Raw genomic sequence first — 112654 nt, 5'->3', positions numbered from 1 at the left:
CCGCCCGTGCCGTCGCTGCTGCGCGACTTTTCCGCGCCGGTAATCGTCGAGTACGACTGGACCGACGCCGAGCTGGCCCTGCTCTCGGCCCATGACGCCAACCCCTTCGCGCGCTGGGAAGCCGGCCAGGAACTGGCCACGCGCCAGATCCTGGCGCTGGCCGAGGCGCGCCAGGCCGGCCGCACGCTGCATGCCGACCCCGCCTTCATCGACGCCTGGCGCGCGCTGCTGACCGATCCCGCGATCGACGCCGCGTTCCGCGCCCGCGCGCTGGCCCTGCCCTCGGAAAAAACGCTGGCCGAACGCATGGCCGCCGTCGATCCCCCGGCGCTGTCGGTGGCCCGCGACTTCCTGCGCGCAGAACTGGGCCGCCAGTTGGCCGCCGAATTCCGCGCCGCCTTCGACGCCAACCAGACGCCGGGCGAATACAGCCCCGCGCCCGAGCCCGCCGGCAAGCGCGCGCTGAAGAACCTGGCGCTGGCGCACCTGATGGCCGCCGGCGACCAGGACGCCCAGCGCCTGGCCGAACAGCAGTACGCGTCGGCCGACAACATGACCGACAGCATGGCCGCGCTGTCCGCGCTGATCAACTACGGCCAGGGCGACTATCCGCAGCAGGCGCTGGCCGCCTTCTACGACAAGTGGCGGGACAACCCGCTGGTGATCGACAAGTGGTTCGCGCTGCAGGCCACGGCCCGCTCGACCACGGTGCAGAACGCGCGCGAGCTGATGGCGCATCCCGCCTTCACCCTGCGCAACCCGAACCGCGCCCGCGCGCTGGTGTTCCAGTTCTGCCTGAACAACGCCCGCGGCATGCACCACCCGGACGGCTCGGGCTACGCGTTCTGGGCCGATCAGGTGCTGGCGCTGGACGCGCTCAACCCGGAGGTCGCCGCCCGCCTGGCGCGCGCGCTGGACAACTGGTCGCGCTACGTGCCGGCGCTGCGCGCGCCCATGAAGGAAGCATTGCAACGCGTGCGCGCGCAGGACGGCCTGTCGCGCAACGTGCAGGAAATCGTATCCAAAGCCTTGGAATTCGCAGCATAGGGAGACCCTCTTGAAACGCAAAACCCTCACCCAATACCTGGTGGAGCAGCAGCGCTCCGCCCAGGCCCTCGCGCCCGAGGTGCGCCTGCTCATCGAAGTGGTGGCGCGCGCCTGCAAGGCCATCAGCCACGCGGTCAGCAAGGGCGCGCTCGGCGGCGTGCTGGGCAGCCTGGACAGCGAGAACGTCCAGGGCGAAGTGCAGAAGAAACTGGACGTGCTGTCCAACGAGATCCTGCTCGAAGCCAATGAATGGGGCGGCCACCTCGCGGCCATGGCCTCGGAAGAGATGGAAACCATCCATCCGATCCCGAACCGCTACCCCAAGGGCGAATACCTGCTGCTGTTCGATCCGCTGGACGGCTCGTCGAACATCGACGTGAACGTGTCGATCGGCACCATCTTCTCGGTGCTGCGCGCCCCGCACCACGTGGCCGGCGCCCCGGTGACCGAAGCGGACTTCCTGCAGCCCGGCAAACAGCAGGTCGCGGCCGGCTACGCCGTCTACGGCCCGCAGACCATGCTGGTGCTGACCATCGGCAACGGCGTGGTCGGCTTCACGCTGGACCGCGAGATGGGTTCCTGGGTGCTGACGCACGAGGACATCTGCGTGCCCGAGGACACCAAGGAATTCGCGATCAACATGTCGAACATGCGCCACTGGGCCCCGCCGGTCAAGCGCTACATCGACGACTGTCTGGCCGGCAAGACCGGTCCGCTGGGCAAGGACTACAACATGCGCTGGATCGCCTCGATGGTGGCCGACGTGCATCGCATCCTGACCCGTGGCGGCATCTTCATGTATCCCTGGGACGCGCGCGAGCCCGGCAAGGCTGGCAAGCTGCGCCTGATGTACGAGGCCAACCCGATGAGCTTCCTGATCGAGCAGGCCGGCGGCGCGTCGATCAACGGCACGCAGCGCATCCTCGACATTCAGCCCGACCAGCTGCACCAGCGCGTGAGCGTGATCCTGGGCTCGAAGAACGAAGTCGAGCGCGTCGGCCGCTACCACGCCGAGGACGCGGCGCAGGGCTGAGCGCCTGACGACCGTCCGCGCGCGTCGCCTCGCCCATGCATCCCGGGCGGCGCGACGCGAAAATGACTAAGCCCCGGCCTGGCCGGGGCTTGGTCATTGGGGCTGCGTCATCGAGGCCGGTTCAGCAAGGCCCGGCCATCGAGGCGCGAATCGCGCCCTTGCCTACTTCACTTCTTCGATCGACTTCACGTCGTCCTTGTTGATCTGCACCTTGCGGCCGTCCTTCTCATACTCATAAGTGCCCGACTTCTTGTCGTATTCGGGCTTGTCGGACGTCACGGTCGAGCTGCCGTCTCGCTGATTGATCACCGAGGGCGTGGAGCAGCCGGCCAACACCGCGAATCCGGTCATCGCCAGAGCCAGGGCCATATTCTTGATTTTCATGAGCGTGTTCTCCGAGAATGGCAAGAGCATTCACTCTACCGTCCCGAACACGCTCAGCCGGTGACGGGATGTGGCGAAAATGCATACGAACGTAATACCCGTTCGACGCCCCGGGACCGCCGCGTCGCCCGGCCTTTTCCCAGGGGAAACACCGAAAAAAACCCCTCGCGGGACGCGCCCGTGAGGGGTTTTCAAGGACTTACATGCCGCAAGCAGCCATTACAGGGCTGGCGGCATCCGGCATCACATCTTGGCGTGGGCCTCGAGGTAGCGCCGCACGGCGGCCGCGTCGCAGTCCATGACCTCGACGCGCTGCGGCAGCGATTCCAGGTCCGCCAGATTGCCTGGCGGCACGGCCGGACGGCCCAGCGCTTCCTCGATGGTCTCGGAGAACTTGGCCGGCAAGGCGGTTTCCAGCACCAGCATGGGCACGCCCGGCTCGACGAACTCGCGCGCGACCTTGACGCCGTCGGCGGTGTGCGGATCGACCAGCACGCCGGACTCGTCGTACACCGAACGGATGGTGGCCAGGCGGTCGGCGTGAGTGCTGGCGCCCGATACGAAGCCGTAGCGCGATTCGAACTCCGGCTTGAGCGCCGACAGGTCGAAGGCGCCGTCGCGCGCCAGGCCGGCCCACAGCGCCTGCACGCGGGCCGGGTCGCGGCCCACCAGATCGAACACGAAGCGCTCGAAGTTGGACGCGCGCGAGATGTCCATGGACGGGCTGGACGTAGCGTAGGTCTGCTCGGCCGGACGCGGACGGTAGACGCCGGTGCGGAAGAACTCTTCCAGCACGTTGTTCTCGTTCGTGGCCAGCACCAGCCGGCGCACCGGCAACCCCATGCTGCGGGCGATGTGGCCCGACAGGATGTTGCCGAAGTTACCCGAGGGCACCGCGAACGAGACCTGGTCGCCGGCCTTGGACGTGGCGCGCAGCCAGCCGTGGAAGTAGTACACCACCTGGGCGGCGATGCGCGCCCAGTTGATGGAGTTCACGGCGCCCAGGCGGTAGCGCGTCTTGAAGTCCAGGTCGCCGGCCAGGGCCTTGACGATGTCCTGGGCCTGGTCGAACACACCGCGCACGGCGATGTTGTGGATGTTCTCGTCCTGCAGCGAATACATCTGCGCGCGCTGGAAGGCGCTCATGCGGCCGTGCGGCGACAGCATGAACACCGACACGCCGCGCTTGCCGCGCAGCGCGTACTCGGCCGCCGAACCAGTGTCGCCGGAAGTGGCGCCCAGGATGTTCAGCGTGGCGCCACGCTTGCCCAGCACGTATTCGAAGACCTGGCCCAGGAACTGCATGGCCATGTCCTTGAACGCCAGCGTCGGGCCCTCTGACAGGCCCAGCAGCGACAGGCCGCCGGCCAGCGGGCGCAGCGGCACGATGTCCTCGCTGCTGAACACCTGCGTGTTGTAGGCCGCGCGCGTCAGGCGGCGCAGGTCCTCGGCCGGGATGTCGGTGGCGAACAGCGACAGCACCTCGAACGCCAGATCGGCATACGACAGGCCGCGCCAGGACTCCAGCGTCTGCGCCGACACCTGCGGCAGTTGCTCGGGCACGGCCAGCCCGCCGTCCGGCGCCAGGCCTTCGAGCAGGATGTCCGAGAATTCCAGCGCGGCCATGCCGCCACGTGTAGAGATATATTTCATATCAGTGCTCCATGGCGTTGCCGCGCCAACCGCAACGGTTGCCGCCCCATCGGGATGCCGCGGAGCCGGCTTTGCCGGTCCGCAGGCATGCCCCCTTGAGGGGGAAGCGCGTAGCGCTTCGGGGGTGGGCCTGTCTCTTCATGCCAGGTGCTCCACGCGCAGGCGGGTCACTTTCGAACGCACGAACGGCAGCGACTCGATGCGTTCGATGGCCTGGTTGACATTGCCTTCCAGCGCCTCGTGCGTCAGGAAGATGATGTCGGCGCCGCCGATGCTGGACGGCTGCTGGATCATCGAACCGATCGAGATCGAACGGTCGGCCAGCAGGCGCGCGATGTCGGCCAGCACGCCCGGCTGGTCGTCCACGCGCAGGCGCAGGTAGTACGAGGTGCTGACCTGCTCGATCGGCAGGATCGGCGTGTCGGACATGGCGTCGGGCTGGAAGGCCAGGTGCGGCACGCGGTTGCCCGGGTCGGCCGTATGCAGGCGGGTCACGTCGACCAGGTCGGCCACCACGGCCGAGGCGGTGGGCTCTTCGCCCGCGCCCTGGCCGTAGTACAGCGTCGGGCCCACGGCGTCGCCCTTGACCAGCACGGCGTTCATCGCGCCCTCGACATTGGCCAGCAGGCGCTCGGCCGGCACCAGCGCGGGGTGCACGCGCAGCTCGATGCCCTCGGCGCGGCGCTTGGTGATGCCCAGCAGCTTGATGCGGTAGCCCAGGCGCTCGGCCAGCTCGATGTCATCGGCGGCCAGCTGCGAGATGCCTTCGATGTAGGCGCGATCGAACTGCACCGGCACGCCGAAGGCCAGCGAGGCCAGCAGGGTCAGCTTGTGCGCCGCGTCCACGCCCTCGACGTCGAAGGTCGGGTCGGCCTCGGCATAGCCCAGGCGCTGCGCCTCGGCCAGCACGTCGGCGAAGGGCAGGCCGCGCGTGCGCATCTCGGACAGGATGAAATTGGTGGTGCCGTTGATGATGCCGGCGACCCACTGGATGCGGTTGGCGGTCAGGCCTTCGCGGATGGCCTTGATGATGGGGATGCCGCCGGCCACGGCGGCCTCGAAGGCCACCATCACGCCGCGCTCGTGCGCGGCGGCGAATATCTCGTTGCCATGCTTGGCCAGCAGCGCCTTGTTGGCGGTGACCACGTGCTTGCCGTTGGCGATGGCCTCGAGCACCAGCTCGCGGGCCAGCGTGTCGCCGCCGATCAGCTCGACCACGATGTCGATGGCCGGGTCGCGCACCAGCGCGTGCACATCGGTATCCACCGGCAGCGTGTCGCCCACGCGCGAGCGCGCCTTGGCCACGTCGCGCACGGCGGCGCGGGTCACTTCAATGCGGCGGCCGGCGCGGCGCGCGATTTCCTCGGCGTTGCGCGACAGCACCGTCCAGGTGCCGCCACCGACCACGCCCAGGCCCAGCAGGCCGACTCTCATGGGATTCATCGCGGCGCCCTCGGCGGGCGGGCGTTGAGGGGAATTCATTGTATTTCTCCAATATGCTGCGTCATGGCCACCGTCACCGGCGTCGCTGCGCTGGGCCGCGCGGAGCCGGCTTTGCCGGTCCGCTGCGGCGCCCCCTGGGGGGAAGCGCGCAGCGCTTCGGGGGGAGCCTCTACTTCAGCAGTCCGTCTTTACGGAACATGTCCTTGATGCCGCGCACCGCCTGGCGGGTGCGCTGCTCGTTTTCGATAAGAGCGAAGCGCACGTATTCGTCGCCGTACTCGCCGAAGCCGATCCCGGGGGAAACGGCCACCTTCGCATCCGACAGGACACGCTTGGAGAATTCCAAAGAACCCATCGCCCTGTAGGGTTCGGGGATCTGCGCCCAGATGTACATGGACGCCTTGGGAATCTCCACATTCCAACCTGCTTCATGCAGACCGCGCGCGAGCACGTCGCGGCGGCTTTGGTATTGGGCCACGATCTCGCTGACGCAATCCTGCGGGCCGTCCAGCGCGGCGATGGACGCCACCTGGATCGGCGTGAACGTGCCGTAGTCGTGATAGCTCTTGATGCGCGCCAGCGCGCCGACCAGCTCGCGGTTGCCGACCATGTAGCCGATGCGCCAGCCCGCCATGTTGTAGCTCTTGCTCATCGTGAAGAACTCGACGGCGACATCGCGCGCGCCGGGCACCTGCATGATGGACGGCGCCACGTAGCCGTCGAAGGTGATGTCGGCGTAGGCCAGGTCATGCACGACCAGGATGTCGTGTTCCTTGGCCAGCGCCACCACGCGCTCGAAGAACGACAGGTCCACGCACTGCGCGGTGGGGTTGCTGGGAAAGCCCAGCACCATCATCTTGGGCTTGGGAATGGACTCGCGCACGGCGCGCTCCAGTTCCTCGAAGAAATCCACGCCCGGCGTCATGCGCACCGAACGGATGTTGGCGCCGGCGATGACCGCGCCGTAGATGTGGATGGGGTAGCTGGGATTGGGCACCAGCACGGTGTCGCCGCGGTCCAGCGTGGCCAGCATCAGGTGGGCCAGGCCTTCCTTGGAGCCGATGGTGACGATGGCCTCGGAATCCGGATCCAGCTCGACCGCGTAGCGGCGCTGGTACCAGTCACAGATGGCCTTGCGCAGGCGCGGGATGCCCTTGGACACCGAGTAGCCGTGCGTGGTCGGGCGGGTGGACGCTTCCACCAGCTTGTCGACGATGTGCTTAGGGGTCGCGCCGTCCGGATTGCCCATGGACATGTCGATGATGTCTTCGCCGCGCCGCCGGGCCGCCATCTTGAGCTCGCCGGTAATGTTGAAAACGTACGGGGGCAGGCGCTCGATGCGGGAGAACTTCCTCATGATGGGAATCCTTAGGGGGCGAGGGGGCGAAAAAATCCAGGGCGCGGATGCGCTCGGGTGAAAACGGGACCGCAGGCCGCGCGCGGACACGATTGCAGCGCAGCAAAACCCTGTAATCTAGCGCAAGCGCGCCCAGGCGGCAAATGGTGCAAAAACGGGGCCTGCTCCCCCGTTTTTCCCAGGGAAACCGCCGGCCCCAGCCGACCCTTCCCGATCCGGTCCGGCGACCGTGGATACCCTGCAACATGCAGTCATTCCGATGCGCTATCATCGGGTACACCAAGCCGGAGTTTTTATTGAAGCTGCATACCGATCCTGCGACGGCCGCCCTGAATACCGTCACCGCTTACGGTGATGGCTACATCGAGGTCAACCAGGTACGTTTTTCCTCCTCGGTCGCTTTCGGACCCGAAGGCGAAGTCACCACCTGGCCCGTGCAGTCGCCGGCCGACATCACCTCAGCCCTGCTGCACCAGGCCGCCGGAATGGTCGAGCCCGTGCGCGACCCGCTGGCCTTCCTGGACGAACCCGAAGCCGCCCCCGGCCGCCCGGCCAACGCGCCCGAGGTGCTGCTGGTGGGCACGGGCGCGCGCCAGCGTTTCCTGCGTCCCGAGGTCTTGCGTCCCCTGTTGGCCATCGGCGTGGGCGTGGAAGTGATGGACACCCACGCGGCCTCGCGCACCTACAACATCCTGATGGCGGAGGGCCGGCGCGTGGTCGTCGCCCTCATCCCCCCGAACGGAGATTCCCCCGAATGACGCCGAGCATAGGCAAACCCGCCCCGCTGTTCACGGCCGAGAGCACCATCGGCCCGATCAGCCTGGAGCAGTGCCAGGGCCGCGCTGTGGTCCTGTACTTCTACCCCAAGGACAACACCCCTGGCTGCACCACTGAAAGCCAGGATTTCCGCGACCTGCACGCCGAGTTCCTGTCGGCCAGCGCGGTCGTGGTCGGCATCTCGCGCGATTCGCTGAAGTCGCACGAGAATTTCAAGGCCAAGTACGAGCTTCCTTTCCCGTTGATCTCCGACGCCGACGAAACCGTCTGCAACCTGTACGGCGTCATCAAGCAGAAGAACATGTACGGCAAGCAGGTGCGCGGCATCGAGCGCAGCACCTTTCTGATCGACGCCTATGGCGTGCTGGTGCAGGAGTGGCGCGGGGTGAAGGTCCCGGGCCACGCCAAGGAAGTCCTGCAAGCCGCCAAAAGCATCGGTTAGCCGTGCGAGCAAGACCCGTCAGGCGCCATAGCCAGCCGGCCCACACTGGAGAGTGACTCATATGCCGCTTCCGAAGTTGCCTACCCGCCCCGCAGCTATCCTGACCTTCCCCTCGGGCGAGAACGCCCGGGCGCAGGGCCGCAGCACCAAGACCGCCGCTGCGCGGTCCAACACGCAAGCCGCCCTTGCCGAGGACGACGACGACCTGCTGGTCCAGCCCGAGCTGGACGGCATGGCCGCCCCGGCCGCCCGTGGCAAGTCCCAGATTCCCGCGCCCGCCCGCCAGGTGCCGCCGCCCGCCCCCGCGGCGCCGGCCGCCCGCGCCGAGCGCCCCGTCAAGGCCGCCCCGGCGCCGGCCAAGCGCGCCAAGGCGCGCGCGCAGAACGCGCCCAGCAAGCTGTTCGTGCTGGACACCAACGTGCTGCTGCACGATCCCAGCTCGCTGTTCCGCTTTGAAGAGCACGACATCTTCCTGCCGATGATGACGCTGGAAGAGCTGGACCACCAAAAGAAGGGCATGTCCGAAGTGGCGCGCAACGCGCGCCAGGTCAGCCGCTCGCTGGACGCGCTGGTGCAGGACGCCAAGCAGCTGGACGACGGCCTGGAGCTGTCGGCGCTGGGCAACAAGGACGCCACCGGCCGCCTGATGTTCCAGACCACGGCCATCCACAGCACCCTGCCCTCGGACCTGCCCATGGGCAAGGCCGACAACCAGATCCTGGGCGTGGTGCGGGCGCTGCAGGAGAAGTACCCGCAGCGCGAGGTCGTGCTGGTGTCGAAAGACATCAACATGCGCCTGAAGGCCCGCGCGCTGGGCATGGCGGCCGAGGACTACTACAACGACCACGTCCTGGAAGACTCGGACCTGATGTACTCGGGCGTGATGCAGCTGCCCGAAGACTTCTGGAACAAGCACGGCAAGAACGTCGAATCCTGGCAACAGGGCGGCACCACGTTCTACCGCATCCACGGCCCGCTGTGCGCGCAGTTCGTGGTCAACCAGTTCGTCTACTTCGAAGGCCAGATGCCGCTGTACGCGCAGGTGCGCGAGGTCAGCGGCAAGACGGCGGTGCTGGCCACGCTGCGCGACTACACCCACGGCAAGAACAATGTCTGGGGCATCACCGCGCGCAATCGCGAGCAGAACTTCGCCATGAACCTGCTGATGAACCCGGAATGCGACTTCGTGTCGCTGCTGGGCCAGGCAGGCACGGGCAAGACGCTGCTGGCGCTGGCGGCCGGCATCACCCAGGTGCTGGAGACCAAGCGCTACACCGAGATCATCATGACCCGCGTCACGGTGCCGGTGGGCGAGGACATCGGCTTCCTGCCGGGCACCGAAGAGGAAAAGATGCTGCCCTGGATGGGCGCCCTGGAAGACAACCTGGACGTGCTGAACATGGGCGAAGGCGAAGGCAACGGCGATTGGGGGCGGGCCGCCACCATGGACCTGATCCGCTCGCGCATCAAGGTCAAGTCGCTGAACTTCATGCGCGGCCGCACCTTCCTCAACAAGTACCTCATCATCGACGAGGCGCAGAACCTGACGCCCAAGCAGATGAAGACGCTCGTCACGCGCGCCGGTCCCGGCACCAAGGTGATCTGTCTGGGCAACATCGCCCAGATCGACACGCCCTACCTCACCGAGGGCAGCTCGGGCCTGACCTTCGTGGTCGACCGCTTCAAGGGCTGGCCGCACGCGGGCCACGTCACGCTGCAGCGCGGCGAGCGCTCGCGGCTGGCGGACTACGCGGGCGACGTGCTCTGACCTGGCGTTCCGTCTGGCAACAAAAAAGCCCCTTGATCCGCTCAAGGGGCTTTTTCTTTGAGGCCGCGTCCAGGAGAGCGGGCGCGGCGGCCGCCGGCTTACTTCTCGGCGGCGTTGGTGATGGCGTTGCCGGCCCGCGACACGTCCTTGCCCATGCCGGCCATGGTGTTGCACCCGGCGAGCACGAAACCGAACACCACGAAGGCGGTCAACACAATCTTCCCGCGCATGCTGGAACTCCTGATCAAGTGAAAGGGAAACGGCGCCCAGCTTAAACGATCTGCACGCGCAGTTCGCCCAGCCCCTCGATGCCGCCGGTGATGACATCGCCCTTGACGACGGCGCCCACGCCCTCGGGCGTGCCGGTGAAGATGATGTCGCCCGGCTGCAGCTCGAACAGGCCCGACAGGTAGGCGATGCTTTCCGGCACGTTCCAGATCATCTGCGAGATGTCGCTGGACTGCTTGCGCTGGCCGTTCACGTCCAGCCAGATGGCGCCCTTGTCCAGCGTGCCCACGGCGCTGCGCGGATGGATGGGGCCCAGCGGCGCGGACTGGTCGAAGGCCTTGCCCACTTCCCAGGGGCGGCCCTGCTTCTTCATTTCGCCCTGCAGGTCGCGGCGGGTCATGTCCAGGCCCAGCGCATAGCCCCAGACGCAGTCGTTGGCCTGCTCGACCGGAATATCGCGGCCGCCCTTGCCCAGCACCACGACCAGCTCCATCTCGTAGTGCAGGTTGGACGTCTTGGGCGGGTAAGGCATCTTGCCGGTTTCGCCGTCGGCCACGTTCAGCACGGCGTCAGCGGGCTTGCAGAAGAAGAACGGGTCTTCGCGGCCGGTGAAGCCCATTTCCTTGGCGTGCTCGGCGTAGTTGCGGCCGACGCAATAGACACGGCGCACCGGAAAGCGCGCGCTGCTGCCGACGACGGGAACCGAGGTCTGCGGGGAAGGAGGCAATACGTAGTCCATGCTGACTCAACCTATGACGAGCGCGCGGCCGGGTATCGGCGCGCGGATGACGGAACCTGAGGAAATGGCCGCCGCTCCGCTCTGGGGTTACAGCGGGGCGGCGCGCGAAACATCCGGAAGTTTATCCCTTTCCGGCCAGGGCGGAAGCGCTCATGCGGGCGTTTTGAACCCAGGGATATCCCCATCGAACACCACCAGCCGCGCGATGAAACCGGCCATGTAGGCCTTCATTTCCTGGTGCGCGGACGAGACCTGGTAGCGGTCGTGCGCCGCGCTGTCGGCAAACGCGGCGACCACCGCGTGCGTCAGCCCGTCGGCGCGCGAGGCCTCGTTGGCGCGGAAGGCATAGGCCGCGACGCCGTCGCATTCGGCCAGGATGCGGCGGCAATAGCCCTGCACCCGTTCGTGGAAGCCCGCGTCCGCGTCGGCGGACAGGCTCAGCATGACGACATGAAGAAACATCAGGACTCCTTTCTGGATCGGGTTGCGGCCAGCCACAGACGCGAGATCAGGCCCATGATGCCGTCGCGCAGCAGCAGCACGCACAGCACGAAGATGGCGCCCTGCACGATCAGCACCCAGGACCCCAGCGGCGCCAGGTAGTTCTGCAGGGACACGAAGGTGAAGGCGCCGGCCAGCGGGCCGAAGACGGTGCCGATGCCGCCCAGCAGCGCCATCAGCACCACTTCGCCGTTGGCGTGCCAGTGCACGTCGGTCAGCGAGGCCACGCCGAACACCAGCACCTTCAGACCGCCGGCCAGCCCGGCCAGCGAGGCGGACAAGGTGAAGGCCAGCAGCTTGTAGCGCGACGTGGAATAGCCCAGCGAGCGAGCGCGCTGTTCGTTGTCGCGCACCGAGCGTATGACCTCGCCGAAAGGCGAGTTCAGCACCCGCAGCACGAAGGCGTAGCCCAGCGCGAACACGGCCAGCGTGAAGTAGTACATGGGCATGACGCCGTCCAGGTCCCAGATCCCGAACAGCTTGCCGCGCGGCACGCTTTGCAGGCCGTCCTCGCCGCCGGTGAAGCCGGCCTGCACGGCGATGAAGTACACCAGCTGCGACAGGGCCAGCGTGATCATGGCGAAGTAGATGCCCTGGCGGCGGATGGCGATGGCGCCGAAGGCCAGCCCCAGCAGCCCGCCAGTCAACGCCCCGGCCAGCAGTCCCAGCTCGGGCGTGGCGCCCAGCAGCTTCATGACGATGCCGGTGGCGTAGGCCGCCGCGCCGAAGAAGGCCGCGTGGCCGAAGGACAGCAGCCCCACATAGCCCACCAGCAGATTGAACGCCGCCGCGAACAGCGCGAAGCACAGTACCTTCATCAGGAACGTGGGGTACACGAACCAGGGCGCGGCCAGCGCCAGCACCGCCAGCGCCGCCATGGCCACGCGCATGGCGCGCCGGCCCAGCTGCACCGGTTCGCGCGTGGCCTCGGCGGCCAGCACGTTCTGCACCTGCAAGGGCTTGCCGAACAGGCCCGCCGGCTTGCACAGCAGCACCAGCACCATGATGATGAAGATCGCCAGGTTGGCGGCCTCGGGGTAGAACACCTTGGTCAGCCCCTCGATCACGCCCAGGCCGAAGCCGCTGACGATGGCGCCCATGATGGAGCCCATGCCGCCGATCACCACCACCGCGAACACGACCACCACCAGGTTCGAACCCATCATGGGACTGACCTGGTAGATGGGCGCCGCGATCACGCCGGCCACCGAGGCCAGCGCCACGCCCAGCGCATAGGTCAGCGTGATGAGCAAAGGCACGTTGATGCCGAACGAGCGCACCACCACCGGATTCTCGGTGGCCGCGCGCAGCATGGCGCCGATGCGGGTCTTCTCCATCAGCGCCCAGACCAGCAGGCACAGCGCCAGCGACACCAGCACGGCCCAGCCGCGATACCAGGGCAGGAACATGAAGCCCAGGTTGACGCCGCCGGACAGCGCCTTGGGGATGGTGTACGGCAGACCCGACACGCCATAGGCCTGCCGCAGTCCGCCTTCGATCAGCAGCGCGATGCCGAAGGTCAGCAGCAGCCCGTACAGATGATCCATGCGGTAGGTGCGCGAGATCAGCAGACGTTCCGTCACGACGGCGAAGACGGCCATGATGAGCGGCACCAGCACCAGCGCCGCCCAGTAGTTCACGCCCACGTAGTTCAGCAGCATCCAGGCCAGGAAGGCGCCCGCGGTGTACTGCGCGCCGTGGGCGAAGTTGATGATGTTCAGCAAGCCGAAGATCACCGCCAGGCCGATCGACAGCAAGGCGTAGAAGGAACCATTGATGAGGCCGAGCAGCAGCTGGCCGAAGAGTGCCGTGGACGGCACGCCGAATATTTCGAACACGGAAATCTCCCCTCAGACACCCAGGCGGCGCGTGATCCGCTCCGGATCATTGCGCGCCTCGTCGGCCGACATCTGGTCGACCACGCGGCCATGCTCCATCACGTAATGGCGGTCGGCCACCTTGGTCGCGAAGCGGAAGTTCTGCTCGACCAGCACGATGGTGAAGCCGCGCTGCTTGAGCGTGCGGATGGCCTGCCCGATCTGCTGCACGATGACCGGGGCCAGGCCCTCGGTCGGCTCGTCCAGCAGGATCAGCTGGGCGCCGGTGCGCAGGATGCGGGCGATGGCCAGCATCTGCTGCTCGCCGCCGGACAGGTTGCCGCCCGAGCTGGCGCTGCGTTCGCGCAGGTTCGGGAACAGCGCGTAGATCTCGTCCAGCGTCATGCCGCCGTCGGCCAGCCTCGGCGGCAGCATCAGGTTCTCGGTCACGTTCAGGCTGCGGAACACGGCCCGCTCTTCCGGGCAATACACCACGCCCAGGCGCGGGATGCGGTGCGGCGCCATGGCGATGGTTTCCTGGTCGTTCAGGCGGATCGAGCCGCTGCGCTTGTCCAGAATGCCCATGATGGCGCGCAGCGTGGTGGTCTTGCCGGCGCCGTTGCGGCCCAGGATGGTGACCAGCTCGCCGCGCCTGACCTCGATGTCCACGCCGTGCAGCACATGCGATTCGCCGTACCAGGCGTTGAGCTTGTTGATGGACAGCATCAGTGCGCCTCCTCTTGCGCGCCCATGTAGGCGGTGATGACGCGCTCGTCGCGCGACACGGCGGCGTAGTCGCCCTGGGCCAGCACGGCGCCGCGCGCCAGCACGGTGATGGTGTCGGACAGGTCCGCGACCACGGACAGGTTGTGTTCCACCATGAGGATGCTGCGCTTGGCCGACACGCGCCGGATCAGCGCCGCGATGCGCGCCACGTCCTCCTGCCCCAGTCCGGCCATGGGCTCGTCCAGCAGCATGATCTCCGGGTCCAGCGCCAGCGTCATGGCGATCTCCAGCGCGCGCTTGCGGCCATAGGGCAGCAGCGCGGCGATGGTGTCGGCCTGGTCATCCAACCCGACGGCGGCCAGCAGTTCCAGCGCGCGCGCGTTGAAGCGGTCCACGCTGCGGCGGCTGCGCCAGAAGCGCATGCCATCGCCATGCTGGCGCATCAGCGCCACGCGCATGTTCTGCAGCACGGTCAGGCCCAGGAACACGGCCGAGATCTGGAACGAGCGCACGATGCCCAGCCGGGCGATCTGCTCGGGCGCCAGCGACGTGATGTCGCGGCCCCGGTAGCGGATCTCGCCCTCGTCCGGCGACAGGAACTTGGTCAGCAGGTTGAAACAGGTGGTCTTGCCGGCGCCGTTCGGGCCGATCAAGGCATGGATGGAGCCTTCCCGCAGGGCCAGCGACACGCCGTCGACGGCGCGAAAGCCGCCGAAGCGCTTGACCAGCCCCCGGGCGGACAGCACGTTTTGTTCGCTCATGGCGGCCTCCCCTACATGCGCGCCAGCAGGCCGCCGTCGATCGCCAGCACCTGGCCGTTGACGAAGGCCGCGCCCGGCGCGGCCAGGTACACCACCGCCGGCGCGATATCGTCCGGCTCGGCCCAGCGTCCGGCCGGCACCGCCGTGGACAGGAAGGACTGGAACTGCGGATTGTCCTGCAGCCCCTGCGTGAAGTCGGTGCGCACGAAGCCCGGCGCCAGCGCGTTGCAGGTGATGCCGCTGCCGCCGTATTCCACGGCCAGCGCCCGCGCGAAGGCGGCGATGGCGCCCTTGGCCGTGGCGTAGGCAGCGATGTTGGGCATGGTGGCCTGCCCGGCCACGGACGACATCAGCACGATGCGGCCGAAGCCGCGCCGGACCATGCCCGGCAGCGCCGCGCGGGCGCAGTTGAAAGCGCCGTTGACGTGCACGTTCTGCAGCGCCTGCCATTCGGCCGGCGTCATCTCGACCACGGGCTTGCGGTTCTGGTTGCCAGCGTTGCTGACCAGCACGTCGGGCGCCCATCCGGCCGCCTCCAGCTCGCGCAGCGCGGCCGCGACGGCCTCGCCGTCGGCCACGTCGAACGGCGCGCCGCGCGCCGGGATGCCCGCCGCGTTCAAGCGTTCGCAGGCCGCGTCGCAGGCCTGCGCGGACAGGTCGTTGACGACCACTTTCGCCCCGGCCCGGCCCAGCGCCAGAGCGATGGCGTACCCCAGTCCCCGCGCCGCGCCCGTCACCAGCGCCACGCGTCCCCCCAGCCCGAAGGCCTGGTCCAGATAATCATTCTTCAAGCCATGTCTCCTTGTATGGAGCCCACCCCCGAAGCGCTACGCGCTTCCCGCAGGGGACGCGGCAGCGGACCGGCAAGGCCGGCTCCACGCTGCCCCGATGGGGCGGCGCCCCATACCTGTGACGCCGCTGCCCCGAGGATGAGCATTGTTCGCCGGATCTTTATTCCTGCCGTGTCCGGTCATGCCTGCCGTCTGTTCTTCGACAAATCGGCGTTGACATAAATCTCAATATACGCGACTATTTTTAAACACTCAATAACAAGATTTTTGGTTTATCTTCCATAACGAGTTCTGGCTAGGAGACAACATGGCCCTCGAAACCCCAGGCTGCCCGGCAGCCAACGCGCTGCCGCCACTGGCCTCGCGCTTCCTGAATGTCGATGAATTGCCCTGGAAGCCCACGCAGGTCGAAGGCATCGACATGAAGGTGCTGATGCAGGACAAGGAAAGCGGCCTCCTGACCGCCCTGTTCCGCTGGCAGCCCGGCACCGAGCTGCCGCTGCACGAGCACGTCGAGGTCGAGCAGACCTATGTGCTGGAAGGCTCCATCGTGGACGCCGAGGGCGAGGTCAGCGCCGGCAACTACGTGTGGCGTCCGCGCGGCAATCGTCACGTGGCGCGCGCGCCGCGGGGCGCGTTGGTGCTGAGCTTTTTCCTGAAACCCAATCTGTTCATCGAGGGCTACGCCGGCCAGACGCTGGAGTAACCCTTGTTGTTCCGACCGTCCGGCACAGGGCGGCGGATCCGGCCATGGCCGGCCGGCGCGCGGGCTTGCCGCCATCGTTTTTTCGCGACTGGCAAGACGCGCGACGGCCACAAGGCATCGCACCCCCAAGAGGAGACAACCATGAAGCAAGCATTCAAACAGACCCTGGCCGCCTGCGCGCTGGGCGCGCTGGCCTGGTCCGCCCAGGCCCAGGTCTCGGACGACGTGGTCAAGATCGGCGTGCTGGGCGACCAGTCCGGCATGATGGCCGACCTGTCCGGCAAGTACGGCGTCGAGGCCGTGAAGATGGCGGTCGAGGATTTCGGCGGCACCGTGCTGGGCAAGCCTATCGAAGTGATCTCGGCCGACCATCAGAACAAGGTGGACATCGGCGTGGCCACCGCCCGCCGCTGGTACGAGAACGACAAGGTCGACATGATCCTGGACGTGCCCAACTCCGCCATCGCGCTGGCGGTGCAGGACCTGACGCGGCAGATGAAGCGCGTGGTGATCTTCACCAGCGCCGGCTCGGCCGACCTGACCGGCAAGGCCTGCTCGCCCAACGGCATGCACTGGACCTACGACACCTATGCCTACGCCACAGGCGTGGCCAGCGGCGTCATGGACGACGGCGGCAAGAGCTGGTTCTTCATCACGTCCGACTATGCCTTCGGCCACTCGCTGGAACGCGACGCGATGGCGGTGGTCAAGAGCAAGGGCGGCCAGGTGCTGGGCAGCGTGCGCCACCCCATCGCCAACGCCGACTTCTCGTCCTTCCTGTTGCAGGCACAGGCGTCCAAGGCCCAGGTGATCGGCCTGGCCAACGGCAGCGGCGACACCATCAACAGCATCAAGCAGGCGTTCGAGTTCGGCATCATGGGCGGCAAGCAGCGCGTGGCCGCGCTGTTCATGAGCATCGTCGACGTGCGCAGCGTGGGGCTGGAATACGCGCAGGGGCTGAACCTGGTCGAGCCGTTCTACTGGGACCTGAACGACCAGACGCGCGTCTGGTCCGAGCGCTACTTCAAGCGCACCGGCCGCATGCCGTCGATGGTGCAGGCCAGCAACTACAGCGCCACCATGCACTACCTGAACGCGGTCAAGGCGGCGGGCACGGACGCGTCCGAGGCCGTGCTCAAGAAGATGCACGACACACCCATCAACGACTTCATGACCGAGAACGGCCGCATCCGCGAGGACGGCCGCGTGATGCGCGACCTGTACCTGTTCAAGGTCAAGTCGCCGGCCGAGTCCAAGCGCGACTGGGACTACTACAACCTGGTGCGCAAGATCCCCGCCGAGCAGGCATTCCGTCCGCTGGCGCAGGGCAACTGCCCTCTGGTGAAGCCATGAGCGGTGGCGTCCCGCAACTGCTGGCCGGCAAGCGCGCCGTCGTCACGGGGGGCGCCAACCCCCGTGGCATCGGCGCGGCGATCGTCCGGCTCTTCATCGAGCATGGCGCGGCGGTGGCCGTGCTGGACCGCGACTATCCGGACGATGACGCCGGCGGCCCCCAAGGCGGCGGCCCCGTGACGCTGCATTGCGACGTATCCAGCGGCGCGTCCTGCGAGGCGGCGATGGCGCGGGCGCAAGAGGCGCTGGGCGGCATCGACGTGCTGGTGAACAACGCCGGCATCGTCGCCGCCACCCGCATCTGGGACCTGCCCGAAGACGAGTTTCGGCGCATGGTGGACGTGAACCTGACCGGCACCTACAACGTCACCCGCGCCGCCCTGCCCGCCCTGCTGGCCAGCGAGCGCAAGCCGGCCATCGTCAACCTGGGTTCCACCGCCGCGCTGCGCGGCGGGGGGCTTCTGGGCGGCTCGCATTACGCCGCGTCCAAGGGCGGGGTCATCAGTTTCACCAAGGCGCTGGCCCGCGAACTGGGCCCGCGCGGGGTGCGCGCCAACTGCGTCGCGCCCGGCATCATCGAGACGGACATGACGCTGGGCAAATTCGGCGAAAATTGGGAAACAGAACTCAAACAAGGCATTCCGCTGCAACGCTTCGGCTCGCCCGCCGAGGTCGCCCAGGCCATTCTCTTCCTGGCATCGGACCTGTCCTCGTATTCCACCGGCATCGTGGTCGACGTCAATGGCGGCTTCCACATTCACTAGGCGCGCGCAGCAATGAGCACTCCAGACCGCATGTTGTCCATCCTCGACCTGTTCCGCGACGACACCACCGCCGCCTTCCAGGAAGACGTCATGGAGCATCTGGAGTGCTCGCGCGCGACCGCCTACCGCTACCTGAAGTCGCTGACCGAAAGCGGGCTGCTGGCCCCCACCTCGGGCGGCGCCTATGTACTGGGCTCGCGCATCATCGAGCTGGACCGCCACCTGCGCCAGCACGATCCGCTGATGCGAGCGGCCCGCGACGTGATGCGCGCCGCCGGCGACGAACTGCACGCCAACCTGATGCTGTGCAGCTACTACGGCGACAAGGTCATGTGCGTGGACCGCTACTGGACCGACGACTCCATCGAATCGAGCTACGCGCGCGGCCGGCCCTTCCCGATGTTCCGCGGCGCCACGGCCAAGCCCATCCTGGCCAATCTGCCGCCCTACCAGCTGCGCAACCTGATGCTGTGGCACGCGGCCGAGATCCGCGAGGCCGGCCTGGGCGAGGACTGGGATGAATTCCGCGCCAACCTGAAGCAGCTGCGCGCCGCCGGCGTGTGCGTCTCGCACGGCGAGGTCGATCGTGGCCTGATGGGCATCGGCGCGGCGATCTTCAGCCCCGACCAGAAAGTGGTCGGCAGCCTGGTGTTCATCGCCTCGCAGGCGCGCACCACGGCGCAGCGGCTGGAAGCGCTCAAGACCCACATCCAGGCGGCGGCCGCCCAGGTGTCCGAGAATCTGCTGGCCCCGCAAAGCAACGGCGCGGCGGCGATCGGCATCATGCCGTCGCGGCCGCGCCGCATGCGGACACGGACCGGCGCGACGCCGGCCCGGACCAAACCCTGATCAGGCCTTGTTGTGGCGTTCGGCGCTCTTGAGGATTTCCTCGTGAGCGGCCGCCACGCCCTTCCAGCCCTTGACCTTGACCCACTTGCCCTTTTCCAGGTCCTTGTAGTGCTCGAAGAAGTGCTGGATGCGGGAGATGTCTTCCGTCGGCAGATCTTCGTAGGACTTGATGTTGCGGTACGGGGGGTAGAGCTTTTCGATCGGCACGGCCAGCAGCTTGGCGTCGCCGCCCGACTCGTCGTCCATTTCCAGCACGCCGATGGCGCGGCAGCGCACCACGGCGCCGATCTGGATCGGGAACGGAGTCACGACCAGCACGTCGGCGGGGTCACCGTCTTCCGACAGGGTCTGCGGGATGTAGCCGTAGTTGCACGGGTAATGCATGGCCGTCAGCATGAAGCGGTCAACGAAGATCGCGCCCGTTTCCTTGTCGACCTCGTACTTGACCGGGTCGGCGTTCATGGGGATTTCGATGATGACGTTGAAGTCTTCCGGCAGCTTCTTGCCAGGGGAGACGCGATCGAGGCTCATGGTTCAACCTTGTGAGTGTCTGAGGAAATAATCAATGCTCGCCGTCGTTCTTGAACGGCGGCTTGGTGTCGGGCACGGGAGCGGCCGGGGCGGCCGCGGGCTTGGCAGCCGCGGGCGGCGCCGGCGCGTACGTGGGCACCGGGTCCTCGAAAGCGGCCGCCGGCAGCGGCGCGCTGTCGAAATACTCGTCGAAGTCGCTGGTGCCGCCGGCGAGCGGCGCGTCTTCGGGCGCCAGCGCGCGGTCGTGCTGTTCCTTGCTGACGCGGGCGTCGGGATCCAGCACATAGTCGGCGACGGTCGCGGCGGGCGGCAGGGCCGCGTAGCCGGAGACCGGGCCGGTCTCGTCGTCCAGGTCGGCGAGGCCCACCGCATAGCCGCCCTCGGCGTCCACGCGGTAAGGATCGGAACCCGTGTCGGCGGCCGGCAGCGCGGCGTCGGTGGCCAGCACCGGCAGCGCCATGCTGGCGGCCGTCGCCAGGCGCCAGTGGCGCACGGCGTCGGCCGGACGCTCGAGGCGGTCGTACAGGCTGCCCAGCAGCGCGTGAGTCTGCGCGTCGTTGCGGCGGCTGACGCTGCGCAGCAGGTAGCGCTCGGCCTGGCCCCACAGCTGGCCGTTCAGGCAGAGCATGCCCAGGGCCGTCAACAGCTCGGGATCGGTCGGACGCGATTGCAGCCAGGACTCGGCGCGCGCCAGGCGACGGGACACCTGCGAGGCGTCGCAGCGGGCGTAGGCCGCGACCAGCGCGGGATTGAACTTCACGGCGACCGCCGCTTCCAGCACGCGGGCAGCCTCGGCCGCCTCGCCCGCCGCTTCGAAGGCGGCGGCGCCGGCCAGCGCGATCTCGGGCAGCAGGCGCTCTTCGGCCTTCAGGTCTTTCCAGATGGCGCGCCAGCCGTCGTTGGCGGCCGCGGCGCGCAGCCGGGCGGCGCCGGAGGCGTCGATCAGCTGGTCGGCCTCCTGGCGCGGCAAGGCATTGCGACGCACCAGCGCGCGCGCCAGCGAGAACATCTGGTCGTGGTGATTCAGCGCCGCATGCACGCGCAGCAACAGGCGCATGGTGTGCAGGTGGCGGGCGCCGCCGTCGGCCAGCGGCGCCAGCACGGCCAGCGCGCGCTCGGCGCGGCCTTGGTCCAGCAGCATGTCGGCGGACACGGTGGCGGTGGCTTCCAGCAGGCCGGGGTCCGTGCCGGCGTGTTCCTGGGCGCTGGCCAGGAAGCGATCACGGCGATCGAACTCGCTCAAGCCGTGCGCCGCGCGCGCCGAGGACAAAGCGGCCAGCACGCGGCGCGTCTGCACCTTGGTCTGGTCGAGCAGGCGGGTCAGGTCTTTCTCGGCTTGCGAATAGCGGCCTTCCAGCAGGCTGATCCAGCCGCGCTCGAGCAGTTCGTGGTCGCGCGCCTGGGCGCGCTTGCCGCGCCAGACCCGCACGCGGTCGGGAATGGCCAGCAGCCAGGCCAGCACGCGCAGGCCCACGTACAGCACGACGAAAGCAGCGACGATCAGCAGCACGGCCAGCGTCAGCGACATCTCGATGCGCCACGGCCATACCAGCAGCAGCACATTGCCCGAATGCGAGCGCAGCACCACCGCCAGGGCAACGGCGACGACGGCGAGCAGCAGGGTCCAGAACCAGGTACGCATAGGCCTCAGTCCTGCCCGCTGGTCTTGAAGCCGGCGGCGCGCAGGGCGGCCACGGCGTTCAGGCTGTCGGCCACCTCGGGCATGCGCACGGCGATGTCGATCTGGGCCAGTTCGCGCGCCACGTTCTGGGCGGCGACGGTATCGGGCGAGCGGCCGTCGAAATACTTGGCCAGCGCGCCGCCGACATGGTCGAGTTCGCTCTTCCAGACGGCGGGCTGGCGCATCAGCATGGCCAGTTGCACGGTCAGGAGACGCTGGCGCAGCGTGCCGCGCAGCTGGTCGGCCTGTTCGGGCGACAGCAGCAGCGCGGCGGGTTCGTCCACGCGCTGGATGGTGATCAGGCCGCCCAGCTCATGCGCCAGGGCCGAGCCGGCGCGGCCGGGCCAGGAGGCGATCTCGGCGCGCCAGCGCTGCCACCAGGGCGCGTCGGCGGGCAGGCCGGCCTGCGGATCGACGGCGGGCGCCGAGGCGGCCACGGGCTGGCCGGCGGGCACCACGGCTTGCGCGGCCACGTCCGGCACCAGCAGCGGCGCCTTGCTGATCAGCACGCTCAGGCGCTCGATGCGGGCGGCCTGGGCGGGAATGTCGACGGTGGAGACCGCGCGCAGGCGGTCCAGGTCGCCGTTGATGGCCTGTTGCAGGCTGGAGAAGCGCGGACGGTCGGCGCGCGCCAGGCGCGCCTGGGCGGTTTCCAGCGCGACGATGGCGTTGGAGACGTTGCCGGCCAGGCGCAGCTGCTGGTTGGCCAGCGTCAGCAGGCGTTCGACATCGTTGGCCAGCAGTTCGTCGCTGGCGCTGTCGTTGAAGTTCTGCCAGGCCTGCTGCAGCGCGTGGTACTGGCTCTGGGTCTCGCGCACCGTGTCTTCCAGCTCGCCCAGGCGACCAGCCTGGGCCTGCGCCAGGGCCAGCGCTTCGCGCGTGTCGCGGCGCGCCTGCGCCAGATCGGAGGACAGGGTGTCGATGCGCTGGGCGACTTCGCGCCCGGCGCTCATGAATTGCGTGCGTTGCTGCCACAGCGCGTAGCCCAGGCCGGCGGCCAGCGCGATGGCGATGGCCAGGGCGGTGAGCATGGGGCCGTTGCCGCGCTTGGCCGGACGGACGGCGGAGGCAGTGGAGCCGGCTGGCGCGGAACTGGCCGGAGCCGACGCGGGCGCGCCGGCGCCCTGGACGGCCGCCTGGGCGGCCGGATCGGTAGCGGGAGTCTTCTCTGTCATGACGCGATTGTATTCGGTGTTGGTCCGAAGCAACGAATCAAGCGGCAACAAATGCCTGGAAAATCGAGTCGTCGTTGGGCAAGCAGATTTTTACCATCGCCGCGCCGCTCTCGTCATGACCAGGGCGGCCGACGCGCCTGGCCAAGGACGGATGCGTCAGCACGAAACCGCAGCCTTCCCACCAGGCTTGCAGGCCGGCGGCCCGCAGATTGGCGAGCGCGGCGTCGGCGCCCTCCCCGCTGGTGATGAGCCAGGTGGCGGGAAGCCCGGCTTCGGCCCTGCGCTTGAGCGGCGCCAGCGATTGCGCCTCCCAGACCGCGGGCTGCCGGTCGTAGGCGGCGTGTCGCGCCACCCGCACACCGTGCGCGGCCAGGGTGTCGCCCAGCCAGTCGCGGCCCTGCGTGCCGCGCACCAGCAAGGTGCGCGCGGGCAGCGCGGGCAGTCCTTGCAGCACGGCCCACAGGGCTTCGGAATCGTGGCTGGGCGCGTCGGCCGGCGGATGCAGGACTGTTGTATTCGCGCCAAAGCCGGGCAGTTCGCGCAGGCCTTGCGCGCTGGCCGGGCCGACAGTGGCGGCGATCACGGCCGGGGGCCAGGAAAAGCCGCCGCGCGCGCGGGTCAGCTGGTCCAGGTACAGGCGCGCCGCGTTGCCGCTGACGAAGACCACCATGTCGTAGTCTTCCGGCATGGGCAGCCCCTCCAGGCAATCCAGCGGAAGGATCTCCAGCGCGGGCAGCACGCAGGCTTCCCAGCCGTGCGCCCGCAGGCGCGCGGCCAGGGCCTCGTTGCGCCCCGAGGGCCGCGTCAGCACCGCGAGCGGCGGCATGGCGGCGCTGGGGTCGGCCATCACGCGGGCCGGTCGTCTTGCAGCAGTTCTTGAAGGATGGCGGCCGCGCCCGCGTCCAGCAGTTCGCGGGCGGCCGCCACGCCGATCGCCTCGGCCTCGGCCGCCGGGCCGCTGCGCTCGGCGCGCACCATGCGCACGCCATCCGGCGAAGCCACCAGCGCGCGCAGCGACAGCGCGTCGCCGTTCAGTTCGGCGAAGGCGGCCAGCGGCACCTGACAGGAGCCGCCAAGCTCGCGCGACACGGCGCGTTCGGCCAGCACGCAGGCACGCGTGCCGGCGCTGACCAGCGGCGCCAGCCAGGCGCGCATGTCGTCGCGGTCGTCGCGGATCTCGATGCCGAGCGCGCCCTGGCCCGCCGCCGGCAGGCTGACGGCCGGATCGAGCAGGCTGCGGATGCGCCCGCCCAGGCCCAGGCGTTCCAGGCCCGCGGCGGCCAGCACGATGGCGTCGTAGTCGCCGCGATCGAGCTTGCCGAGCCGGGTGTCGAGGTTGCCGCGCAGCGGCTTGACCGCCAGCTGCGGATGGCGCGCGCGGATCTGCGCCTCGCGGCGCAGGCTGGACGTGCCTACGACGGCGCCCGCCGGCAGCTCGGCCAGCGTGGCGTAGGTGTTGGAGACGAAGGCGTCGCGCGGGTCGGCGCGCTCGAGCACGGCGCACAGCTCGAACGGGGCCTGCAGATCGACCGGCACGTCCTTCAGGGAGTGCACGGCCAGATCGGCGCGGCCGTCGAGCAAGGCGGTTTCGAGTTCCTTGACGAACAGGCCCTTGCCGCCCACCTTGGACAGTGTGCGGTCCAGGATCTGGTCGCCCCGGGTCGTCAGGGTGAGGAGTTCAACCGCGCACGCCGGATACAGCGTGCGCAGCCGGTCGCGCACATGCTCGGCTTGCCACAGGGCAAGCCGGCTGGCGCGGGTCGCGATGACCAGGCGTTGCGGTTGGGACACGAGTCATCAAACGAAGTTGGAGACGATGACCGTCGCAACCACGCCGATGATGGCCAGCACGAACAGGCCCTGAAGCAGGCTCAGGCCCGATTCGGATTGCTGGGGGTCGACAGTCCTACGCAGACTCATGTGCGGATTCCTTGCTTGCGGTTTTGCGGCTGGCCAGCCAGCGGCCGAGGCCGACCACGACCAGCGCGCCGATGATTTCAGCCGCAATTTTAACCGCAGTCGGCTGCTCGCCGAATTGATTCACGACAACCACGTCCGTGATCAGCATGCCGCCGGCGATCCAGCCCAGCAGCGCGGCGCCGAAAGTGACGACCAGCGGATAGCGGTCGATGAGCTTGAGCACCAGGGTGCTGCCCCAGATGATGATGGGCACGCTGACGATCAGGCCGAACACGACCAGGCCGATCTGGTGGTCGGCGTGCGCGTTCTGGGCGGCGCCGGCGATGGCGATGACGTTGTCCAGGCTCATCACGAAATCCGCGATGATGATGGTCTTGACGGCGGCGGCGATGGAGGTGCCGCCCTTGATGTTGCCATGCGCGTCATCCTCGGGGACCAGCAGCTTGACGCCGATCCAGACCAGCAGCAGGCCGCCGACGACCTTCAGGAAGGGAACGGCCAGCAGCGTGAGGGCGAAGGCGATCAGCACGACGCGCAGGATGATGGCGCCCGCGGTGCCCCACAGGATGCCCTGCATGCGTTGCTTGGGTTCCAGGTTGCGGCACGCCAGCGCGATGACCACGGCGTTGTCGCCGCCGAGCAGGATGTCGATGAGGATGATCTGGAATACCGCTGCCCAACTCAGCGTCTGGAAAAACTCAAGCACTTTGAACCCCCGAAGGCATTATTTGCACACAAAAGAATAGCCGGTCCCGGTCCGGCTGAACCCGCCGCGTCGATCGCGCGGCGGGGAAATTCAAAACAACAGATTATTGTAATTCAGCTTTCAGTCAGCTTTCCGCCGAGCCAACATGATTTTGCCGATGGCCAGCACCAGCAGCGCCCCCAGCACGCCGGCCATCAGCTCGAAGCTGTGCTGCGTGACGCCCAGCGCGCTGTCGATGCGCGCCACGGGTTCCTGCAGCGCCGGATCGCCAACCAGCAGCTCGCCCGCGATGAAGCCCAGCAGCGCGGCGCCCACCCAGACGATGACCGGGAAGCGCTCGATGACCTTGAGCAGCAGCGTGCTGCCGAAGATGACCAGCGGAATGCTGATGGCCAGGCCCAGCACCAGCAAGGTGGTGTCGCCCATGGCCGCGGCGGCCACGGCCACCACGTTGTCCAGGCTCATCACCAGGTCGGCGATCATGATGGTGCGGATCGCGGTCAGCAGATTGCCTTGCGCATGGCCGCCGCCCTCGTCCTCGCCTTCCGGCAACAGCAGCGAGACGCCGATGTAGACCAGCAGCAGCGCGCCGATCAGCTTGAGCCACGGCAACAGCAGCAGTTTCGCGGCGACCAGGGTCAGCACGATACGCATGATGATCGCGGCGGCCGAGCCGATCACGATCGCTTTTTTCTGCTGCTGCGCAGGCAGCGAGCGCGCGGCCAGCGCGATCACCACGGCGTTGTCGCCCGACAGCAGGATGTTGACCCAAATGATCTGGAGCAGCGCTATCCAGAATGCCGCTGAACTGAGTTCCATACCCTCTCTTTCCTAGACGTGATCCCCCTAGGACAAACCAAATGAATGGATGAATGTAGACAAACAGAGCGCACTGACCGTCTTGGCGCGAGCCCGACGGCATTCTTGCTGGGTACGCAAAGGATTTCTTTCATTATAGTTTCGTTCAGCTTTCCGTATGTTTGGGCGAACGCGGTTTGAACGGGGGATTTCCCTAGGCAGCGCGCCCTTTCATGCGGCGAGCGAACGAAAAAAAGCCCGCCGAGGCGGGCTTTCTTTCTACGCGCGACTGTAAGTGGCTTACAGCACCGACTTGAGCAGCTTGCCCATTTCGGAGGGGTTGCGCGTGGTGCGGATGCCGCAGGCTTCCATGACTTCCAGCTTGGCGTCGGCGGTGTCGGCGCCGCCCGAGATCAGCGCGCCGGCGTGGCCCATGCGCTTTCCGGGAGGAGCGGTGACACCGGCGATGAAGCCGACGACCGGCTTCTTCATGTTGTCCTTGGCCCACTGGGCGGCGTTCACTTCGTCCGGGCCGCCGATTTCGCCGATCATGATGACGGCGTCGGTGTCGGGATCGTCATTGAACATCTTCAGCACGTCGACGTGCTTCAGGCCGTTGATGGGATCGCCACCGATGCCCACGGCGCTGGATTGGCCCAGGCCCAGTTCGGTGACTTGCGCCACGGCTTCGTACGTCAGGGTGCCCGAGCGGCTGACGATGCCGATGCGGCCCTTGCGGTGGATGTGGCCCGGCATGATGCCGATCTTGATTTCGTCCGGGGTGATCAGGCCGGGGCAGTTCGGGCCCAGCAGCAGGGTCTTGCTGCCCTTGGCCTTCATGCGGTTCTTGACTTCCAGCATGTCACGGACCGGGATGCCTTCGGTGATGCAGATCACCAGATCCAGTTCGGCCTCGACGGCTTCCCAGATGGCGGCGGCGGCGCCCGCGGGCGGCACGTAGATGACGGACACGGTGGCGCCGGTGTCGGCCTTGGCGTCCTTGACCGACGCGAAGATCGGCACGCCTTCGAAGTCCTCGCCCGCCTTCTTCGGGTTCACGCCAGCCACGAAGGCGGCCTTGCCATTGGCGTACTCACGGCACATGCGGGTGTGGAACTGGCCCGTCTTGCCCGTGATGCCCTGGGTGATGACCTTGGTGTCCTTGTTGATCAGAATCGACATTTGCAAATCCTTGGAATTACTTTTACCGCCGGGCCGCCCCAAGGTAAAAAGCGCCCCCTTGGGGGGCAGCTAGCCACGAAGGGGCGCGGCGTGGGGGCAATATTTACTTGACGGCGGCTACGACGCGGGTGGCGGCTTCGGCCATCGTGTCGGCGCTGATGATCGGCAGGCCGGATTCGGCCAGCATCTTCTTGCCGAGTTCTTCGTTGGTGCCCTTCATGCGCACGACCAGCGGCACGTTCAGGTTGACGGCCTTGCAAGCCGCGATCACGCCTTCGGCGATGACGTCGCAGCGCATGATGCCGCCGAAGATGTTGACCAGGATGGCCTTCACGCTCTTGTTCTTGAGCATGATCTTGAAGGCTTCCGTGACCTTCTCGGCCGTGGCGCCGCCGCCGACGTCCAGGAAGTTGGCCGGCTCGCCGCCGAACAGCTTGATGGTGTCCATGGTGGCCATGGCCAGGCCGGCGCCGTTCACCAGGCAGCCGATGTTGCCGTCGAGCTGGATGTAGGCCAGGTCGAACTTGCTGGCTTCGATTTCAGCGGGATCTTCTTCGTCCAGGTCGCGGTAGGCGACGATTTCCGGGTGGCGGAACAGGGCGTTCGAGTCGAAGTTGAACTTGGCGTCCAGGGCGATGATGTTGCCCTTGCTGTCGCGGTTCAGCGGGTTGATTTCGACCAGCGAGGCGTCGGTGTCCATGTAGCAGGTGTAGAGCTTCTGGAACACGTCCACGGCCTGGGCGGTCGAGTCGGCGGGCAGGCCGATCGCGTTGGCGATCTTGGTGGCCTGCTCGGCGGACAGGCCGGTCAGCGGGTCGATGTATTCGGTGATGATCTTCTCGGGCGTGGAGTGGGCCACTTCCTCGATGTCCATGCCGCCTTCGCTGGAGGCGATGAAGGCGACCTTCTGGGTGGCGCGGTCGGTGACCAGCGACACGTAGTATTCCTTCTGGATGTCGGCGCCGTCTTCGATGTACAGGCGACGCACCTTCTGGCCTTCCGGACCGGTCTGGTGCGTGATCAGCTGCATGCCCAGGATTTCCGAGGCCAGCTTGCGCACATCATCCAGCGAGCGCGCCAGCTTCACGCCGCCGCCCTTGCCCCGGCCGCCAGCGTGGATCTGCGCCTTGACGACCCAAACCGGTCCACCCAGCTTTTCAGCGGCAGCCACGGCCTCGTCGACGGAAAGAGCGGGAATACCGCGCGGCACGGGGACGCCAAATTGCTTCAGCAGTTCCTTGCCTTGATACTCGTGGATTTTCATGTGTTACCTGTCAGGACGTATGAGAAAAAGAAGGTGAATCGGAGGCCGAACCGGCGGATGCCTCAGCGCTATCCCCGGTGTACCACTTGGGATAGTGCTCAGCCACCACGGGGCCGTCGGTGCGCAGGGCATGACAGCCATCGAGTTGGAACGGACGCCGGTTGGGGTTGCTTTCCTGCCGCCGCTGGTTGGCCATGGTCTGGACCGCCGCGGTGGGAAGCACCTGCGACAGCTCGGTCATGTGCGTACAGCCCGCCACGTGCCCGAAACGCTCCTTGACCTGGCGGCGAAACCCCTTGAGCAGGTTCATGCCGATCAGATCAGTGTAAGCGGGTTCGATGGCCATGCAATGACCGCCGTAAGGGGCCGCGTCATAGACGGCCTGCGCCGCCACGATGGTGAAATCGCCATCGATGGTGATGCGCAGGTGCATGTGATGGATGGGGTCTCCGGCCTTGAACACTTCGCCGTCGCGCTTGGGAAAATCGTACGCCTTGACGTCGATCAGCTCGGCTTCCAGATCCCAGAGGCCGCCGTCGCGCGCATAGGACTGCACGCGTATGGAACGCGTGTGCAGCGGCTGGCGAGGGTAATCCGGCGGTGGCAAGGGCATGCTGGGGCCTGCGGGGCGAAGATGGCCGGCGCACGGCGTGGAAAAACTTGTGCGCGGCAACAAAACCTTCAAAGTATAGCGCAGGCGGCCCCCGCTCAAGCCCCCCCGCCCCCACTGACGGCAGGGGGAAACGGGGCCGCAAAGGCCCCGCCGCCAGGATCGGGGACAGGTTGCGGGCGACTCTGCCGGCCTCAGCGCCCCGTCCACGGGGTGGCCGGACTGCCCATCCAGGCCTGGCCGGCCGGGATGGTCTCGCCCTTGAGTACCAGCGTCAGCGGCCCCAGCACGGCGCCCTGCTCCACCCGCGTATCGTAAAGAATGGTGGTGCGGGGCCCGACGCTGACCCCGGCCCCGATCCGGACCTGGCCGATCTTCATGACCCGATCCTCGAACAGATGGGTCTGCGGGCCGGACCAGGCGTGCAGCACGGCGTCGTCGCCGATGGCCACGCAGTCGTACTCGGTGACGTCGGTGGTGTCCATGAAGACGCGCTTGCCGATGCGCGCGCCCATGCAGCGCAGCGCCAGCGGCAGCCAGGGCGTGGCGCGCAGGAAATTGAAGAAGTTCGGCACCGCGATGGACTCGTACAGGCTGGTCACGGCCTCGCTCTTCCAGACGAAGGGCGTCCACATCGGCTCGGCGCGCGGCCGGTAGCGGCCGATCAGCGTCCATTTGAGCAGCACCAGGAACAGGAAGGCGCCGATGCCGTACAGCACGCCAGCCAGCATCAGCTCGTCGAAAGCGGCGACGAAGCCGTGCTTGACCGCCATCGGGATCACTTTCATCACCGTCAGATAGCCCACGGCGATGACCACCGCCAGCGGCAGGATCATGCGCATGCCCTCGACCGCGCCGCGCGCCAGCTTGCGGCCCAGGCTGGGGCGGAAGGTCAGGTGCTCGGGAAAGCCGGCGGTCTGCTCGCGTGCAGGCAGGGCCAGCGGCGGATTGCCCAGCCAGGTCTGGCCGCTGGCCATGCGGGCATTGGCTGGGGCGCGGCTCTGCACGCCGATCAGCACGTCGTCGGGCAGCTCGGAGCCGTCCGGCACGTAGGCGCCGTTGCCGACGAAGCTGCGGTTGCCGATCACCGTCGGGCGCATGGTCATCCAGCCCCGGTCGACTTCCTCGTCGCCCAGCATCACGCCGTCGGCGATGAAGCTGTCGCGGCCCAGCGTCAGCATGTCCGGCACGATGCCCATGGCGGTCGAGATCTCGGTGCCAGGGCCGACCTTGGCGCCCAGCAGGCGGTACCAGGTGCCGGCGTAGATCGAGGCGTACAGCCCGTGCAGCACGCTCAGGCTGGATTCCTGGATCTGGTTGGTCAGCCAGCGCCGCAGATAGATCTGGCCATAGACCGGCCAGCGTCCGCCGCTCAGGCGCGGCAGCAGCGCCCAGCGCAGCAGGGCCGAGACCAGGATGGTCAGCATCAGCAGCAGCGCGCTGGCCGGCAGCGCCAGCAACAGGTAGCAGAGGAAGGCATAGGGCCAGGACGCGCGCGCGCCCATCAGGTCCAGCCAGCGCGCGTCGATCCAGTCGATCAGCACGAAGCTGGGGAACACCGGCATGAAGAACAGGCCGGCGATGGCCGCGCCGCCCAGCGCATAGGCCAGCATGTCCAGGCGCCGCCAGCGGCCGTGGCGCTCGGGCCTGGGCGGCAGCTCGGGAGCGCGCGCCTGCGGATCGCGACGCGCGGGCGCGCCGCTCCAGATCTGCCCGGCGGGAATGCGCGCGCCGCGCGCCAGCGACGACAGGCCGTCCAGGCGCGCCTCGTCGCCCATCTCGACATCGCCTTGCAGCACCGCGTAGGAACCGATGTATGCATTGGCGCCGACGCGGATCGGCGACACCTCCCAGACGCCGCCGCGCACCTCGAAGTTCTCAAGGTTCACCGCCGCGCCAATGCTGGCGCCGTCGCCCACGGACAGCAGGTCCGGAGCCCGCACCGAGATGCGGCTGATGGCGGTGTCCTGCCCGATCCGCGCGCCCAGCGCGCGCAGGTACCAGGCCTGCAGCGGCGAGCCGGCCAGCAGGTGCGCCGGCGGGATGTCCATGATGCGGTCGACCAGCCACCAGCGATAGAACATCCAGCCATACAGCGGATAGCGGCCGGCCTTGAGCCGGCCCAGGATGCCCCACTTGCCAGCCACGGCCACGCCGAAGCTGAGCAGGTTGCAGGCCAGGTAGCTGCTGATCGACAGCGTCACCGCGAGCCAGACCGAATCGCCCTCGTCGCCGGTGAAGTAGTGATAGGTGAAGAACGGCGTCAGCCAGATCAGCATGCGCACGCCGATCAGGATGGGCAGCGCCGCCAACTGCGCCAGGCCGCAAGCCCAGCGCCGCCACTCGGGCGCGCGTTCGGGCACCGCCTCGCGCGCCGCGCCGGCGCCGGCCACTGCCGCCTCGGCCGCCAGCGCGTCCAGCCGCCCCGCCAGCGCCGCCAGCGTGGAATGCTGGTACAGCTCGTGCATGGTCAGCGCGGAAAAATGCGGATGCTTGCGCAGCGAGGACACCAGCCGCGCGGCCAGCAGGGAATGGCCGCCCAGGTCACGGAAGAAATCGCTCGCCAGGCGCAGCGGCTGGCCGGGGAACAGCGGACGCAGCGCCTCGAACAGCGCCTGCTCGCCGGCGGTGGCGGGCAGGTCGTCCTCGCCGCTGGGTTCGGCCGCCGTGGCCAGCTCGCGCGCCTTGAGCGCCTTGCGGTCGATCTTGCCGGACGTCAGGCGCGGCACCTCGGCCACCAGTTCGAAACGCGCCGGGATCATATAAGCCGGCAGTTCCTGCGCCAGGCCCGCGCGCAGGGCATGCGGATCGGGCCGCGCCTCGCCCTCGGGCGCCAGGAAGGCCACCAGCTGTTCGATGCCGGCCAGATCGCGCAGCACGACGGCGGCCGCGCCCACGCCCGGCTGGCGATAGAGCGCCGCCTCGATCTCGCCCAGCTCGACGCGAAAGCCGCGCACCTTCACCTGGTCGTCGCTGCGGCCCAGGCACTGGATCTGGCCCTGCTCGTCGATGCGCGCCAGGTCGCCGCTGCGGTACATGCGCGTATCGTGCTCGCCGCGCGGACGCGGATTGGCCAGGAACTTCTCGGCCGTCAGCTCGGGCCGCCCCAGGTAGCCGCCCGCCACGCCCGGCCCGGTGATGCACAGCTCGCCCACCTGCCCTTGCGGCAGCACTGCGCCGTCCTCGCCGCGTATCAGCATGCCGTAGTTGGGCAGCGGCGTGCCGATGGTGACGGGCTGACCGGGCAACAGCTCGGCCAGGCTGGCCGACACCGTGGTCTCGGTGGGGCCGTAGGTGTTGTACATGCGCCGGCCCGGCGCGGCCCAGCGCGCCGCCAGGAACTCCGGGCACATCTCGCCGCCCAGGTTGATGATGCGCAGGCTGGGCACGTCGCGGCTGAACAGGGCCAGCAGCGTGGGCACGGCGTGCAGCACCGTCACGCCCTCGCGCGCCAGCGCCTCGGGCAGTCCTTCGGGGTCGGTGGTCAGCATCTTGGGCGCGACCCAGAGCGAGGCGCCGACCAGGTAGCTGATCCAGATTTCCTCGAACGACATGTCGAAGGCCACCGAAAAGCCCTGGTAGACCTTGTCGCCGTGGCGCACGCCCAGCACTTCGTTCTCGCTGCGCAGGAAGTGGCAGATGCTGGCCTGGGTGATGGGCACGCCCTTGGGCTTGCCAGTGGAACCGGAGGTGTAGATGACGTAGGCCGGATGCTCGGGCAGCAGCCCTGCACGCCGGCGCAGCGGCGCCGAGCCGGCCGCCGGCTGCGACAGCTGCCAGGGCGTACAGGTGGCGATGCCGTCGAGCTGGACCTCGCCGCCGGCGACGATGTACTGCGCGCCGGCGTCCTGCAGGCAGGCCTGCATGCGCTCGGGCGGGGTATCGGATTCGAACGGCAGCCAGGCCGCGCCGGCCTTGGCGATGGCGGCCTGCATCAGCAGCAGCTCGTCCCCGCGCGGCAGGCACAGGCCGACGATATCGCCCGGCCGCACGCCCGCCTCGATCAGGTGGTGCGCGGCCAGGTCGGCGCGCCGGCCCAGCGTTTCGTAGGTGATGGACTGATCCTGCCAATGGATGGCGACGGCGTCGGGATGACGCAGGATCGTGGCTTCGAGAATATCCGGCAGCGTTTCCGCGATCAGCAGATCCGGCCGGTCAGAGCCATGGAGAATCATAGGTAAGGCGACAATCCGGCAAAGGGGATTTTTCGCTTATTGACCCATACCAGCGGAATTCGTTCAAGGGCCGCGCACAAAAACATCGCAAAGAGGTCGCGCGCGTTGTGCCCATGCCGCGCGGGCGTCCGCGCGCCGGCGGCTTCACGCCAATTTCACGCGGGCATACCCCGAAAAACAAAAACCCGCGCATGCATCGCAGGCGCGGGCCAAGCCGGGGACGGGCGTTGCCGGCCGCGCCGGCCGCCGGCTTGTTCAGGCGGCTTCGCGCAGTGCGCGGGCGGCCTGCACCATGCCGATCAGCGCGGCCTCGGTCTCGGGCCACGCGCGGGTCTTCAGGCCGCAGTCAGGGTTGACCCACAGCCGCTCCTTGGGCAGGCGCGCGGCCGCCTTCTGCATCAGGCCCACCATCCAGTCGACTTCAGGCACGTTGGGCGAGTGGATGTCGTATACGCCCGGGCCGATGTCGTTCGGATAGCGGAAGTCCTCGAAAGCCTTGAGCAGTTCCATGTTGGAACGCGAGGTCTCGATGGTAATGACGTCGGCATCCATGGCGGCGATGGATTCGATGATGTCGTTGAACTCCGAATAGCACATATGCGTGTGGATCTGCGTCTCGTCGCGCACGCCGGCGGTCGACAGGCGGAAGCAGTCCACGGCCCAGTCCAGATAGGCCTGCCAGTCGGCGCGGCGCAGCGGCAGGCCTTCGCGGATGGCGGGCTCGTCGATCTGGATCACGCTGATGCCGGCGGCTTCCAGGTCCACCACTTCGTCGCGCAGCGCCAGCGCCAGCTGGCGGCAGGTCTGTTCGCGCGGCTGGTCGTCGCGCACGAAGGACCACTGCAGGATCGTGACCGGTCCGGTCAACATGCCCTTGACCGGCTTGTCGGTCAGCGACTGCGCGTAGGACGACCAGCCCACCGTCATCGGCGCGGGACGGGCCACATCGCCGAAGATGACCGGCGGCTTGACGCAGCGCGAGCCGTAGCTCTGCACCCAGCCATTCCTGGTGAAGGCGAAGCCGGCCAGCAGCTCGCCGAAGTACTCCACCATGTCGTTGCGCTCGGGTTCGCCGTGCACCAGCACGTCCAGGCCGACCTTTTCCTGGAAGCGGATGACTTCCTCGATTTCCTTGCGGATCGCGGTCTCGTAGGCCGAGTCGGTCAGCGCGCCGGATTTCCAGTCGCGGCGCAGCGCGCGGATTTCGGCGGTCTGCGGAAAGGAACCGATGGTGGTGGTGGGATAGGCGGGCAGGCCCAGCTCTTCCTGCTGGCGCGCGATACGGCCGGCGAAGGGGGCGCGGTCGCGCGACACGCCACCGGCGGCGGCCATGCGGGCGGCCACGGCCGGGTTGTGGATGCGGGTCGAGGAACGGCGCGCGGCCAGCGCGGCGCGCTGCCTGCCCAGCGCGTCCTGGGTGGCGGCATCGGTGGCGCCGTCCAGCGCGCGGCCCAGCAGGTTCAGTTCCTGCAGCTTCTGCGCGGCGAAGGACAGCCAGCTCTTCAACTCGGCATCGAGTTCGGTTTCATTGTCCAGGTCCACAGGCACATGCAGCAGCGAGCACGACGGCGCCAGCCACAGGCGCTCGCCCAGCTGCTTTTTGATCGGTGCCAGCATCGCGGCGGCGGCATCCAGGTCGGTGCGCCAGATGTTGCGGCCGTTGATCACGCCCGCCGACAGCACCTGGTCGGCGCGCAGGCCGGCAACGACCTCGGCCAGCTGTTCCGGCGCGCGCACCAGGTCCACGTGCAGGCCGGCCACAGGCAGGGCCAGCGCGGTGGGCAGGTTGTCCTTCAGACCGTCGAAGTAGGTCGCGACCAGCAGCTTCAGCGGGCTGGACGACAGCGCGGCGTAAACCTGCTTGAACGCGTCGCGCCAGGCTTGCGGCAGGTCCAGCGCCAGGATGGGCTCGTCGATCTGCGCCCATTGCACGCCCTGCTGGGCGCAACGGGCCAGCACGGCCTGGTAGACCGGCAGCAGGTTTTCCAGCAGCTTGAGCTTGCCGGCGTCGGCGGCCCCGTCGGCATAGGCATCGCCCTTGCCCAGGTACAGCCAGGTCAGCGGACCCGGGATCACGGGCTTGACGGCCAGGCCCAGCGCCTGCGCCTCCTTGATCTGCTCGAACAGCGATTCGCGGGCGATGCGGAAGGTCTGGCCCGGCGTCAGCTCGGGGACGATGTAGTGGTAGTTGGTGTCGAACCACTTGGTCATTTCGCAGGCGGCGGCGGGCTTGCCGCTGGGCGCGCGGCCGCGGCCCATGCGGAACAGCGTGTCCAGCGACACGGATTCGTTGTCCTTCTGGCCGAAGCGCGCGGGCACGGCGCCCAGCAGCGTGGTCCATTCCAGGATCTGGTCATACCAGGCGAAATCGCCGACCGGCACGAAGGCCAGGCCGTTGGCGGCCTGCAGCTGCCAGTGGCGGGCGCGCAACTCGCGGCCGGTCTGTTCCAGTGCTTCGGCGGTCTGCTTGCCGGCCCAGTAGGCCTCGACCGCGCGCTTCAGTTCACGATGGGCGCCAATGCGGGGGAACCCCAGATTATGAATAGTCATCATGTCGATAAGGTCCGAAGACAAAATTTGTTCAAGTGACGGCTATTCTGGCGCACAATCAATTTGAGTCAAAATCAATGTCTACATTCATAATATGAGAGAATCTCATAAAACATAAGCACATGAGCCTTCCGTGGGATAGCCGGTTCCGGCGCCCGTCCGCCCGTCTCCCGCGCATTCTTTCCGCGCCCTTTTTTGGTCTGAACGCCCCCCATGCTGGAAATTCGTCACCTGGAAACCCTGACCGCCATCCGCGATGGCGGCAGCCTGCAGGAAGCCGCCGAACGGCTGCACCTGACCCAATCCGCCCTGTCGCACCAGCTGCGCGACCTGGAAACCCGGCTGGGCACGCCGCTGCTGAACCGCCGCACCCGCCCTGCCCGCCTGACCACCGCCGGTTTGCGCGTGCTGGCGCTGGCCGACGAAGTGCTGCCGCGCATGCGCGCCACTGAACGGGAATTGCAGCGCCTGGCGGCGGGCCGCAGCGGTCGGCTGCACCTGGCCATCGATTGCCACTCCTGCTTCCAGTGGCTGATGCCGGCGCTGGACGCCTTCCGCGCGCAATGGCCGGACGTGGCGCTGGACCTGTCGGCGGCGTTCTCCTTCGCGCCGCTGCCCGCGCTGGTGCGCGGCGACCTGGACCTGGTCATCACCTCCGATCCGCAGCCGCTGGACGCGGTCGACTACCTGCCCCTGTTCAAGTACGAACTGGTGCTGGCGGTATCGGAATCCAATCCCCTGGCCGGCAGCAAGTTCGTCATGCCGGACCAGCTGGCGGACCAGACGCTGATCACCTACCCGGTGGACAAGCAGCGCCTGGACGTCTTCACCGCGTTCCTGGACCCGGCCGACGTGGAGCCGGCCGCGATACGCAAGGCCGAACTCACCCCCATCATCGCGCAGCTGGTCGCCAGCAACCGCGGCGTGGCGGCGCTGCCGAACTGGGCGCTGACGGAATACATGAACCAGGGCTGGCTGCGGCAGTGCCGGCTGGGGCCGCAGGGGGTATGGCGCACGCTCTACGCCACGGTGCGCAGCGAGGACACAGACGCCTCGTACATCGATGAATTCCTGACCATCACGCGCGACGTCTGCTTCAAGACGCTGAGCGGGATCAAGTCGGCGAAATAGGCGCGGAGGCGGCGATGGCCCGCGCGAGCGGGCCGTCAGGGTCGCAATGGTTGCGCGCAATACGCCTGGCGCCTGTGGCCGGAAACTTGGCGCTTGGGACCTGGCGCTTGAGACCTGGCGCTTGAGACCTGGCGTTTGGGGCCTGGCGTTTGCGGTCCTGGCCCGACTCGCCGGCCAGGTCTACTCTTCGTCGCCCGCGCCGCCCAATATGCGGCGGATGACATCCTGCGCGAAGCCGCGGCTGGCCAGGAAGCGCGCCTGCTTGGCATAGGCCGCGCGGTCGGCCGGCTTTTCGCCGAAGCGCTTGCGCCAGACCTCCAGCGCGCGCTCGTGCTCGGTGGACCGAAGCTGGTCGCGCAATTCGGCCACCTGGCCGTCGTCCACGCCATGCTGGCGCAGCTCCTGCACGATGCGCGCCGCCCCCTGGCGCGACGCGCGCCGATGCACGAGGCTCTGCGCGAAACGCTCGGTGGACAGCCAGCCTTCCTTTTCCAGCGCGTCCAGCACCGCCTCGATCTCGGCCGGATCTTCGGCATGAGGCGCCAGCTTGCGGGCCAATTCGGCGCGCGCATGCTCGCGGCGCGACAGATAGCCCACGGCGCGCATCTTCAGCGACGGCCCCTTGCGCTCGGGCTTGCCGCCATCGGCCTGCGCACCGCCCTCCTTCCTGTCGCGGCCCGTCCGATCGCTGTCCGCTCCATCGTCGTCCCGCACATCGTCGCGGGCGCCCTCGCGATCCGCCCGGGTCTGGCGCGCGCCGGCGCGGACGCGCTGCTCGGACGTGCGCTGCCATTCGTCCGGCGCGGCGGCGGGCTCGGCGGCGCGGCGCGCGTCGGAGCTGCGGCGCAGGCCTTGCGGCTTGGCCACGGTCTCGAACTCGTCATCCAGCTTGGCGCGCAGATGCTCGGAGGATTTGGCGGAAGGTTTCCAGCTCATGGCATGAAGTGTAGACAGGAAAACGACAACGGCAGGTTCCCGAACCAGGAACCTGCCGTCGCCCGACTGCCGTACACGCCCGGCGCCCGCTCGCGCGAGCCCGGGCGCAACGAGGACGCTCAGTCTTCGCTGGCGTCTTCGGCCGTGGGCACGAACTCGGCGGCGCGGCTGACCACGCCCTGGTTCTCGCGCACGCGGTTTTCGATCTCGATCGCCAGCTCGCGGTGCTCTTTCAGGTATTCGCGGACATTGTCCTTGCCCTGGCCGATGCGGTTGCCGTTGTAGCTGTACCAGGCGCCGGACTTATCCACCACGTTGGCGGCCACGCCCAGGTCGATGATTTCGCCTTCGCGCGAGATGCCGGCGCCGTACATGATGTCGAACTCGGCCTGCTTGAACGGCGGCGCGACCTTGTTCTTGACGACCTTGACGCGGGTTTCGTTGCCGACGACCTCATCGCCCTTCTTGATGGAGCCGATGCGGCGGATGTCCAGGCGCACCGAGGCGTAGAACTTGAGCGCGTTGCCGCCGGTGGTGGTTTCGGGGTTGCCGAACATCACGCCGATCTTCATGCGGATCTGGTTGATGAAGATGACCATGCAGTTGGTCTTCTTGATGGTGGCGGTCAACTTGCGCAGCGCCTGGCTCATCAGGCGGGCCTGCAGGCCGGGCAGCGAATCGCCCATTTCGCCTTCGATTTCGGCCTTCGGCACCAGCGCGGCGACGGAGTCGACGACGATCAGGTCGACCGAACCCGAGCGCACCAGCGCGTCGGTGATTTCCAGCGCCTGCTCGCCCGTGTCCGGCTGCGAGATCAGCAGGTCGGCCAGGTTCACGCCCAGCTTGGACGCATACTGCACGTCCAGCGCGTGTTCGGCGTCGACGAAGGCGCAGGTGCCGCCCAGCTTCTGCATTTCAGCGACCACCTGCAGCGTCAGCGTGGTCTTGCCCGACGATTCCGGACCATAGATCTCGACCACGCGGCCGCGCGGCAGGCCACCGACGCCCAGCGCGATGTCCAGGCCCAGCGAACCCGTGGAAACCACCTGGATGTCGTGGGAGACTTCGTTGTCGCCGTAGCGCATGATCGAGCCCTTGCCGAACTGCTTTTCGATCTGCGAAAGCGCGGCGGCGAGCGCCTTGGCCTTTTCCGCGGCAGCGGCCTTGGTGGTTTTGTCGTCCATGTGAAGTCCTGTCTGTGTAACGTATCGGGTTGCGGGTCGGGTTCGGGCTTGCGCCCCGGGGCTAGCACGGGGGTTAACAATCTTGCTGCTCGGTCCAGGACGGGGGATCGGAATCGTCGTCGGCCTGGATCTCTGTCGGTCGAGATTATGGCATCGGATTGTACTGTACAAAAAAACAGTGTGCCAGAGTTTTCCACGTATACCCTGAGTGGCAAGCGCCGCGCCCTGTGACAGAATTCCAGACGCCCCCGGTGATTCGTCCCCATTGCGCCGCCGGACCGCCCGCGACAGAAGAAAAAATCCGCGCGGGCGACAGGGCAGCAACCGGCATCGCGCGGGGGACGTACAACACTAGCAGCAGCCCATGCGTATCCTGATCGCCGAAGACGACAGTATCCTGGCAGACGGCTTGTCCCGCTCGCTCCGGCACAATGGCTACGCGGTCGACGCGGTGCGCGACGGCCTCGCGGCCGATTCCGCGCTGGCCGCCCAGGCCTTCGATCTGCTCATCCTGGACCTCGGCCTGCCCCATCTGGCGGGCCTGGAAGTGCTGCGGCGCCTGCGCGCGCGCAATTCCTCCCTGCCCGTCCTGATCCTGACCGCCGCCGACAGCATCGAGCAGCGCGTCAAAGGCCTGGACCTGGGCGCCGACGACTACATGGCCAAGCCCTTCGCGCTGTCCGAGCTGGAGGCGCGCGTTCGCGCGCTGACCCGCCGGGGCGCCGGCGGCGGCGCCACGCTGCTCAAGCATGGCCGCCTGGTGTTCGACCAGACCGGCCGCGTGGCGATGGTCGACGAGCAGACGCTGGACCTGTCCGCGCGCGAGGTCAGCCTGCTGGAAATCCTGCTCACGCGCAGCGGCCGCATGGTCAGCAAGACCCAGCTGGTCGATCACCTGTGCGAATGGGGCGAGGAAGTCAGCACCAACGCGATCGAGGTCTATGTGCACCGCCTGCGCAAGAAACTCGAGCCCAGCGGCGTGAAGATCGTGACCGTGCGCGGCCTGGGCTATTGCCTTGAACGGGACCAGGGTGCGGCCTACCTCGCCAGCTGATTCCCCGCAGCATCCCGAAAAGCTCAATCAAGAAGCACTGGATGTCATGCGGGCGGGGGCCAAGGGCCCCAGCTTCGCGCCGCCGCAACGGTCGCTGCTGGGCGAGATCCTGGACTGGATGCTGGCGCCGCTGTTCCTGCTGTGGCCCATGAGCGTGGCCATCACCTATGTGGTCGCCCAGAACATCGCCAACGTGCCTTACGACCGCGCGCTTGCCAACAATCTGCACGTGCTGACGCGCCAGGTCCACGCGCAGGACGGCCGCGCGACGCTGAAGATGACCGACGCCGCGCGCGAGGTGCTGCGCGCCGACGAGACCGACAGCGTGTTCTGGCTGGCGCTGGGCAGCCGCGGCGAGTACCTGGGCGGCGACCGCGCCCTGCCGCTGCCGGCCAGCGTGGGCCAGCCCAGCCCCGGCCAGGTGCTGTACGAGGACGACACGCTGCGCGGCTTCGGCGTGCGCATGGCCTACACCTGGGTCGACCTGAACCTGCCCAGCACGCAGCCGGCGCTGCTGATCGTGGCCGAGACGGTGGAAAAGCGCACCCAGCTCGCCAACGACATCATCAAGGGCGTGATCATCCCGCAGTTCGTGGTGCTGCCCGTGGCGGTGCTGCTGGTGTGGTTCGGGCTGTCGCGCGGCGTGGCGCCGCTGAACGCGCTGCAACAGCGGCTGCGCGCGCGCCGGCCCGACGACCTGTCGCCGATCGACGAGCGCGCCGCGCCGTCCGAGATCGCGCCGCTGCTGGCGGCCATGAACGACCTGCTGGACCGGCTGTCGTCCAACGTGCAGGCGCAGCGCCGCTTCGTGGCAGACGCCGCGCACCAGCTGAAGACGCCGCTGGCCGGGCTGCGCACGCAGGCCGAGCTGGCGCTGCGCGACGCCAGTCCCGAGGAAATGCAATCCAGCCTGCGCCAGTTGGTCACCGGATCGGAGCGCGCCACCCGCCTGGTGAACCAGCTGCTGCTGCTGGCGCGCGCCGAGAACCCCGCCGCCATCGGCCTGGCCCGCACCGACCTGAACGCCATCGCCTACGAGCAGGCCATGCACTGGGTGCCGCACGCGCTGTCGCTCAGCACCGACCTGGGCTTCGAGGGCGCCGAGACGCCGGTCGAGATCAACGGCAACCCGCTGCTGCTGGCCGAGCTGCTGAACAACCTGGTGGACAACGCGCTGCGCTACACGCCGCGCGGCGGCCATATCACGGTGCGGGTGCAGAGCCTGGGCGAGCAAGGCGTGCTTGAGGTCGAGGACTCGGGCCCCGGCATCGCGCCGGAAGAACGCGAGCGGGTCTTCGACCGCTTCTACCGCGTGCTGGGCACGCTGTCCGACGGCAGCGGCCTGGGCCTGGCGATCGTGCGCGAGATCGCGCAGACCCACCAGGCCACGGTCGTCATCAGCGACCATCCAAGCCCCTATTCCGACCTGCCGGGCACCCGCATCCGCGTCGCCTTCCCGCTGTACTCGGAACCGGACCCGTCCGCCGACGCCTAGCGCGTCGCTGCGCGGATATGCCCGCGCATGCATCCCTTCCAATGGCCGCGGCGGCTTGCCGAAAGCCCAAAACAGCGCGACGCCCACGCATTTGGTTCCTAAGTGCTATCCCTAGCCTCCCTATGAGGCGGTTTCTTTTTGTTGCAAATTTAAGCCTCAGGTAAGGGTTACGTCAGAACCGAGTCAGTCTCGTTCCCTACCTTGCGTATAGCTCGATGTCGGCCTCGCCGGCGGAGGGTCAGGCACGGCGGAGAAACCGCCGGCGACAAAAACGAGGAGACATCATGAGCACAACCACTGTGGCAGGCCGCGGTCCCTCCGCGGATCCGCGCCCGATGACCAAGGATGAACGCCGCGTCATCTTCGCGTCCTCGCTGGGCACGGTTTTCGAATGGTATGACTTCTATCTGTATGGCTCGCTCGCGGCCATCATCGCGCAACACTTCTTCTCCGGCGTGAACCCCACCGCGGGCTTCATCTTCGCCCTGCTGGCGTTCGCGGCGGGCTTCGCCGTGCGTCCGTTCGGCGCGCTGGTGTTCGGCCGCCTGGGCGACCTGGTCGGCCGCAAGTACACGTTCCTGGTCACCATCGTGATCATGGGCCTGTCCACCTTCCTAGTGGGCGTGCTGCCTAGCTACGCCAGCATCGGCCTGGCCGCTCCCGCGATCCTGATCGCGCTGCGCCTGCTGCAGGGCCTGGCGCTGGGCGGCGAGTACGGCGGCGCGGCCACCTATGTGGCCGAGCACGCGCCGCACGGCCGTCGCGGCTTCTACACGTCGTGGATCCAGACCACCGCCACGCTGGGCCTGTTCCTGTCGCTGCTGGTGATCCTGGGCATCCGCACGTTCATGGGCGAAGACGACTTCAAGGCCTGGGGCTGGCGCATTCCGTTCCTGATCTCGGTGGTGCTGCTGGGCATCTCGGTGTGGATCCGGATGCAGCTCAATGAATCGCCGACCTTCAAGCGCATGAAGGAAGAAGGCAAGGGCTCGAAGGCGCCGATCGCCGAATCGTTCGGCCAGTGGAAGAACCTGAAGGTGGTGCTGCTGGCGCTGCTGGGCCTGACCGCCGGCCAGGCCGTGGTCTGGTACACGGGCCAGTTCTACGCGCTGTTCTTCCTGACGCAGACGCTGAAGGTCGACGCCAACACCGCCAACATCATGATCGCCGTGGCGCTGCTGATCGGCACCCCGTTCTTCGTCGTGTTCGGCGCGCTGTCGGACAAGATCGGCCGCAAGCCCATCATCATGGCCGGCTGCCTGATCGCCGCGCTGACCTACTTCCCGATCTTCCAGGGTCTGACCCACTTCGCCAACCCGGCGCTGGAAAAGGCCCAGGCCTCGGCCCCGGTGACGGTGATCGCGGATCCGGCGACCTGCTCGTTCCAGTTCAACCCCGTGGGCACGGCCTCGTTCACCAGCTCCTGCGACGTGGTCAAGTCCTTCATGGCCCGCAACTCGGTGAACTACAAGAACGAAGCGGCGCCCGCCGGCTCGGTCGCCAAGGTCAAGATCGGCAGCGACGAGTTCGCCTCGTTCGACGGCAAGACGCTGGCGCTGGCCGAGTTCAAGGCCAAGGCCGCCGAGCTGGACAAGGCCCTGACCACCGCGATCCGCACGCACGGCTATCCCGCCAAGGCGGATCCGGCCCAGAGCAACAACGTCATGGTCGTGCTGCTGCTGACCATCCTGGTGATCTACGTGACCATGGTGTATGGCCCGATCGCGGCCATGCTGGTGGAAATGTTCCCGACCCGCATCCGCTACACCTCGATGAGCCTGCCGTACCACATCGGCAACGGCTGGTTCGGCGGCTTCCTGCCCCCGGTCGCCTTCGCCGTGGTCGCCGCCACCGGCAACATCTACGATGGCTTGTGGTACCCGATCATCATCGCCGTGATGACGCTGGTCATCGGCACGCTGTTCGTGCGCGAGACCAAGGACAACGACATCAACGAGTAAACCATCCATCCCCCGCCGGGCGGGACTGCTGCGCCTGCCCGGCCTTTCACAAAGCTCCCTCGGGAGCTTTTTTTTTGCCCTGTCCGCGTCGAACCGCCAAGGCCTGCCGGCGCGCGCCGGACCCGCGCCGGCAGACACGTCGCGGGACGGGCCCCTTCGCCATGCCGCGCATGGAATTCTGTGTTCCGCGCGCGCCCTGTTCGATTCAGGACGCTGTCAGACCCCTGCCCTTAGACTGGCGCCTCAGATTACGGCCTTGCGCCAAATCACCTGGCGATTGATCCCCCTGCCAGACGATTTGCAGGGCTGCTGCTCTGACACCAATGTCGCGTTCCCCGCGAGCCTTTTATGACGCGGCATTGCGTGCTCCCGTACCGGCCCGGCCTGCATAGCGCCGGGCCGCTTTTTTTTTGCGCGCGCGAACAGGCCCGCGCAAGCGCGGGCCTTCGGGAAATACCTTGGCGTCGTGTCAGCGGCGCATGCCCACGCCGACCGCCAGCACGCCGACCACGATGGCGGCGATGCCCGCCCAGGACGGAATGGCCACGGACTTCTCCGTTTCCGCGGTGGCCTTGACCGAGCCGATCTGCAGCACGGTCTCTTCGGACTTGTAGTTGAAGCCCTTGTACGCCAGCGCGGCCACGCCCAGCACGATCAGCACTGCGCCAATGATTGTCGACAATTTCATGCCATTCTCCTTGTGTCGATGAGCGTTGCGGCGGACGTTACCGCATGCGCTCCGGGCTGTCAGTGACAGATCGTGTCGCGTCGCGCGCGCGCAGCGCAAGGTCGATCCGGGTGGGCCGGGTCGTATAGAATCAACCCTTTTGGCCGACGCACATGTGGTTCAAGAACCTTAAGATCTACCGCCTTTCCTCGCCGTGGACGCTCGTGGGCGAGCAGCTGGAAGAAACGCTCGCGCGGCATGCCTATCAGGCCAGCGGCAGCGCCGGCGCCAACAATCTCGAAATGCAGAGCCTGGGCTGGGTGCCGCCGCGCGAGAACGGCGGACTGGCGCACGTGGTGGGCGGGCAGATCCTGCTGACGCTGCGCGCCGAGAAGAAGCTGCTGCCCGGCACCGTGGTCAACCAGGTCGCCAAGGCGCGCGCCCAGGAAATCGAAGAGCAGCAAGGCTACAAGCCGGGCCGCAAGCAGATGAAGGAAATCAAGGAGCGCGTCACCGACGAGCTGCTGCCGCGCGCCTTCAGCGTGTACCGCGACACCCGCGTCTGGATCGACCCGCAGAACCACTGGCTGGTGATCGACGCGGCCGCTTCTGCCAAGGCCGATGAAGTGATCGGGCTGCTGGCCAAGTGCATCGACCCGTTCCCGCTGGAAAACCTGTACGTGGCCCAGTCGCCCGCCTCGGCCATGACCGGCTGGCTGGCCGAGGACGAGGCGCCGTCCAACTTCACCATCGACCAGGACACCGAGCTGCGCTCGTCCGGCGAAAGCGGCGCGGCGATCCGATACGTCAAGCACTCCATCGACGCCGACGACGTGCGCCGCCACATCCAGTCCGGCAAGCAGTGCACGCGCCTGGCCATGACCTGGGCCGACCGCATCTCCTTCGTGCTGACCGAGAACCTGGACGTCAAGCGCGTCGCGCCGCTGGACGTGCTCAAGGAAGGCAACGAAGCCATCGCCGCGAACGACGACGAGAAGTTCGATTCCGACATGATGCTGATGACGGGCGAGCTGGCCAAGCTGATGGCCGAGCTGGTCGAGGCGCTGGGCGGCGAAAAGCGCGTCTGAGCGCCGCATCCCGGGACAGCCCGGGATGACCGAAGCCTGAATGCCAAACCCCCCGGGAAGCTGGATTCCGATCCAGCCTTCCGGGGGTTCTGCATTGTGCGATCCGACATCCGGCGCGCGCCGGAACAGCGTGGCCGCCAAGGTCTGGGCCCACGGCGGCCCAGGGGGCGCGGCGGCCCCCGCCGCTCAGGCCGCGACGGCCTGGTCGCGTCCGGCCTGCTTGGCGCGGTACAGCGCCTTGTCGGCCCGCTCGATCAGGTAGGCGTAGTCGGGATGGCCGTCGAACGAGGCCACGCCGATGCTGGCCGTGATCTTCAGATTGGCGGCCTCCGACACCGAGAAGGCGTGGCGGCGGATTTCCGCGCCCAGCTTTTGCGCGACCGGCATCGCGGCCTCCAGCCCCGTGTCCACCAGCACCACCAGGAATTCCTCGCCGCCGTAGCGGAACACGAAGTCGCTGGAACGACAGGCCTGGTGCACTACCTCGGCGAACTGGCGCAGCACCTGATCGCCGCCGCTGTGCCCATACTGATCGTTGATGGACTTGAAGTGGTCGATGTCCAGCAGCAGCACGGAAAACGCGGAATGCTGACGCGTGGCGATGGCGATCTCGCGGCCGATGACCGAGGGCAGGAAGCGCCGGTTCAACACGTTGGTGAGCGGATCGCTGCCGCTCTCGATTTCCGCCACCATGTCGAACAGACCGTTGAGCAGGTGCTTGATGCGCGCCACCAGTTCCTGCAGCTCGCGCACCAGGTCCGGCATGGCGCCCTGTCCCTCGGCGCCGCGCATCAGTCCGGGCAGCACCACATCATCCAGCCGCGCCACCGCTTCCATGATCTGTCGCAGCGCGGGCGCGCTTTCGAACAGCACGCCGCCCTTGTGGTGCAACCACAGGCCGAACTCCGAGGCCGCCAGGCGCGGCAGCACCTGCTCCGGCGCGCGGTAGTGCAGGCCGATCAGCACGGCCTGGCTCCATTCGAGCAGCGCGGCGCGCTGCCGCTCGCGCTCGGTGGAGATGTTCTGCCCCAGCGCGAACAGCCGGTAGGCCTCGTCGTTGCGCGCGCCGCGGTTGACGTCGCGCATGAAGGCGCGGCTCATCTGCTCGATCGCCAGGTCGAACAGATTGCAGACGTACTGCGTGGCCACCGACGCGGCCATGCCGTCCAGGTCGCTGGCGCGCAGGCGCAGCGCGATCTCGTTCTTCAGGATGCGCGCGCCGGCCATCACCAGATGAATGGGGATGTGCACGCGCGCGTGGACCTCGCCGACCTTTTTCTGCGTCGCCATCAGCGCCGCGATATCGCCCTGGTCGCGCACGCAGAGCAGGCCCTTGAGCCAGCCCTTCATGGCGCTGCTCAGGCGGGTCGAGACGATCTCGTGCGACAGGCGCGGCCCCGCCTCGGCATCGGACAACAGCGTGGAATAGAAGGCGTCGACCAGCGCGGTGGCGCTGTCGGACACCACGGCGGCGACCTGCCCCCGGGTGTAGGCGTCCACGGACTGGTAGACCGCCTGCCAGGCCTGCGCATTCGATGCGCTCAGATAGCAGGCCTGGCCGGCAACGGCGGGAGTGACGGGGATTGCGCTGCTGCTCGAAGACATAGGGGACCATCCGACCGGATCAGGGCCGCTAGCCCCGAAGCGCGCCCGGCAGCTGCGCGCGACACAAACTCGCCGCGGGGACATCCCGACGGCAAAACCAGCGCGGATTATGCTTCAAATCGCCCGGGGCGGGCCGCAAGCGCGGCCGCCCTGTAGGGAAAATCGGAACGGCGCGGATCAGTCCAGACCGTGGAAGGCCGAGTCGTCGGGACCGATGTGGGTGGGATGCTGCCACGTCACGTCGCGCATCGAATGCTGCACCAGCCCTTCCACGCCCAGCAGCACCGCGAAGATCGCCATGCGGATGGGGATGCCGTTGTCGGTCTGGCGGAAGATCGCCAGGCGCGGATCGTGGTTCAGGTCCACGCTCAGGTCGTTGGCGCCGGGCCGGCTGTCGCGCGGCAGCGGGTGCATCACGATGGTGTCCGGACCGCAGTATTCGTCGATGATGGCTCGGTTGATCTGGAAGTCGGGCGTGTAGCCTTCGTTCTCTTCGTTGGCGAAGCGCTCTTTCTGCACGCGCGTGGCGTAGATCACGTCGGCGCCCGCCAGGCCCTCGCCCAGCGAACTCTTCTGCTCGATGACGTTGCCGTTGCGGCTGGCCTGTTCGATGATGTAGGACGGCATCTCCAGGCCGCGCGGCGACACCAGCGAGAACTTCACGCCCTTGTACAGGGCCAGCAGCTTGATCAGCGAGTGCACGGTGCGGCCATATTTCAGGTCGCCGACCATGGCGATGTGGGCGCCGTCCAGCAGCTTGCCCAGGCGCGAGAACTCGGTGAGGATTGTGTACAGGTCCAGCAGCGCCTGGCTGGGGTGTTCGCCAGGACCGTCGCCGCCGTTGACCACCGGAATGTTGGTGGCGCGCGCGAATTCGGCCACCGAGCCCTGGTCGGGATGACGGATCACCATCGCGTCGACATAGCCGCTCATGACGCGGCTGGTGTCGTAGATGGATTCGCCCTTGGCCATGGACGAGAACGTGAAGCCGGTGGTGTCGCAGACCGAGCCGCCCAGGCGGCAGAAGGCCGAGCCGAAGCTGACGCGGGTACGGGTGCTGGCCTCGAAGAACAGGTTGCCCAGCACCGCGCCCTCGAGCACGCGCGAGATCTTCTGGCGACGCGCGATGGGCTGCATCATGTCGGCCACACGGAACAGGTCTTCCACCGATTCGCGGGTGAACTGGTCCACCGATACCAGCTGATGCTTGCCTTCGACGGCGATACGGTCACGCAGCGGACCGTCTTGTACGCTTTGCGTATATTTTTCCAGCAGCACGCCGTTCTGCACGATTTCGCTGACGAAGCGCTGCACCACTTCCGGCATGGCGCGGAATTCCTGCGAACCCTCGGGCAGCAGCCAGGTATCCAGCGCCCGGCGCTTGACGCCGATGCGGGTGGCGAAGACGTCGCGCGTCAGGTTCAGGCGTCGCATGGCGTCGCGCAGGAAAGCTTGCTGGGAGATGGTCATGACAGGCCCCGAGGAAGAGGATTTATATACGCACTGCGCATATTATTCTCAACGCAAGTGCAAGTCCAACACTTTTGCGCACACGGGTTTACCCGTGTTTTTTCCTAGACGCCGGTGTAGCCCGTCGTCACCGAGGCATCGGCCGTGGCGGCGGAACCAGCGGCCAGCCAGCAGGCGGCGCAGAAGCACAGCGCGCTCACGACATAGAAAAGCACGGCCAGCGCCTGGGCCGGCCAGTGCCGCCGGCCGGGCCGCAGGGTGTCGCCCTGTCGCAACAGGCTGGCCTGCGCCAGCCAGCCGAACAGCAGACCGCCGCAGGCGCCCAGGAAACCCGCCAGGTACAGCGCCAGCGGCGCCTGCAGATCGGGCGCGGCCACGTCCGAGCCGATCACGCCCAGCATGAAGAACACCAGCACCAGCGCCGCGCCGCCGTTAATCCAGGCCAGCAGGCGGAACGCGCCGGCGAACAGCGCGAACGCCATCGCGCCTGCCCGACCCTGCCCCGAGCGCGGCTCCATGATCAACCGCCCTGGCGGCAGGCCGGCGTCGCGCTCTCGATCGAGGCGCGGGCGGCGGCGATCTCGGCCTTGTCCCAGCGGCCTTCGCCGACCACGGTGATCGTCACCTTGGCCTTGCTCGGGCTTTCGGCTTCGGACGTGATCAGTTCCAGCACCTTGGCCTGTTCGCCCACCTTGTAGACCTGCACCTCGTCGGGCGCGCCCTTCTCGCCCAGCTTGGGCTTCCAGGCATAGGCGACGTTGTAGGGATGGGCGACGTTCACGTGGCAGGCGCGCACGTACTCGCCCGCGCGTCGGAACGCGGCCTGCGAATTCGTGTCGACGATGAAGGTTTCGTGCAGCGCGGTTTCGGCCTCATACACGCCGGTGCTCGCGCACCCGCCCAGCGACGCCGCCAGCATCGCGCCCACCATCCATACAGACTTGCGCATCATCGTTCCCGTTTCAGACTTTCGGATTCCCGCGATTATGCCAGCCCCGCATTCGTGACCGGCCGGGCACGACATGCGGCGCCCGCTTGCGGCCGTCAAGGCGGCGCACCGTCCGGGAGCCGACCGGCGATAAAAAAGCCGCGTCCGGCATGCCTGGGCATCCCGGACGCGGCCCTGCGCCGCCTGAACGGACGCTGGCGAGGCAGCCTACTTCTTGGCGGCGTCCTCGATCTTTTCTCCGCCGCGCTGTATATCCTTGCCCGCGCCCGCGACGGTATTGCAGCCCGCCGAAAGCGCGGCGATCGAAAGCAGCATGACGAGAAAGACTTTGTTCTTCATGGAGTTCTCCTTTCCTGGCTTAAAAACCGAGCCCAGCATACCGCAAAGCCCGCGTCTTGAGCATCGGCCATCCGCCCGCGAAAGCGGGCTCGCCGCCCCCGGCCGAAGCGCCCCCGGCCGACGCTCGCTTGCCCTTGTCGCGCATTTCACGGCAATGCATTAGGATGCACGAATGACCAAGACATACGCATCGACGGCCGGCGCTACGGCCCCGAAAAGCTGGGGCTGGGAACAGCCTGGCTGCCGGGGTCCGGCGGCGCTGGCCCTTTTCATCGACGACCTGCATCGCATCCTGCAGGAACACGCGGCCGGCAAACTGGCTTCGTGCAGCACGCTGGCGGACGCCCAGTCCCAGGTGGACGCGCTGCTCGCGCGCTACAACGACATCGCCCGCGCGCCGGAAGTGTTCCAGGGGCAGTCCGTCGAACTGAAAGAAGGCGTGGACCGCAGCGGCGTGTCCCACACCGTGCCTATTTTTTCGCCGCGCCTGAAGCAATCGCTGGTGTCGATGCTGGGCGGCAAGCCCAGCTGACACCACCACGCCCGCCAACCTGAACAGCTTGAGAGGGAGACCGCAAGATGAATACGGATAACGTCGTGGAATTTCTGCGCCAGCTGTCGCTGGACGTGTCGCTGGGCGCCGCCGCCCAGCAGGCCGCGAGCCAGCGCGACGCGCCGCTGGCGCTGGCGCGCCTGGCCACGGCGCACGGGCTGCCTTGCAGCGCGGCCGACTGGTCCGCATTCACCCGTGGCTGCCTGGACGAATCCAACGCCAGCCTGACCGACATCGAGGCCGCGGACGCGGTGATCTGGCAGCTGGTTCAGGATCCGGGCCAGGGTTCCCGCGTGGAAGCCAGTTCGGTTACCCGGGTCATCGGCATCCTGGCCCAGGACGGCGCGCCGCCCGTGGTCGGCCAGGTGGTCAGCGACCTGGCCCCGCGCGCCGCGCCGGCGAGTCCGTCCATCCTCACCAGTTCCTGAAGCCTCAATCCCCGCGTGGCGCGCCCAGGTAGGCCGCCACGCCATCCGCCACCGCCAGCCCGCCCGCCATGCAGGCAGTCAGCAGATAGCCGCCGGTGGGCGCCTCCCAATCCAGCATTTCGCCAACGCAGAACACGCCGGGCATGGCGCGCAGCATCAGGCCCGGCGTCAGCGCATCGAAGCTCACGCCCCCCGCCGTGCTGATCGCCTCGTCGATCGGACGCGCGCGCTGCAACGGCACCGGCAGCGCCTTGATGCGCACGCCCAGCAGGGCGGGATCGCGCAGCGCCTGCTCGCCCGCGCATTCGCGCAGCAAGCCCGCCTTCACGCCGGTCAGGCCCAGCCGGCTCTGCAAATGGCTGGACAGCGAACGCGAGCCGCGCGGATGCGTCACCGCCGCCATCACTTTTTCCTGCGGCCAGTCTGGCAGCAGATCCAGCACCGCGGTCGCGCGGCCATCGGCCTGCAGGCGATCGCGCAACGCCGCCGACAGCGCATAGACCAGGCTGCCCTCGATGCCGCTGCGCGTGACCACGAACTCGCCCTGCCGCGCCTTCGCGTCATCGCCGCAGCGCATGGACACCGGCTTGACCGGCTGGCCCGCGTAGCGCTCGCGGAAATGTTCCGACCAGTCCACGTCGAACCCGCAATTGGCCGGCCGCAACGGCGCCACGGCAACGCCGCGCGCACGCAGGCCCGGCGCCCAGGCGCCATCCGAACCGAGGCGGGCCCAGCTGCCGCCGCCCAGGGCCAGCACGACGGCATCGGCCGAGGCGCGACGCTCGCCCTCGGGCGTATCGAAACGCAGATCCGCGGCGCCGCCCGCCGCATCCTCGGGCCAGCCCAGCCAGCGGTGCCGCATGTGAAAGCGCAGGCCGGCCGCGCGCAGCCGCGCCAGCCAGGCGCGCAGCAGGGGCGCGGCCTTCATTTCCTCGGGGAACACGCGGCCCGACGTGCCGACGAAGGTGCGCACGCCCAGGCCATGCGCCCAGTCGCGCAAGGCGGCGGCATCCATCCGCGCCAGCCATGGCGCGACCTGCGCGGCGCGATCGCCATAGCGGGCCAGGAACGGCCCGGCCGGCTCGCTGTGCGTCAGGTTCAATCCGCCCCGGCCCGCCATCAGGAACTTCCGGCCGACCGACGGCATGGCGTCATACACATCCACGCTGTAGCCCCGGGCGGCCAGACCCTCGGCCGCCATCAGGCCGGCAGGACCGCCGCCGATCACGGCCACGCGCCCGGGCCTGGCGTCGCCCGTCACCACGCTCATCGTCCCGCCCCCGCGCGTCCGTCGCGAGCGACGAACGCCCGCGAGCAGTCATGGCGGAACAGGCACGGAAATACGGAGCAACGTGGCGGAATCATGGCGTGGGAAAAACAAAAAAAAGCGCCGCGGGCGGCGCGGCGGCTGCGATTGTCGCATGGGGGTGGTGAACAGGGACCGGGCGCCGGATCGGACACTTATTGAGCGCCGGCGCCAAGCCCTTGTTATTACGTCACTATTTACACATGCACAGCGGCTATCCCAAGGCTTTTCCACAACCGCTGTGGGCAACTCGTCAGGCCCGCGCCGCCTGCATGGGGCCGCCCCAGGGCTCGGCGTCGAGTTCGAAACGGATCTCCTGGTAGTCGCCGTCCACCGCCACGGTGCGCAGCAGGCCCGCGCCCAGCGCCTGTCCGAGCGCCCGCCTGCACAGCGTCTCGGGATCGTCGGCCAGCGACTGGAACACGCCGTCCGGTATGCGCAGGCGCAGCAGCGCCAGGGGGTCGCCGCCATCGGCCGGCCTGCCGATATGAATATGGGCGGGATAGCCGTGCGGGCACCAGATGCCCACGTGATACTTGCCTGCATCGCCCGTGTCGGCGACATAACCGGGATGATCGTATTTTGCAGTACCCATGCACCCTCCTTGTTCGCGGCCAAGCCGCAGGCTGAGACCATGGTAGCTCAGCACCGCCCCGCCGTGCGCCCGCAAGGTATCGGGGAAACTCCGGACCACGCTTGCGCTTGACCTGGCGCAAGCGGCGAGGCAGCCGGGGACCCGCGACGCGCGTGCTAGGATGGCCCGCTACCCGCGCGCCCTGCGCGGCGCGCGCCGCCATGCCGGCGCGCGCCCATGACACGACTGGAGTTCCGCCTGATGGTGAAGATCGCCGACATCGGCAATTTCGAGACCGTGCCGCCGTTCGTGGCGGCGCTGCTGGCGGGCGACGTCGCCGCGCTGGACAGCGCCCTGGCCGAAGGCTGCGATATCGAGACCGCCATCGTGCTGGGCCCGCACACCAAGGAACCCCCGCTCATGCTGGCGCTGGCCGCCCATGCCACCGCGTCCGTGCACTGGCTGGTCGAGCGCGGCGCCGACCTGAACCGCGCGGACGCGCCCGCGTTTCCGCTGGCCGCCCGCTACGGCACGCCGGACCTGATGCGGTATCTGGCGGCCCACGGCGCCGACATCCACGCCCGGCGCAAGGTCGGCGGCGACGCCTACCAGCAGGCGCTGTACGGAAAGAAGCTCAAGCACCTGCCGGTCATCGAGGCGCTCGGGCACACCGTGGCCATGCATGGCGGGGAAGCCTTCCGCTCGGCGGTATTCAATCGCAACCGGCAGGCGGTGGATTTCTTTCTCGCGCATGGCGTGGACATCAATTTCGGCGCCCGCGACCAGGTGTTCTCCGATAGCGCGACGCCCCTGCTGGTGGCCGCCCGCAATCGCGACCTGAACCTGTGCCGCCTGCTGGTGGAGCATGGCGCGGACGTATCGCTGAGCAATCGCGACGGCGACCGCCCCTATACCGTCGCGGTCGAGCAGGACGACGCGGCGCTGGCGGCGTACTTCAAATCGCTGGAACCCCCGGAATTGCACAGCCTGGCCAACCGGCTGCATGAACTCAAGCCCTACAAGCTGCCGCCGGACCTGCTCGATTTCCTGCAAGGCGCGCAGCGACGCATCGAACTGCCGGACTGCGATTTCGGTTTCGTGGAGTTCTTCGCGCTAACGGACACGGTGCCGATGCAGGCCGGCCGCAAGAAGGTGCTGCGCCTGAGCCGCTCGTCCGGCGACTATTCCGACACCCTACTGGTCTGGAATCCCAAGACCCAGCGCATCGGCTACTGGGATATCGAACACGAGGAGTACGGCGATATCGCCACGTTCCAGGATTTCATGGCGGAGCCGGCCCTGCACATGAATCGCGTCGCCGACGGCGAGTACTCGGAATGACGGCAACGCAAGCGGCTCATCCAGGCGATGAGCCTAAGCCGAGCGCCTGCGCGCGGGCATTGCTTGATCATCGCCCGGCGGCATGAGCCTGCGCGGACCGGTTCCGCCCGGGACGACGCGAAGGACAAGCCTGCCATGGCCGGAACGCGGATAGCAAAAAGCCCCTACGCTTGCGCATTCGGGGCTTTTTATCGCGCGGCCGTCAAATGGCGACGCTGCTGAAACTGGTTGCGGGGGCAGGATTTGAACCTACGACCTTCGGGTTATGAGCCCGACGAGCTGCCAGACTGCTCCACCCCGCGTCTGATGTGTGAATCATACATCATTTTGAAATGTTGTGCAGCGCATCGACTCCGCCCCCGGTTTTTTGACGCGCCGCGACGCCCGTCAGCAGCGCCAGCCCACCCCGCAGCAAATGCCCCAGACGGGCCATCCAGCCCGGCGGATTCAGGCATACCAGTTGGGCGGCGCCGATGGCGGTGATGCGCAACACGCCGCCGTGCCCCACGCCCTGCGCCTCGCCCGCATTCAGGCGCAGCGGCGGGCACGGCGCGCCGTTTTCGGCCAGGCGCGGCGCATCGATGAGCAGGCTGCCGCTCAGGCAGACGATGTTGGCGCCGGCCCGCAGCAGGAATGTCCGCGAGGCGCCGCTGGCCAGATCCAGGCGCGTCGTGTGCGGCCCGGGCGGGGAATTGGGGTTCATGATCATCTCCTGTCGATGCTGACAGGCTACGCCGGCCCTGCTATGCGCAACAGCCACACATCCCGGCTTTCTGTACCGATGCAGAAGCTCGATTTCCTTGCTGTTATGGTGTACTTTGGCTGCATCTGTGCCTAGCCGCCATCCACACACGGGGAGCATGATCGGCGCATGGAATCGCAACCGCTCTATCTCCGCCTGGCCAATCACTACCGGCGCGCCATCCAGAACGGCGTGCTTGCGCCGGACCAGCGCATGCCCTCGGTCCGCACCCTGGTCCGCACCCACCATGTCAGCCTGTCCACGGCGCTGCAGGCCTGCCGCCTGCTGGAAGACGACGGCCTGATCGAGGCGCGGCCGCGTTCCGGCTATTTCGTGCTCAAGCCCCGGCGCAACGGCATACCGCCGGTGGCCGAGCCGGACATCCGGCAGGCGCTGGGCGCCGCCCAGTACGTGGGCATCCACGACCGCGTCTCTGACTTCATCGCCAAATGCGAGGCCCATCCTGTCAGCGCCAACTTCGCGCTGGCGGCGGCCGTGCCCGAGGCCTACCCCATGGAAGAGCTGAAGCAGGCGATGATCCGCGCCCTGCGGCAATCGCCACAGATGCTGGTCAGTCCGGTGCCGCCGCAGGGGCATCCCGAACTGCGCGCGGTGCTGGCCCGCCGCGCGCTGGCCAACGGCATCAACGCCAGCGCCGATGATGTCATCGTCACGCATGGCTGCATCGAGGCGCTGAACCTGGCGCTGCGCGCGGTCGCGCGGCCGGGCGACACGATCGCGGTGGAATCGCCCTGCTACTTCGGCCTGCTGCAGATCCTGGAAAGCCTGGGCATGCGCGCGCTGGAAATCCCCACCAGCCCGCAGCATGGCCTGTCGATCGAGGCGCTGGACCTGGCCTTCCAGACCCACGGCAACATCCGCGCCGTGGTGGTCGTGCCGAACTTCCAGAATCCGCTGGGCTGCGTGATGCCGGACGCGGAAAAAGCCCGGCTGGTGGCGCTGTGCGAACGCCAGCAGGTGCCGCTGATCGAGGATGACACCTATGGCGCGCTGACCGACGATGACGCGCCGCTGCCCGCGGCCAAGTCCTGGGACCCTACCGGCAACGTGATCTATTGCGCGTCCCTGCACAAGACGCTGGCGCCGGGCATGCGGCTGGGCTGGCTGCTGGGCGGGCGCTGGAAGGCGCGCATCGCCATGCTGAAATTCGCGCAAAGCCGTCCCAACGAACCGCTGGCGCAGATCGCCGTGGCCGACTACCTGGGATCGCGCGCCTATGACCGGCACCTGATCCGGCTGCGGCGCGAACTGAAAACGCAACGTGACCGCAGCGCCGAACTCATCGCCTCGCACTTTCCGCCTGGCACGCGCCTGAGCATGCCGCGCGGCGGCATGCTGCTGTGGGTCGAGATGCCCGGCGGCCGTTCCGGCATGCGCGTGTTCGAGGAGGCATTGCGTCAGGGCATACGCGTGGCGCCGGGAGCGATGTTCTCCAACAGCGGCCGCTACGAACACTTCCTGCGCATCAGCTGCGGCCAGCGCCACACGCCCGAGATCGACCGCGCCCTGCTGACGCTGGCGCGCATCGTCGAAGCGGGGCGGGCGTGACGCGCGCCCCTGGGAGGCCCTCGCCATGAGCCCTGCGCTGCACGAGTTCATCGCCAACTACGGCCTGTGGGCGGTCCTGGGCGGCACGCTGCTCGAAGGCGAGAGCGTGGTGGTGTTCGCCGGATTCCTGGCGCACCAGCACCTGCTGCGCCTGCCGGGCGTGATGCTGTGCGCCTTCGCCGGCTCGCTGATCGCCGATCAGGCGCTGTTCTACCTGGGCCGGCGCTGGCGCGATCACAGGCTGGTGCTGCGGCTGCGCGCCAAGCCGGCCTTCGCCAAGGCGCTGGCGGCGGTGGACCGGCATCCCGACGGCTTCATCCTCAGCCTGCGCTTCCTGTACGGGCTGCGCACGGTGGGACCGATCGCGCTGGGCGTGTCGAACGTGCCGGCGCCGCGCTTCCTGGTGCTCAACGTGGTGGCGGCGGCCATCTGGGCCGTGTGCTTCAGCCTGCTGGGCTATCTGTTCGGACAGACCATCGAGTCGCTGCTGGGGCGGCTGCATGGCGTCGAAACCAAGCTCGCGGCCGCGCTGGCCGTGGCGGCGGTGGTGTGGCTGGTCCATCGCTGGCTGGCGAAACGCCGCCGCTGATGAAGCGGAAGGCGCCGTGCCTTGACCGTCCAGGGCGACTCAGGCGCGCCCCCTCACACCAGCAACCTGCCGCCGACCCGCAGCACATGGCGGCGGCGGGCCTTGCGATACCAGCCGCCGATCAACGGCAGCAGCGCCAGGCGGCGCAGGATGGGATGGCGCTGGTCGAAGTCATGCCAGGCCTTGAAGTCATGCCCCAGGCGCTCCCAGCTCTGGCGCGCCTCGGGAGAGAGTTTGCCGGGGTCGAACGCCGCCAGCTTTGCCGCTTCCGAGATCCTGGCGTAGGACGCCCGGCCCGGTGTTTCCAATCGATACTGATTCCGCATGGGGGCGCATATTACCCGGCTTGAGGCCCGCATGGCGGCTCCCTCTGGCGCCCGGCCGACGCCATTGTTGAGCAGTGCGGTCAAGCGCTTGTAATGAAAGGGTTTTTCCAGGCTGTACCCGCACTATCCCAAGGCTTGTCCACAAAAGATGTGGGTAACTATGCCGCGTGGCTGCGGCAGGGCCGGGCCAGGGACAGCGGCCGTGGATCCGGCGCGCCGCGCCATCACTTGAGCGCGGCCACGATCTGGTCGCGCACGCTCTCGAACCCGGCCACGTACTGCGGGTTCTCGGAACGGGCCAGCAGACTGGAATAGTTCTGCTCCAGCTGCGCCTCGATGGCCTCGCGCAGACCGGGCGAGGACTTGGCCAGATGCAGCATCGACAGCAGCGTCGCGTTCAAGGCATCGATGCGTCCGCCCTGGTGGGAAATGGTGTGGACGATGACGGCGATTTGTTCCTGGATATCCATGGCGCTTGCTCCTGGCGGTATTGGGGTCGGCGCAAATCCTAGCACGGCGCCCGGCGCCGGCCGGCCCCCTGGGCAAGGCCGCGATGCCGCGCTAGCATGAACACGGCGCGGCCGGGCCCGCAGCGGCCGCAAGGCTAGTGTGCTGTCCCGTACGTCCGCATGACGAAATTCATCCTGCGGGACAGCACACCAGGCATGGAGGCGCGCATGAAGACGATCCAGAACTATCTTCCCCCGGATGCCCAGGCGCTGCGGCGCCTGCAGGACAGGCTGGGCCATGGCGACGCGCAAATGGCCGAACTGGCCGGACTGGACGCGGCCGTCCCCTGGCGCAGCTACATCGGCGGCCCCGAGCCGCGCGCCCTGGGTCGCCAGCGGCTGTTCTACATGATGGCGCGCCAGGTGCTGGACGAAGCCCAGTGGCGGCGCGTGCTGGCGGCGATGCGCGAGGCCGGCGCTCGCTTCGACTACGACGATCCCGCGCCCGCCAGCGCCCCGGCATCCGGCGATCCCGCGCCGCCCGAGGCCGCCGAGGAGCACAAGTTCGGCATGCTGCTGGTCAGCGGCGGCGGCGCCTTCCACGAAATGGAGCAGCTGCGCGAGTTCGCGCACTTCGCCCACGAGGCCGGCGTCAGCGGCCTGGTGCGCCGGGCCTACTACGACAGCGGCATCGACCTGTGCCGCTTCACGCTGGCCGACGATCCCACGACCGGCGAAGCGGCGCGCGATCGCATCTTCGATGCCGCGCGCAAGACCATCACCCGCTTCGAATTCGGCGGTCGCATCTACCAGGGCGGCATCCCGCCGGAGTCGGATGGCTGAACCGGGCGGGCCGAGGCAGCGTCGCGCGCCTGGGCCCGCCCGGACGCGCCCGGACGATCGGGATCGCCGCCGCGCCAGGCGCATTGACGCGCGCCGGCCCGCCCTGTAAGTTCGTCACTCCGCCCGGCACCGGCCGGCCGCCAGCGACGTTTCCGCGCATGAACGAACGACTCGACGCCATAGACCGGCAACTGCTCAGCCTGCTGCAGGCCAACGCGCGCGAACCCGCCGCGATCCTCGCGCGCAAGCTCGGGCTGGCCCGCACCACCGTGGTGGCACGCATCGCGCGGCTGGAACGCGAGCATGTGGTCGCGGGATACGGCGTGCGGCTGGGCCGCCTGCTCGAAGAAGCCGCGGTGCGAGCCTACTGCTTCATCAGCGTCCTGCCCAAGACGCCCGCCGCCGTGATCCGCGAGCTGGAGCGCATGCCCGAGGTCGAGGAAGTATCCTCGGTCAGCGGCCCCTACGACTACCTGATCTTCCTGCGCTGCGAAACGCATGAACAGCTCGACGCGCTGCTGGACCGCATCGGCCTGATCGACGGCGTCAAGCAGACGCAGACGTCCATCGTGCTGAGCCGCAAGGTCGACCGCCGCAGCGCCGTGGCCGCGCCCTGAGGCCATCGGCGCGGTCATTGGCCGCGCCGGACGCCGCGCGGCGCGGCCCGCGCCGTGTTGTAATCTGGGAAACACTCCCAACCGGACATTCCATCCCCATGCTCGCACGCCTTGCTCCCGCCGCCGCCCTGCTCGTTCTGCTGTCCGCCTGCGCGGGCATGAGCGAAGTGACGCAGGTCGACAAGCACACCTACAGCGTCACCAACAGCGCGGGCGCGCGCTGGCTGACCTGGGTCGAGCTGAAGAACCAGACCCTGCAGCGCGCCGATGAATACTGCCAGTCGATCAACAGCAAGCTGGTCAAGCCCAAGATCACATCCAACAGCGCCACCGGCCTGACGCCCAAACGCGCGACCGTGACCTTCGAATGCACCGCCGTCGAGCCCAAGGACAACGGCAACGGGAAGACGCAGCAGTAAGCCGCCGGCGCTCCCGGGTGTAGCATTTGCCCAAGCAAGCCTTTCCCTACGCATATCGTGAACACCAAGCTGCCCGTGGGCATCACCATGGGCGATGCCGCCGGCATCGGCCCTGAAATCGTCGTCCAAGCCTGTGCGCAGGGCCTGCGCGCGCCGCATGTGGTGTACGGCGACGCCGGCGCGCTGCGCCGCGCGGCCGCCACGCTGGGCGCGCGCCTGGACGTGGTCGAGATCGCCACGCCCGCCCAGGCCAGCCTGCGCGCCGGCCTGATCGAGGTCATCGGCCGCGGTCCCGCCCTGCCCGCCGACCTGCCGCCGGGGCAACTCAGCGCCCTGGCCGGACGCGGCGCCTACGACTACGTCTGCGCCGCCATCGACGACGCCCAGGCGGGCGCCATCCGCGCCATCGTCACCGCGCCGCTGAACAAGCATTCCATGCACCTGGCCGGCATCGACTATCCCGGCCATACCGAGATCCTGGCCGAACGCTCCGGCACGACGGACTTCGCCATGATGCTCGCCAATGACGAGCTGCGCGTGCTGCTGGTGACCATCCACGTGGCGCTGGCCGACGTCATCGCGCGCATCACGCCGCAGGCCGAGCTGAGCGCGCTGCGCCTGGCCGACCGGGCCTGTCGCCAGATGGGCATCGCGCGGCCGCGCGTGGCGGTCGCGGGCCTGAATCCGCACGCCGGCGAAGGCGGCAAGTTCGGCCGCGAGGAAATCGAGGTCATCGAGCCCGCCATCGCCCAGGCCCGCGCCGAGGGCATCAATGCCAGCGGTCCCTGGCCGGGCGACACCATCTTCATGCGCGCGCGGCGCGGCGAGTTCGACATCGTGGTGGCGCAATACCACGACCAGGGCCTGATCCCCGTGAAGTACCTGGGCCTGGACCATGGCGTCAACGTCACGGTGGGCCTGCCCTTCGTGCGCACCAGCGTGGACCATGGCACGGCATTCGACATCGCCGGCAAGGGCGTGGCCGACCACGCCTCGCTGGTCGCCGCATTCGACCTGGCGCTGGCGATGACGCCATAGCGGCGCGCCTCGCCCCGTGGACACCGGCGGGGTCGGCGCCGGCGACACCCCGCCTTGCGGGACTACAATACGGACCTCGCGGCGGCCCCTGTGGCCGCCGGCCTTTTTCCCCCGTCACGTCCCCATGCAACGCCTCGCACGCCTCCTGCCCGACCGCTTCACCCTCTACCTGATCTGCACCGTCATCATCGCCAGCATCGTGCCCGCGCACGGCAAGGGCGTGGCCGTGTTCGGCTGGATCACCAATATCGCGGTCGGCCTGCTGTTCTTCCTGCATGGCGCGCGCCTGTCGCGCGAGGCCGTCATCGCCGGGCTGACGCACTGGAAGCTGCACCTGACCATCTTCTCGGCCACGTTCCTGATGTTTCCGCTGCTGGGCCTGGCGCTCAAGCCGGTGTTGGAGCCGCTGGTCACGCCCGAGCTGTACCTGGGCATCCTGTTCCTGTGCTGCCTGCCCGCCACGGTGCAATCGGCGATCGCGTTCACATCCATGGCGCGCGGCAACGTGCCGGCGGCCGTGTGCAGCGCGTCGGCATCGAGCCTGCTCGGCATCTTCCTCACGCCGCTGCTGGTGGGCACGGTGGTGGCCAACGCCGGCAGCGCGCCGATCTCGTTCGACGCCGTGCTCAAGATCATGCTGCAACTGCTGCTGCCCTTCGTGCTGGGCCAGTTCGCGCGCCGCTGGATCGGCGCCTGGGTGCACCGGCGCAAGGCCATGCTGAAGTTCGTGGACCAGGGCTCGATCCTGCTGGTGGTGTACACCGCCTTCTCCGAAGCCATCAACGAAGGCCTGTGGAGCAGCACGCCGCTGCCGGCGCTGGCCGGGCTGGTGGCGGCCTGCGCGCTGATCCTGGCGCTGGCGCTGGGCCTGTCGACGCTGGCCGGCAAGGCGCTGGGCTTCAACATCGAAGACCGCATCACCCTGCTCTTCTGCGGCTCCAAGAAAAGCCTGGCCAGCGGCATCCCGATGGCCCAGGTGCTGTTCGCGGGCCATGCGGTGGGCGCCATCGTGCTGCCGCTGATGCTGTTCCACCAGATCCAGCTGATGGTCTGCGGCGTGCTGGCCGCGCGCTACGGCAAGCGGCCTGACACCCCGGCCTGACGGGAGCGCGGTCCCTGGAATGAAAAAACCACGCCGCGGCGTGGTTTTTCGTTTGGGCGCGCTGGATCTGACGCAAGGCGTTCAGTACATATCCTTCGGCTGCGCGCCGGAGAAGTTCAGGAAGCGCGTGCTGGAGCCCTGGAAGGTCAGGCGCACGGTGCCGATGGGACCGTTACGCTGCTTGCCGATGATGATCTCGGCCGTGCCCTTGTCCGGCGAATCGGGGTTGTAGACCTCGTCGCGGTAGATGAACAGGATCACGTCGGCGTCCTGTTCGATGGCGCCCGATTCGCGCAGATCGCTCATCACGGGGCGCTTGTTGGGGCGTTGTTCCAGGCTGCGGTTCAGCTGCGACAGCGCGATCAGCGGGCAGTTCAGCTCCTTGGCCAGGCCCTTGAGCGAACGGCTGATTTCCGACACTTCGGTGGCCCGGTTCTCGCCCGAACCGTTGCCCGACATCAGCTGCAGGTAGTCGATGATGATCAGACCGAGCTGGCCGCACTGGCGCGCCAGGCGCCGCGCGCGGGCGCGCACTTCCATGGGGCTGAGCGCGGGCGATTCGTCGATGTAGACCTGCGCGTCCTGCATCAGCTGCACCGCGTGGGTCACGCGCGGCCAGTCCTCGGCGATCAGCTTGCCGGTACGCATGCGGTGCTGGTCCAGCAGGCCGACCGAACCCAGCATACGCATGGCCAGCTGCACCGCGCCCATTTCCATGGAGAACACCGCCACGGGCAGGCCCTGCTCGATGGCGACGTGCTCGCCGATGTTCATCGAGAACGAGGTCTTGCCCATCGAGGGACGGCCCGCGACGATGATCAGGTCGCCGCCCTGCATGCCGGACGTCATCTTGTCCAGATCGGTGAAGCCCGTGGGCACGCCGGTCACGTCGGAACTGCCTTCGCGGTGATAGAGCTCGTCGATGCGCTCGACCACCTGCGTCAGCAGCGGCTGGATTTCCTGGAAGCCGGCCGCGCCGCGCGCCCCTTCCTGCGCGATCTGGAAGACCTTGGATTCGGCTTCGTCCAGCAGCTGGCGCGCTTCCTTGCCCTGCGGGTTCATGGCCGCCGACGAGATCTCGTCGGCGATCGACACCAGCTTGCGCAGCATGGCGCGCTCGCGCACGATCTCACCGTAGCGGCGGATGTTCGCGGCCGACGGCGTGTTGTGCGCCAGGGCGTTCAGGTAGGCCAGCCCGCCCGCGTCCTCGGCCTTGCCGGCGCTGACCAGCGACTCGTTCACCGTGATCACGTCGGCCGGACGGGCCAGGCCGATCAGGCGCGCGATGTGATGCCAGATGAGACGGTGGTCGTGGCGGTAGAAGTCTTCCTCGATCAGGACGTCGGCGATGCGGTCCCAGGCGCTGTTGTCCAGCAACAGGCCGCCCAGCACCGACTGCTCCGCCTCGATGGAATGGGGGGGAACGCGCAGGTATTCGAGCTGGGAATCGGCAGGATTGGTCATGGCTTCAAAAGTAAAGGCTGCAAGATATCCGCGACGCGGAAAAAGCCCTGCACGTCGCGCGACGGCAGCCGGCCCAGCAGCGGGCGCAGCGGCGCGGCGATGACGCGCAACACGCGCGCCAGCCGCCTCAGGCATTTTTTGACTTCGGCGTCGGGGTGATGCTCGAAATAGACGTCCAGCGCCAGTTTACCGAGCGAGCGGCCCACGTCATCGGGCAGCGTGCGCAGCGACGTGATCGAGGCCAGCATCTGGAACAGATCATAAGCCTGGGTCAGCGGACGCGACAGGGCCGAACCGATGTTCTCTTCGAAGTCGATGCGCCACAGCTCGCCTTCGCGCAGCGTAATGTTGCGGATCTGCGCGCCGCCGTGCCACAGCCCGCGCGCGTGAAAGGCCGCCAGATCCGCCGCGGCGGCGCGAGCCAGCCACAGGCGCGTGGTGGAATCCTCGTTGCGGATCAGGTCCGCCAGGTCTTCGCCCACGTATTCCAGCACCAGCAGGCCCCGCTCCCGCCACCAGACTTCCGGCACGCGGCAGCCGGCCTGCAACAGCGCCGACAGCCGTTCGGCCTCGTGCTCGAGGCCGTTCCGAAGCACCACGCCGGGGCGGGGAAACTCGCCCAGGAACAGCTTGCAGCCCAGGCCCAGGAACAGGGCGCGCGCGTAGCGCAGCGCATATGACAGGCCGCCGCCCAGGCTGGGCCGACGCCGCTTGATGACACAGCGCACGCCATCTATGGTCACTTCCCGCACCGAGGGCTCGCGCGACGCGTCCACGCTGTCTAGCCAGGCGCGCAGGCCGGGCGGCGCGTTGTGGTGAACGGGCGGCTGTGTCAATGGATCCTCGAGATGGAACGGCGGGCGGGAACGCCGGAATGCGCGCGGTCTGCGGCCAAAGCCCGACAGGCTACACGCTTTGATGCAAATGCAAAAAGAAAAAAAGCCGGCGCGCGGGCCGGCTTTTTTTCAGCGAAGCCGTCCTGGAATCAGGACAGGTCGCCCTCGACCAGAACGGTCACGTCGGACACGACGTCGGCGTGCAGAGCGACCTGGATCGGGTACTCGCCGATGGCCTTCAGGTGGCCGTTGGGCAGGCGGACCTGGGCCTTTTCGACCGCGAAGTCAGCCTTCTTCAGACCTTCGGCGATGTCGCCGTTGGTCACGGAACCGAACAGGCGGCCGTCGACGCCAGCCTTCTGGACGATCTTCAGCTGGTAGCCGTTCAGGCGCTCGCCCAGGGCTTGGGCAGCGGCCAGCTTCTCGGCTTGCAGCTTTTCCAGTTCAGCGCGGCGGGCTTCGAATTCCTTCAGGGCGGCGTCGGTGGCACGACGGGCCTTCTTCTGGGGGATCAGGAAGTTGCGGGCATAGCCGTCGCGCACGCGCACGACTTCGCCCAGGTTACCCAGGTTGACGACTTTTTCGAGCAGAATGACTTGCATTTTCAGTGCCCCGGATTAGTTGTGGTTGTCGGTGTAAGGCAACAGAGCCAGGAAGCGCGCGCGCTTGATGGCGGTGTCCAGCTGACGCTGGTAGATAGCCTTGGTGCCGGTCAGACGAGCCGGGATGATCTTGCCGTTTTCTTGCACGAAGTCGCGCAGGGTGTCCAGATCCTTGTAATCGATCTCTTCGACGCCGGCGGCGGTGAAGCGGCAGAACTTGCGACGCTTGAACAGCGGGTTCTGCTGCGTGAACTTGCGTTTTTCCTTGCGTTTTCCGAAGAAAGCCATGATGTGTACCTCTATGTTTGAGGGGCCTGGCCATGCCGTCGGCCCCATAACCTATCCGTTTGTCAGAAGGCGCTATGCGCCCCGTTCCTGTCCCGTCATGCCACCAGCGGATCGTGCCCTGCACTGCCGCCGGTCTTGCGCGCCTGCTGCAAATGCAGCTTGACCTTCACCGAATCCTTGCGGGTCGGGGCCAGAAAGCCCACTACCTGCAGTTCGGTGCCCAGCGCGATGCCCTTGAGCATCAGTGCCAGGTCGCCCAGCGCAACGGCCTGAAGCGTGAGTTCGACGCGGCGCGGAAGGCCAGCCTCGATCACTTCGGACTCGTGCGCCAGCAGCAATTCCAGCGCGGGCAATCCAGCGGGAGTGTGGCGCAAAGGCTCGCATTCGAGAACGCGGGCGCTGAGTTCCAGTCTATTCATCCTGCCAGTGCCAGTCGGACTTGCGCGGGTGCGGTCGCGCTAGCCCTGCTTACTCAGCCTGGGCGGCAGCGGCTTCAGCCGACGCCTTGCGGGCTTCCTCGCGCTCGACCGACTTCATCATGATCGAGGGGGTGGTCTGGGCCTTCTTGGTCTTGATGACCAGGTGGCGCAGCACGGCGTCGTTGTAGCGGAACGAGTGCTCCAGCTCATCAAGCGTGGCTTGGCCGCACTCGATGTTCAGGCAGACGTAGTGAGCCTTGACGAGCTTCTGGATCGGGTAGGCCAGTTGACGGCGGCCCCAGTCTTCCAGGCGATGGATCGAGCCGCCTTGGCCCGTGACCAGCGCTTGGTAACGCTCGACCATGGCGGGCACTTGCTCGCTTTGGTCGGGGTGAACGATAAACACCACTTCGTAGTGACGCATGAGTAAAACTCCTTGAGGATGTCCTGCTCGCCCGGCTTCGCCATTCAGCGCGCTTTTCAACGCGCTTGAAAGTGAAACGCCAAGCTTGCAAGGGGCAGCCCGCTGCTCAAAAAACATGAGCGGTCGAGCAAGAAAGCTCTCGATTATCGCCTATTGGCCTGTCAGACGCAAGCCAGACCGGCTCAAGAAATAAGGGACGCGCCAGATCCGCCCGATTCCCCGCCCTCGCGCGGCATTTCGGCAACAGGGGCGGCCGAGATGTCCTCGGGGCGGTTCACCACGCTGACCATCACATAGCTGATGATCATCAGCAGGAACCAGGAGCCCAGCTTGGCGATGGACACCATTTCCCAGCCGCCGGACTGGTTGGGATAGCGCCAGGCGTTGGCGAAGGTGCCGATGTTCTCGGCGAACCAGATGAACAAGGCCACCAGCACGAAGCCCAGCAGCAGCGGCATGCGGCGGTACTCGCGCCAGATGCGGAAATAGACCCAGGCGCGGCCGAACAGGAGCGCCGTCAGCGCGAACAGCAGCAGGCGGAAGTCGGCGATGAAATGGTGCGCGAAGAAATTCGCGTAGATCAGCGCCGACAGTGCCAGCGTGGCCGCCAGCGGCGGGTGGGCGCGGAAGCGGAAATCGAACAGCCGCCAGACCCGCGCCAGGTAGCTGCCCACCGCCGCGTACATGAAGCCGGTGAACAGCGGCACGCCGCCGATGCGCAGCAGATTGGCCTCGGGATAGATCCAGGAGCCGGCCGAGGTCTTGAAGATCTCCATGACGGTGCCGACCGCATGGAACATCAGGATCACCTTGGCCTCGGCCCAGGTCTCCATGCGCAGCAGCAACAGCGCGGCCTGGATGCCCAGCGCGGCCAGCGTCAGGAAGTCGTAACGCGCCAGCAGCGCGTCCTTGGGATACCACCAGTGCGTACCCAGCAGCAGCGCGCACATCAGGCCGCCGAACAGGCAGGCCCAGGCCTGCTTCGCGCCGAAGCGCAAGAATTCGTAGAGCGCGACGCCAAAACGGCCGCGGCCGGCCAGTTTCCCGGCCAGCCGCGCTTCCCATTGCTGCAATCCTGCGATGAGCGGCCAGTCGGAGGCCGCCGGATGCGTCATGGAGGAATCAGCCTTCGACCACGGCGTAGGCCGAGTGGTTGTGGATGGATTCGAAGTTCTCGGCCTCGACGCGGTAGCGGGCGATGCCGGGGTGCGCGTTCAGGCGGGCGGCCACGTCGCGCACCAGGTCCTCGACGAACTTGGGATTGTCGTAGGCGCGTTCGGTGACGTACTTCTCGTCCGGGCGCTTGAGCAGGCCCCACAGCTCGCAGGAGCCTTCATCCTCGATCAGGCGGATGACGCCGTCCATGCTGATGTCCGAACCCAGGATGGCCGAGACCGTGACGTGCGAGCGCTGGTTGTGCGCGCCGTACTCGGAGATGGCCTTCGAGCAGGGACAGAGGCTGGTGACCGGCACCTGCACGATCAGTTCGAATTCAACGCTGTCGCCCTGGGCGCGCGCGATCCACTGCACTTCGTAGTCCAGCAGGCTTTGCACGCCCGAGATGGGGGCGGACTTGTTGATGAAGTACGGGAAGGCCGCGGTGATGTCGCCGCGTTCGGCGTGCAGCAGCGGCAACATGTCGGCCGCCATCTGGCGGAACAGCTTGGGCGTCATGGGCGTGCTGCGGTATTTTTCCAGCAGGGCCACGAAGCGCGACATGTGGGTGCCCTTCTCCTCGGGCGGCAGGGCGACCGTGAGGGTCCAGTTGGCCACGGTGCCCTGGGGCGAACCGTCGGCGCTTTCGACCAGCATGGGATGGCGCACGCCGCGGATGCCGACGCGCTGGATCGGGATGTGACGCGTGTCCGTGGAACTCTGGACATCGGGCATCACGATGGCGGGATCAATCGGAGAATTCATTTCGGCTTACCTGTCTGGGAGGCGGGGCGGCGCTGCCGTGCCCGGCCCAGGAGTCTTTTGGAAGGGAGCCATTATCGCCCATACACCGGCAAGCGCCCGGGAAAACCCTTCTCTTTATAGGTTGGCGGGGCCGGAACAGACTGTTCCAGCCGGCCGCACAACCCCTCCGGCCTCAGCCCAGCAGGCTGGAAAACCGGGTGCGGATCGACTGCTCGATGCCAGAAGCGTCCAGGCCGACGCCGGCCAGCAGGGCGGATTGTTCGCCGTGGTCGATGAACTCGTCGGGCAGGCCCAGCTGCAACACCGGGATCTGCACACCAGCCGCGCTCAGCACTTCCAGCACGGCGCTGCCGGCGCCGCCCATGATGCAGGCCTCTTCCAGCGTGACCAGGGCGTCGTGGCGGCTGGCCAGGTCCAGGATCAGTTCGCGGTCGATCGGCTTGACGAAGCGCATGTCGGCCACCGTGGCGTCCAGCGCCTCGGCCGCGGCCTGCCCGGCCGGCAGCAGCGTGCCGAAGCCCAGGATGGCGATCTTGCGGCCCTCGCGCCGCACCACGCCGCGGCCCAGCTCGACCGTTTCCAGGCCGGGCGCCTCGGCCGCGCCACGGCCGGCGCCGCGCGGGTAGCGCACCGAGGCCGGGCCGGGATGCTGATAACAGGTGGACAGCAGCAGCCGCGCCTCGGCCTCGTCGGACGGCGTGGCCACCACCATGTTGGGAATGCAGCGCAGGAAGGCGATGTCGTAGTTGCCCGCGTGCGTGGCGCCGTCCGCGCCCACCAGGCCGGCGCGGTCCAGCGCGAAGGTGACGTCCAGGTTCTGCAGCGCCACGTCGTGGATCAGTTGGTCGTAGCCGCGCTGCAGGAAGGTGGAATAGATGGCGACCACCGGCTTCTGTCCCTCGCAGGCGATGCCGGCGGCGAAGGTCACGGCGTGCTGCTCGGCGATGCCCACGTCGAAGTAGCGCTGCGGGAAACGCTGCTCGAACTCGACCAGGCCGCTGCCCTCGCGCATGGCGGGCGTGATCGCGACCAGGCGCGAATCGGCCTCGGCCGTGTCGCACAGCCACTGGCCGAAGACCTGGGTGAAGCTGCGCTTGCCCGGACCCTTGGCCTGCTGGATGCCGACGGCCGGATCGAACTTGCCGGGACCGTGGTACAGCACGGGATCGGCCTCGGCCAGCTTGTAGCCCTGTCCTTTCTTGGTGACGACGTGCAGGAACTGCAGGCCTTGCAGCGCCTTCAGGTTCTGCAGCGTGGGCACCAGCGCGTCCAGGTCGTGGCCGTCGATCGGGCCTACGTAGTTGAAGCCGAATTCCTCGAACAGCGTGGCCGGCGTGACCATGCCCTTGGCGTGCTCCTCGAAGCGGCGTGCCAGTTCCAGCACCGGCGGCACGTGCTGCAGCACGGCGCGGCCGACGTTCTTGGCGGCGGCGTAGAAGCGGCCCGACATCAGCCGCGCGAAATAGCGGTTCAACGCCCCCACCGGCGGCGAGATCGACATGTCGTTGTCGTTCAGGATCACCAGCAGGTTGATATTGGGCGTGACGCCGGCGTTGTTCATGGCCTCGAACGCCATGCCGGCGGACATCGCGCCGTCGCCGATCACGGCGATGTGCTGGCGCTGCACGCCGGCGTTGCGCGAGGCCACCGCCATGCCCAGGGCGGCCGAGATCGAGGTGGACGAGTGCGCGGTGCCGAAGGCGTCGTATTCCGATTCGCTGCGCTTGGGAAAGCCGGAGATGCCGCCCAGCTGGCGCAGCTTGGCCATGCCGGCGCGGCGGCCGGTCAGGATCTTGTGCGGATAGGACTGATGGCCCACGTCCCAGACGATGCGGTCATGCGGCGTGTCGAATACCTGATGCAGGGCCAGCGTCAGTTCCACCGTGCCCAGGTTGGACGACAGGTGCCCGCCGGTCTTGGAGACCGATTCCAGCACGAATCCGCGCAGCTCCTCGGCCAGCCGTTTCAGCTCGCGGCGGTCCAGGCGCCTGAGGTCGGCCGGGGATTGGATGCTGTCCAGAAGTTCTGTCGTCATGCCTGTCGTCATGCTGTTGTTGCGGTTCGTTGCCCCGGCCTGCAGCCAGGCCGGGCATGTCAGGGATCAGCGATCCCGAAGTACGATGAAATCGGCCAGCTGGGCCAGGCGCAAGCCCGCGTCGCCCAGCGGTTCCAGCGCCGCCAGCGCGGTCGAGCGCAGTTCCCCGGCGAAGGCGCGCGCCTCGTCCAGGCCCAGCAGGGACACGTAGGTGGGCTTGTTCTCGGCGGCGTCCTTGCCCGGCGTCTTGCCCAGGCTGGCGCTGTCCGCCGTCACGTCCAGGATGTCGTCCACCACCTGGAAGGCCAGGCCCATGGCCTGCGCGTACACATCCAGTGCCTGGCGCGAGGCCGAGCTGGCGCCGGCCACGATGCCGCCCAGCGCCACGCTGCACGCCACCATCGCGCCGGTCTTCATGCTGTGCATGGTCTGCAGTTCGTCGCGCGACAGCGCACGGCCGACGCTGAACAGGTCGATGGCCTGGCCGCCGGCCATGCCCTGGCTGCCGGCGGCGCGCGCCAGCGACTGCGTGGCCTGCACGATCAGCGCGGGCGCGATCGGCATCGACGCCAGCAGGTCGAACGCCAGCGGCTGCAGGGCGTCGCCGGCCAGCATGGCGGTGGCTTCGTCGAACTGCACGTGGGCGGTGGGACGGCCGCGGCGCAGCGTGTCGTCGTCCATGCAGGGCAGGTCGTCGTGCACCAGCGAATAGGCGTGGATCAGTTCCACGGCCGCGGCCGCGCGGTCCAGCGAGGCCTCGATGGCGAGCACGCTGCCGCTGACGGGGCAGGCCTGGCCGGCCGCGTAGACCAGCGCCGCGCGCACGCGCTTGCCGCCGCCCAGCGTGGCGTAGCGCATGGCTTCGTGCAGGCGCGCGGGCAGCGCGTCGGCCGGGGGCAGCAGGTCGTCCAGGACGTCTTCGACGTGGCGGACACGGCCCTGCAGCCATTCCGGAAATGCGAGTTGAGTCTGCTTCATCCGAGTCTTATTCGTCGTCCAGCGCCGCCGGATCCAGCGGGCGCAGCAAGTCGCCCTCCAGCACTTTCACCTGCTGCTCGGCCTGCGCCAGGCGGTCCTGGCAGACGCGCGTGAGCTCGACGCCGCGGCGGTAGGCCGCCAGCGACTGCTCCAGCGGCAGCGAGCCGTCTTCCATGGCCGCGACCAGCGACTCCAGCTCGGCCAGCGCCGTTTCGAAATCCTGGGGCAAGGGGCGGTCGTCGACCTGCGGATCGGCTTGTGAAGGTTTGGCCAAAAGGGCCTCCGGGAACGCAATCGGGTGGATCAATCCGTGGATTGTACGAGATACCCACCGCCGGCCGCAGCGCTTGCGGGCCGGCCCCGCGCGGCGACGGCCGCGCCCGCCTCAGGCGCCGCCGGCCAGCCCTTCCACGGCATCGGCCAGCGATTGCGCTACGCGCCCGCGCAGCTCGGCCTCGCTGAGCAGGCTGGCGGGACCGCCACAGCTCATCACGAACACGCCCTCGCCCGTGAGCGAGACGAACGGCACCGCCACCGCGTTGATGTCCGACTGCCATTCGCCGATGGCGAAACAGCAGCCGGTCTCGCGCAGCTCGGCGCGCGCGCGGCAGATGACGGCATCGTCGGGGGCGGCCTCGCCCATGCGCGCCGCGAGCGCGGCGCATTCGTCTTCCGGCAGGCTGGCGAGGTAGGCGCGCCCCATGGCGCTGTCCAGGCTGGCGCGGTAGCCCACCGGCAGGCGCAGATACAGCGCGGACGAGCCGTGGACGGCCTCGACGTAGGTCATGGCGTCGCCGTCGAAGGCGCCCAGGGCCACGGCGCCGCCGGTCTGACGGGCCAGCTCGGTCATCGAGGCCTTGGCCAGCTCGCGCACTTCCAGGCCCGCCAGCAGGCCGTAGCCCAGCGCCAGCACGCCGTAGCCCGGCGAGTACTTGCCGGTGTCCGGGTGATAGCGCAGATAGCCCAGCTCGGTCAGCGTGTAGGTGATGCGGCTGATGGTGGGCTTGGGCAGGCCGGTCAGGCGGGCCAGGTCCAGGTTGCCCAGCGCGTTCACGCCATGGCGGAAGCAGCGCAGCACGTCCAGCCCGCGCGCCAGCGCGGTGATGAAGTCCGGCGAGGCCCCGCCCTCGCCCGTCACGGCCGCGCGCTTGCGCCGCGCGGGCTGGCTGAGCGCGAGTTTCTCGTCGGGCTTGGACGCAGGATGGGGGATGCGCTTGCGGTCAGAAAAGGATTGCATTTTCGTGCGCTTCGTTTTTATAGTTTATTTCGAATAACAAAACATAATTCCGTTAATCGAAATTCAGTAAGCGAAATTTAGTACGGCGCGAAAGATCTGGCAAGCCATCCGCAACGCCCCGACCCACGGAGCGTCCGGCCGCCGCCCCGGTCTCGCGACCAGGATCCGTCCGACTGACTTCATGGGGAAAACATGATTCGCACTGGCATCAAACTGCTTGCCGCCGCCCTGCTCGGCGCGGCCGCGCTGAGCGCGCAGGCCGACACCTATCCGTCTCGTCCGATCAAGGTGGTCTCGCCGTTCCCGGCGGGCGGCGCCACCGATGTGTTGACCCGGGTGCTGGCTGAACGCATGGCCAAGGATCTGGGCCAGCCCATGATCGTCGAGAACAAGGCCGGCGCCGGCACCTCCATCGGCGCGGCCTTCGTGTCGCGCGAGCCGCCTGACGGCTACACCATATTGATGGCGACCAACTCGACGCTGGTCACCAACCGCTACCTGTACAAGGAACTGCCCTATGACCCGGACGGCTTCGCGCCGATCGGCATGGTGGGCGTCGGCCCGCTGGTGCTGCTGTCCAGCCCCAAGCGGCCCTTCGCCAGCACCAGGGATCTGGTCGACTACGCCAAGCAGAACCCGGGCAAGCTGACCTTCGCCACCTTCGGCCCCGGCACCTCGTCGCACCTGGCCGGCGAACTGTTCAAGCAGCGCGCCGGCATCGACATCCTGCATGTGCCGTTCAAGGGCGCGACCCAGGCGCTGCCCGCGTTGATCAGCGGCGACGTGGACCTGTTCTTCGACATGGTCGCCACCGGGATGCCGCAGGCCGCGGCCGGCAAGGTCAAGGTCTTCGCCATCACCAGCCCCGGACGGCTGGCGACCGAACCGGCGCTGCCCACGCTGGCCGAGCAGGGCTACCAGGGCTTCGACATGACGGCCTGGTTCAGCTTCGTGGCGCCGCGCGGCACGCCCGAGCCGGTGCTGGAACGGCTGCGCAAGGCGCTGGCGGACGCGCTGGCGGACGATGCCGTGAAGCAGCGCCTGCTCGGCATGGGCATCGATCCGCGCTCGGGCACGCCCGCCGAGCTGCAGGCCCAGATCCGCAACGAGCAGCCCATCGTCTCGCAGCTCATCAAGCAGGCCGGCGTCGCCCTGCAATAGGAACACCCTGACGCGCGGGCTAACGCCTCGATACAGCACGCGCGCGCCGCCGGCTGCTAGGGTGTAGGCAGGCTGCGGCCCGCGCCGCGGCCCCGCGAGCGGACGCCTTTCCCTGTCCGCGCAAGGAGCCCGATGCCCGAATCCGACGATCGATACGCCCGCCTGGACGCCGCCCGCTGGCTGGCCGCCGTGGCCGTGGTGATGCTGCATGGCGCCGCGACCGTGGTCAGCGACCCGGCAGCCTACGGCAGCGGCGCCTGGCTGGCGGCCAACCTGTACGACTCGGCGGCCCGCTGGTGCGTGCCGGTGTTCGTGATGATCAGCGGCGCCCTGCTGCTGGACCCCGAACGGCCGCAGGACGCGCGCCGCTTCTACAGCCGCCGCGTGGCGCGGATCTGCGCGCCGCTGCTGTTCTGGACGCTGTTCTACCTGCTCTGGCGCACGGCGCTGGACTGGATCGACGACGGCCGGCTGGACCTGTCCTTCTGGCCGCGCAAGCTGGCCCATGGCGAGCCCTACTATCACCTGTGGTACCTGTACATGATCGTGGGCCTGTACCTGTTCGCGCCGCTGGTGCGCGCGCTGGCGGCGCGCAGTTCGCGCCAGGCCCGCGCCCTGTGGGTCGTGGGCATCCTTGGCCTGGCGATCCTGGACGCGCTGTACCGCCGCGCGCTGGACGCCCCGCCCGGCTTCTTCCTGACCTGGTTCCTGCCCTATCTGGGGTATTTCGTCGCCGGGCGCATGATCCACGCGGGCGAGCTGCGCATTCCCCGCCCCGGCCTGATGCTGGCGGCCAGCGTGGCCGCCACGGCCCTGGGCGTGTACCTGCTGTCCAGCTCACGGATGCTCAACACCTACTTCTATGACTACTTCAGCCTGACCGTGCCGTTCATGTCGCTGGCCGCGTTCCAGCTGATCGTGGACGCGCCGCGCCTGCCCCGGCTCGCGCGGCTGGCGCCGCTGACCTTCGGCGTCTACCTGATCCATCCGGTGTTCCTGGACCTGGCGCAGCGCGCGGGTCTGCTGCGCGGCGGCCACGGCACGGCCTGGACGCTGCCCTTGCTGACGGCGGCCGTGTTCGCCCTGTCGGCCGCGAGCAGCTGGCTGTTGCGGCGTCATCCCGCGACCCGCAGGCTGGTCTGAAAGGCGTAGGCCGAATGGATCGACGCCCGCCGCCAGGTGCCCAGAACGAGCCCGTTTGCGCCAGGTCAAGCGCAACCCCGTCTCGCCCCGCCAAGTCCCTTGCGCCATCATGGGCGCGGGAAAAAGGGTTGGGGTACAATTCACGCCTTATTTGATCGGCCAGACACCGATTTTTCTTCGCGCCAGAACGGGCACATTGCGGACCCTGATAGCGGAAACATCGGCGGTAAGCGTCGGCAGCAACGACGGCATCCGCCGCTTCCCCGGCACCTTGGGGGAACCCGCGAGGCCCGGGGCGATCCCAAGGTGGGATACGGCCAGGGCTGCAGGCAAAGCTCAGCCCGCCTGGCTTTTTTACCCGAGCGGAGGGAATCATGACCGACATCGGTCGGATGGCACATGTCGTGCCAGCTCGCACCCAGCTACCCGTCAGCGCGTATTTTGACGAAGCCCTCTTTGCCCGCGAGCAAGAACTCATTTTCAAGCAATCCTCGCAGTACGTCGGCCACCAGAAGCTGGTGCCCGAAGTGGGGGATTGGCGTACCCTGGTCCAGGAAAACGGAGGGCGTGTGCTGGTTCGCAACCAGCAAGGCGTCGATCTCATCTCAAATGTCTGCCGCCACCGTCAGGCGCTGATGCTTGGCGGAGAAACCGGCAACGTGGCCGGCAACTGCAACACGCACGGCAGCCTGAAGGCCACCGGGGGCAACATCGTCTGCCCCCTGCACCGCTGGACCTACAACAACCAGGGCGAGCTGCTGGGCGCGCCTCAGTTCGACACCACGCCCTGCATGAACCTGCAGAAGTTCCGCCTGCGCGATTGCCACGGCCTGCTGTTCGAAGGCCCGCGCGATCCCGCCTCGGACATGGCGCCGCTGTTCGCGCGGCCGGAGTTCGACTTCGGCGACTACGTGCTGGACCATGTGGAAGTGCACCAGTGCAACTACAACTGGAAAACCTTCATCGAGGTCTACCTCGAGGACTACCACGTCGGCCCGTTCCATCCGGGCCTGGGCCGCTTCGTCACCTGCGACGACCTGACCTGGGAGTTCAACGATTGGTACAGCCTGCAGAAGGTCGGCGTGCACAATGCGCTGGCCCAGCCGGGTTCCGAGGTCTACAAGCAGTGGCATGACCGGCTGCTGTCGTTCCGCGAGGGCGACGCGCCCGATTTCGGCGCGGTCTGGGTCACGTATTTCCCGACCCACATGATCGAGCTGTATCCGCACGTGCTGGTGCTGTCCACGCTGTACCCGAAGAGCCCGCAGGAAACGGTGAACGTGGTCGAGTTCTACTACCCCGAGGAAATCGCCGCCTTCGAGCGCGAGTTCGTCGAGGCGCAGCGCGCGGCCTACATGGAAACGGCGATCGAGGACGACGAGATCGCCGAGCGCATGGACGCCGGCCGCAAGGCCCTGATGCTGCGCGGCGTGAACGAGACCGGCCCGTACCAGTCGCCCATGGAAGACGGCATGCAGCACTTCCATGAATGGTACCGGCGCACCATGGGAGAGCCCTGAAGCCCGCCCCCAAGCCTGCTTCCGAGCCGCCTCACGCACAAGGGCCTCGCGGATATCCGCGAGGCCCTTGTCTTTTCCCTGCGCGTTTGCGGCCCGTGGCCCGGCTTCAGCGTCCGGTGACGCCCGCCACCGTGCGCTCGCCGATCGCCAGGCCCACCGTCATGCCCACGCCCGAGTGCATCACGGCGACCGTGGTCGCGTCGTCCACCGGCATGACCGAGAACGGCGCCGGGCCGTGCGCGCCATACACGCCCTGCCAGCGCTCGACCACGCGCAGCCGCGCGCCCAGCGCCTGCGAGGCCAGGTCCAGCATCGCGTTGTCGACCGCCTCGTCGTTGAACGGGGGCGCGTCCTGGCCGTACTGGTGCGAATCGCCGATGATCAGCTCGCCATAGGGCGTGGGGCTGACCAGCAGGTGGATGCCGTTATCCAGCAGCATGGGCGTGCGCGCCTGGATCACCTCGCGCAGCGCCAGCGCGGACGGCAGGTCCGAGAACGCGCCGTAGTGCACGCAGGACAGACCGGTCAACAGCGGCCGGTCCAGCGCGAACGGGGCCGACTCGAAGGCCGCGCGCAGCATCTGCAGGCGCGTGACTTCCAGGTTCAGCGGCGCGAAGCGTTCCGGCAGCAGCGTCAGGTAATCATGGCCGGGGCAGACGAACACATGATCGCCACGGAACTCGCCGGCAGTGGTCGCCACCCGGCCCTGCTCCACCGCGCGCGCCAGCGTGCCGGTGATGAAGGTCACGCCCAGCGATTCCGCCAGATAGCGGGTGATGGCGGGCAGCGCCTCGCGCGAATAGATCTGCAGATCGTCCAGGCCGCGCAGCGCGGCGCAGTGGTGCGCCAGGCGGCCGTCGTACAGCGCGGCGACCTCGCGGCCCGACAGCAGCTCGGCGCGATAGCCTTCCTGCCGCAGACGCGTGTCGGCGAACTCCTGCAGCACGTCGGCCTCGTCGGCGTTGCGCGCCAGCACCAGCGCGCCGTTGGCGCGCACATGAAAGCCCGCCTTGGCGGCCAGGTCCAGCCACAGCTCGCGCGCCTGCTGCGCATGCGACAGCATCATGCCGGGCGCCTGGCCGGTCACGATCACCTGGCCAAAGTTGCGGATCGTGGCGCCGTGCGCCTGGCGGCTGCGCTCGATCACGGCCACCGACAGCCCGCGCTTGGCGGCCGCCCAGGCATGCGCGATGCCAAGCATGCCCGCGCCCACCACGATTACGTCAAAATTCTTCATGTGTAGAGAACCCACCTCCGAAGCGCTTGGGCGCTTCCCCCTCAAGGGGGCGCCGCGACGGACCGGCAAAGCCGGTTCCGTGCGGCCCCGCCCGGCTTCGGCGGGAAGCGTTTCAACGCGACGAAGAACGGAAAGGTGAAACTGAAAGGTGAACCGGGATGAAGCGGGCAGCGCCCTCGCGGCGCTGCCCTGCCGCCTGCCTGCTTACTTCTTCTTCGGCTCGGACTTGCCGTCGTAGCGCTTGGTCCACTCGGCGATGATGCGATCGCGGTTGGTGGCGGCCCAGGTGAAGTCGTTCTTGATCATGCGCTTGGTCAGATCGGCCGGCAGGTTCGGGTTGGACGTGGCGATCGACGGGATGGCCAGCACGGCGAAGTTGGCCTTGTACAGCTCGTTGGCCTCGCGGCTGGCGGAGAAGTCGGCCAGCTTGCGGGCGGCTTCCAGGTTCTTGGTGCCCTTGACGATGGCGGTGGCTTCGACTTCCCAGCCCAGGCCTTCCGACGGGAACACGGCTTCGACCGGCGCGCCGTCGGCCTTCAGCTTGGCGGCGCGGTAGTCGAACGAGACGCCGATCGGGAACTCGCCCGAGGCGGCCAGGTTGCAAGGCTTGGAGCCCGAGTGCGTGTACGAGCCGATGTTCTTGTGCAGGGCGTCCATGTAGGCCCAGCCCTTCTCTTCGCCGAAGATCTGCAGCCAGGCGCTGACGTCCAGGAAGCCGGTGCCCGACGAGGCCGGGTTCGGCATGACGATCTTGCCGGCGTACTCGGGCTTGGTCAGGTCCTGCCACGACGTGGGCTTGGGCAGCTTCTGCTTTTCGGCCTCGACGGTGTTGAAGCAGATGGCGGCGGCGAAGCCGTCCATGCCGACCCAGGAGGGCTCGGCCTTGGCGTCACGCATGTTGGCGGCGATCTGGTCCAGGCGCTTGGGGGCGTAGGGCTGCAGCATGCCTTCCTTGTCCATCAGGCCCAGCGAGGTGCCGGCCAGGCCCCAGATGGCGTCGGCCTTGGGGTTGTTCTTCTCGGCCAGCAGCTTGGCGGTGATGATGCCGGTGGAATCGCGCACCCACTGGATCTTGATGTCGGGATTGGCCTTCTCGAACGCGGCCTGGTAGGCCTTGATCTGGTCGGCTTCCAGCGCGGTGTAGACCGTCAGCGTGGTCTCGGCGGAGGCGGCGCCCATCACGCCCGACAGGGCGGCGGCCAGGGCAAGCAGCTTGTAGCGATTCATGTGTGTACTCCGTGGATGAGCGGAAAAAAGACTGATGAAGGTCACGCGGCTGGCCGGATGGCCGCCGCGCAGGTCGTGCGAAAACGTCGCAGGGAAAAAAAAAGTGGCGGGCAGCTCAGGGACGCTGGCCCGCCGCCAGCCGGCGTTCGATGTCGGAGATCACGGCCGGCAGGTCGGCCACCGTGTCGATCAGGTAATGCGGCGCAGCGCCGGACAGCTCGGCGTCGGCCCGGGCGCGGGCGGCGTCGCGGCCAGCCTCGTCCAGGCTCAGGTATTCCTCCAGCGTCAGGCCGGCGGCGTTGCCGGACAGCAGCAGGCCCACCGTCCACATGCCGGCGCGGCGGCCTTCCTCGATGCCGGGGGCGGTGTCGTCGACCTTGACGCAGGCGGCCACGTCGGACAGGCCCAGCTCGATCACGTTCTTCAGCGCCATGGCCGGCGCGGGACGCGCGCGCGGCACCTCGTCGCTGGCGACGATGCATTCGGGCTCCAGCCCCTCGGTGGCGGCGCGCTCGATCACGCGGCGCATCACGCTGGCCGGGTAGCCCGAGCACGAACCGATCTTCAGGCCGCGCTGGCGCAATGCGCGCAGCTGCTCGGCGGCGCCGGGAATCGCGGCCGAGTACTGCGCCACTTTTTCCAGCTGCATGGGCAGGAAGCGCTCGTAGATGGCGGTGACGTCGTCATCGGTCGGCAGGCGGCCGAAACGCGCCTCGTACTGGGACGCGATGGCGGGCAGGTCGCACAGCGTGCGGATGTGGTCCCACTTGCCCATGCCCATGGGGCCGCGGGCCACTTCCAGCGACATCTCCACGCCGAACTGCGCGAAAGCGTCGACGAACACCTTGGTGGGCGCGAAGGAGCCGAAGTCGACCAGCGTGCCGGCCCAGTCGAAGATCACCGCCTCCAGGCGGACGGGCAGGGTTTTGGCAGTCATGTAGTCATCCTTGTCTTGAATCGTTGCGGTCAGGCGGCGGCCGGGCGGCGCCAGGCCTGAGTGCGGGCCAGCATGGCGCGGCTGGCCAAATGCAGCGCCAGCGAGGCGACCGCCGAGCTGGCCATGATCACGGCGCACATGGCGGCGGCCGGGCCGATGAAGCCGGCGTCATCCATGTTCAGCACCGCCACCGCGGCCAACACGGTCTTGGGGCTGTACAGGAACACCACGGCGGACACCGTCGTCATGGCGGACACGAACAGGTAGCGGGCCACGTCCAGCGCCGCGGGCAGGCACATCGGCAGCGTGACGCGCAGGAACGTGGTCAGGCGCGGCACCTTGAGCGAGGCCGAGGCGGCCTCGAACTCCGGATCCAGCGCGTTGAGCGCCGTGGTCGCGGTCAGGTGGGCGCTGGTGTAGAAGTGCACGATGGTGCACAGGACCAGCAGCGGCATGGTGCCGTACAGCAGGTTCAGCGGATTGGACGGGCTGTTGAAGAAGAAGATGTAGCCCAGGCCCAGCACCAGCCCCGGCACCGCCATGGGCATCAGCGCCAGCATGCCGGCCAGGCCGCGCAGGCCACGGGCGGCGGCGCCGCGCGCCGGCACCTTTTCCATCATCCAGGCGCCGCTGAACACCGCCGCCGTGCCCAGCAGGGCCGTGCAGAACGCCAACTCCAGGCTGTTGCGCCAGGCCAGCCAGCCGCCGCCGTCCATGTTGTCGAAGTCATAGGAACGCAGCGACATGGACAGGTTGTACGGCCACATCTTCACGAACGAGGCCCACACCGCCACGCCCACTATCAGCAGGATCAGCGCCGCCATGACGCAGGCCAGCGCCAGGAAGGCCGCGTCGCGCCGGCGGTTCGGGCCCGCCGCGTAGGGCTGGGCGCGACCGCTCATCTGGGCGCCCTGGCGGGCGCGCAGGCGGCGGTCCAGCACGAAGGTCAGCACGGCGGGCAGCAGCAGCATCAGGCCGATGGCCGCGCCCTTGGAGAAGTTCTGCTGGCCGACCACCGCCTTGTAGGCTTCCATCGCCAGCACGTTGTAATCGCCGCCCACCACCTTGGGCACGCCGAAGTCGGTGACGGTCAGCGTGAACACCACGCAGCAGGCCGAGAACACCGCATAGCGCGTGCCCGGCAGGGTCACGGTCATGAAGGTGCGCCAGTGTCCGGCGCCCATGGCGCGGGCGGCGTCGTAGAGCCGGCCATCGGCCAGGGCCAGGCCGGTCAGGAGGATCATCAGCGCATGCGGGAAGGTATAGAACGCCTCGCCGACCACGATGCCCCAGAAACCATAGATGGTGGCGCCGCCGGTCAGGCCCTTGAGCAGGCCCTGGTTGCCCAGCAGGTACACCAGCGCGATGCCGGGCAGCAGCGACGGCGCCAGCAGCGGCAGCAGCGCCGTGATGCGCAACAGGCCCTTGCCGGGCAGGCGGGTGCGCGTCAGGCCGTAGGCGAAGGCGTAGGCGGCGGGCACCACCAGCAGCGTGGTGACCATGCCCACGGCCAGGCTGCGCCCGACCATGGCGAGAAAACCGTCGCCGGCGATGATGCCGGTCATCACGGACAGCCCGACCCAGGCGCCGTCGCCGTCGGTCACGGACTTGATCAGGATGGCGAGCAGCGGCAGCGCCAGGAACAGCGCCAGCCCCAGCACCAGCGCGCCCTGCCCCAGGCCCAGGCCGGCGGAGCCGACCCAGCGCGGCAGCGGGCGGCGGCCCAGCGCGGGGAACGAGGCGGCGGGCGTCACCGGGGGCGCCGGCGTCAGGGGCGGCTGGCTCACGGCGGCGGGCGCGGCGTCGGCGGCGGGCGCGGAACCCGCGTCAAGCGTAGGCGCGAATCGCATGGCGCGGCAGCTCCACCCAGCAGCGGCTGGCGGCGTGAGGGCCCAGCAGGGCGTCTCCGGTTTCGGGGGACACGATGGAATGCACGGTGGCGCCGGGCACGCCTTCCAGGCGCAAGGCCAGGCGGTAGCCACGGCCCAGGAACACGCCGTCGAGCACGTCGGCCAGCATGGCGTTGGGCTGTTCCGGCCGCACGGCGCTGACGCGCACGGCCTCGGGGCGCACGAACAGGCGGCCGGACGCGGCGTCCAGCGCCTCGTCCACGGCCAGTTCCTGGCGGCCCACGCGGGCGCGGTGCGCGTCGATGCGCTCGAACGGCAGCCAGTTGGCCTCGCCCACGAAGTCGGCGATGAAGGCCGAGCCGGGCTGGCGGTAGAGTTCGCGCGGCGTGCCGAACTGCTCGATGACGCCGCCGTTCATGACGGCGATGCGGTCGGCCATGACCATGGCCTCTTCCTGATCGTGCGTGACCATCAGCGTGGTGATGGACAGGCGCTTCTGCAGCGCGCGCAATTCGATGCGCAGGTGCTCGCGCACGCGGGCGTCCAGCGCCGACATGGGCTCGTCCAGCAGCAGCAGGGACGGCGACGGCGCCAGCGCGCGGGCCAGGGCCACGCGCTGCTGCTGGCCGCCGGAAATCTGTCCCGGATATTTATTGGCGGCGCCGGCCAGGCCCACCAGCGTCAGCATTTCCTCGACCCTGCCCGCCACGTGCTTGCGATGCGCGCGCTTGCCGCTCAGGCCGTAGGCGACGTTCTGCGCCACGGTCAGATTGGGAAACAGGGCATAGGACTGAAACAGAATGCCGTAGTCGCGTTCCTGCGGCTCGGCATGGGAGATGTCGCGGCCGGACAGCGTGATGACGCCGCTGTCCTGGCGTTCCAGCCCGGCGATGGCGCGCAGCAGCGTGGTCTTGCCGCAGCCCGAGGGGCCCAGCAGGCAGACCAGCTCGCCGGCGCGGATATCCAGCGACACATCGGCCAATGCGGTGTGGGCGCCGAAGCGCTTGACCAGGTTGCGTACCGTCAGGAAGCCGCCGCGCGCGCCGGGCTGGCCGCTGCGCGCCGAGGGCGGCGTTTCCGGGGACGCTGCCGCCGAAATAGAGTCGCTGTCGTGTTGGGGCATGACGCCTCCGGTAGGGGAACAGCGGCAGTATGGGAGCGGCTTATTGTGCGTTTATGACACTTCGCACAAAGGTAGTAATAAAAACATCAAATTATTTTGGTGTACTGGCGATCCTGCGAAATCCGCGCTCCCCTCGCCTGTACCGTGCTCGTCGCCGAACTCAAATCCTTCTATGCCGTGGCCCGCTGCGGAACCGTCACCAAGGCCGCCGCCCAGCTGGGCGTCAGTCAGCCCACGGTGACGGGCCAGTTGCGCCAGCTCGAATCGCGCTACGGCGTCGAGCTGTTCCACCGGCAAGGGCGCGGCATGCGGCTGTCGGACGCCGGCCACAGCCTGATGCCGATGGTCGAGAAGCTGGTGCAGCAGGAAACCGAGATCGATTTCCGGCTGCGCGACGCCAGCGACCTGCGCGAAGGCAACCTGCGGGTCGGCGCCACCGGACCGTTCTACATCATGGACACGGTGCGGCGGTACAACCAGCGCTATCCGGGCATCGACCTGACGCTGGTCATCGGCAATTCGCAGAGCATGCTGCAGGCGCTGCACGACTATCAGATCGAGATTGCCACGTCCTCGTTTCTGATGGATGACAAGCATTTGTACCGGCGCCTGATCGCCGCCGACCCCATTCGCGTGGTCACGCACCGCGACCACCCGCTGGCGCGGCGCGGCCGTGTGTCGCTGGCCGACCTGTCCGAACACGCCCTGCTGTTGCGCGAGCCCGGCTCGATGACGCGCCAGCTCACCGAGGAAGCGCTGCGACAGGCCGGCGTCAGCGTGCGCCGCACGCTGGAGATCGGCAGCCGCGAGTCGATCCGGCAGGCCATCCTGAGCGACCTGGGGATCAGCCTGATCCCCTCGCGCGAAATCCCTTCCCATCCGGACCTGGCCGCCCTCGACATCGAGGGCGCCGAGATCGTGATGCACGAATACCTGTACTGCCTGCGCGAGCGCCAACCGGTGCAGCTGATCGCGCGCTTTCTGGAGATGGCGCCTGCCGCCGGCTGAGCCCGGCCGTCGAGCGCTTCCCCCTTGCGGCCACTCAGGAGACAACCATGGCCTTGACCTTGCAAGACATCGAGCAGCTGTTCCTTGAACGCGGACATCGCTCCTACGACGGCGAGTCCGTCAGCCACCTGCGCCACGCGCTGCAGACCGCCGCGCTGGCCGAGCGCCACCACGCCGGCCCCGAACTGATCACCGCCTGCCTGCTGCACGACCTGGGGCACCTGATCGCCGACCGGCCCGGCACGCCCACGCTGCGCGGCCTGGACGACAAGCACCAGTACTTCGTGCTGCCATTCCTGCGCGGCCTGTTCGGCCCGGGCGTGCTGGAGCCGATCCGGCTGCACGTCGAGGCCAAGCGCTACCTCTGCTATCTGGAGCCCCACTATGAAGCGTCGCTCTCGGAGGACTCGAAGCGCAGCCTGGCGCTGCAGGGGGGCAGCTTCGATGCGGGCCAGGCGCTGGATTTCGCCAGCCTGCCGGGCGCGCCGGATGCGATTCGGCTGAGACGCTGGGACGACATGGCCAAGGTGCCGGGGCTGATCACGCCCTCGCTGGAGCATTACCTGGAGATCGCCGAGAGCGTGTCGACGCGGGCGAAGCTGGCGGCGATCCACTAGAAAACCGCGCCTGCCTCGCGCCCGGGTCGGCGTCGGCGCTCTGCAAGACCGGCCGGACGCAGCAAAAAAAAGCCAGGGCATCGCCCTGGCTTTTCTCTTTCATGCCGGCCGGCAAGGACCGGCGCCCCGCCCTCAGGCCACGGCGCCCGTGGCCACCGGACGCGACGGGTCGCTGCACCACTCGCTCCACGAGCCCGGATACAGGCGCGAACCGGACAGGCCGGCGATTTCCATGGACAGCAGATTGTGGCAGGCGGTGATGCCCGAGCCGCACTGATGCACGATGGCGGCCGGATCGCGGCCCGCCAGCAGCGCCGTGAACTCGGCGCGCAACTGCTCCGGCGCCTTGAAGCGGCCGTCGGTCCGCAGGTTCTCGCCGTTGGGGCGGTTCAGCGCGCCCGGGATGTGGCCGGCCACCGGGTCCATGGGTTCGACCTCGCCGCGATAGCGGTTGGCGGCGCGCGCGTCGATCACGGTAAAGGCGGGCTGGGCGATATTGGCCAGCACCGTGGCGGCATCCACCGTCGCGGCCAGCGACGCGCCCGGCTCGACGGGCTGGCCCGGCAGCGCCGCCACGCCCGGCTCGGTCGAAACGGGCAGGCCGGCCGCGGTCCAGGCCTGCCAGCCGCCGTCCAGCACCGCCACGCGCTCATGGCCCAGCCAGCGCAGCATCCACCACAGATGGGCGGCGTACATGCCGCCGCTGGCGTCATAGGCCACCACCAGGGTCTGCGGCGTGACGCCGTGAGCGGCCATCAGCGCGCCGAATTCCGCGCGCGACGGCAGCGGGTGGCGGCCGTTCTTGCCCGTGCGGGGGGCGGCCAGCTCGGTCTCGTGATCGAGGTAGCGGGCGCCGGCGATATGGCCGGCCTCATAGGCCTGGCGGCCGGCGGCATGGTTCATCAGGTCGTGGCGCACGTCGAACACGCGCAGGTCGGCGCCGCCCAGGCGCTCGGCCAGTTCGGCGGCGGAAATCAGGGTCATCGTCATCGGTCGGACTCCTCTTGCTGAATTCGGATGGACGGCCGGGACTCAGGCCGGTTTGGGATCGCGCATGGTGCGCCAGACCGACAGCAGTCCGGCGAAGATGATCAGCGCCATGCCGGCCCAGGCCAGGCCGTCCAGGCGGTCGCCCCACAGGCCCATGCCCAGCAGCGCCGCGAAAATGATGGTGGAGTACTGCAGGGCGGCGGTCAGCAGCGCCGAGCCCAGGCCGAAGGCCCGCGTCATCGCCAGCTGGCCGAACAGGCCGGCCACGCCCACGCCCACCAGCGCGGCATAGCCGGGCCAGTCGGCCTGGCCCCAGCCGTCGAAGCCCAGGCCGGCGGCGCTGGACAGACAGACCGCCACGGAAAAGAACAGCACCGTGCGCCATTCGGGCTCGCCGATGCGGCCGAGCTGACGGATCTGCATCATGGCGACGGCCGACATCGCGCCGGCCGTCAGCCCCAGCAGCGCCGCCAGCCATTGGTCGTCGTTGATGCTGGGACGCAGCACGGCGATCACGCCCAGGAAGCCCAGCGCCACGGCGGTGATGCGCACGGCGTCGCGCTGCGCGCCGCCCCAGCCCAGCATCCAGCAGGCGATGAACAGCGGCGCGGTGTAGTTCAGGCTGGTGGCGGTGGCCAGCGGCAGGTGGGCGATGGCATAGAAGCCCAGCCACATCGAGGTGACGCCGGACAGGTTGCGCCACAGGTGCAGCTTCCAGCTGGTGGGCACGATGGACTGGCGTCCGGCGCGCGCCCAGATCAGCAGCAGGATGACCGAAGGCAGGCCGCGGAACAGCACCACCAGCGGCAGCGACGCGCCGTGCTCGGTGCCGAGCTTCACGAACGACCCCATGATGGCGAACATGGCTGACGCCACCAACATCCAGAGAGCCTGCATGGGGACCTGCGCTAGGTAAAAAGTGAAGGGAACCGAGGGAAAGCGATACTATACTCCCCGTCACCGGAGGCGGCGCCGGCGGTCGGGGAACTGGCGGCCCGCCTTGCAGTCCAAGCCGAACTATCCTGCTCGCAGAGGAACATAAAAAGCATGAAACGCATCGTCTTGTTCGTCATCACCAACCTGGCTGTGATGCTGGTCCTGTCGGCCACGCTGCGCATCCTCGGGGTGGACAGATACATCACCGCGCAGGGCCTGAACCTGCAGGCGCTGTTGGTGTTCTCGGTCGTCGTCGGCTTCACCGGCGCGATCATCTCGCTGCTCATCAGCAAGCCCATGGCCAAATGGAGCACCGGCGCGCAAGTGCTGGATCCGAACGCCCCGCGCAATCAGCGCGAGGCCTGGCTGCTCGATACCGTGCACCAACTGGCCGATCGCGCCGGCATCGGCCGTCCCGAAGTCGCCATCTACGAAGGCGCGCCGAACGCCTTCGCCACCGGCGCGTTCAAGAACGACTCGCTGGTCGCGGTATCCACCGGTCTGCTGGAAAGCATGACCGAAGAGGAAGTCGCCGCCGTGCTGGCCCACGAAGTGGCCCACATCGCCAACGGCGACATGGTCACGCTGACCCTGATCCAGGGCGTGGTCAACACCTTCGTGGTGTTCCTGGCGCGCGTGGTCGGCTACTTCATCGACCGCGTCGTGCTCAAGAACGAGCGCGGCATGGGCATCGGCTACTACGTCACCGTGCTGGTCTGTGAGATCATTTTCGGCATCCTGGCGTCGATCATCGTCGCCTGGTTCTCGCGCCAGCGCGAATACCGCGCCGATGCCGGCTCGGCCCACCTGATGGGCGCCCGCGAACCCATGATCCGCGCCCTGGCCCGCCTGGGCGGCGTCGAAGCCGGCGAACTGCCCAAGTCCTTCGAGGCCTCGGGCATCACCGGCAAGGGCGGCCTGGCCGCGATGTTCGCCTCGCACCCGCCGATCCCGGCCCGCATCGCGGCGCTGCAGCAAGCCCGTCCGGCCTGATTCCGGCGCCCGCGAGGGCGCTGATGGTCCACAGAAAAAAAGCCCGCGCAAGCGGGCTTTTTCCTGCCCGCAAACCACGGCGCGCCTGCGATACGCACGCATCCAGCCCTTGCGGCGCCGAAGGTCCCCTGCCCCGTTCCTAGCGAAATCCCTAGGTACCAAGTGAATTGACAGCGCTGTCAATTGCACTGAAACTAGCTTCGCCGACAAGCCGTCGGCCAACGACATACAAGCCGACCCGCCCACCCGCGGCACGCGGCGACAGGAGACAAGTCATGGCAACACCTCCCTGCCCCCTGGCAGCGGACGGCGCTGGCGCGCGCCTCCGGCATCGCTCCCCCATGCGCCTGCCCTTCCTCCGGCCGCTGCTCATGGCCGGCCTGTTGACCGCCGCCGGCGCGGCCCAGGCGTATGACATCACCACCAGCCCGCACCTGTTCGGCGACTGGGGCGGCCTGCGCACCAGCCTGTCAGAGCGCGGCATCGACCTCAACCTCGGCTATACCGGCGAAGCCGCGCACAACTTCAGCGGCGGCAAGGACAAGCTGACCCGCTACACCGACCAGTGGGTCTTCGGCGCCACGCTGAACCTGGACAAGCTCTGGGGCTGGCGCGGCGGCACCTTCCAGATGACCATCACCGACCGCAACGGCCGCAATCTGGGCGCCGACGCCGGCATCGGCAACAACATGCTGATCCAGGAGGTCTACGGCCGTGGCCAAACCTGGCACATGACGCAGTTCTGGCTCAACCAGTCCTTCCTGGACAACCGGGTGCAATGGAAATTCGGCCGCATGACGGTAGGCGAGGATTTCGCAAGCTTCTCCTGCGACTTCCAGAACCTGACCTTCTGCGGCTCGCAGCCCGGCAATCTGGTGGGCAGCTACTGGGTCAACTGGCCAACCAGCCAGTGGGCCACGCGCCTGAAGGTCAGCACGTCGGAACAGACCTATCTGCAGGCCGGCGTCTATCAGGTCAACCCGAAGTACGTGGACGACGGCTACGCCCGCCGCCACGGGCTGTCGCTGGACAATCCCGGCGGCACCACCGGCGCGCTGATCCCGCTGGAATTCGGCGTGCTGCCGTCCTGGAACGGACTGCCCGGCTCCTACAAGTTCGGCGCCTGGTACAACACCTCGCAGGGCAAGGATCTGTACCAGGACGTGAACGGCGACGCGCGCGGCCTCACCGGGCTGGCGCCGCGCGAACGCAACGGCCAGTATGGCTTCTACCTGAACTTCGAGCAGCAGGTCAGCGGCGCCGCCGGCGCGCGCGGCGCCTCGGTGTTCCTGAACTTCTCGCAGGCCGACCGCGCCACCGCGGCGCAGGATCACCAGCTCGCGCTGGGCCTGCAGTACAAAGGGCCTTTCGGGCAGCCGCGCGACGTGGTCGGCGTGGCCATCGGCGCAACCCACAACAATGGCCGCTACGCGCGCTACGTGAGGCAGCAGGACCAGCGGCTGGACACGCGAACCACGGTGGGCGACGGCTATGAGTACGTGGCCGAGGCCTACTACAGCTGGTCGCCGGTTCCGTCCATCTACCTGCGGCCCAACCTGCAGTACATCCGACATCCGGGTGGCACGTCCAGCAACCACGACGCCTTCATCATCGGGCTGAAGACCGGCATCACCTTCTGAGCGCAACGAGGAGACAGACATGACCCTATCTTTCCGCCGCCTGCTGGCCTGCGCCCTGGCGCTGCCCGCCGCCCTGTACGCCGGCGCCGCCGCCCACGCCAGCAAGGAAGCGCCCGTGATCGGCTTTTCCATCGACGACCTGCGCGTCGAGCGCTGGACCCGCGACCGCGATTACTTCGTGCAGGCCGCGACCGCCCTGGGCGCCAAGGTGAGCGTGCAATCCGCCAACGCCAACGAGGCGCGCCAGATCGCACAGCTGGAGAACCTGATCGCCGAGGGCGTGGACGCGCTGGTGATCGTGCCCTTCAATTCCAAGGTGCTGAGCAACGTGATCGCCAAGGCACGCAAGAGCGGCATCAAGGTCATCGCCTACGACCGCCTGATCCTGGGCGCGCCGCTGGACGCCTATGTCTCGTTCGACAACGTCAAGGTCGGCGAAATGCAGGCGCAGGGCGTGATCGACGTGGTGCCCAAGGGCAATTACTACCTGCTGGGCGGCGCCTCCACCGACAACAACGCTCGCCTGTTCCGCGAAGGACAGATGAACGTGCTCAAGCCGCTGGCGGACAAGGGCGACATCAAGATCGTGGGCGAGCAATGGACGCCGGAATGGGATCCGTCCAAGGCCCAGGCCATCATCGAGAACGCGCTGAACGCCAATAGCAACAACATCCAGGCCATCGTCGCCTCGAACGACGGCACGGCCGGCGGCGCGATCCAGGCGCTGACCAGCCAGAAGCTGGCCGGCAAGGTCGCGGTGTCGGGCCAGGACGCGGACCTGGCGGGCGTGCGCCGCGTGGCGGCGGGCACGCAGACCATGACCATCTACAAACCGCTCAAGAGCATCGCCAGTACCGCCGCGCAGGTGGCCGTGGAACTGGTGCAGGGCAAGCAGCCCGCGTTCAACGCCAAGCTCGACAACGGCAAGGGCCAGGTGGACAGCATCCTGCTCAAGCCCACGCTGCTGACGCGCGACAACCTGGACATCCTGGTCAAGGACGGGTTCTATACGGCGGAACAGATCGCGGGCAAGTAGCCGCGACAGGAGATGGGTGATGGAACAGCAGCCCCTGTTTGAAATGCGCGGCATCGTCAAGGAATTCTCGGGCGTGCGCGCGCTGTCCGGCGTCAGCCTGGCCGTGCGGCCGGGCGAATGCCTGGGCCTGTGCGGCGAGAACGGCGCCGGCAAGTCCACGCTGATGAAAGTGCTGTCGGGCGTCTATCCGCACGGCAGCTACGAAGGCCAGATCCTCTGGGAAGGCCGCGAGCTGCGCTCGCGTTCCACCCGCGACAGCGAGCGCGCCGGCATCGTCATCCTGCACCAGGAGCTGATGCTGGTGCAGGAGCTGAGCGTGACCGAGAACATCTTCCTCGGCAATGAGCTGAAGCTGCCTGGCGGGCGCATGGACTACCCGGCCATGCACCGCCGCGCGGCCGAGCTGCTGGCGCGGCTCAAGCTGGACGACGTCAACGTGGGCGCGCCAGTGATGCACTATGGCAACGGCCATCAGCAGCTGTTCGAGATCGCCCGCGCCCTGGCCAAGCAGGCGCGCCTGCTGATCTTCGACGAGCCCACGTCCTCCCTCAGCGCCAAGGAGATCGAGGTGCTGCTGGCGATCATCGAGGACCTGAAGCGCGCCGGCGTGGCCTGCATCTACATCTCGCACAAGCTCGACGAGGTCAAGCGGGTCTGCGACACCATCACCGTGATCCGCGACGGCGAGCATGTCGCCACCCGGCCGGCGGCGGCGCTGGACGAGAACGGCATCATCGGCCTGATGGTAGGCCGGGAACTGACCTCGCGCTTTCCCCGCACCGAGCGCCAGCCCGGCGAGGTGGTGCTGGAAGCGCGCGGCGTGACCTGCTGGGACGTCACCAACCCGCGCCGCAAGCGGGTGGACGATGCGGGCCTGCAGGTGCGCGCCGGCGAGATCCTGGGCATCGCCGGCCTGGTGGGCGCGGGCCGCACCGAACTCGTGTCCGCGATCTACGGCGCCTATGCCGGCCGCAGCGAGGCGCAGGTCTGGGTGCAGGGCCGCCCCGTGCGCATCGGCTCGCCGGCCGACGCCATCGCGCAGGGCATCTGCCTAGTGCCGGAGGACCGTAAGCGCCATGGCATCGTGCCGCAGATGAGCGTGGCCGAGAACATCACGCTGGCGACCCTGGCCGACCACGCGCGCGCGACCCGCGTCGACGCGCAGTCGGAACTGGCCGCGGTCGAGCGCGAGATCGCGCGCCTGCGCATCAAGACCGCGAGCCCCGGCCTGCCCGTGGCCAGCCTGTCCGGCGGCAACCAGCAGAAGGTGGTGCTGGCGAAGATGGCGCTGAAGAACCCCCGGGTGCTGATCCTGGACGAGCCGACGCGCGGCGTGGACATCGGCGCCAAGTACGACATCTACAAGCTGATCTTCGATCTGGCCGACCGCGGCGTGGCCATCGTCATGGTGTCCTCCGAGCTGCCCGAGATTCTGGGCATGAGCGACCGCGTGCTGGTCATGAACGCCGGCCGCGTCGCCGCCGAATTCCCCATCCAGGGCCTGACGCAGGAACGCGTGCTGGCCGCCGCCCTGAACACCGAACCGCTGCGGCACGCCGCCTGAACGCCATGAAGCAGACCCTCGCCTCTTCCTATGCCGAACCCCGCCCCAAGGCCGCGCGCCAGCCCCTGCGCCAGCTCTTCGCCCGCCACAAGCTGCTGGCGATGGTGCTGGCCCTGGCGCTGATCTGGCTGTTCTTCTGGCACCAGACCGGCGGCACCTTCCTGCGCCCCAACAGCATCTCCAACCTGTTCCTGCAGATGTCGGTCACCGGCATGCTGGCCTGCGGCATGGTGCTGGTCATCATCGCCGGCGAGATCGACCTGTCGGTGGGATCGCTGCTGGGCCTGCTGGGCGGCCTGGCCGCCATCCTGACGGTGAACCTGGGCTGGAACACCTGGCTGGCGGTGGCCGCCGTGCTGGCCGCCGGCGCCGCGCTGGGCCTGGTCAACGGCTGCCTCACGACGCGGCTGCGCGTGCCGTCCTTCATCGTCGGCCTGGGCGGCATGCTGGCCTATCGCGGACTGCTGCAGCTGAGCACGGACAGCGTCACCATCGCCCCCGTGCCCGACGATCTGGGCGCCATCGCCCAGGCCTTCGTGCCGCCGGCGCTGTCCTGGTTGATGGTGGCGCTGATCATCGCGCTGGCCTGCGGCCTGGCCCTGTCGCGCCGGCGCCAGCGTCGCCGGCTGGGACTGGCGCTGGCGCCGGCCTGGGCCGACGGACTCAAGGTCGGCGCGATCGCCGCCACGGCCGCGGGCTTCGTGCTGGTGCTGAACCAGGCCCACGGCGTGCCGTTGCCGGTGCTCATCCTGCTGGCGCTGCTTGGCGTATTCTCATGGATCACCAGCCAGACGGTGTTCGGCCGCCACGTCTACGCGGTGGGCGGCAACGTCGAGGCCAGCCGGCTGTCCGGCGTGAACGTCAAGCGCGTGAAACTGATGGTGTTCATGCTGATGGGCCTGATGTGCGCCTTCGCCGGCATTGTCACCACCGCGCGCGCGGCGGCGGGCTCGCCGTCGGCCGGCGTGGGCGGCGAGCTGGACGCCATCGCCGCCTGCTTCATCGGCGGCACGTCCATGCGCGGCGGCTCGGGCACCGTGTACGGCGCGCTAATCGGCGCGCTGGTCATGGCCAGCCTGGACAACGGCATGCAGCAGATGAACGTGGATACTTCCTGGCAAATGATCGTCAAGGGCGCCGTGCTGGTGCTGGCGGTCTGGATAGACGTAGCGACGAGGTCCGAACGTGCATGAATCCCAACATTCCTCCGCGCCGGGCAGCTGCCTGCTGGCGGTAGGCACCTATACGGAAATCCTGCCCCATGTGCAGGGACGCGGCCTGGGCATACACCTGCTGGAATTCGACGGCGAATCCGCCACGTTCCGCGAACGCCAGGCCCTGGCCGGCCCGGTCAATCCTTCCTACCTGTGCGCATGGGGCGACCGGCTCTACAGCGTCAGCGAACGCAGCCGCGACGCGGCGCTGGACATCAGCGCCATCGAGGACGGCGGCGCGCGCCTGCGCCCCATCGGCCGCACCGCCGTGCCGGGCGCCGACCCCTGCCACGTCAGCGTGAATCCGGTGGCGCGCCAGTTGTACGTCTCGAACTACAGCTCGGGCGAACTGCTGTGCTACGCGCTGGACGACAAGGGCCTGCCCGACGGCGAGCCGCAGGCCCTCAGGCGCCAGGGCTCGGGGCCGCGCGCCGACCGCCAGGACGGCCCGCACGCGCATTTCGCGATGCCCGATGCCGCCGGCGCGCATGTGTACCTGTGCGACCTGGGCACCGACGCGATCGTCCGCCATCGCGTGCAGGCCGACGGCCTGGCGCCGGAGCCCGACTGGACGCTGCGTGCGCGGCCCGGCTCGGGGCCGCGCCATCTGGTCCTGGCCGGCGCGCTGATCGTCGCGGTCAATGAGCTGTCCAATACGCTCAGCGTCTACGGGCAGGCCGGGGATGCGCGAACCCCGCCCCGCGAACTGGCGCACGCCAGCACGCTGCCGCCCGGCTGGACCGGCGCCAGTTGGGCCGCGGCGCTCCGGCTGCACCCGAACGGCAGGCTGCTGATGGTCTCCAACCGCGGCCACGACAGCATCGCCGCCTTCCGCCTGCGACGCGACGCGCCCTGGCTGGAGCCGCTGGGCCACTTCCCCGCCGGCGGGCGCACGCCGCGCGACATCGCCTTCACGCCCGACGGCGCCTTCCTGCTGATCGCATCGCAGGACGACCATCTCATCCGCGCATTGCGCATCGACCCCGTCACCGGCATGCCCGAACGCGCCGGCGCGTCCTTCGCGCTGCGCTCGCCCGTCAGCCTGTGCCCCCTGCTGCCCTGAACCGGAAACCCTCAACGTGACTGCATCCCTTCCTCCCGCCCGCATCGTCGTCACCGGCGCCACCGGCCAGATCGGCCGCAAGGCCCTGGCCATCCTGGCGCGCCAGGCCTGGTGCGAACACCTGGTCGGCATCGACCTGCACGCGGACGACACCCTGTTCGGGCCCGAGCTGCGCGAACGCCTGACGCTGGTCGCCGCCGATCTCGAGGATCCCGATGGCGCATGGACCCGCCATTTCGAGGGCGTCGACGCCGTGCTGCACCTGGCCGCCCGCCATTCCACGCCCGACGCCAGCTGGGAAGAGGCGCTGGGCTCCTACAACATGACGCTGAACGTGCTGACGGCGGCGGCCACGCATGGCGCGCGCCGGCTGGTGTTCTCATCGTCGAACCATGCCATGGGCGGCTACAAGGACCAGCCGCTGGCCGCGCGCATGGGCCCCGGCAAGCTCACCGCGCAGACCGAGCCGGCGCCCGGCACGCGCTGGTTCGATGGACAGCGCGATGTGCTTTCGCTGGCCTACGGCACCTCCAAGGTGATGGGAGAGCGCCTGTGCCGCGCCTATTCGGCCGTAACCGAAGGCCGCCTGTCGACGGTGGCGGCGCGCATCGGCTGGATCCTGCCCGACGGCAACGACCCGCGCGACATCACCTATTCCGGCGTGGCGCACCAGCGCGCGCCCGCGGACGGCGCGCTGGATGAACCCAGCCGCCGCGCCCTGGCCTGGTTCCGCGACATGTGGCTGTCCAACGGCGACCTGGAACGGCTGCTGATCGCCGCGCTGACGGCCGACTCGTCCAACTGGGAAGGCGGCAGCGTCATCGTCAACGGAGTCTCCGCCAACCGGGGCAGCGCCTGGGATGTCGCTGGCGGACGCGCCAGCATCGGCTACGACCCGCAAGACGACGTGCAGGAACGGCTGCGCGTCGCGCCCTGACAGCTCGCGTTGCGTCGAGGTCCGCGTCGGGCGCGGCGCGCCGGCGGACTCAGTCCAGCGCCCGCGTCGAATCGCGCACCACGATCTCGTAGCCCAGCGTGCGCACCCGCGCCTGCGGTTCGCGCGAGACCAGCTGTTCCACGGCCGCGTAGGCCATGTCGCGGATCGGCTGGCGCAAGGTGGTCAGCTTGGGCCAGGTCTGGCGGGACAAGGGCGTGTCGTCGTAGCCGGCCACCGACAATTCGTCGGGCACCTTGATGCCGCGCGCATGCGCCGCGTACAGCACGCCGGCCGCCATGTCGTCGTTGCCGGCGAAAATGGCGCTGGGCCGGTCGGCGCGATCCAGCAGCCGATCGCCGCAATGCACGCCGGAATCAAAGGAATGCAGGCCCTGCTCGACCAGGCTGTCGTCGACTTGCAATCCCCCCTCGGCCAGCGCATCGCAATAGCCGCGCAGGCGCTCGTGGGCGGCGCCGTGGTCCGGATGGCCGGCGACGAAGCCGATGCGTCGATGCCCCAGGCCGATCAGATAACGGGTCATGTCGCGCGCGGCGGAACGGTCGTCGGTGCTGACTTCCAACCCTTTCACGCTCGGATAGCTGGGCGCCAGCCGCACATAGGGCATGTCGCCTCGGTCCAGCGCGTCGATCAGCGCCGGCACGTCGGACACCGGCGGCGTCAGCACCACGCCGGCGCAGGCGCGCTGGCGCGCCGCCTGCGCGATCTGCTCGGCCAGGCCCTCGGCGCGGTAGTCGCAGGGCTGCAGCAGCAGGCTGTAGAAATAGCGCCGGCACGCGTCCAGCGCCCCCTGCTGGATGTTGATCAGGTAGTTGTCGCTGGGATTGTCGTACACCAGCATGATGAGGTCGGAGCGCTTGCTGGCCAGCCGGCGCGCGGATGGATTGGGCTGGTACTTCAGCAGCTCGATCGCGGCCATGACCTTGGCGCGCGTCTTCTCGCTGGTGTTCGGCTCGTTGTTGAGCACGCGCGACACGGTCTTGATGGACACGCCCGCCTGGGCTGCCACATCATCGACCGTGACGGAACCCGTTCCCTTGCCGCTCGCCATGCCTCAGCACTCGACGATGTTGACCGCCAGCCCCCCGCGCGCGGTTTCCTTGTACTTGGTCTTCATGTCGGCTCCGGTCTCGCGCATGGTCTTGATGACCGAGTCCAGCGACACGTAGTGCTGACCGTCGCCACGCAGCGCCATGCGGGCGGCGTTGACCGCCTTGACCGAGGCCATGGCGTTGCGTTCGATACAGGGAATCTGCACCAGCCCGCCGACGGGATCGCAGGTCAGGCCCAGGTTGTGCTCCATGCCGATCTCGGCCGCGTTCTCGACCTGCTCGACCGTGCCGCCCAGCGCCGCGGCCAGACCGCCCGCCGCCATGGAACAGGCCACGCCGACCTCGCCCTGGCAGCCGACTTCGGCGCCGGACAGCGAGGCGTTGTACTTGTACAGCAGGCCCACCGCCGCGGCGGTCAGCAGGAAGGCGCGCACGCCCTCGCGGTTCGAGCCGGGGATGAAGCGGTCGTAATAGTGCAGCACGGCCGGGATGATGCCGGCCGCGCCGTTGGTCGGCGCCGTGACCACGCGGCCGCCGGCGGCGTTTTCCTCGTTGACGGCCATGGCGTACAGGTTGACCCAGTCCATCACCGACAGCGGATCCGACAGCGTGCGCTCGGCGCGCTGGGTCAGGTTGCGGTACAGCTCGGGGGCGCGGCGACGCACCCGCAGCGGGCCGGGCAGCTCGCCATCGGCCTCGGGGTAATTGATGCCGCAGCCGCGCGCCACGCAGTCCTGCATGACCTGCCAGATACGATCCAGGCCGCCGTTGACCTCGGCCTCGTCGCGCCAGGTCAGTTCGTTCTTCATCATCAGCTGGGCCACCGTCAGCCCGCTTTCCTTGCACATGGTCAGCAGCTCGCGGCCGGTGCGGAACGGAAACGGCAACTGGTCATGGGCGGCGATGACCTGGCTGTTGGACGCGCCGGCCGTGACCACGAAACCGCCGCCCACGGACAGGTAGCGCGACTCGCGCAGCGACTCGCCCTCGGCGTCGTAGGCGTGGAACTTCATGCCGTTGGGATGCTCGGCCAGCGCTTCGCGCCGGTAGAACATCATGTGTTCCTTCTCGATGAAGGGTACGGTGTGGCGTCCGAGCAACGACAGCTGGCGGCTGCCGCGCACCGAGGCCAGCAGGCCGGCGATGGCGGCCGGGTCCACCGTGTCGGGCGCTTCGCCCATCAGGCCCAGCAACACGCCCTTGTCGGTGCCGTGCCCCTTGCCGGTGGCGCCCAGCGAGCCGTAGAGCTCGGCCCGCACCGAGGCCACGCGCGGCATCAGGCCGTCGCGTTCCAGGCCCTGGGCGAACAGCAGCGCCGCCCGCATCGGCCCCACGGTGTGGGAGCTGGACGGGCCTATGCCTATCTTGAACAGATCGAATACGGAAACTGCCACCCCACACCCCAATGCAATCTAGAAGATGCGGCAATGATACGCGCAAGCCCCGCCGGCGGGCAGCATGGCCCTGGCGGGCGTATGCTCTATCAGGGACGGTTTGCCCCGGCAGGCGCCGGGCATGCGATCATTACAAAATTATTACTTGTCATAGAAAGAACACGCCAGGATGTCCGCACTCATCACCTTGCTCGACTTCGCCGGCTACGTCGCCCTGCTGCTCTGGGGCGTGCACATGGTCCAGACCGGTGTGCAGCGCGCCTTCGGCGCGGCCCTGGGCGCTGCCCTGGGGCGTGCGCTGGGCACCCGCCTGCGGGCCTTCGCCGCCGGCCTGGGCATCACCGCGGCGCTGCAGAGCAGCACCGCCACCGGCCTGATGATCACCGGCTTTGCCGCCGGCGGCGTGGTCGGCCTGGTGCCGGCCCTGGCCGCCATGCTGGGCGCCAACGTCGGCACCACCCTGATCGTCCAGCTGCTGTCCTTCGACCTGACCTCGCTGGCGCCCATCCTGATCCTGGCCGGCGTCTGGATGTTCCGTCGCTACCCGCCCGGCCGCACCCGCGACCTGGGCCGCGTCTTCATCGGTCTGGGCCTGCTGCTGCTGTCGCTGCACCAGCTGGTGCAGCTGTTCGAGCCGTTCCAGAGCGCGCCCATGCTGGGCATGGTGCTGGAAGCCTTGTCCACCCAGCCGGTGGTGGCCGTGCTGCTGTCGGCGATCTTCACCTGGGCCGCGCACTCCAGCGTGGCCGTGGTGGTGCTGGTCATGTCGCTGGCCAGCCATCACATGGTGGCGCCGCACGTGGCCTTCGCGCTGGTGCTGGGCGCCAACCTGGGCACCGCCATCAATCCCATGATCGAGGGCGTCACCGGCGATGATCCGGCCGCCCGCCGGCTGCCGCTGGGCAATCTGCTGACGCGCGCGCTGGGCGTGCTGGCCGGGCTGGTCGCGCTGCCGCTGGTGCAGCCGCTGATGAACCTGCTGGAAGCCGATCCGGCCCGCGCCGTGGCCAACTTCCACACGCTGTTCAACGCCGTGATCGCGCTGGTGTTCCTGCCCGTGCTCGCGCCTTACGCCGCCCTGCTCACGCGCTGGCTGCCCAAGCGCGCCGACCCGAACGATCCGTCGCGACCGCAGTACCTGGACGAATGGGCCCACGACGTGCCGGCCGTGGCCCTGGGCAACGCGGCGCGCGAGGCGCTGCGGATGGCCGACATGCTGCAGACCCTGCTGCTGTATGCGCGCGCCGGCTTCAAGCGCGACAACCGCCACCGCATGGTGCAGGCGCGCCAGCTGGACGGCGCGCTGGACAAGCTGGAGAACGCCATCACCACCTACCTGGCCACGCTAGACCAGGAGAACATGACGCGCGAAGACCTGCAGCGCATGGACGACATCCTGGCCTTCATCAGCAACGTCGGCCATGCCGGCGACATCGCCCACCACGGCCTGCTCGGCCATGTCGCCAAGCTGCGCAAGCAAGGCTGGGTCTTCTCGGCCGAACAGCGCGCCAGCCTGGAAGACACGCTGGGCCAGCTCATCGCCAACCAGCGCCAGGCCGCCGCCCTGTTCGTCAACGACGACCTGCGGCAAGCGCGCGCGCTGGCGGGCGAGAAGGCGCGCTTTCGCGGCATCGAGACCCAGGCCTCGGACGCGCATTTGCAACGGATCAAGGCCGGCGAAGTCGACGCCGCCGAAGTGGGCGCGCTGTACCTGGACATCCTGCGCGACATGAAGGGCATCAACTCCCACCTGGTGGGCGCGGCGGCCTACCCGCTGCTGGCCCGCCACGGCGAGCTGCTGCCGAGCCGCCTGCGAGAGTCTGAAGGGTAGACCCAGCCCCGAGCGCTGCGCGCTCCCCTCAAGGGGCGCCGCTGCGGACCGGCGAAGCCGGCTCCGCGCGGCCCCGCTGAGGGCGTTCTTGCCTGCGGGCTATTAGAGGTGGTTCTGGAACCAGTCCAGCATACGGCGCCAGCCGTCCTGGGCGGCCTGGGCGTTGTAGTTGGGGCGATAGTCGGCCAGGAAGCCGTGGTCGGCCTCGGGGTAGACCACGATCTCGGAGCGGCGCGCCGCTACGCTGCCGGCGGCCAGGCCGGCCTTCATCCTGTCGACGTCGGCCAGCGGAATGCTGGCGTCGCGGCCGCCGTACAGGCCCAGGACCGGGGCGCGCAGGTCTTGCGCCACGTCCAGCGCGTAGCGCTTGATGAGCGGGCCGTGGCCGACGCTGAGCTTGCCGTACCAGGCCACGCCGGCCTTCACGGCCGGGTTGTGCGCGGCATACATCCAGGTCAGGCGGCCGCCCCAGCAGAAGCCGGTGACCGCCACGCGGGCCGGATCGCCGCCGTTGCGGGCGGCCCAGGCCAGGCTGGCGTCCAGATCGGCGTAGACCTGTTCGTCGGACACCTTGCTGACCAGCTCGGCGACCAGCTTGGGAATGTCGGTGTAGGCGGATGCATCGCCCTGACGCTCGTACAGGTTGGCGGCCACCGCCAAGTAGCCGGCGTGCGCCAGGCGACGGCACAGATCCTTGATGTGCTCGTGCACGCCAAAGATCTCCTGCACCACCAGCACGATGGGCAGGTTCTGCCTGCCGGCGGGCGCGGCATAGTAGGCGGCGATGGCGCCGTCATCCACGGGCAGCTGGAAATCGCCGTGGGCCAGCCCGGCGGCGTCGGTGTGAATGACGGTGGGGGCAATCTTGCCGGCGGCGGCGGAAAAGCTCATGGCGTACTCCTGTCAGGGCGCCGCCGGACGGTCGCGGGCTGCCTCAATGGCGGTGGCCGTGCTCCACAACGGGCGCGCCCTGGGGCGCGGCATCGTGCTCATGGCCATGATGCATCAAGGTGGTGACGCTGTAGATCAGCGCCACGCCCACGCCGACCAGCAGCAGTTGCGGGATGGCATCGGCGAGCGACACGCGCTCGTGCATCTGCGGCATCAGGTCGGCCACCGAGATGTACAGGAAGCTGCTCGCGGCGACCACCAGCACATACGGCACCAGGCCTTGGGCCTGTTGCAGCAGGAAGAACCCTATTATGCCGCCCACGGCTGAACACAGGCTGGTGAACAGGATCAGGGAGAAGGCGCGCCGCCGCGCCAGCCCGGCGTTCAGCAGCACCACGAAGTCGCCCAGCTTGTGCGGCACCTCGTGCACGATGATGGAAGCCGCCGTCAGCACGCCCAGCAGCGGATCGGTCAGGAAGGCCGCCGCCACCAGCACGCCGTCGCACAGGTTGTGCAGCGAGCTGCCGATCAGGATCATCACGCCGCCCCGGCCCGCCTCGTGGCGGTCATGGCCCTTGTGGTGATGATGGCCATCGCCTTCATGATGATGGCTGTGGCGCAGCAACGCGATCTTCTCCAGCACGAAGAAGCCGATCAGCGCGGCCAGCATCAGCCCGAACAGGACGTGTGCGTCGGCCACGCCGGACTCGAAGGCCTCGGGCAGCAGGTGCAGCAGCGCCACCGACAACAGCACGCCGACCGACAGACTGACCATGTGGTGCAGATACTGCGAAAAGACCTTGTAGGCCAGCCAGCTGGCGACCACGACGGCGAGCAGTCCGCCGGTGACGGTGGCAAGCAGGATCCAGAGCAGCAACATGGGAACGGGGATCGAAGGAGAGGAAGCGCAACATTATATTGTTGCACTCCAAAAAGCGGAAATGGCCGCCCAAGGCGGCCATTTCCGCTGCTCGAGAGACGGCAATGCGCGAGCGCGCTAGTGCGCCTGCTCCCAGTTCTTGCCCACGCCCACCTCGGCCACCAACGGCACGCGCAGCTCGGCCACGTTGCACATCAGGCGCGGCAGCGCCTCGCGCACCGCCTCGATTTCGGCGTCAGGCGCTTCCAGCACCAGTTCGTCGTGGACCTGCATGATCATGCGGGTCTGCATGCCCTCGGCCTGCAGCCAGTCCTGCACGGCCACCATGGCCATCTTGATCAGGTCCGCCGCCGTGCCCTGCATGGGCGCGTTGATGGCCGCGCGTTCCGCGCCCTGGCGGCGCGGGCCCGAAGCGCCGCGGATCTCGGGCAGTTGCAGGCGGCGACCGAAGACGGTTTCCACATAGCCCTGCTCGCGAGCCAGCCGGCGCGTCTCTTCCATGTACATCGCCACGCCGGGATAGCGCGCGAAGTAGCGGTCGATATAAGCCTGCGCCGCGTCGCGCGTGATGCCCAGGTTCGACGCCAGGCCGAACACGCCCATGCCGTAGATCAGGCCGAAGTTGATGGCCTTGGCCGCGCGGCGCTGCTCGGAGCTGACCTGATCCAGCGACACGCCGAACACCTCGGATGCCGTGGCGCGGTGGATGTCCTCGCCCGCCGCGAAGGCGCGCTGCAGGTTCGCGTCGTCGGACACGTGCGCCATGATGCGCAGCTCGATCTGCGAATAGTCGGCCGACAGCAGCATGCCGTTCTCGGCGATGAAGGCCTCGCGCACGCGGCGGCCCGCCTCGGTGCGCACCGGGATGTTCTGCAGGTTGGGATCCGACGAGGCCAGCCGGCCGGTGATGACCGCGGCCTGCGAATAATGCGTGTGCACCCGCCCGGTGGCCGGATTGACCATGCGCGGCAGCTTGTCGGTATAGGTGGACTTCAGCTTGGACAGGCCGCGGTATTCCAGCAGCACCTGCGGCAGCGGATAGTCCTGCGCCAGCTTGGTCAGCACTTCCTCGTCGGTGGACGGCGCGCCGCCGGCGGTCTTGCGCACCACCGGCAGTTGCATGCGGCCGAACAGGATCTCGCCCAACTGCTTGGGGGAATTCAGGTTGAAGGGCTGCCCGGCCAGCTCATAGGCCTTCTGCTCCAATTGCAGCATTTCCTGGCCCAGCTTGTGGCTCTGGCGGCCCAGCTCGGCCGCGTCCACCTTGACGCCGTTGCGCTCGATGATGGTCAGCACCGCCGACACCTGCATTTCCAGCAGGTAGATGCGGTTCAGCCCGGCGTCGGCCTCGACCTGCGGCCGCAGCGCGTGATGCAGCTGCAGCGTGAAGTCGGCGTCCTCGGCGGCGTAGTGGCCGGCCTTGTCGACCGCGACCTCGTCGAAGCCGATCTGCTTGGCGCCCTTGCCGCACAGGTCTTCGTATGACACGCCGCTGCGGCCCAGGTAGCGCTGCGCCAGATCGTTCAGGCCCACGCCACGGTGCGATTCCAGCACATAGGCCTGCAGCATGGTGTCCTCGGCGATGCCGGCCAGCTTGATGCCTTCGTTCTCGAGCACATGGGCGTCGTACTTGGCGTGGTGCAGCAGCTTGGACCGCGAGGCGTCTTCAAGCCAGGGCTTGAGCCGCGCCAGCACCTCGTCCTTGGGCAATTGTTCCGCGCCGTCAGGCCCACGATGCGCAACCGGGATGTAGCAGGCCACGCCGGGCGCGACCGCCATCGACAGGCCCACCAGCCGGGCCTGCATTTCATCCAGCGAGGTGGTTTCGGTGTCCAGCGCCACCAGCGGCGCCTCGGCGACCTTGGCCATCCAGGCGTCGAAGGCGTCCCAATCGGCGATGATGCGGTAATCCTGTTCCGCCGGCGCCACGGGCGGCGCGGCGGCCACGCGCGCATCGCCCGCCGGCACGCGCTCGGCGTCGCCGGTCAGGTCGCGCAGCCAGGTGCGGAAACCGTAGCGCTCGTACAGTTCGACCAGGGTGGCGTCGTCGCGCTCGCGCGGCGCCAGGTCCTCGATGCTCTCGACATGACCGGTCAGGTCGCAGTCGCACTTCACCGTCAGCAGCTGGCGCGTGAGCGGGAAGTTCGGAATCGCTTCGCGCAGGTTGTTGCCGGCCACGCCCTTGATGCCGTCGGCGTCGGCGATCAGCTGGTCGATCGAACCGTACTCGGAAATCCACTTGGCCGCCGTCTTGGGGCCGACCTTGGTCACGCCGGGCACGTTGTCGACGGTGTCGCCGACCAGCATCAGGTAGTCGACGATGCGATCCGGCGGCACGCCGAACTTGTTCAGCACGCCGGCCTCGTTCAGCACTTCGCCGCTCATCGTGTTGACCAGCGTCACCTGGCTGTTCACCAGCTGGGCCAGGTCCTTGTCGCCGGTGGAGACGATGGTGTCCACGCCCTGCTCCGCCGCGCGGCAGGCCAGCGTGCCGATGATGTCGTCGGCCTCGACGCCCTCGATGGCCAGCACCGGCCAGCCCAGCGCGCGCACGGCGCGGTGAATGGGCTCGATCTGCGCCGCCAGGTCTTCGGGCATGGGCGGGCGGTGGGACTTGTAGTCCGGGTACAGGTCGTCCCGGAAGGTCTTGCCACGCGCATCGAAAATACATGCGGCATACTCTGCCTTATGGTCAGATACAAGCTTGCGCAGCATGTTCACCACGCCGTAGAGCGCACCCGTGGGTTCGCCTTGCGCGTTGCGCAAATCAGGCATAGCGTGGAAAGCGCGGTACAAGTAGCTTGAACCGTCGACCAGCAATAAGGTTTTTTTCATGGTTACAAAGGCAGATATGAGTACACCCGCCGGCAAACAAATTCCGCTGATTATGTCAGAGATACGGACAGCGGCAGAAAAGCTCGCACACATCGGGCCCGCGGTCAGTGTCTTCGGCAGCGCACGCGTCAGTCGCAACTCCCCGCACTATGAAACCACCGTCGCCATCTCCAAGGCCCTGGCGCAGGCCGGTTTCGCCGTCATCGCCGGGGGCGGCCCCGGCATCATGGAAGCGGCCAACAAGGGCGCATTCGAAGCGGGCGGCACCAGCATCGGGCTGAACATCAGCCTGCCGCACGAGGCCCACAACAACGAATACCAGACCATCAGCCTGTCATTCGAGTACTTCTTCTCGCGCAAGGCCACCTTTTTCATGCACAGCTTCGCCTACGTGGCGATGCCGGGCGGCTTCGGCACCCTGGACGAGCTCTTCGAAGCGTTGACGCTGATCCAGACCGGCAAGGTGCCGCCCGCGCCCATCGTGCTGGTGGGCAGCGAATACTGGTCCGGCCTGGTCGAATGGCTGGGCGCGCAGCTGCTGAGCAACGGCATGATCGGCGCCCACGACCTGAACCTGTTCATCATCGAGGACGATCCGCAAAAGGTCGTGCGCAAGGTGGCGGAATTCCACGCCCAGGTCAGCAACGCCGACGCGCGCTACGCGCCCTCGCTGCCAGCTTGACGTATGGCAAGGCCGCCGCTCGCGGCGGCCTTGCCTGCCCCATACCTGCCCCTTCGATGCCCCTTGGACGCCGCTTCGGCGTCGTGTCAGCGCAGGGCCTGCGTGATTACCTCGCGCGCCCTGGCGACGAAGGCATCCTCGCCGGGCCGGGCAGGCAGCACCCGGAACGCCGCCTGCGGCAACGCCGGCAGGTCCGGCGCATCCAGCCGCGCGATGCCCAGCGCCAGCGCCGACTCGTTCAGGCAGGCCACGCCCAACCCCGCCGCCAGCGCCAGTTGCAGGCCGGCCACGCCTGAGGCCACGTGCGCCACGGCATAGGCGATGCCGCCACGGGTCAGGGTGCGCTCGGCGTACTGACGCAACGCACAGGTCTCGGGCAGGGCCAGCAGCGGCAGCGGGTCGCATCCTGGCCGCGCGCCTTGCGCCGCCATCCACATCAAGGGTTCGCGCCGCAGCATCTCGCCTGCCGGGATTCCGTCCGCCGCGCCGTCCTCCTGGACGACCATGGACACGCCCACGTCGATGCCGCCGCGCGCATAGGCGCTCTCGATCTCGCCGCTCTTCATGATCCTGACGTACAGCCGCAACTGCGGATATTGCTCGTTCAGCCGGCGCAGCATGCGCGCCACATCGCCGGGACGGAAATAATCCGTGATGCACAGGTTCAGCTCGCCGCGCATGGGCACGCCGCGCAGGTCGCGATAGGCCGCGTCGCTGAGCGCCAGGATGGCGCGGGCATGTTCCAGCAGGCGCAGGCCCGCTGGCGTCGCCGTCACGCCATTCTTGCCGCGCAACAACAGCGGCTGGCCGGCGCGCTCCTCAAGCTTGCGCATCTGCTCGCTGACCGAGGATTGCGACAGGAACACGCGCGGGGCGGCGGCGGTCAGGCTGCCCGCATCCAGCACGGCGACCAGGGTGCGTAGCTGATCCAGATCGAAACCGGCCATGGGCAGTCCTTATCCAACGGATTTAACGATGGATAAGATCGTAAATTCCCGCTTTTCCGATGTCAACGCGACACCTAGACTGGCTCCAGCCATCCGGCCTTTCCGATCCGATCCTCCACTTGAAGGAGCCTGCCATGCCCCACATCGTCGTCCACCTGTCCGGCCAACCCGATCCCACCGTCAGCCGCCGCGTCGTCGAATCCGTCGCCGGCCTGACGCAGTCCGTGCTGGGCAAGAAGCTGCCGGTCATCGCCATCACGCTGCAGTACATCCCTCATGAACAATGGTTCATCGGCGGGCAGGCGCTGTCCGAACTGGGCAGGAACGCCTTCCACCTGGACATCAGCGTCACCGACGAGACCAACACCAAGGCGGAGAAGGCGCGCTACATCCAGGATATCTACGATGCCTTCCGGGGCATCCTGGGCGAGCTGCACGAGTGCTCGTATGTACACGTGATCGATGCGCGCGCCGCGGCGTATGGGTATGGCGGCCGGACGCAGGAATACCGGCATCAGCACGGCTGAGGCACGGGCCCCCGGAGCCAGTCTGCGAGCAGATTGTCCGGCCAAAGAAAATGCCCCTTGAGCGATCAAGGGGCATTTTCTCGTCCACGTCCGACGCGGGAAGCGCATCGCGGGGCCGGGCCCCGCGCCATGCTTACACCGCCGATTCGCGGGCGGCGCGCTTGCGCTCGTGCTCTTGCAGGTAGCGCTTGCGCAGGCGGATCGACTTGGGCGTCAGTTCGACCAGTTCGTCGTCGTCGATGAATTCGACGGCGTATTCCAGCGACATCTGGATCGGCGGCACCAGGCGCACCGCTTCGTCCGTGCCGGAGGCGCGCACGTTGGTCAGCTGCTTGCCCTTGATCGGGTTCACGACCAGGTCGTTGTCGCGGCTGTGGATGCCGATGATCATGCCTTCGTACAGCGCTTCGCCCGGGTTCACGAACATGCGGCCGCGATCCTGCAGCTTCCACAGCGCGTAGGCCACGGCGTCGCCGTTGTCCTGGCTGATCAGCACACCGTTGCGGCGCTCGCCGATCGAGCCTTCCTTGATGGGCGCGTATTCGTGGAAGATGTGGCTCATCAGGCCCGTGCCGCGCGTCAGCGTCAGGAACTCGTTCTGGAAGCCGATCAGGCCACGGGCCGGGATCAGGTATTCCAGGCGGGTGCGGCCACGGCCGTCCGGCTGCATGTCCTGCAGGTCGCCCTTGCGGCGGCCCAGCTCTTCCATGACGCCGCCCTGGTGGGCGTCTTCGACGTCGATGGTCAGCGACTCGAACGGCTCGCACTTGACGCCATCGATTTCCTTGAACACCACGCGCGGACGCGACACGGCCAGCTCGTAGCCTTCGCGGCGCATCGTTTCCAGCAGGATGGTCAGGTGCAGTTCGCCGCGACCGGACACTTCGAACACGGTGTCGTCGCCCGTGTCGCGCACGCGCAGCGCCACGTTGGACTTCAGTTCGCGGTCCAGGCGGTCGCGCAGCTGGCGGCTGGTCACGAACTTGCCTTCGCGGCCGGCCAGCGGCGAGGTATTGACCATGAAGTTCATGGTCAGCGTGGGCTCGTCGATGCGCAGCATCGGCAGCGGCTCCTGCGCCACCGGATCCATCACGGTGGAACCGATGCCGATTTCCTCGATGCCGTTGATCAGCACGATGTCGCCGGCTTCGGCTTCATCCACCACCACGCGCTCCAGGCCATGGAACTTCAGCACCTGGTTGATGCGGCCACGACCGCCCTGGCCTTCGGGGCCGAACTTGTAGGCGATTTCCATGCCGGGACGCATGCGGCCACGGTTGATGCGGCCGACGCCGATCTTGCCCACGTAGCTGCTGTAGTCCAGCGAGATGATCTGCATCTGCAGCGGGGCGTTGGGATCGTCGTCGCGCTGCGGCACGTGCTGCAGGATGGCGTCGAACAGCGGGCGCATGTCACCCTCGCGCACGTCGGGGGTCAGGCCGGCATAGCCCGACAGGCCCGAGGCGTACACCACCGGGAAGTCCAGCTGCTCGTCGGTGGCGCCCAGCTTGTCGAACAGGTCGAACGTGGCGTTGATGACGAAGTCGGTGCGCGCGCCCGGACGGTCGACCTTGTTGACCACGACGATGGGCTTCAGGCCCAGGGCCAGCGCCTTACGGGTCACGAAGATGGTCTGGGGCATCGGGCCTTCGACCGCATCGACCAGCAGCAGCACGCCGTCCACCATGGACAGCACGCGCTCGACTTCACCGCCGAAGTCCGCGTGTCCCGGGGTGTCGACGATGTTGATGTGCGTGCCCTGGTATTCGACGGCACAGTTCTTGGCCAGAATGGTGATGCCGCGTTCCTTTTCCAGGTCGTTCGAGTCCATGACCCGTTCGGTCAGCGCCTGGTTTTCGCGGAAGGTGCCCGATTGGCGCAGCAGCTGGTCGACCAGGGTGGTCTTGCCGTGGTCCACGTGGGCAATGATGGCGACGTTGCGCAGGGCGCGAGTCATAGCGAGTCCTTTAAGGTTTTGGAAGGCAGCAGGCCCTCCGGCAATTCGTTCAATGCAAGCAATGCCTGCTTGGGGTCTGGCATGGCCTGCAAGGCGTCCAGCGTGACGGCGCGGTCCAGCGAAAACGGCCCGACGTGCGTGCGCCGCAGCGCCGCCAGGTGGGCATAGCACCCCAGCGCGCGCCCGATGTCCTGGGCCAGCGTGCGGATGTACGTGCCTTTACTGCATGCGACATCGATCTCTGCCTGCGTCCCGGACAGGGACAGCAGCTCGATGCGGTAAATCGTGACCTGGCGCGGCGGCCGCTCCAGCTCGATACCCTGCCGCGCATACTCGTACAGCGGCTTGCCGTCGCGCTTGAGCGCCGAGTACATGGGCGGAATCTGCTCGATCGTGCCCGAAAAACGTGACAGCGCATCGCGCAGCGCCTGCTCCGTGACCGTGAAGCCGGGCGCGGCCGTGGCGACGACGTTGCCGGTCAGGTCGCCGGAATCGGTTTCCTCGCCAAATTGCAGCGTAGCGCGATATGTCTTGTCGGCGTTGAGCATGGCGCCGGAAATCTTGGTCGCCCGGCCCATACAGCACAGCAAGAGGCCGGTAGCGAAAGGGTCGAGCGTGCCGGTGTGGCCGGCCTTGGCCGCGTCCACCGTGCGTTTGGCGCGCTGCAGGGCGTGATTGCTCGACAAACCCACAGGTTTGTCGAGCAACAGCACACCGTCGAGCGCAAGCCCGCGTCGTTTAGCCATCGTCGGAATCCGGAAAGTTGAAGCAGCGACGACAGCCCGATCAGGACTGGTCTTCAGGTTCGTCAGGCACGCCCGAATGGGGGCCGGACCGGTTCGCGCGGTCGATGAGGATCGACATTTCAATGCCACGGGCAATCTGCTCGTCGTGGAAGAAGCGCAAAGTGGGGACAGTATGAATGTGCAGCAGCTTGTACAGCTGCGAGTGCAGCCAGCCGGCCTTCTCGTTCAGCAAGGCGGTCGCGGCCTCGGGCTCGGCGCCCAGGACCGTGAAATACACCTTCGCGTGCGCGTAGTCGGTCGACAGCTCCACTCCCGAGAGCGTGATCAGTCCAGCGCGGGTCGTGTCGATCTCGCGCTGGATGATCCCGGCCAGATCCTTCTGGATCTGGTCGGCCAGCCGCAGATTGCGGCCGGGGATGGCTTTGGACTTGTGACGGCTCATGTAGAGATAAAGCTCACGGACGCTGCCTTACAGCGTACGCGCGATTTCCTTGATTTCAAAGACTTCCAGCTGGTCGCCCACCTGGATGTCATTGTTGCCGCGCAGCGTAAGACCGCAGTCGAAGCCCGACTTGACTTCCTTGACGTCGTCCTTGAAGCGGCGCAGCGATTCCAGATGGCCGGTCCACTGGACAACGTTGTTGCGCAGCAGGCGGACTTGCGAGTCGCGCTTGACCAGACCGTCCAGCACCATACAACCGGCGATGTTGCCGATGCGGGAGATGCTGTAGACCTCGCGGATCTCGACCAGGCCGATGACTTCTTCCTTCTTCTCGGGCGCCAGCATGCCTGACATGGCTGCCTTCACTTCATCCACGGCGTCGTAGATGATGTTGTAGTAGCGCACGTCGATGCCGTTGGACTCGGCCAGCTTCTTGGCGCTGGCTTCGGCGCGGACGTTGAAGCCGATCACCACGGCGTTGGACGCGATGGCCAGGTTGATGTCGCTTTCCGAGATGCCGCCCACGGCGGCGTGCACGACCTGCACGCGCACTTCGTCGGTGGACAGCTTGGTCAGCGACTGCACCAGCGCTTCCTGCGAGCCCTGGACGTCGGTCTTGACGATCAGCGCCAGGGTCTGCGTGCCTTCGCCCAGGTTGTCGAACATGGATTCCAGCTTGGCGGCCTGCTGGCGAGCCAGCTTGACGTCGCGGAACTTGCCTTGGCGGAACAGCGCGATTTCGCGCGCCTTGCGCTCGTCGGACAGCACCATCAGTTCGTCGCCGGCGGCCGGGACTTCGGTCAGGCCCTGGATTTCCACGGGGATCGACGGACCGGCTTCCTGGATGGGCTTGCCGTTCTCGTCCAGCATGGCGCGCACGCGGCCGAAGCTGGCGCCGGCCAGCACCACGTCGCCGCGATGCAGCGTGCCGCTTTGCACCAGGATGGTGGCGACCGGGCCGCGGCCCTTGTCCAGGCGGGCTTCGATGACCAGGCCCTTGGCGGAGGCGTCGACCGGCGCCTTCAGTTCCAGCACTTCGGCTTGCAGCAGGACGTTCTCGAGCAGATCGTCGATGCCTTCGCCAGTCTTGGCGGACACGGCCACGAAGGGCACGTCGCCGCCGTATTCTTCCGGCACCACTTCCTCGGCGACCAGTTCCTGCTTGACGCGGTCGGGGTTGGCGCTGGGCTTGTCGATCTTGGTCATGGCCACGACCATGGGCACGCCGGCGGCCTTCGCATGGTGGATGGCTTCGCGGGTCTGCGGCATCACGCCGTCGTCCGCCGCGCACACCAGGATGACGATGTCGGTGGCCTTGGCGCCACGGGCGCGCATGGCGGTGAACGCCTCGTGGCCCGGGGTGTCGAGGAAGGTGACCATGCCGCGCTCGGTTTCGACGTGGTAAGCGCCGATGTGCTGCGTGATGCCGCCGGCTTCGCCCGCGGCGACCTTGGCGCGGCGGATGTAGTCCAGCAGCGAGGTCTTGCCGTGGTCGACGTGGCCCATGACGGTCACGACCGGCGCGCGCGGCAGTTGCTCGGATTCCGACACGGTGGCCGATTCGTCCAGGAAGGCTTCCGGATCGTCCAGCTTGGCGGCGATGGCGACGTGGCCCAGTTCCTCGACCACGATCATGGCCGTTTCCTGGTCCAGCACCTGGTTGATGGTGACCATCTGGCCCAGCTTCATCAGGTGCTTGATGACTTCCGCGGCCTTGACGGACATCTTGTGCGCCAGGTCGGCCACGCTGATGGTCTCGGGCACGTGGACTTCACGCGCGATGAATTCCTGCGGCGCCGGCTCGTTGCGGCGATCGTTCTGCTGGTTGCGACCGCCACGGCCGCCGGACTTGCCACCGCCCTTGCCGCCGGCGCGCCAGCCGTCGCGGCTGGCAGGCGCCGCCGGCTTGTCGGCCGGCTTCTTGCGGGAGGCGTCGTCGGACCAGGTCGAGGAGACTTCGGCCGTCTTGATGGTCTTCTTCGAACCGGGAGCGCCCGGCTTGGCGTCCTTCTTGGCGGCGCCAGCGGGCGCGGCGGCGGTCTTGCCGGCCGGCTTGTGCAGCGTGCCCGACAGAGGCGCGGCAGGCGCTTCCGGCTCGGGAGCGCGCAGCACCTTGCGCGGACGGTTCAGCATCTCGCGCAGCGCGGCGGCTTCGGCCTCGGCGGCACGGCGCGCTTCGTCGCGGGCGGCGTTGGACGCCACCGGCGGCATGGCGCGACGCGTGTCGGCGGGACGGGCGGCCTTGGGCGCGGCGGCGGGTTCAGCCTTCGCGGGCGCCTTGGCGGGTTCGGACTTGGCGGCGGGCTGCTGGGCCTGCGCGGCAGGCGCGGCGGCCTGCGAGGAAGAGGATTCTGACTTGGTAGCTAGCACAACGGGTTCCGGCTTGGCTTCTTCAGCCTTGGGCTCGGCGGGTTCAGTCTTGACTTCGGGCTTGGCCTCTTGGGCCACGGGCTCGGCAGGAGCGGGTGCCGGCGTCGATTCGGACTCGGGCTGCGCCTGGACTTCAGGGGCCTGTTCCTTGACGGGGGCGGGCGCTTCGGCCGCGACGGATTCAACGGGCGCAGCCGCTTGCGCCGGCTCGGACGCTTCGACTACGACGGGCTTGGCCTCGGGCGCCGGCTCGGCGGGAGCCTGCGCCTGCACGGGCGCGGCTTCGCGGATCGGCTCCTGGGGAGCGGCGGGCGCGGCCGTTGCCGGCACGCACGCTTCTTCTGCGGCAGCGGCGGCGGCTTCTTCTTCCGCTCGCACGGCGGCGGCGTGCTCTTGCGCCAGTTCGGACGGATCGCGCTTGACGAAGACGCGTTTCTTGCGCACTTCGACCTGGATGGTGCGCGAGCGACCGGTGGCGTCCGCCTGACGGATCTCGGAGGTCTGGCGCCGCGTCAGGGTGATCTTCTTGCCTTCGGTCGCGCCGTGGGCCCGACGCAGCGAGTCGAGCAATTTCGCCTTGTCGCTGTCGGTGACGGAATCGTCAACCGATTTGAGGTCAACGCCAGCCGAACGCAACTGCTCCAGCAGCACGTTGGCAGGCATTTTCAGCTCGGTAGCGAACTGGGCGACGGTGTTACTCGACATTAGGCTCTCTCTTCCCTATATGCAGCTATGACAAACAACGTGAACTCGCGGCGGATGAAAGCGCTCCGTCCGCCGCGGACGCGTGTCCTTATGGTTATTCCTCGTCGAACCAATGGGCACGGGCACGCATGATCAGATCGCTGGCTTCCTGCTCGGTCAGACCGGCGATTTCCGCCAGCTCGTCCGTCGCCAGTTCGGCCAGATCGTCACGCGTATGCACCTGACGCTCGGCCAGCTTGGCAGCCAGCTCGGGCGTCACGCCTTCGAGTTCCAACAGGTCCTGCGCGGTCTCAAGACGCTCTTCCTGGGCGATCGCCTCGGTCAGCAGCGCATTGCGGGCGCGGGCACGCAACTCATTGATGGTGTCTTCGTCGAACGCCTCGATTTCCAGCAGTTCCTGCATGGGAACGTAGGCGATTTCCTCGATACCGGTAAAGCCTTCGTCGATCAGGATGTCAGCGACCTCCTCGTCGACGTCCAGCTTGTTCATGAACGTGGCGCGCAGCGCGGACCGCTCGACTTCCTGGCGGTTCAGGCTTTCTTCCGGCGTCATGATGTTGATCTGCCAGCCGGTCAGCTCGGACGCCAGGCGCACGTTCTGGCCCTTGGCGCCGATGGCCTTGGGCAGGTTTTCCGCGTCCACCACCACGTCCATCGCGTGCTTGTCCTCGTCGACGACGATGGACTCGACGTTGGCCGGGGCCAGCGCGCCGATCACGAACTGCGCCGGGTCTTCGGACCACAGCACGATATCGACCTGTTCGCCGCCCAGCTCGTTGCGGACCGCGGTCACGCGCGAACCGCGCATGCCCACGCAGGTGCCGATGGGATCGATGCGCTTATCGTAAGCCACCACGGCGATCTTCGCACGCACGCCGGGATCACGGGCGGCGGCCTTGATTTCGAGCAGGCCCTGCTCGATCTCGGGCACTTCGTTTTCGAACAGCTGGCGGATGAATTCCGGCGAGGTGCGCGACAGGATGACCTGCTGGCCACGGGCGGCGTGGTCCACTCGCAGCACATAGGCGCGCACGCGGTCGGCCACGCGCAGGTTTTCCTTCGGGATCATTTCCGAGCGCGGCAGGCGGGCTTCGATCTTGCCGGTCTCGACGATGACGTCGCCCTTGTCCATGCGCTTGATGGTGCCGGACACGATGGTCTCGCCACGATCCAGGAAGTCGTTCAGGACCTGCTCGCGCTCGGCGTCGCGGATCTTCTGCAGGATCGCCTGCTTGGCGGCCTGGGCGCCGATGCGACCGAACTCGACGGGCTCGAGGGCCTCTTCGATATATTCGCCAGCCTGGATGCCAGGCACCATTTCCTGGGCGTCCGACAGCATTTCCTGCTTGTCGGGCTCTTGCAGGCCCGCTTCGTCGGGCACGACCAGCCACCGGCGGAACCCTTCGTGGCTGCCGGTTTCCCTATCGATGGAGACGCGGATTTCGGCGTCGTCCTTGAAACGCTTTTTCATG

Annotated in this window: 106 protein-coding genes and 1 tRNA gene (2 of these 107 only partly in view); 39 read left to right on the top strand and 68 right to left on the bottom strand. The window is 67.9% G+C overall.

Features of this window, described 5'->3' with window-relative positions:
* Together pepN and C2U31_RS15010 are read left to right on the top strand one after the other, a co-directional pair.
* Positions 1-1047: the end of an aminopeptidase N gene (gene pepN / locus C2U31_RS15015; protein WP_103273492.1), read on the top strand. Its footprint begins 1659 nt before the window's first position; 1047 of the gene's 2706 nt are visible here — the last part of the coding sequence; the start codon falls outside the window, past its left edge; it ends in the stop codon at positions 1045-1047.
* A 10-nt stretch (positions 1048-1057) separates the two neighbouring features.
* Positions 1058-2080, top strand: a complete 1023-nt coding sequence (locus C2U31_RS15010) for a class 1 fructose-bisphosphatase (protein ID WP_103273491.1) — start codon at positions 1058-1060, stop codon at positions 2078-2080.
* A gap of 162 nt (positions 2081-2242) precedes the next feature.
* Here the strand turns inward: C2U31_RS15010 and C2U31_RS15005 are convergent, their stop codons facing one another.
* The 4 genes from C2U31_RS15005 to alaC form a co-directional block, all read right to left on the bottom strand.
* Positions 2243-2464, bottom strand: a complete 222-nt coding sequence (locus C2U31_RS15005; protein WP_103273490.1) for a YgdI/YgdR family lipoprotein — start codon at positions 2462-2464, stop codon at positions 2243-2245.
* 243 nt (positions 2465-2707) lie between these two features.
* The gene (thrC, locus tag C2U31_RS15000) at positions 2708-4117 is read right to left on the bottom strand and encodes a threonine synthase (protein ID WP_103273489.1); all 1410 of its coding nucleotides are present in this window, start codon (positions 4115-4117) and stop codon (positions 2708-2710) included.
* A gap of 138 nt (positions 4118-4255) precedes the next feature.
* Positions 4256-5560 carry a homoserine dehydrogenase gene (locus C2U31_RS14995; protein WP_103273488.1) on the bottom strand — a complete coding sequence of 435 codons (1305 nt, stop codon included), beginning with the start codon at positions 5558-5560 and terminating at the stop codon, positions 4256-4258.
* Positions 5561-5729: 169 nt separating this feature from the next.
* Positions 5730-6917: an alanine transaminase gene (gene alaC / locus C2U31_RS14990; RefSeq protein ID WP_103273487.1), complete on the bottom strand. Its 1188-nt coding sequence runs from the start codon at positions 6915-6917 to the stop codon at positions 5730-5732.
* Between the two features lie 296 nt (positions 6918-7213).
* On the opposite strand from alaC, the gene C2U31_RS14985 reads away from it, so the two are divergent.
* The 3 genes from C2U31_RS14985 to C2U31_RS14975 all read left to right on the top strand — a co-directional run bounded on the left by C2U31_RS14985 (position 7214) and on the right by C2U31_RS14975 (position 9904).
* Entirely contained in the window at positions 7214-7675 is a 462-nt protein-coding gene (locus C2U31_RS14985) for an Mth938-like domain-containing protein (protein WP_103273486.1), read from the top strand.
* Positions 7672-8136 carry a peroxiredoxin gene (locus C2U31_RS14980; protein WP_103273485.1) on the top strand — a complete coding sequence of 155 codons (465 nt, stop codon included), beginning with the start codon at positions 7672-7674 and terminating at the stop codon, positions 8134-8136. The genes C2U31_RS14985 and C2U31_RS14980 overlap by 4 nt, the downstream gene beginning before the upstream one ends.
* 61 nt (positions 8137-8197) lie before the next feature.
* Positions 8198-9904, top strand: a complete 1707-nt coding sequence (locus C2U31_RS14975) for a PhoH family protein (protein WP_103273484.1) — start codon at positions 8198-8200, stop codon at positions 9902-9904.
* A gap of 98 nt (positions 9905-10002) precedes the next feature.
* On the opposite strand, the gene C2U31_RS14970 is transcribed toward C2U31_RS14975, so the two are convergent.
* The 7 genes from C2U31_RS14970 to C2U31_RS14940 all read right to left on the bottom strand — a co-directional run bounded on the left by C2U31_RS14970 (position 10003) and on the right by C2U31_RS14940 (position 15467).
* Positions 10003-10134: an entericidin A/B family lipoprotein gene (locus tag C2U31_RS14970; RefSeq protein WP_103273483.1), complete on the bottom strand. Its 132-nt coding sequence runs from the start codon at positions 10132-10134 to the stop codon at positions 10003-10005.
* 41 nt (positions 10135-10175) lie between these two features.
* Positions 10176-10871, bottom strand: a complete 696-nt coding sequence (locus C2U31_RS14965; protein ID WP_103273482.1) for a fumarylacetoacetate hydrolase family protein — start codon at positions 10869-10871, stop codon at positions 10176-10178.
* A gap of 150 nt (positions 10872-11021) precedes the next feature.
* Positions 11022-11333: a Dabb family protein gene (locus tag C2U31_RS14960; RefSeq protein ID WP_103273481.1), complete on the bottom strand. Its 312-nt coding sequence runs from the start codon at positions 11331-11333 to the stop codon at positions 11022-11024.
* The gene (locus tag C2U31_RS14955) at positions 11333-13210 is read right to left on the bottom strand and encodes an ABC transporter permease (RefSeq protein ID WP_103273480.1); all 1878 of its coding nucleotides are present in this window, start codon (positions 13208-13210) and stop codon (positions 11333-11335) included. Before C2U31_RS14955 ends, C2U31_RS14960 begins: the two co-directional genes overlap by 1 nt.
* Positions 13211-13222: 12 nt before the next feature.
* A complete protein-coding gene (locus C2U31_RS14950) occupies positions 13223-13915 on the bottom strand; it encodes an ABC transporter ATP-binding protein (protein WP_103273479.1) in 693 nt (230 codons plus the stop codon).
* Positions 13915-14676 carry an ABC transporter ATP-binding protein gene (locus C2U31_RS14945; protein WP_103273478.1) on the bottom strand — a complete coding sequence of 254 codons (762 nt, stop codon included), beginning with the start codon at positions 14674-14676 and terminating at the stop codon, positions 13915-13917. Before C2U31_RS14945 ends, C2U31_RS14950 begins: the two co-directional genes overlap by 1 nt.
* An 11-nt stretch (positions 14677-14687) precedes the next feature.
* Positions 14688-15467, bottom strand: coding sequence for an SDR family NAD(P)-dependent oxidoreductase (locus C2U31_RS14940; RefSeq protein ID WP_103273477.1), 780 nt, complete (start codon positions 15465-15467; stop codon positions 14688-14690).
* Between the two features lie 307 nt (positions 15468-15774).
* Here C2U31_RS14940 and C2U31_RS14935 point away from each other — a divergent pair, with 307 nt between their 5' ends.
* The 4 genes from C2U31_RS14935 to C2U31_RS14920 all read left to right on the top strand — a co-directional run bounded on the left by C2U31_RS14935 (position 15775) and on the right by C2U31_RS14920 (position 19139).
* Entirely contained in the window at positions 15775-16173 is a 399-nt protein-coding gene (locus C2U31_RS14935) for a cupin domain-containing protein (protein WP_103273476.1), read from the top strand.
* 141 nt (positions 16174-16314) lie between these two features.
* Entirely contained in the window at positions 16315-17526 is a 1212-nt protein-coding gene (locus C2U31_RS14930) for an ABC transporter substrate-binding protein (RefSeq protein WP_103273475.1), read from the top strand.
* Complete coding sequence (locus C2U31_RS14925; RefSeq protein WP_103273474.1) at positions 17523-18290, top strand: SDR family NAD(P)-dependent oxidoreductase; 768 nt, start codon at positions 17523-17525, stop codon at positions 18288-18290. The genes C2U31_RS14930 and C2U31_RS14925 overlap by 4 nt, the downstream gene beginning before the upstream one ends.
* 12 nt (positions 18291-18302) lie before the next feature.
* Positions 18303-19139: an IclR family transcriptional regulator gene (locus tag C2U31_RS14920; protein ID WP_103273473.1), complete on the top strand. Its 837-nt coding sequence runs from the start codon at positions 18303-18305 to the stop codon at positions 19137-19139.
* Here the strand turns inward: C2U31_RS14920 and ppa are convergent, their stop codons facing one another.
* The 13 genes from ppa to metE all read right to left on the bottom strand — a co-directional run bounded on the left by ppa (position 19140) and on the right by metE (position 35734).
* Positions 19140-19670: an inorganic diphosphatase gene (gene ppa / locus C2U31_RS14915; RefSeq protein ID WP_103273472.1), complete on the bottom strand. Its 531-nt coding sequence runs from the start codon at positions 19668-19670 to the stop codon at positions 19140-19142. It lies immediately after the preceding gene.
* Positions 19671-19701: 31 nt separating this feature from the next.
* Positions 19702-21312, bottom strand: coding sequence for a heme biosynthesis HemY N-terminal domain-containing protein (locus tag C2U31_RS14910; protein ID WP_103273471.1), 1611 nt, complete (start codon positions 21310-21312; stop codon positions 19702-19704).
* Between the two features lie 5 nt (positions 21313-21317).
* Positions 21318-22526 carry a uroporphyrinogen-III C-methyltransferase gene (locus C2U31_RS14905; protein WP_103276381.1) on the bottom strand — a complete coding sequence of 403 codons (1209 nt, stop codon included), beginning with the start codon at positions 22524-22526 and terminating at the stop codon, positions 21318-21320.
* 37 nt (positions 22527-22563) lie between these two features.
* Complete coding sequence (locus tag C2U31_RS14900) at positions 22564-23373, bottom strand: uroporphyrinogen-III synthase (RefSeq protein WP_103273470.1); 810 nt, start codon at positions 23371-23373, stop codon at positions 22564-22566.
* Positions 23373-24317 (bottom strand): hydroxymethylbilane synthase, encoded by a 945-nt coding sequence (gene hemC, locus C2U31_RS14895; protein ID WP_103273469.1) that lies wholly within the window; start codon positions 24315-24317, stop codon positions 23373-23375. Before hemC ends, C2U31_RS14900 begins: the two co-directional genes overlap by 1 nt.
* A gap of 6 nt (positions 24318-24323) precedes the next feature.
* On the bottom strand, positions 24324-24446 hold the full coding sequence (locus C2U31_RS31130) for a hypothetical protein (protein ID WP_255414623.1): 123 nt from the start codon (positions 24444-24446) through the stop codon (positions 24324-24326).
* Positions 24433-25152 carry a TerC family protein gene (locus C2U31_RS14890; RefSeq protein WP_103273468.1) on the bottom strand — a complete coding sequence of 240 codons (720 nt, stop codon included), beginning with the start codon at positions 25150-25152 and terminating at the stop codon, positions 24433-24435. The genes C2U31_RS31130 and C2U31_RS14890 overlap by 14 nt, the downstream gene beginning before the upstream one ends.
* Positions 25153-25272: 120 nt before the next feature.
* Positions 25273-25971 carry a TerC family protein gene (locus C2U31_RS14885; protein WP_103273467.1) on the bottom strand — a complete coding sequence of 233 codons (699 nt, stop codon included), beginning with the start codon at positions 25969-25971 and terminating at the stop codon, positions 25273-25275.
* 279 nt (positions 25972-26250) lie between these two features.
* Positions 26251-27132 (bottom strand): succinate--CoA ligase subunit alpha, encoded by an 882-nt coding sequence (sucD, locus tag C2U31_RS14880; RefSeq protein ID WP_006388410.1) that lies wholly within the window; start codon positions 27130-27132, stop codon positions 26251-26253.
* A gap of 103 nt (positions 27133-27235) precedes the next feature.
* Entirely contained in the window at positions 27236-28396 is a 1161-nt protein-coding gene (gene sucC, locus C2U31_RS14875) for an ADP-forming succinate--CoA ligase subunit beta (RefSeq protein WP_103273466.1), read from the bottom strand.
* A gap of 10 nt (positions 28397-28406) precedes the next feature.
* Positions 28407-29009, bottom strand: a complete 603-nt coding sequence (locus tag C2U31_RS14870) for a DUF2889 domain-containing protein (protein ID WP_103273465.1) — start codon at positions 29007-29009, stop codon at positions 28407-28409.
* A 191-nt stretch (positions 29010-29200) separates the two neighbouring features.
* Complete coding sequence (locus C2U31_RS14865; RefSeq protein ID WP_103273464.1) at positions 29201-33181, bottom strand: Pls/PosA family non-ribosomal peptide synthetase; 3981 nt, start codon at positions 33179-33181, stop codon at positions 29201-29203.
* A 255-nt stretch (positions 33182-33436) separates the two neighbouring features.
* On the bottom strand, positions 33437-35734 hold the full coding sequence (gene metE / locus C2U31_RS14860) for a 5-methyltetrahydropteroyltriglutamate--homocysteine S-methyltransferase (RefSeq protein WP_103273463.1): 2298 nt from the start codon (positions 35732-35734) through the stop codon (positions 33437-33439).
* A gap of 210 nt (positions 35735-35944) precedes the next feature.
* Between metE and C2U31_RS14855 the strand changes: the two genes are divergently transcribed.
* The gene (locus C2U31_RS14855; protein WP_103273462.1) at positions 35945-36862 is read left to right on the top strand and encodes a LysR family transcriptional regulator; all 918 of its coding nucleotides are present in this window, start codon (positions 35945-35947) and stop codon (positions 36860-36862) included.
* Between the two features lie 180 nt (positions 36863-37042).
* Here C2U31_RS14855 and recX read toward each other — a convergent pair whose 3' ends face one another.
* Both recX and recA read right to left on the bottom strand, forming a co-directional pair.
* Positions 37043-37798, bottom strand: a complete 756-nt coding sequence (gene recX, locus C2U31_RS14850; protein ID WP_103273461.1) for a recombination regulator RecX — start codon at positions 37796-37798, stop codon at positions 37043-37045.
* A 119-nt stretch (positions 37799-37917) separates the two neighbouring features.
* Positions 37918-38982: a recombinase RecA gene (gene recA / locus C2U31_RS14845; RefSeq protein ID WP_103273460.1), complete on the bottom strand. Its 1065-nt coding sequence runs from the start codon at positions 38980-38982 to the stop codon at positions 37918-37920.
* A 364-nt stretch (positions 38983-39346) separates the two neighbouring features.
* Here recA and C2U31_RS14840 point away from each other — a divergent pair, with 364 nt between their 5' ends.
* From C2U31_RS14840 to C2U31_RS14830, 3 genes are all read left to right on the top strand, one after another.
* Positions 39347-40036 (top strand): response regulator transcription factor, encoded by a 690-nt coding sequence (locus tag C2U31_RS14840; protein ID WP_103273459.1) that lies wholly within the window; start codon positions 39347-39349, stop codon positions 40034-40036.
* A gap of 118 nt (positions 40037-40154) precedes the next feature.
* On the top strand, positions 40155-41531 hold the full coding sequence (locus C2U31_RS14835) for a sensor histidine kinase (RefSeq protein ID WP_103276380.1): 1377 nt from the start codon (positions 40155-40157) through the stop codon (positions 41529-41531).
* A gap of 284 nt (positions 41532-41815) precedes the next feature.
* On the top strand, positions 41816-43492 hold the full coding sequence (locus C2U31_RS14830; RefSeq protein WP_103273458.1) for an MFS transporter: 1677 nt from the start codon (positions 41816-41818) through the stop codon (positions 43490-43492).
* Between the two features lie 469 nt (positions 43493-43961).
* On the opposite strand, the gene C2U31_RS14825 is transcribed toward C2U31_RS14830, so the two are convergent.
* The gene (locus C2U31_RS14825; RefSeq protein WP_103273457.1) at positions 43962-44180 is read right to left on the bottom strand and encodes a hypothetical protein; all 219 of its coding nucleotides are present in this window, start codon (positions 44178-44180) and stop codon (positions 43962-43964) included.
* A gap of 152 nt (positions 44181-44332) precedes the next feature.
* Between C2U31_RS14825 and C2U31_RS14820 the strand changes: the two genes are divergently transcribed.
* Positions 44333-45247, top strand: coding sequence for a recombination-associated protein RdgC (locus tag C2U31_RS14820; RefSeq protein ID WP_103273456.1), 915 nt, complete (start codon positions 44333-44335; stop codon positions 45245-45247).
* A gap of 186 nt (positions 45248-45433) precedes the next feature.
* Here C2U31_RS14820 and C2U31_RS14815 read toward each other — a convergent pair whose 3' ends face one another.
* The 5 genes from C2U31_RS14815 to C2U31_RS14795 form a co-directional block, all read right to left on the bottom strand.
* Entirely contained in the window at positions 45434-46852 is a 1419-nt protein-coding gene (locus C2U31_RS14815; RefSeq protein ID WP_103273455.1) for a diguanylate cyclase, read from the bottom strand.
* A gap of 177 nt (positions 46853-47029) precedes the next feature.
* Positions 47030-48322 (bottom strand): aspartate carbamoyltransferase, encoded by a 1293-nt coding sequence (locus C2U31_RS14810; protein ID WP_103273454.1) that lies wholly within the window; start codon positions 48320-48322, stop codon positions 47030-47032.
* Positions 48323-48426: 104 nt separating this feature from the next.
* Positions 48427-48840, bottom strand: a complete 414-nt coding sequence (locus C2U31_RS14805; RefSeq protein WP_103273453.1) for a hypothetical protein — start codon at positions 48838-48840, stop codon at positions 48427-48429.
* A gap of 2 nt (positions 48841-48842) precedes the next feature.
* Complete coding sequence (locus tag C2U31_RS14800; protein ID WP_103276379.1) at positions 48843-49271, bottom strand: BPTD_2524 family lipoprotein; 429 nt, start codon at positions 49269-49271, stop codon at positions 48843-48845.
* A gap of 207 nt (positions 49272-49478) precedes the next feature.
* The gene (locus C2U31_RS14795; RefSeq protein WP_103273452.1) at positions 49479-49610 is read right to left on the bottom strand and encodes an entericidin A/B family lipoprotein; all 132 of its coding nucleotides are present in this window, start codon (positions 49608-49610) and stop codon (positions 49479-49481) included.
* A gap of 172 nt (positions 49611-49782) precedes the next feature.
* Here C2U31_RS14795 and C2U31_RS14790 point away from each other — a divergent pair, with 172 nt between their 5' ends.
* Together C2U31_RS14790 and C2U31_RS14785 are read left to right on the top strand one after the other, a co-directional pair.
* Positions 49783-50142, top strand: coding sequence for a hypothetical protein (locus tag C2U31_RS14790; RefSeq protein ID WP_103273451.1), 360 nt, complete (start codon positions 49783-49785; stop codon positions 50140-50142).
* Positions 50143-50189: 47 nt separating this feature from the next.
* Entirely contained in the window at positions 50190-50591 is a 402-nt protein-coding gene (locus tag C2U31_RS14785; protein WP_103273450.1) for a hypothetical protein, read from the top strand.
* Positions 50592-50595: 4 nt separating this feature from the next.
* Here the strand turns inward: C2U31_RS14785 and C2U31_RS14780 are convergent, their stop codons facing one another.
* Complete coding sequence (locus tag C2U31_RS14780; RefSeq protein WP_103273449.1) at positions 50596-51861, bottom strand: TIGR03862 family flavoprotein; 1266 nt, start codon at positions 51859-51861, stop codon at positions 50596-50598.
* Positions 51862-52150: 289 nt separating this feature from the next.
* Positions 52151-52492, bottom strand: coding sequence for a hypothetical protein (locus C2U31_RS14775; RefSeq protein ID WP_103273448.1), 342 nt, complete (start codon positions 52490-52492; stop codon positions 52151-52153).
* A 216-nt stretch (positions 52493-52708) separates the two neighbouring features.
* Here C2U31_RS14775 and C2U31_RS14770 point away from each other — a divergent pair, with 216 nt between their 5' ends.
* Positions 52709-53812, top strand: a complete 1104-nt coding sequence (locus C2U31_RS14770) for an ankyrin repeat domain-containing protein (protein WP_199771007.1) — start codon at positions 52709-52711, stop codon at positions 53810-53812.
* 225 nt (positions 53813-54037) lie between these two features.
* On the opposite strand, the gene C2U31_RS14765 is transcribed toward C2U31_RS14770, so the two are convergent.
* Both C2U31_RS14765 and C2U31_RS14760 read right to left on the bottom strand, forming a co-directional pair.
* Positions 54038-54114 (bottom strand) — tRNA-Met (locus C2U31_RS14765).
* A gap of 20 nt (positions 54115-54134) precedes the next feature.
* Entirely contained in the window at positions 54135-54521 is a 387-nt protein-coding gene (locus C2U31_RS14760; RefSeq protein ID WP_158658380.1) for a hypothetical protein, read from the bottom strand.
* A gap of 162 nt (positions 54522-54683) precedes the next feature.
* On the opposite strand from C2U31_RS14760, the gene C2U31_RS14755 reads away from it, so the two are divergent.
* Positions 54684-56123: a PLP-dependent aminotransferase family protein gene (locus C2U31_RS14755; RefSeq protein WP_103273445.1), complete on the top strand. Its 1440-nt coding sequence runs from the start codon at positions 54684-54686 to the stop codon at positions 56121-56123.
* Between the two features lie 25 nt (positions 56124-56148).
* Positions 56149-56712 carry a DedA family protein gene (locus tag C2U31_RS14750; protein WP_103273444.1) on the top strand — a complete coding sequence of 188 codons (564 nt, stop codon included), beginning with the start codon at positions 56149-56151 and terminating at the stop codon, positions 56710-56712.
* A gap of 53 nt (positions 56713-56765) precedes the next feature.
* Here C2U31_RS14750 and C2U31_RS14745 read toward each other — a convergent pair whose 3' ends face one another.
* Both C2U31_RS14745 and C2U31_RS14740 read right to left on the bottom strand, forming a co-directional pair.
* The gene (locus C2U31_RS14745; protein WP_103273443.1) at positions 56766-57038 is read right to left on the bottom strand and encodes a hypothetical protein; all 273 of its coding nucleotides are present in this window, start codon (positions 57036-57038) and stop codon (positions 56766-56768) included.
* 224 nt (positions 57039-57262) lie between these two features.
* A complete protein-coding gene (locus C2U31_RS14740) occupies positions 57263-57508 on the bottom strand; it encodes a hypothetical protein (protein ID WP_103273442.1) in 246 nt (81 codons plus the stop codon).
* 207 nt (positions 57509-57715) lie between these two features.
* Here C2U31_RS14740 and C2U31_RS14735 point away from each other — a divergent pair, with 207 nt between their 5' ends.
* From C2U31_RS14735 to C2U31_RS14715, 5 genes are all read left to right on the top strand, one after another.
* Positions 57716-58330, top strand: a complete 615-nt coding sequence (locus tag C2U31_RS14735) for a hypothetical protein (RefSeq protein WP_103276378.1) — start codon at positions 57716-57718, stop codon at positions 58328-58330.
* A gap of 158 nt (positions 58331-58488) precedes the next feature.
* On the top strand, positions 58489-58947 hold the full coding sequence (locus tag C2U31_RS14730) for an Lrp/AsnC family transcriptional regulator (protein WP_103273441.1): 459 nt from the start codon (positions 58489-58491) through the stop codon (positions 58945-58947).
* Positions 58948-59045: 98 nt separating this feature from the next.
* Entirely contained in the window at positions 59046-59366 is a 321-nt protein-coding gene (locus tag C2U31_RS14725; protein WP_103273440.1) for a hypothetical protein, read from the top strand.
* Between the two features lie 57 nt (positions 59367-59423).
* A complete protein-coding gene (gene pdxA, locus C2U31_RS14720; protein ID WP_103273439.1) occupies positions 59424-60404 on the top strand; it encodes a 4-hydroxythreonine-4-phosphate dehydrogenase PdxA in 981 nt (326 codons plus the stop codon).
* Between the two features lie 124 nt (positions 60405-60528).
* The gene (locus C2U31_RS14715) at positions 60529-61506 is read left to right on the top strand and encodes a bile acid:sodium symporter family protein (protein ID WP_103273438.1); all 978 of its coding nucleotides are present in this window, start codon (positions 60529-60531) and stop codon (positions 61504-61506) included.
* 81 nt (positions 61507-61587) lie between these two features.
* On the opposite strand, the gene C2U31_RS14710 is transcribed toward C2U31_RS14715, so the two are convergent.
* The 12 genes from C2U31_RS14710 to C2U31_RS14655 all read right to left on the bottom strand — a co-directional run bounded on the left by C2U31_RS14710 (position 61588) and on the right by C2U31_RS14655 (position 71709).
* Positions 61588-62970, bottom strand: a complete 1383-nt coding sequence (locus C2U31_RS14710) for a replicative DNA helicase (RefSeq protein ID WP_103273437.1) — start codon at positions 62968-62970, stop codon at positions 61588-61590.
* Positions 62967-63806 carry an RIO1 family regulatory kinase/ATPase gene (locus C2U31_RS14705; RefSeq protein WP_103273436.1) on the bottom strand — a complete coding sequence of 280 codons (840 nt, stop codon included), beginning with the start codon at positions 63804-63806 and terminating at the stop codon, positions 62967-62969. The genes C2U31_RS14710 and C2U31_RS14705 overlap by 4 nt, the downstream gene beginning before the upstream one ends.
* 149 nt (positions 63807-63955) lie before the next feature.
* The gene (gene rplI / locus C2U31_RS14700) at positions 63956-64408 is read right to left on the bottom strand and encodes a 50S ribosomal protein L9 (RefSeq protein ID WP_103273435.1); all 453 of its coding nucleotides are present in this window, start codon (positions 64406-64408) and stop codon (positions 63956-63958) included.
* Between the two features lie 15 nt (positions 64409-64423).
* Positions 64424-64696: a 30S ribosomal protein S18 gene (rpsR, locus tag C2U31_RS14695; RefSeq protein ID WP_006218308.1), complete on the bottom strand. Its 273-nt coding sequence runs from the start codon at positions 64694-64696 to the stop codon at positions 64424-64426.
* A 95-nt stretch (positions 64697-64791) separates the two neighbouring features.
* Positions 64792-65115 carry a primosomal replication protein N gene (gene priB / locus C2U31_RS14690; protein ID WP_103273434.1) on the bottom strand — a complete coding sequence of 108 codons (324 nt, stop codon included), beginning with the start codon at positions 65113-65115 and terminating at the stop codon, positions 64792-64794.
* Between the two features lie 49 nt (positions 65116-65164).
* Positions 65165-65539: a 30S ribosomal protein S6 gene (gene rpsF / locus C2U31_RS14685; RefSeq protein WP_063952835.1), complete on the bottom strand. Its 375-nt coding sequence runs from the start codon at positions 65537-65539 to the stop codon at positions 65165-65167.
* Positions 65540-65721: 182 nt separating this feature from the next.
* The gene (locus C2U31_RS14680) at positions 65722-66654 is read right to left on the bottom strand and encodes a DUF817 domain-containing protein (RefSeq protein ID WP_103273433.1); all 933 of its coding nucleotides are present in this window, start codon (positions 66652-66654) and stop codon (positions 65722-65724) included.
* Positions 66655-66661: 7 nt separating this feature from the next.
* Positions 66662-67459 (bottom strand): GTP cyclohydrolase FolE2, encoded by a 798-nt coding sequence (gene folE2, locus C2U31_RS14675; protein ID WP_103273432.1) that lies wholly within the window; start codon positions 67457-67459, stop codon positions 66662-66664.
* 172 nt (positions 67460-67631) lie between these two features.
* Positions 67632-69494 (bottom strand): 1-deoxy-D-xylulose-5-phosphate synthase, encoded by a 1863-nt coding sequence (gene dxs / locus C2U31_RS14670; RefSeq protein ID WP_103273431.1) that lies wholly within the window; start codon positions 69492-69494, stop codon positions 67632-67634.
* Positions 69495-69560: 66 nt separating this feature from the next.
* A complete protein-coding gene (locus tag C2U31_RS14665; RefSeq protein ID WP_103273430.1) occupies positions 69561-70472 on the bottom strand; it encodes a polyprenyl synthetase family protein in 912 nt (303 codons plus the stop codon).
* 7 nt (positions 70473-70479) lie between these two features.
* Positions 70480-70746, bottom strand: coding sequence for an exodeoxyribonuclease VII small subunit (locus C2U31_RS14660; RefSeq protein ID WP_103273429.1), 267 nt, complete (start codon positions 70744-70746; stop codon positions 70480-70482).
* Positions 70747-70857: 111 nt separating this feature from the next.
* Positions 70858-71709 carry an IclR family transcriptional regulator gene (locus tag C2U31_RS14655; RefSeq protein WP_103273428.1) on the bottom strand — a complete coding sequence of 284 codons (852 nt, stop codon included), beginning with the start codon at positions 71707-71709 and terminating at the stop codon, positions 70858-70860.
* Between the two features lie 192 nt (positions 71710-71901).
* On the opposite strand from C2U31_RS14655, the gene C2U31_RS14650 reads away from it, so the two are divergent.
* The 3 genes from C2U31_RS14650 (at position 71902) to C2U31_RS14640 (ending at position 75533) form a co-directional block, all read left to right on the top strand.
* Positions 71902-72870, top strand: a complete 969-nt coding sequence (locus C2U31_RS14650) for a tripartite tricarboxylate transporter substrate binding protein (RefSeq protein ID WP_103273427.1) — start codon at positions 71902-71904, stop codon at positions 72868-72870.
* Between the two features lie 132 nt (positions 72871-73002).
* Positions 73003-74013, top strand: a complete 1011-nt coding sequence (locus C2U31_RS14645) for an acyltransferase (RefSeq protein WP_103273426.1) — start codon at positions 73003-73005, stop codon at positions 74011-74013.
* 374 nt (positions 74014-74387) lie between these two features.
* Positions 74388-75533 (top strand): aromatic ring-hydroxylating dioxygenase subunit alpha, encoded by a 1146-nt coding sequence (locus C2U31_RS14640; RefSeq protein ID WP_103273425.1) that lies wholly within the window; start codon positions 74388-74390, stop codon positions 75531-75533.
* 106 nt (positions 75534-75639) lie between these two features.
* Here the strand turns inward: C2U31_RS14640 and C2U31_RS14635 are convergent, their stop codons facing one another.
* From C2U31_RS14635 to C2U31_RS14615, 5 genes are all read right to left on the bottom strand, one after another.
* The gene (locus C2U31_RS14635) at positions 75640-76770 is read right to left on the bottom strand and encodes a TIGR03364 family FAD-dependent oxidoreductase (RefSeq protein WP_103273424.1); all 1131 of its coding nucleotides are present in this window, start codon (positions 76768-76770) and stop codon (positions 75640-75642) included.
* Positions 76771-76974: 204 nt separating this feature from the next.
* Positions 76975-77997, bottom strand: coding sequence for a putative 2-aminoethylphosphonate ABC transporter substrate-binding protein (locus C2U31_RS14630; RefSeq protein WP_103273423.1), 1023 nt, complete (start codon positions 77995-77997; stop codon positions 76975-76977).
* 115 nt (positions 77998-78112) lie between these two features.
* Positions 78113-78934, bottom strand: coding sequence for a phosphonoacetaldehyde hydrolase (phnX, locus tag C2U31_RS14625; RefSeq protein ID WP_103273422.1), 822 nt, complete (start codon positions 78932-78934; stop codon positions 78113-78115).
* Between the two features lie 29 nt (positions 78935-78963).
* The gene (locus C2U31_RS14620; RefSeq protein ID WP_103273421.1) at positions 78964-80784 is read right to left on the bottom strand and encodes a putative 2-aminoethylphosphonate ABC transporter permease subunit; all 1821 of its coding nucleotides are present in this window, start codon (positions 80782-80784) and stop codon (positions 78964-78966) included.
* Positions 80762-81907 (bottom strand): putative 2-aminoethylphosphonate ABC transporter ATP-binding protein, encoded by a 1146-nt coding sequence (locus C2U31_RS14615; RefSeq protein WP_233772781.1) that lies wholly within the window; start codon positions 81905-81907, stop codon positions 80762-80764. Before C2U31_RS14615 ends, C2U31_RS14620 begins: the two co-directional genes overlap by 23 nt.
* A gap of 144 nt (positions 81908-82051) precedes the next feature.
* Between C2U31_RS14615 and C2U31_RS14610 the strand changes: the two genes are divergently transcribed.
* Positions 82052-82915, top strand: a complete 864-nt coding sequence (locus C2U31_RS14610) for a LysR family transcriptional regulator (RefSeq protein ID WP_103276376.1) — start codon at positions 82052-82054, stop codon at positions 82913-82915.
* Between the two features lie 47 nt (positions 82916-82962).
* On the top strand, positions 82963-83532 hold the full coding sequence (locus C2U31_RS14605; RefSeq protein WP_103273420.1) for a phosphonate degradation HD-domain oxygenase: 570 nt from the start codon (positions 82963-82965) through the stop codon (positions 83530-83532).
* A 132-nt stretch (positions 83533-83664) separates the two neighbouring features.
* Here C2U31_RS14605 and C2U31_RS14600 read toward each other — a convergent pair whose 3' ends face one another.
* Positions 83665-84522, bottom strand: coding sequence for a sulfurtransferase (locus C2U31_RS14600; protein WP_103273419.1), 858 nt, complete (start codon positions 84520-84522; stop codon positions 83665-83667).
* 42 nt (positions 84523-84564) lie between these two features.
* Positions 84565-85419 (bottom strand): DMT family transporter, encoded by an 855-nt coding sequence (locus C2U31_RS14595; protein WP_103273418.1) that lies wholly within the window; start codon positions 85417-85419, stop codon positions 84565-84567.
* 150 nt (positions 85420-85569) lie between these two features.
* On the opposite strand from C2U31_RS14595, the gene htpX reads away from it, so the two are divergent.
* From htpX to C2U31_RS14560, 7 genes are all read left to right on the top strand, one after another.
* The gene (gene htpX, locus C2U31_RS14590) at positions 85570-86451 is read left to right on the top strand and encodes a protease HtpX (RefSeq protein ID WP_103273417.1); all 882 of its coding nucleotides are present in this window, start codon (positions 85570-85572) and stop codon (positions 86449-86451) included.
* A 371-nt stretch (positions 86452-86822) separates the two neighbouring features.
* The gene (locus C2U31_RS14585; RefSeq protein WP_233772859.1) at positions 86823-88091 is read left to right on the top strand and encodes a carbohydrate porin; all 1269 of its coding nucleotides are present in this window, start codon (positions 86823-86825) and stop codon (positions 88089-88091) included.
* 19 nt (positions 88092-88110) lie between these two features.
* Positions 88111-89127, top strand: a complete 1017-nt coding sequence (xylF, locus tag C2U31_RS14580) for a D-xylose ABC transporter substrate-binding protein (RefSeq protein WP_103273415.1) — start codon at positions 88111-88113, stop codon at positions 89125-89127.
* 19 nt (positions 89128-89146) lie between these two features.
* Positions 89147-90691 (top strand): xylose ABC transporter ATP-binding protein, encoded by a 1545-nt coding sequence (locus tag C2U31_RS14575; protein WP_103273414.1) that lies wholly within the window; start codon positions 89147-89149, stop codon positions 90689-90691.
* 5 nt (positions 90692-90696) lie between these two features.
* Positions 90697-91884: a sugar ABC transporter permease gene (locus C2U31_RS14570; protein ID WP_103273413.1), complete on the top strand. Its 1188-nt coding sequence runs from the start codon at positions 90697-90699 to the stop codon at positions 91882-91884.
* Positions 91877-92968, top strand: a complete 1092-nt coding sequence (locus tag C2U31_RS14565) for a lactonase family protein (protein WP_103273412.1) — start codon at positions 91877-91879, stop codon at positions 92966-92968. The genes C2U31_RS14570 and C2U31_RS14565 overlap by 8 nt, the downstream gene beginning before the upstream one ends.
* Positions 92969-92984: 16 nt before the next feature.
* The gene (locus C2U31_RS14560) at positions 92985-93905 is read left to right on the top strand and encodes an NAD(P)-dependent oxidoreductase (RefSeq protein ID WP_103273411.1); all 921 of its coding nucleotides are present in this window, start codon (positions 92985-92987) and stop codon (positions 93903-93905) included.
* Between the two features lie 49 nt (positions 93906-93954).
* On the opposite strand, the gene C2U31_RS14555 is transcribed toward C2U31_RS14560, so the two are convergent.
* Both C2U31_RS14555 and C2U31_RS14550 read right to left on the bottom strand, forming a co-directional pair.
* Positions 93955-94974, bottom strand: coding sequence for a LacI family DNA-binding transcriptional regulator (locus tag C2U31_RS14555; RefSeq protein WP_103273410.1), 1020 nt, complete (start codon positions 94972-94974; stop codon positions 93955-93957).
* A gap of 3 nt (positions 94975-94977) precedes the next feature.
* Positions 94978-96369: an L-serine ammonia-lyase gene (locus C2U31_RS14550; RefSeq protein WP_103273409.1), complete on the bottom strand. Its 1392-nt coding sequence runs from the start codon at positions 96367-96369 to the stop codon at positions 94978-94980.
* Between the two features lie 169 nt (positions 96370-96538).
* Here C2U31_RS14550 and C2U31_RS14545 point away from each other — a divergent pair, with 169 nt between their 5' ends.
* The gene (locus tag C2U31_RS14545) at positions 96539-98200 is read left to right on the top strand and encodes a Na/Pi cotransporter family protein (protein WP_103273408.1); all 1662 of its coding nucleotides are present in this window, start codon (positions 96539-96541) and stop codon (positions 98198-98200) included.
* Between the two features lie 102 nt (positions 98201-98302).
* On the opposite strand, the gene C2U31_RS14540 is transcribed toward C2U31_RS14545, so the two are convergent.
* The 3 genes from C2U31_RS14540 to polA form a co-directional block, all read right to left on the bottom strand.
* A complete protein-coding gene (locus C2U31_RS14540; protein ID WP_103273407.1) occupies positions 98303-99091 on the bottom strand; it encodes a dienelactone hydrolase family protein in 789 nt (262 codons plus the stop codon).
* A 43-nt stretch (positions 99092-99134) separates the two neighbouring features.
* On the bottom strand, positions 99135-99971 hold the full coding sequence (locus C2U31_RS14535) for a ZIP family metal transporter (RefSeq protein WP_103273406.1): 837 nt from the start codon (positions 99969-99971) through the stop codon (positions 99135-99137).
* Between the two features lie 117 nt (positions 99972-100088).
* Entirely contained in the window at positions 100089-102806 is a 2718-nt protein-coding gene (polA, locus tag C2U31_RS14530; protein ID WP_103273405.1) for a DNA polymerase I, read from the bottom strand.
* A 52-nt stretch (positions 102807-102858) separates the two neighbouring features.
* Here polA and C2U31_RS14525 point away from each other — a divergent pair, with 52 nt between their 5' ends.
* Positions 102859-103488 (top strand): TIGR00730 family Rossman fold protein, encoded by a 630-nt coding sequence (locus C2U31_RS14525; protein WP_103273404.1) that lies wholly within the window; start codon positions 102859-102861, stop codon positions 103486-103488.
* A gap of 86 nt (positions 103489-103574) precedes the next feature.
* Here the strand turns inward: C2U31_RS14525 and C2U31_RS14520 are convergent, their stop codons facing one another.
* Positions 103575-104435 carry a LysR family transcriptional regulator gene (locus C2U31_RS14520; RefSeq protein WP_103273403.1) on the bottom strand — a complete coding sequence of 287 codons (861 nt, stop codon included), beginning with the start codon at positions 104433-104435 and terminating at the stop codon, positions 103575-103577.
* Positions 104436-104569: 134 nt separating this feature from the next.
* Between C2U31_RS14520 and C2U31_RS14515 the strand changes: the two genes are divergently transcribed.
* Complete coding sequence (locus tag C2U31_RS14515; RefSeq protein WP_103273402.1) at positions 104570-104962, top strand: 4-oxalocrotonate tautomerase; 393 nt, start codon at positions 104570-104572, stop codon at positions 104960-104962.
* Between the two features lie 133 nt (positions 104963-105095).
* Here the strand turns inward: C2U31_RS14515 and typA are convergent, their stop codons facing one another.
* The 5 genes from typA to nusA form a co-directional block, all read right to left on the bottom strand.
* A complete protein-coding gene (gene typA, locus C2U31_RS14510; RefSeq protein ID WP_103273401.1) occupies positions 105096-106919 on the bottom strand; it encodes a translational GTPase TypA in 1824 nt (607 codons plus the stop codon).
* Positions 106916-107665 carry a tRNA pseudouridine(55) synthase TruB gene (gene truB, locus C2U31_RS14505; RefSeq protein WP_103273400.1) on the bottom strand — a complete coding sequence of 250 codons (750 nt, stop codon included), beginning with the start codon at positions 107663-107665 and terminating at the stop codon, positions 106916-106918. Before truB ends, typA begins: the two co-directional genes overlap by 4 nt.
* Before the next feature lie 40 nt (positions 107666-107705).
* Positions 107706-108107: a 30S ribosome-binding factor RbfA gene (gene rbfA, locus C2U31_RS14500; RefSeq protein ID WP_103273399.1), complete on the bottom strand. Its 402-nt coding sequence runs from the start codon at positions 108105-108107 to the stop codon at positions 107706-107708.
* A 27-nt stretch (positions 108108-108134) separates the two neighbouring features.
* On the bottom strand, positions 108135-111182 hold the full coding sequence (infB, locus tag C2U31_RS14495; protein WP_103273398.1) for a translation initiation factor IF-2: 3048 nt from the start codon (positions 111180-111182) through the stop codon (positions 108135-108137).
* A 94-nt stretch (positions 111183-111276) separates the two neighbouring features.
* A protein-coding gene (gene nusA, locus C2U31_RS14490; RefSeq protein ID WP_103273397.1) for a transcription termination factor NusA crosses the window boundary here: on the bottom strand, positions 111277-112654 show its 3' portion. The gene runs 101 nt beyond the window's last position; 1378 of the gene's 1479 nt are visible here — the last part of the coding sequence; its start codon lies beyond the right edge, outside the window; its stop codon occupies positions 111277-111279.

It is taken from the genome of Achromobacter sp. AONIH1, assembly GCF_002902905.1.
GTDB lineage: Bacteria > Pseudomonadota > Gammaproteobacteria > Burkholderiales > Burkholderiaceae_B > Achromobacter.
Note: the sequence above shows the minus strand (reverse complement) of the source record. Positions and strands in the feature narration are given on the sequence as shown.

Excerpts from the sequence above, each read along its gene's own strand:
- C2U31_RS15005 (WP_103273490.1), bottom strand. The coding sequence starts at position 2,464 with ATGAAAATCAAGAATATGGCCCTGGCTCTGGCGATGACCGGATTCGCG.
- thrC (WP_103273489.1), bottom strand. The coding sequence starts at position 4,117 with ATGAAATATATCTCTACACGTGGCGGCATGGCCGCGCTGGAATTCTCG.
- C2U31_RS14995 (WP_103273488.1), bottom strand. The coding sequence starts at position 5,560 with ATGAATCCCATGAGAGTCGGCCTGCTGGGCCTGGGCGTGGTCGGTGGC.
- alaC (WP_103273487.1), bottom strand. The coding sequence starts at position 6,917 with ATGAGGAAGTTCTCCCGCATCGAGCGCCTGCCCCCGTACGTTTTCAAC.
- C2U31_RS14980 (WP_103273485.1), top strand. The coding sequence starts at position 7,672 with ATGACGCCGAGCATAGGCAAACCCGCCCCGCTGTTCACGGCCGAGAGC.
- C2U31_RS14975 (WP_103273484.1), top strand. The coding sequence starts at position 8,198 with ATGCCGCTTCCGAAGTTGCCTACCCGCCCCGCAGCTATCCTGACCTTC.
- C2U31_RS14970 (WP_103273483.1), bottom strand. The coding sequence starts at position 10,134 with ATGCGCGGGAAGATTGTGTTGACCGCCTTCGTGGTGTTCGGTTTCGTG.
- C2U31_RS14965 (WP_103273482.1), bottom strand. The coding sequence starts at position 10,871 with ATGGACTACGTATTGCCTCCTTCCCCGCAGACCTCGGTTCCCGTCGTC.
- C2U31_RS14960 (WP_103273481.1), bottom strand. The coding sequence starts at position 11,333 with ATGTTTCTTCATGTCGTCATGCTGAGCCTGTCCGCCGACGCGGACGCG.
- C2U31_RS14950 (WP_103273479.1), bottom strand. The coding sequence starts at position 13,915 with ATGCTGTCCATCAACAAGCTCAACGCCTGGTACGGCGAATCGCATGTG.
- C2U31_RS14945 (WP_103273478.1), bottom strand. The coding sequence starts at position 14,676 with ATGAGCGAACAAAACGTGCTGTCCGCCCGGGGGCTGGTCAAGCGCTTC.
- C2U31_RS14935 (WP_103273476.1), top strand. The coding sequence starts at position 15,775 with ATGGCCCTCGAAACCCCAGGCTGCCCGGCAGCCAACGCGCTGCCGCCA.
- C2U31_RS14930 (WP_103273475.1), top strand. The coding sequence starts at position 16,315 with ATGAAGCAAGCATTCAAACAGACCCTGGCCGCCTGCGCGCTGGGCGCG.
- C2U31_RS14925 (WP_103273474.1), top strand. The coding sequence starts at position 17,523 with ATGAGCGGTGGCGTCCCGCAACTGCTGGCCGGCAAGCGCGCCGTCGTC.
- C2U31_RS14920 (WP_103273473.1), top strand. The coding sequence starts at position 18,303 with ATGAGCACTCCAGACCGCATGTTGTCCATCCTCGACCTGTTCCGCGAC.
- ppa (WP_103273472.1), bottom strand. The coding sequence starts at position 19,670 with ATGAGCCTCGATCGCGTCTCCCCTGGCAAGAAGCTGCCGGAAGACTTC.
- C2U31_RS14910 (WP_103273471.1), bottom strand. The coding sequence starts at position 21,312 with ATGCGTACCTGGTTCTGGACCCTGCTGCTCGCCGTCGTCGCCGTTGCC.
- C2U31_RS14905 (WP_103276381.1), bottom strand. The coding sequence starts at position 22,526 with ATGACAGAGAAGACTCCCGCTACCGATCCGGCCGCCCAGGCGGCCGTC.
- C2U31_RS14900 (WP_103273470.1), bottom strand. The coding sequence starts at position 23,373 with ATGGCCGACCCCAGCGCCGCCATGCCGCCGCTCGCGGTGCTGACGCGG.
- C2U31_RS31130 (WP_255414623.1), bottom strand. The coding sequence starts at position 24,446 with ATGAGTCTGCGTAGGACTGTCGACCCCCAGCAATCCGAATCGGGCCTG.
- C2U31_RS14885 (WP_103273467.1), bottom strand. The coding sequence starts at position 25,971 with ATGGAACTCAGTTCAGCGGCATTCTGGATAGCGCTGCTCCAGATCATT.
- sucD (WP_006388410.1), bottom strand. The coding sequence starts at position 27,132 with ATGTCGATTCTGATCAACAAGGACACCAAGGTCATCACCCAGGGCATC.
- sucC (WP_103273466.1), bottom strand. The coding sequence starts at position 28,396 with ATGAAAATCCACGAGTATCAAGGCAAGGAACTGCTGAAGCAATTTGGC.
- C2U31_RS14870 (WP_103273465.1), bottom strand. The coding sequence starts at position 29,009 with ATGCCCTTGCCACCGCCGGATTACCCTCGCCAGCCGCTGCACACGCGT.
- C2U31_RS14865 (WP_103273464.1), bottom strand. The coding sequence starts at position 33,181 with ATGATTCTCCATGGCTCTGACCGGCCGGATCTGCTGATCGCGGAAACG.
- metE (WP_103273463.1), bottom strand. The coding sequence starts at position 35,734 with ATGATGACTATTCATAATCTGGGGTTCCCCCGCATTGGCGCCCATCGT.
- C2U31_RS14855 (WP_103273462.1), top strand. The coding sequence starts at position 35,945 with ATGCTGGAAATTCGTCACCTGGAAACCCTGACCGCCATCCGCGATGGC.
- recX (WP_103273461.1), bottom strand. The coding sequence starts at position 37,798 with ATGAGCTGGAAACCTTCCGCCAAATCCTCCGAGCATCTGCGCGCCAAG.
- recA (WP_103273460.1), bottom strand. The coding sequence starts at position 38,982 with ATGGACGACAAAACCACCAAGGCCGCTGCCGCGGAAAAGGCCAAGGCG.
- C2U31_RS14840 (WP_103273459.1), top strand. The coding sequence starts at position 39,347 with ATGCGTATCCTGATCGCCGAAGACGACAGTATCCTGGCAGACGGCTTG.
- C2U31_RS14835 (WP_103276380.1), top strand. The coding sequence starts at position 40,155 with ATGCTGGCGCCGCTGTTCCTGCTGTGGCCCATGAGCGTGGCCATCACC.
- C2U31_RS14830 (WP_103273458.1), top strand. The coding sequence starts at position 41,816 with ATGAGCACAACCACTGTGGCAGGCCGCGGTCCCTCCGCGGATCCGCGC.
- C2U31_RS14825 (WP_103273457.1), bottom strand. The coding sequence starts at position 44,180 with ATGAAATTGTCGACAATCATTGGCGCAGTGCTGATCGTGCTGGGCGTG.
- C2U31_RS14820 (WP_103273456.1), top strand. The coding sequence starts at position 44,333 with ATGTGGTTCAAGAACCTTAAGATCTACCGCCTTTCCTCGCCGTGGACG.
- C2U31_RS14815 (WP_103273455.1), bottom strand. The coding sequence starts at position 46,852 with ATGTCTTCGAGCAGCAGCGCAATCCCCGTCACTCCCGCCGTTGCCGGC.
- C2U31_RS14810 (WP_103273454.1), bottom strand. The coding sequence starts at position 48,322 with ATGACCATCTCCCAGCAAGCTTTCCTGCGCGACGCCATGCGACGCCTG.
- C2U31_RS14805 (WP_103273453.1), bottom strand. The coding sequence starts at position 48,840 with ATGGAGCCGCGCTCGGGGCAGGGTCGGGCAGGCGCGATGGCGTTCGCG.
- C2U31_RS14800 (WP_103276379.1), bottom strand. The coding sequence starts at position 49,271 with ATGCGCAAGTCTGTATGGATGGTGGGCGCGATGCTGGCGGCGTCGCTG.
- C2U31_RS14795 (WP_103273452.1), bottom strand. The coding sequence starts at position 49,610 with ATGAAGAACAAAGTCTTTCTCGTCATGCTGCTTTCGATCGCCGCGCTT.
- C2U31_RS14790 (WP_103273451.1), top strand. The coding sequence starts at position 49,783 with ATGACCAAGACATACGCATCGACGGCCGGCGCTACGGCCCCGAAAAGC.
- C2U31_RS14785 (WP_103273450.1), top strand. The coding sequence starts at position 50,190 with ATGAATACGGATAACGTCGTGGAATTTCTGCGCCAGCTGTCGCTGGAC.
- C2U31_RS14780 (WP_103273449.1), bottom strand. The coding sequence starts at position 51,861 with ATGAGCGTGGTGACGGGCGACGCCAGGCCCGGGCGCGTGGCCGTGATC.
- C2U31_RS14775 (WP_103273448.1), bottom strand. The coding sequence starts at position 52,492 with ATGGGTACTGCAAAATACGATCATCCCGGTTATGTCGCCGACACGGGC.
- C2U31_RS14770 (WP_199771007.1), top strand. The coding sequence starts at position 52,709 with ATGACACGACTGGAGTTCCGCCTGATGGTGAAGATCGCCGACATCGGC.
- C2U31_RS14760 (WP_158658380.1), bottom strand. The coding sequence starts at position 54,521 with ATGATCATGAACCCCAATTCCCCGCCCGGGCCGCACACGACGCGCCTG.
- C2U31_RS14755 (WP_103273445.1), top strand. The coding sequence starts at position 54,684 with ATGGAATCGCAACCGCTCTATCTCCGCCTGGCCAATCACTACCGGCGC.
- C2U31_RS14750 (WP_103273444.1), top strand. The coding sequence starts at position 56,149 with ATGAGCCCTGCGCTGCACGAGTTCATCGCCAACTACGGCCTGTGGGCG.
- C2U31_RS14745 (WP_103273443.1), bottom strand. The coding sequence starts at position 57,038 with ATGCGGAATCAGTATCGATTGGAAACACCGGGCCGGGCGTCCTACGCC.
- C2U31_RS14740 (WP_103273442.1), bottom strand. The coding sequence starts at position 57,508 with ATGGATATCCAGGAACAAATCGCCGTCATCGTCCACACCATTTCCCAC.
- C2U31_RS14735 (WP_103276378.1), top strand. The coding sequence starts at position 57,716 with ATGAAGACGATCCAGAACTATCTTCCCCCGGATGCCCAGGCGCTGCGG.
- C2U31_RS14730 (WP_103273441.1), top strand. The coding sequence starts at position 58,489 with ATGAACGAACGACTCGACGCCATAGACCGGCAACTGCTCAGCCTGCTG.
- C2U31_RS14725 (WP_103273440.1), top strand. The coding sequence starts at position 59,046 with ATGCTCGCACGCCTTGCTCCCGCCGCCGCCCTGCTCGTTCTGCTGTCC.
- C2U31_RS14715 (WP_103273438.1), top strand. The coding sequence starts at position 60,529 with ATGCAACGCCTCGCACGCCTCCTGCCCGACCGCTTCACCCTCTACCTG.
- C2U31_RS14710 (WP_103273437.1), bottom strand. The coding sequence starts at position 62,970 with ATGACCAATCCTGCCGATTCCCAGCTCGAATACCTGCGCGTTCCCCCC.
- rplI (WP_103273435.1), bottom strand. The coding sequence starts at position 64,408 with ATGCAAGTCATTCTGCTCGAAAAAGTCGTCAACCTGGGTAACCTGGGC.
- rpsR (WP_006218308.1), bottom strand. The coding sequence starts at position 64,696 with ATGGCTTTCTTCGGAAAACGCAAGGAAAAACGCAAGTTCACGCAGCAG.
- priB (WP_103273434.1), bottom strand. The coding sequence starts at position 65,115 with ATGAATAGACTGGAACTCAGCGCCCGCGTTCTCGAATGCGAGCCTTTG.
- rpsF (WP_063952835.1), bottom strand. The coding sequence starts at position 65,539 with ATGCGTCACTACGAAGTGGTGTTTATCGTTCACCCCGACCAAAGCGAG.
- C2U31_RS14680 (WP_103273433.1), bottom strand. The coding sequence starts at position 66,654 with ATGACGCATCCGGCGGCCTCCGACTGGCCGCTCATCGCAGGATTGCAG.
- folE2 (WP_103273432.1), bottom strand. The coding sequence starts at position 67,459 with ATGAATTCTCCGATTGATCCCGCCATCGTGATGCCCGATGTCCAGAGT.
- dxs (WP_103273431.1), bottom strand. The coding sequence starts at position 69,494 with ATGACGACAGAACTTCTGGACAGCATCCAATCCCCGGCCGACCTCAGG.
- C2U31_RS14665 (WP_103273430.1), bottom strand. The coding sequence starts at position 70,472 with ATGAAGCAGACTCAACTCGCATTTCCGGAATGGCTGCAGGGCCGTGTC.
- C2U31_RS14655 (WP_103273428.1), bottom strand. The coding sequence starts at position 71,709 with ATGCAATCCTTTTCTGACCGCAAGCGCATCCCCCATCCTGCGTCCAAG.
- C2U31_RS14650 (WP_103273427.1), top strand. The coding sequence starts at position 71,902 with ATGATTCGCACTGGCATCAAACTGCTTGCCGCCGCCCTGCTCGGCGCG.
- C2U31_RS14645 (WP_103273426.1), top strand. The coding sequence starts at position 73,003 with ATGCCCGAATCCGACGATCGATACGCCCGCCTGGACGCCGCCCGCTGG.
- C2U31_RS14640 (WP_103273425.1), top strand. The coding sequence starts at position 74,388 with ATGACCGACATCGGTCGGATGGCACATGTCGTGCCAGCTCGCACCCAG.
- C2U31_RS14635 (WP_103273424.1), bottom strand. The coding sequence starts at position 76,770 with ATGAAGAATTTTGACGTAATCGTGGTGGGCGCGGGCATGCTTGGCATC.
- C2U31_RS14630 (WP_103273423.1), bottom strand. The coding sequence starts at position 77,997 with ATGAATCGCTACAAGCTGCTTGCCCTGGCCGCCGCCCTGTCGGGCGTG.
- phnX (WP_103273422.1), bottom strand. The coding sequence starts at position 78,934 with ATGACTGCCAAAACCCTGCCCGTCCGCCTGGAGGCGGTGATCTTCGAC.
- C2U31_RS14620 (WP_103273421.1), bottom strand. The coding sequence starts at position 80,784 with ATGCGATTCGCGCCTACGCTTGACGCGGGTTCCGCGCCCGCCGCCGAC.
- C2U31_RS14615 (WP_233772781.1), bottom strand. The coding sequence starts at position 81,907 with ATGCCCCAACACGACAGCGACTCTATTTCGGCGGCAGCGTCCCCGGAA.
- C2U31_RS14605 (WP_103273420.1), top strand. The coding sequence starts at position 82,963 with ATGGCCTTGACCTTGCAAGACATCGAGCAGCTGTTCCTTGAACGCGGA.
- C2U31_RS14600 (WP_103273419.1), bottom strand. The coding sequence starts at position 84,522 with ATGACGATGACCCTGATTTCCGCCGCCGAACTGGCCGAGCGCCTGGGC.
- C2U31_RS14595 (WP_103273418.1), bottom strand. The coding sequence starts at position 85,419 with ATGCAGGCTCTCTGGATGTTGGTGGCGTCAGCCATGTTCGCCATCATG.
- htpX (WP_103273417.1), top strand. The coding sequence starts at position 85,570 with ATGAAACGCATCGTCTTGTTCGTCATCACCAACCTGGCTGTGATGCTG.
- C2U31_RS14585 (WP_233772859.1), top strand. The coding sequence starts at position 86,823 with ATGGCCGGCCTGTTGACCGCCGCCGGCGCGGCCCAGGCGTATGACATC.
- xylF (WP_103273415.1), top strand. The coding sequence starts at position 88,111 with ATGACCCTATCTTTCCGCCGCCTGCTGGCCTGCGCCCTGGCGCTGCCC.
- C2U31_RS14575 (WP_103273414.1), top strand. The coding sequence starts at position 89,147 with ATGGAACAGCAGCCCCTGTTTGAAATGCGCGGCATCGTCAAGGAATTC.
- C2U31_RS14570 (WP_103273413.1), top strand. The coding sequence starts at position 90,697 with ATGAAGCAGACCCTCGCCTCTTCCTATGCCGAACCCCGCCCCAAGGCC.
- C2U31_RS14555 (WP_103273410.1), bottom strand. The coding sequence starts at position 94,974 with ATGGCGAGCGGCAAGGGAACGGGTTCCGTCACGGTCGATGATGTGGCA.
- C2U31_RS14545 (WP_103273408.1), top strand. The coding sequence starts at position 96,539 with ATGTCCGCACTCATCACCTTGCTCGACTTCGCCGGCTACGTCGCCCTG.
- C2U31_RS14540 (WP_103273407.1), bottom strand. The coding sequence starts at position 99,091 with ATGAGCTTTTCCGCCGCCGCCGGCAAGATTGCCCCCACCGTCATTCAC.
- C2U31_RS14535 (WP_103273406.1), bottom strand. The coding sequence starts at position 99,971 with ATGTTGCTGCTCTGGATCCTGCTTGCCACCGTCACCGGCGGACTGCTC.
- polA (WP_103273405.1), bottom strand. The coding sequence starts at position 102,806 with ATGAAAAAAACCTTATTGCTGGTCGACGGTTCAAGCTACTTGTACCGC.
- C2U31_RS14525 (WP_103273404.1), top strand. The coding sequence starts at position 102,859 with ATGTCAGAGATACGGACAGCGGCAGAAAAGCTCGCACACATCGGGCCC.
- C2U31_RS14520 (WP_103273403.1), bottom strand. The coding sequence starts at position 104,435 with ATGGCCGGTTTCGATCTGGATCAGCTACGCACCCTGGTCGCCGTGCTG.
- C2U31_RS14515 (WP_103273402.1), top strand. The coding sequence starts at position 104,570 with ATGCCCCACATCGTCGTCCACCTGTCCGGCCAACCCGATCCCACCGTC.
- typA (WP_103273401.1), bottom strand. The coding sequence starts at position 106,919 with ATGACTCGCGCCCTGCGCAACGTCGCCATCATTGCCCACGTGGACCAC.
- truB (WP_103273400.1), bottom strand. The coding sequence starts at position 107,665 with ATGGCTAAACGACGCGGGCTTGCGCTCGACGGTGTGCTGTTGCTCGAC.
- rbfA (WP_103273399.1), bottom strand. The coding sequence starts at position 108,107 with ATGAGCCGTCACAAGTCCAAAGCCATCCCCGGCCGCAATCTGCGGCTG.
- infB (WP_103273398.1), bottom strand. The coding sequence starts at position 111,182 with ATGTCGAGTAACACCGTCGCCCAGTTCGCTACCGAGCTGAAAATGCCT.